The organism is Enterobacter sp. 22452, assembly GCF_052045065.1.
Lineage (GTDB): Bacteria > Pseudomonadota > Gammaproteobacteria > Enterobacterales > Enterobacteriaceae > Enterobacter > Enterobacter mori.
Genome location: NZ_JBQEOB010000009.1, coordinates 1 through 104,612 on the forward strand (window position 1 = coordinate 1; position 104,612 = coordinate 104,612).

Annotated in this window: 94 protein-coding genes and 2 pseudogenes; 43 read left to right on the top strand and 53 right to left on the bottom strand. The window is 54.4% G+C overall.

Going from position 1 to position 104,612, the window contains the following annotated elements; all coding sequences use genetic code 11:
- Positions 1-197 precede the first annotated feature (197 nt).
- The 3 genes from murB to ACTJJA_RS20345 are packed head-to-tail and all read left to right on the top strand — an operon-like array spanning position 198 to position 3,194.
- Positions 198-1,226, top strand: a complete 1,029-nt coding sequence (gene murB / locus ACTJJA_RS20335) for a UDP-N-acetylmuramate dehydrogenase (RefSeq protein ID WP_440669039.1) — start codon at positions 198-200, stop codon at positions 1,224-1,226.
- Positions 1,223-2,185: a bifunctional biotin--[acetyl-CoA-carboxylase] ligase/biotin operon repressor BirA gene (gene birA, locus ACTJJA_RS20340; protein WP_440669040.1), complete on the top strand. Its 963-nt coding sequence runs from the start codon at positions 1,223-1,225 to the stop codon at positions 2,183-2,185. Before murB ends, birA begins: the two co-directional genes overlap by 4 nt.
- A gap of 16 nt (positions 2,186-2,201) precedes the next feature.
- A complete protein-coding gene (locus ACTJJA_RS20345) occupies positions 2,202-3,194 on the top strand; it encodes a glycosyl hydrolase family 8 (protein ID WP_440669134.1) in 993 nt (330 codons plus the stop codon).
- A gap of 34 nt (positions 3,195-3,228) precedes the next feature.
- Here ACTJJA_RS20345 and bcsG read toward each other — a convergent pair whose 3' ends face one another.
- Genes bcsG through bcsE form a run of 3 tightly spaced genes read right to left on the bottom strand, consistent with a single transcriptional unit; the run spans position 3,229 to position 6,654 of the window.
- The gene (gene bcsG / locus ACTJJA_RS20350; RefSeq protein ID WP_440669041.1) at positions 3,229-4,908 is read right to left on the bottom strand and encodes a cellulose biosynthesis protein BcsG; all 1,680 of its coding nucleotides are present in this window, start codon (positions 4,906-4,908) and stop codon (positions 3,229-3,231) included.
- A complete protein-coding gene (bcsF, locus tag ACTJJA_RS20355; RefSeq protein WP_427354154.1) occupies positions 4,901-5,098 on the bottom strand; it encodes a cellulose biosynthesis protein BcsF in 198 nt (65 codons plus the stop codon). Before bcsF ends, bcsG begins: the two co-directional genes overlap by 8 nt.
- A complete protein-coding gene (gene bcsE / locus ACTJJA_RS20360; protein WP_120159387.1) occupies positions 5,092-6,654 on the bottom strand; it encodes a cellulose biosynthesis c-di-GMP-binding protein BcsE in 1,563 nt (520 codons plus the stop codon). The genes bcsF and bcsE overlap by 7 nt, the downstream gene beginning before the upstream one ends.
- A gap of 172 nt (positions 6,655-6,826) precedes the next feature.
- Here bcsE and bcsR point away from each other — a divergent pair, with 172 nt between their 5' ends.
- From bcsR to ACTJJA_RS20405, 9 genes are all read left to right on the top strand, one after another.
- Positions 6,827-7,015: a cellulose biosynthesis protein BcsR gene (gene bcsR / locus ACTJJA_RS20365; RefSeq protein ID WP_010426045.1), complete on the top strand. Its 189-nt coding sequence runs from the start codon at positions 6,827-6,829 to the stop codon at positions 7,013-7,015.
- Between the two features lie 11 nt (positions 7,016-7,026).
- A complete protein-coding gene (bcsQ, locus tag ACTJJA_RS20370) occupies positions 7,027-7,779 on the top strand; it encodes a cellulose biosynthesis protein BcsQ (protein ID WP_440669042.1) in 753 nt (250 codons plus the stop codon).
- On the top strand, positions 7,776-10,391 hold the full coding sequence (bcsA, locus tag ACTJJA_RS20375; protein WP_440669043.1) for a UDP-forming cellulose synthase catalytic subunit: 2,616 nt from the start codon (positions 7,776-7,778) through the stop codon (positions 10,389-10,391). The genes bcsQ and bcsA overlap by 4 nt, the downstream gene beginning before the upstream one ends.
- Positions 10,392-10,401: 10 nt before the next feature.
- Positions 10,402-12,825 (top strand): cellulose biosynthesis cyclic di-GMP-binding regulatory protein BcsB, encoded by a 2,424-nt coding sequence (gene bcsB / locus ACTJJA_RS20380; protein ID WP_211447916.1) that lies wholly within the window; start codon positions 10,402-10,404, stop codon positions 12,823-12,825.
- A 6-nt stretch (positions 12,826-12,831) separates the two neighbouring features.
- Positions 12,832-13,938, top strand: a complete 1,107-nt coding sequence (gene bcsZ / locus ACTJJA_RS20385) for a cellulose synthase complex periplasmic endoglucanase BcsZ (protein ID WP_440669135.1) — start codon at positions 12,832-12,834, stop codon at positions 13,936-13,938.
- Positions 13,920-17,402 (top strand): cellulose synthase complex outer membrane protein BcsC, encoded by a 3,483-nt coding sequence (gene bcsC / locus ACTJJA_RS20390; RefSeq protein ID WP_440669044.1) that lies wholly within the window; start codon positions 13,920-13,922, stop codon positions 17,400-17,402. Before bcsZ ends, bcsC begins: the two co-directional genes overlap by 19 nt.
- A 119-nt stretch (positions 17,403-17,521) precedes the next feature.
- Positions 17,522-19,528 carry a biofilm formation regulator HmsP gene (hmsP, locus tag ACTJJA_RS20395; RefSeq protein ID WP_214594975.1) on the top strand — a complete coding sequence of 669 codons (2,007 nt, stop codon included), beginning with the start codon at positions 17,522-17,524 and terminating at the stop codon, positions 19,526-19,528.
- A 159-nt stretch (positions 19,529-19,687) separates the two neighbouring features.
- Positions 19,688-20,974, top strand: a complete 1,287-nt coding sequence (locus ACTJJA_RS20400; protein WP_010426035.1) for a dicarboxylate/amino acid:cation symporter — start codon at positions 19,688-19,690, stop codon at positions 20,972-20,974.
- A gap of 224 nt (positions 20,975-21,198) precedes the next feature.
- Positions 21,199-22,692 carry a M16 family metallopeptidase gene (locus ACTJJA_RS20405; RefSeq protein WP_108417653.1) on the top strand — a complete coding sequence of 498 codons (1,494 nt, stop codon included), beginning with the start codon at positions 21,199-21,201 and terminating at the stop codon, positions 22,690-22,692.
- Between the two features lie 68 nt (positions 22,693-22,760).
- Here the strand turns inward: ACTJJA_RS20405 and ACTJJA_RS20410 are convergent, their stop codons facing one another.
- Positions 22,761-23,690, bottom strand: coding sequence for a sugar kinase (locus ACTJJA_RS20410; protein WP_089599343.1), 930 nt, complete (start codon positions 23,688-23,690; stop codon positions 22,761-22,763).
- A 230-nt stretch (positions 23,691-23,920) separates the two neighbouring features.
- Here ACTJJA_RS20410 and pdeH point away from each other — a divergent pair, with 230 nt between their 5' ends.
- Together pdeH and ACTJJA_RS20420 are read left to right on the top strand one after the other, a co-directional pair.
- Positions 23,921-24,694: a cyclic-guanylate-specific phosphodiesterase gene (pdeH, locus tag ACTJJA_RS20415; RefSeq protein ID WP_303569397.1), complete on the top strand. Its 774-nt coding sequence runs from the start codon at positions 23,921-23,923 to the stop codon at positions 24,692-24,694.
- A 65-nt stretch (positions 24,695-24,759) separates the two neighbouring features.
- Complete coding sequence (locus ACTJJA_RS20420; protein ID WP_440669045.1) at positions 24,760-26,802, top strand: AsmA family protein; 2,043 nt, start codon at positions 24,760-24,762, stop codon at positions 26,800-26,802.
- Between the two features lie 93 nt (positions 26,803-26,895).
- Here the strand turns inward: ACTJJA_RS20420 and ACTJJA_RS20425 are convergent, their stop codons facing one another.
- The 3 genes from ACTJJA_RS20425 to ACTJJA_RS20435 form a co-directional block, all read right to left on the bottom strand.
- Positions 26,896-28,218, bottom strand: a complete 1,323-nt coding sequence (locus ACTJJA_RS20425) for an MFS transporter (protein WP_211447904.1) — start codon at positions 28,216-28,218, stop codon at positions 26,896-26,898.
- Between the two features lie 261 nt (positions 28,219-28,479).
- Positions 28,480-29,505: an inner membrane protein YhjD gene (gene yhjD, locus ACTJJA_RS20430; RefSeq protein ID WP_089598703.1), complete on the bottom strand. Its 1,026-nt coding sequence runs from the start codon at positions 29,503-29,505 to the stop codon at positions 28,480-28,482.
- A 52-nt stretch (positions 29,506-29,557) separates the two neighbouring features.
- Positions 29,558-30,457: a LysR family transcriptional regulator gene (locus tag ACTJJA_RS20435; RefSeq protein WP_089598702.1), complete on the bottom strand. Its 900-nt coding sequence runs from the start codon at positions 30,455-30,457 to the stop codon at positions 29,558-29,560.
- 119 nt (positions 30,458-30,576) lie between these two features.
- Here ACTJJA_RS20435 and ACTJJA_RS20440 point away from each other — a divergent pair, with 119 nt between their 5' ends.
- Together ACTJJA_RS20440 and ACTJJA_RS20445 are read left to right on the top strand one after the other, a co-directional pair.
- Positions 30,577-31,335: an SDR family NAD(P)-dependent oxidoreductase gene (locus ACTJJA_RS20440; RefSeq protein ID WP_440669046.1), complete on the top strand. Its 759-nt coding sequence runs from the start codon at positions 30,577-30,579 to the stop codon at positions 31,333-31,335.
- Between the two features lie 173 nt (positions 31,336-31,508).
- A complete protein-coding gene (locus ACTJJA_RS20445; RefSeq protein WP_431139323.1) occupies positions 31,509-32,111 on the top strand; it encodes a response regulator transcription factor in 603 nt (200 codons plus the stop codon).
- Here ACTJJA_RS20445 and ACTJJA_RS20450 read toward each other — a convergent pair.
- Positions 32,090-32,425: a lysozyme gene (locus ACTJJA_RS20450; protein WP_440669047.1), complete on the bottom strand. Its 336-nt coding sequence runs from the start codon at positions 32,423-32,425 to the stop codon at positions 32,090-32,092. The two genes, ACTJJA_RS20445 and ACTJJA_RS20450, sit on opposite strands and share 22 nt — an antisense overlap.
- A gap of 71 nt (positions 32,426-32,496) precedes the next feature.
- The gene (locus ACTJJA_RS20455; RefSeq protein WP_440669048.1) at positions 32,497-33,036 is read right to left on the bottom strand and encodes a GNAT family N-acetyltransferase; all 540 of its coding nucleotides are present in this window, start codon (positions 33,034-33,036) and stop codon (positions 32,497-32,499) included.
- A 148-nt stretch (positions 33,037-33,184) separates the two neighbouring features.
- Here ACTJJA_RS20455 and ACTJJA_RS20460 point away from each other — a divergent pair, with 148 nt between their 5' ends.
- Positions 33,185-34,774 (top strand): STY4199 family HEPN domain-containing protein, encoded by a 1,590-nt coding sequence (locus ACTJJA_RS20460; RefSeq protein WP_440669049.1) that lies wholly within the window; start codon positions 33,185-33,187, stop codon positions 34,772-34,774.
- A gap of 125 nt (positions 34,775-34,899) precedes the next feature.
- Here the strand turns inward: ACTJJA_RS20460 and ACTJJA_RS20465 are convergent, their stop codons facing one another.
- From ACTJJA_RS20465 to ACTJJA_RS20475, 3 genes are all read right to left on the bottom strand, one after another.
- The gene (locus ACTJJA_RS20465) at positions 34,900-36,549 is read right to left on the bottom strand and encodes an alpha,alpha-trehalase (RefSeq protein ID WP_440669050.1); all 1,650 of its coding nucleotides are present in this window, start codon (positions 36,547-36,549) and stop codon (positions 34,900-34,902) included.
- A 536-nt stretch (positions 36,550-37,085) separates the two neighbouring features.
- The gene (locus ACTJJA_RS20470) at positions 37,086-37,931 is read right to left on the bottom strand and encodes an aminoglycoside phosphotransferase family protein (protein WP_440669051.1); all 846 of its coding nucleotides are present in this window, start codon (positions 37,929-37,931) and stop codon (positions 37,086-37,088) included.
- Complete coding sequence (locus ACTJJA_RS20475) at positions 37,928-38,572, bottom strand: recombinase family protein (RefSeq protein WP_029461139.1); 645 nt, start codon at positions 38,570-38,572, stop codon at positions 37,928-37,930. The genes ACTJJA_RS20470 and ACTJJA_RS20475 overlap by 4 nt, the downstream gene beginning before the upstream one ends.
- 167 nt (positions 38,573-38,739) lie before the next feature.
- Between ACTJJA_RS20475 and ACTJJA_RS20480 the strand changes: the two genes are divergently transcribed.
- Positions 38,740-41,727, top strand: a complete 2,988-nt coding sequence (locus tag ACTJJA_RS20480) for a Tn3 family transposase (RefSeq protein ID WP_440669052.1) — start codon at positions 38,740-38,742, stop codon at positions 41,725-41,727.
- 367 nt (positions 41,728-42,094) lie between these two features.
- Here ACTJJA_RS20480 and ACTJJA_RS20485 read toward each other — a convergent pair whose 3' ends face one another.
- Positions 42,095-42,469 carry a hypothetical protein gene (locus tag ACTJJA_RS20485; RefSeq protein ID WP_440669136.1) on the bottom strand — a complete coding sequence of 125 codons (375 nt, stop codon included), beginning with the start codon at positions 42,467-42,469 and terminating at the stop codon, positions 42,095-42,097.
- Between the two features lie 238 nt (positions 42,470-42,707).
- Positions 42,708-43,064: a mCpol domain-containing protein gene (locus ACTJJA_RS20490; protein WP_214606417.1), complete on the bottom strand. Its 357-nt coding sequence runs from the start codon at positions 43,062-43,064 to the stop codon at positions 42,708-42,710.
- A 581-nt stretch (positions 43,065-43,645) separates the two neighbouring features.
- Between ACTJJA_RS20490 and ACTJJA_RS20495 the strand changes: the two genes are divergently transcribed.
- Both ACTJJA_RS20495 and ACTJJA_RS20500 read left to right on the top strand, forming a co-directional pair.
- Entirely contained in the window at positions 43,646-44,521 is an 876-nt protein-coding gene (locus ACTJJA_RS20495; RefSeq protein WP_440669053.1) for a nucleotidyltransferase domain-containing protein, read from the top strand.
- Entirely contained in the window at positions 44,521-45,186 is a 666-nt protein-coding gene (locus ACTJJA_RS20500) for a hypothetical protein (protein ID WP_440669054.1), read from the top strand. The genes ACTJJA_RS20495 and ACTJJA_RS20500 overlap by 1 nt, the downstream gene beginning before the upstream one ends.
- A gap of 335 nt (positions 45,187-45,521) precedes the next feature.
- Here the strand turns inward: ACTJJA_RS20500 and cap3 are convergent, their stop codons facing one another.
- The 5 genes from cap3 to ACTJJA_RS20525 form a co-directional block, all read right to left on the bottom strand.
- Entirely contained in the window at positions 45,522-45,932 is a 411-nt protein-coding gene (gene cap3, locus ACTJJA_RS20505; protein ID WP_440669055.1) for a CBASS system CD-NTase/cGAS isopeptidase Cap3, read from the bottom strand.
- A 40-nt stretch (positions 45,933-45,972) separates the two neighbouring features.
- On the bottom strand, positions 45,973-47,718 hold the full coding sequence (locus ACTJJA_RS20510; RefSeq protein WP_440669056.1) for an E2/UBC family protein: 1,746 nt from the start codon (positions 47,716-47,718) through the stop codon (positions 45,973-45,975).
- A 23-nt stretch (positions 47,719-47,741) separates the two neighbouring features.
- Entirely contained in the window at positions 47,742-49,043 is a 1,302-nt protein-coding gene (locus ACTJJA_RS20515) for a CBASS cGAMP synthase (RefSeq protein WP_440669057.1), read from the bottom strand.
- On the bottom strand, positions 49,043-50,113 hold the full coding sequence (locus ACTJJA_RS20520) for a CBASS cGAMP-activated phospholipase (protein ID WP_214606423.1): 1,071 nt from the start codon (positions 50,111-50,113) through the stop codon (positions 49,043-49,045). The genes ACTJJA_RS20515 and ACTJJA_RS20520 overlap by 1 nt, the downstream gene beginning before the upstream one ends.
- A gap of 431 nt (positions 50,114-50,544) precedes the next feature.
- On the bottom strand, positions 50,545-50,856 hold the full coding sequence (locus ACTJJA_RS20525; protein WP_214606424.1) for a helix-turn-helix domain-containing protein: 312 nt from the start codon (positions 50,854-50,856) through the stop codon (positions 50,545-50,547).
- Between ACTJJA_RS20525 and ACTJJA_RS20530 the strand changes: the two genes are divergently transcribed.
- Both ACTJJA_RS20530 and ACTJJA_RS20535 read left to right on the top strand, forming a co-directional pair.
- Positions 50,848-51,525: a hypothetical protein gene (locus ACTJJA_RS20530; protein WP_440669058.1), complete on the top strand. Its 678-nt coding sequence runs from the start codon at positions 50,848-50,850 to the stop codon at positions 51,523-51,525. The two genes, ACTJJA_RS20525 and ACTJJA_RS20530, sit on opposite strands and share 9 nt — an antisense overlap.
- The gene (locus ACTJJA_RS20535) at positions 51,519-52,907 is read left to right on the top strand and encodes a DEAD/DEAH box helicase (RefSeq protein WP_440669059.1); all 1,389 of its coding nucleotides are present in this window, start codon (positions 51,519-51,521) and stop codon (positions 52,905-52,907) included. Before ACTJJA_RS20530 ends, ACTJJA_RS20535 begins: the two co-directional genes overlap by 7 nt.
- Positions 52,908-53,272: 365 nt before the next feature.
- On the opposite strand, the pseudogene ACTJJA_RS20540 reads toward ACTJJA_RS20535, so the two are convergent.
- Positions 53,273-53,524: pseudogene (locus ACTJJA_RS20540) on the bottom strand (transposase); the annotation flags it as partial.
- Here ACTJJA_RS20540 and ACTJJA_RS20545 point away from each other — a divergent pair.
- Positions 53,519-53,772, top strand: a pseudogene (locus tag ACTJJA_RS20545) (transposase domain-containing protein); the annotation flags it as partial. The pseudogenes ACTJJA_RS20540 and ACTJJA_RS20545 overlap by 6 nt on opposite strands.
- 57 nt (positions 53,773-53,829) lie before the next feature.
- Here ACTJJA_RS20545 and ACTJJA_RS20550 read toward each other — a convergent pair.
- The 6 genes from ACTJJA_RS20550 to ACTJJA_RS20575 all read right to left on the bottom strand — a co-directional run bounded on the left by ACTJJA_RS20550 (position 53,830) and on the right by ACTJJA_RS20575 (position 62,076).
- Complete coding sequence (locus ACTJJA_RS20550; protein WP_440669060.1) at positions 53,830-54,264, bottom strand: hypothetical protein; 435 nt, start codon at positions 54,262-54,264, stop codon at positions 53,830-53,832.
- Positions 54,261-56,384: a hypothetical protein gene (locus tag ACTJJA_RS20555; protein ID WP_440669061.1), complete on the bottom strand. Its 2,124-nt coding sequence runs from the start codon at positions 56,382-56,384 to the stop codon at positions 54,261-54,263. The genes ACTJJA_RS20550 and ACTJJA_RS20555 overlap by 4 nt, the downstream gene beginning before the upstream one ends.
- A gap of 24 nt (positions 56,385-56,408) precedes the next feature.
- Positions 56,409-57,935 (bottom strand): hypothetical protein, encoded by a 1,527-nt coding sequence (locus ACTJJA_RS20560; RefSeq protein ID WP_440669063.1) that lies wholly within the window; start codon positions 57,933-57,935, stop codon positions 56,409-56,411.
- Between the two features lie 160 nt (positions 57,936-58,095).
- On the bottom strand, positions 58,096-59,385 hold the full coding sequence (locus tag ACTJJA_RS20565) for a site-specific integrase (protein ID WP_440669065.1): 1,290 nt from the start codon (positions 59,383-59,385) through the stop codon (positions 58,096-58,098).
- A gap of 421 nt (positions 59,386-59,806) precedes the next feature.
- Complete coding sequence (gene gorA / locus ACTJJA_RS20570; protein WP_440669066.1) at positions 59,807-61,162, bottom strand: glutathione-disulfide reductase; 1,356 nt, start codon at positions 61,160-61,162, stop codon at positions 59,807-59,809.
- 71 nt (positions 61,163-61,233) lie between these two features.
- Positions 61,234-62,076 carry a 23S rRNA (adenine(2030)-N(6))-methyltransferase RlmJ gene (locus tag ACTJJA_RS20575; RefSeq protein WP_214606118.1) on the bottom strand — a complete coding sequence of 281 codons (843 nt, stop codon included), beginning with the start codon at positions 62,074-62,076 and terminating at the stop codon, positions 61,234-61,236.
- 214 nt (positions 62,077-62,290) lie between these two features.
- Here ACTJJA_RS20575 and prlC point away from each other — a divergent pair, with 214 nt between their 5' ends.
- Positions 62,291-64,333, top strand: a complete 2,043-nt coding sequence (gene prlC / locus ACTJJA_RS20580; RefSeq protein ID WP_440669068.1) for an oligopeptidase A — start codon at positions 62,291-62,293, stop codon at positions 64,331-64,333.
- 7 nt (positions 64,334-64,340) lie between these two features.
- On the top strand, positions 64,341-65,093 hold the full coding sequence (gene rsmJ / locus ACTJJA_RS20585) for a 16S rRNA (guanine(1516)-N(2))-methyltransferase RsmJ (protein WP_440669069.1): 753 nt from the start codon (positions 64,341-64,343) through the stop codon (positions 65,091-65,093).
- A gap of 91 nt (positions 65,094-65,184) precedes the next feature.
- Here the strand turns inward: rsmJ and uspA are convergent, their stop codons facing one another.
- A complete protein-coding gene (gene uspA, locus ACTJJA_RS20590; RefSeq protein WP_003861223.1) occupies positions 65,185-65,622 on the bottom strand; it encodes a universal stress protein UspA in 438 nt (145 codons plus the stop codon).
- A gap of 283 nt (positions 65,623-65,905) precedes the next feature.
- On the opposite strand from uspA, the gene uspB reads away from it, so the two are divergent.
- Positions 65,906-66,241, top strand: a complete 336-nt coding sequence (gene uspB / locus ACTJJA_RS20595; RefSeq protein WP_003861224.1) for a universal stress protein UspB — start codon at positions 65,906-65,908, stop codon at positions 66,239-66,241.
- A gap of 43 nt (positions 66,242-66,284) precedes the next feature.
- On the opposite strand, the gene ACTJJA_RS20600 is transcribed toward uspB, so the two are convergent.
- The 3 genes from ACTJJA_RS20600 to pitA form a co-directional block, all read right to left on the bottom strand.
- Complete coding sequence (locus ACTJJA_RS20600) at positions 66,285-66,692, bottom strand: hypothetical protein (protein ID WP_440669070.1); 408 nt, start codon at positions 66,690-66,692, stop codon at positions 66,285-66,287.
- Positions 66,670-67,059: a polymorphic toxin type 44 domain-containing protein gene (locus ACTJJA_RS20605; protein ID WP_029740249.1), complete on the bottom strand. Its 390-nt coding sequence runs from the start codon at positions 67,057-67,059 to the stop codon at positions 66,670-66,672. The genes ACTJJA_RS20600 and ACTJJA_RS20605 overlap by 23 nt, the downstream gene beginning before the upstream one ends.
- Positions 67,060-67,234: 175 nt before the next feature.
- Entirely contained in the window at positions 67,235-68,734 is a 1,500-nt protein-coding gene (pitA, locus tag ACTJJA_RS20610; protein ID WP_010436629.1) for an inorganic phosphate transporter PitA, read from the bottom strand.
- Between the two features lie 228 nt (positions 68,735-68,962).
- On the opposite strand from pitA, the gene ACTJJA_RS20615 reads away from it, so the two are divergent.
- The 3 genes from ACTJJA_RS20615 (at position 68,963) to ACTJJA_RS20625 (ending at position 71,854) form a co-directional block, all read left to right on the top strand.
- Positions 68,963-70,156: an NAD(P)/FAD-dependent oxidoreductase gene (locus ACTJJA_RS20615; protein ID WP_440669071.1), complete on the top strand. Its 1,194-nt coding sequence runs from the start codon at positions 68,963-68,965 to the stop codon at positions 70,154-70,156.
- A 108-nt stretch (positions 70,157-70,264) separates the two neighbouring features.
- Entirely contained in the window at positions 70,265-70,663 is a 399-nt protein-coding gene (locus ACTJJA_RS20620; RefSeq protein WP_440669072.1) for a potassium channel family protein, read from the top strand.
- A gap of 165 nt (positions 70,664-70,828) precedes the next feature.
- A complete protein-coding gene (locus tag ACTJJA_RS20625) occupies positions 70,829-71,854 on the top strand; it encodes a TerC/Alx family metal homeostasis membrane protein (RefSeq protein ID WP_042717234.1) in 1,026 nt (341 codons plus the stop codon).
- A gap of 60 nt (positions 71,855-71,914) precedes the next feature.
- On the opposite strand, the gene ACTJJA_RS20630 is transcribed toward ACTJJA_RS20625, so the two are convergent.
- Positions 71,915-72,577: an HAD family hydrolase gene (locus ACTJJA_RS20630; protein ID WP_089598690.1), complete on the bottom strand. Its 663-nt coding sequence runs from the start codon at positions 72,575-72,577 to the stop codon at positions 71,915-71,917.
- Between the two features lie 237 nt (positions 72,578-72,814).
- Here ACTJJA_RS20630 and ACTJJA_RS20635 point away from each other — a divergent pair, with 237 nt between their 5' ends.
- Positions 72,815-73,342, top strand: coding sequence for an NlpC/P60 family protein (locus ACTJJA_RS20635; RefSeq protein ID WP_440669073.1), 528 nt, complete (start codon positions 72,815-72,817; stop codon positions 73,340-73,342).
- A 4-nt stretch (positions 73,343-73,346) separates the two neighbouring features.
- Here ACTJJA_RS20635 and ACTJJA_RS20640 read toward each other — a convergent pair whose 3' ends face one another.
- Both ACTJJA_RS20640 and ACTJJA_RS20645 read right to left on the bottom strand, forming a co-directional pair.
- Positions 73,347-74,141 carry an SDR family NAD(P)-dependent oxidoreductase gene (locus ACTJJA_RS20640; protein ID WP_172701558.1) on the bottom strand — a complete coding sequence of 265 codons (795 nt, stop codon included), beginning with the start codon at positions 74,139-74,141 and terminating at the stop codon, positions 73,347-73,349.
- A 32-nt stretch (positions 74,142-74,173) separates the two neighbouring features.
- Complete coding sequence (locus ACTJJA_RS20645; protein ID WP_440669074.1) at positions 74,174-75,055, bottom strand: LysR family transcriptional regulator; 882 nt, start codon at positions 75,053-75,055, stop codon at positions 74,174-74,176.
- Positions 75,056-75,154: 99 nt separating this feature from the next.
- Here ACTJJA_RS20645 and ACTJJA_RS20650 point away from each other — a divergent pair, with 99 nt between their 5' ends.
- The 8 genes from ACTJJA_RS20650 (at position 75,155) to arnF (ending at position 83,363) form a co-directional block, all read left to right on the top strand.
- Positions 75,155-75,661: a phenolic acid decarboxylase gene (locus tag ACTJJA_RS20650; RefSeq protein ID WP_440669075.1), complete on the top strand. Its 507-nt coding sequence runs from the start codon at positions 75,155-75,157 to the stop codon at positions 75,659-75,661.
- 323 nt (positions 75,662-75,984) lie between these two features.
- Complete coding sequence (arnB, locus tag ACTJJA_RS20655; RefSeq protein ID WP_440669076.1) at positions 75,985-77,124, top strand: UDP-4-amino-4-deoxy-L-arabinose aminotransferase; 1,140 nt, start codon at positions 75,985-75,987, stop codon at positions 77,122-77,124.
- 1 nt (position 77,125) lies between these two features.
- Positions 77,126-78,109: an undecaprenyl-phosphate 4-deoxy-4-formamido-L-arabinose transferase gene (gene arnC / locus ACTJJA_RS20660; RefSeq protein WP_440669137.1), complete on the top strand. Its 984-nt coding sequence runs from the start codon at positions 77,126-77,128 to the stop codon at positions 78,107-78,109.
- Positions 78,106-80,088 (top strand): bifunctional UDP-4-amino-4-deoxy-L-arabinose formyltransferase/UDP-glucuronic acid oxidase ArnA, encoded by a 1,983-nt coding sequence (arnA, locus tag ACTJJA_RS20665; protein ID WP_440669077.1) that lies wholly within the window; start codon positions 78,106-78,108, stop codon positions 80,086-80,088. Before arnC ends, arnA begins: the two co-directional genes overlap by 4 nt.
- The gene (gene arnD / locus ACTJJA_RS20670) at positions 80,085-80,987 is read left to right on the top strand and encodes a 4-deoxy-4-formamido-L-arabinose-phosphoundecaprenol deformylase (protein ID WP_440669078.1); all 903 of its coding nucleotides are present in this window, start codon (positions 80,085-80,087) and stop codon (positions 80,985-80,987) included. Before arnA ends, arnD begins: the two co-directional genes overlap by 4 nt.
- Positions 80,984-82,639, top strand: a complete 1,656-nt coding sequence (gene arnT, locus ACTJJA_RS20675; RefSeq protein ID WP_089598682.1) for a lipid IV(A) 4-amino-4-deoxy-L-arabinosyltransferase — start codon at positions 80,984-80,986, stop codon at positions 82,637-82,639. The genes arnD and arnT overlap by 4 nt, the downstream gene beginning before the upstream one ends.
- Entirely contained in the window at positions 82,636-82,962 is a 327-nt protein-coding gene (arnE, locus tag ACTJJA_RS20680; RefSeq protein WP_440669079.1) for a 4-amino-4-deoxy-L-arabinose-phosphoundecaprenol flippase subunit ArnE, read from the top strand. The genes arnT and arnE overlap by 4 nt, the downstream gene beginning before the upstream one ends.
- Positions 82,959-83,363: a 4-amino-4-deoxy-L-arabinose-phosphoundecaprenol flippase subunit ArnF gene (gene arnF, locus ACTJJA_RS20685; RefSeq protein ID WP_440669080.1), complete on the top strand. Its 405-nt coding sequence runs from the start codon at positions 82,959-82,961 to the stop codon at positions 83,361-83,363. Before arnE ends, arnF begins: the two co-directional genes overlap by 4 nt.
- Here the strand turns inward: arnF and acpT are convergent.
- The 18 genes from acpT to ACTJJA_RS20775 form a co-directional block, all read right to left on the bottom strand.
- Complete coding sequence (acpT, locus tag ACTJJA_RS20690; RefSeq protein WP_440669081.1) at positions 83,314-83,907, bottom strand: 4'-phosphopantetheinyl transferase AcpT; 594 nt, start codon at positions 83,905-83,907, stop codon at positions 83,314-83,316. The two genes, arnF and acpT, sit on opposite strands and share 50 nt — an antisense overlap.
- Positions 83,908-83,909: 2 nt before the next feature.
- Positions 83,910-85,139, bottom strand: a complete 1,230-nt coding sequence (locus ACTJJA_RS20695; RefSeq protein ID WP_440669082.1) for a beta-ketoacyl-ACP synthase — start codon at positions 85,137-85,139, stop codon at positions 83,910-83,912.
- Positions 85,136-85,867: a 3-ketoacyl-ACP reductase FabG2 gene (locus tag ACTJJA_RS20700; protein WP_440669138.1), complete on the bottom strand. Its 732-nt coding sequence runs from the start codon at positions 85,865-85,867 to the stop codon at positions 85,136-85,138. The genes ACTJJA_RS20695 and ACTJJA_RS20700 overlap by 4 nt, the downstream gene beginning before the upstream one ends.
- Complete coding sequence (locus ACTJJA_RS20705) at positions 85,861-86,334, bottom strand: ApeP family dehydratase (protein WP_440669083.1); 474 nt, start codon at positions 86,332-86,334, stop codon at positions 85,861-85,863. Before ACTJJA_RS20705 ends, ACTJJA_RS20700 begins: the two co-directional genes overlap by 7 nt.
- Complete coding sequence (locus ACTJJA_RS20710; RefSeq protein ID WP_440669084.1) at positions 86,334-87,500, bottom strand: beta-ketoacyl-[acyl-carrier-protein] synthase family protein; 1,167 nt, start codon at positions 87,498-87,500, stop codon at positions 86,334-86,336. Before ACTJJA_RS20710 ends, ACTJJA_RS20705 begins: the two co-directional genes overlap by 1 nt.
- A gap of 1 nt (position 87,501) precedes the next feature.
- Positions 87,502-88,080, bottom strand: coding sequence for a DUF3261 domain-containing protein (locus ACTJJA_RS20715; RefSeq protein WP_440669085.1), 579 nt, complete (start codon positions 88,078-88,080; stop codon positions 87,502-87,504).
- Positions 88,077-90,398: an MMPL family transporter gene (locus ACTJJA_RS20720; RefSeq protein ID WP_440669086.1), complete on the bottom strand. Its 2,322-nt coding sequence runs from the start codon at positions 90,396-90,398 to the stop codon at positions 88,077-88,079. The genes ACTJJA_RS20715 and ACTJJA_RS20720 overlap by 4 nt, the downstream gene beginning before the upstream one ends.
- Complete coding sequence (locus ACTJJA_RS20725) at positions 90,367-90,972, bottom strand: outer membrane lipoprotein carrier protein LolA (RefSeq protein ID WP_440669087.1); 606 nt, start codon at positions 90,970-90,972, stop codon at positions 90,367-90,369. Before ACTJJA_RS20725 ends, ACTJJA_RS20720 begins: the two co-directional genes overlap by 32 nt.
- Complete coding sequence (locus ACTJJA_RS20730) at positions 90,969-91,391, bottom strand: acyl-CoA thioesterase (protein WP_100167327.1); 423 nt, start codon at positions 91,389-91,391, stop codon at positions 90,969-90,971. Before ACTJJA_RS20730 ends, ACTJJA_RS20725 begins: the two co-directional genes overlap by 4 nt.
- 3 nt (positions 91,392-91,394) lie before the next feature.
- Positions 91,395-93,086 (bottom strand): glycosyltransferase family 2 protein, encoded by a 1,692-nt coding sequence (locus tag ACTJJA_RS20735; protein WP_440669088.1) that lies wholly within the window; start codon positions 93,084-93,086, stop codon positions 91,395-91,397.
- The gene (locus tag ACTJJA_RS20740) at positions 93,077-93,430 is read right to left on the bottom strand and encodes an ApeI family dehydratase (protein ID WP_120159416.1); all 354 of its coding nucleotides are present in this window, start codon (positions 93,428-93,430) and stop codon (positions 93,077-93,079) included. The genes ACTJJA_RS20735 and ACTJJA_RS20740 overlap by 10 nt, the downstream gene beginning before the upstream one ends.
- A complete protein-coding gene (locus ACTJJA_RS20745; protein WP_440669089.1) occupies positions 93,417-94,766 on the bottom strand; it encodes an AMP-dependent synthetase in 1,350 nt (449 codons plus the stop codon). The genes ACTJJA_RS20740 and ACTJJA_RS20745 overlap by 14 nt, the downstream gene beginning before the upstream one ends.
- Positions 94,759-95,358, bottom strand: coding sequence for a hypothetical protein (locus tag ACTJJA_RS20750; RefSeq protein WP_440669090.1), 600 nt, complete (start codon positions 95,356-95,358; stop codon positions 94,759-94,761). Before ACTJJA_RS20750 ends, ACTJJA_RS20745 begins: the two co-directional genes overlap by 8 nt.
- Positions 95,330-95,581, bottom strand: a complete 252-nt coding sequence (locus ACTJJA_RS20755; RefSeq protein WP_010436547.1) for an acyl carrier protein — start codon at positions 95,579-95,581, stop codon at positions 95,330-95,332. The genes ACTJJA_RS20750 and ACTJJA_RS20755 overlap by 29 nt, the downstream gene beginning before the upstream one ends.
- A 13-nt stretch (positions 95,582-95,594) precedes the next feature.
- Positions 95,595-95,852, bottom strand: coding sequence for a phosphopantetheine-binding protein (locus tag ACTJJA_RS20760; protein ID WP_010436544.1), 258 nt, complete (start codon positions 95,850-95,852; stop codon positions 95,595-95,597).
- Positions 95,833-96,648: a lysophospholipid acyltransferase family protein gene (locus ACTJJA_RS20765; RefSeq protein ID WP_089598667.1), complete on the bottom strand. Its 816-nt coding sequence runs from the start codon at positions 96,646-96,648 to the stop codon at positions 95,833-95,835. Before ACTJJA_RS20765 ends, ACTJJA_RS20760 begins: the two co-directional genes overlap by 20 nt.
- Positions 96,645-97,367 (bottom strand): beta-ketoacyl synthase chain length factor, encoded by a 723-nt coding sequence (locus ACTJJA_RS20770; RefSeq protein ID WP_042717281.1) that lies wholly within the window; start codon positions 97,365-97,367, stop codon positions 96,645-96,647. Before ACTJJA_RS20770 ends, ACTJJA_RS20765 begins: the two co-directional genes overlap by 4 nt.
- Positions 97,368-97,492: 125 nt before the next feature.
- Positions 97,493-98,542 carry an AI-2E family transporter gene (locus tag ACTJJA_RS20775; protein ID WP_042717282.1) on the bottom strand — a complete coding sequence of 350 codons (1,050 nt, stop codon included), beginning with the start codon at positions 98,540-98,542 and terminating at the stop codon, positions 97,493-97,495.
- 142 nt (positions 98,543-98,684) lie between these two features.
- Between ACTJJA_RS20775 and ACTJJA_RS20780 the strand changes: the two genes are divergently transcribed.
- A complete protein-coding gene (locus tag ACTJJA_RS20780; RefSeq protein WP_440669091.1) occupies positions 98,685-99,902 on the top strand; it encodes an MFS transporter in 1,218 nt (405 codons plus the stop codon).
- A 4-nt stretch (positions 99,903-99,906) separates the two neighbouring features.
- On the opposite strand, the gene ACTJJA_RS20785 is transcribed toward ACTJJA_RS20780, so the two are convergent.
- Both ACTJJA_RS20785 and ACTJJA_RS20790 read right to left on the bottom strand, forming a co-directional pair.
- Positions 99,907-100,464 (bottom strand): DcrB family lipoprotein, encoded by a 558-nt coding sequence (locus tag ACTJJA_RS20785; protein WP_440669092.1) that lies wholly within the window; start codon positions 100,462-100,464, stop codon positions 99,907-99,909.
- 72 nt (positions 100,465-100,536) lie between these two features.
- The gene (locus ACTJJA_RS20790) at positions 100,537-101,202 is read right to left on the bottom strand and encodes a 7-cyano-7-deazaguanine/7-aminomethyl-7-deazaguanine transporter (protein ID WP_010436525.1); all 666 of its coding nucleotides are present in this window, start codon (positions 101,200-101,202) and stop codon (positions 100,537-100,539) included.
- Positions 101,203-101,369: 167 nt separating this feature from the next.
- Between ACTJJA_RS20790 and tusA the strand changes: the two genes are divergently transcribed.
- The 4 genes from tusA to ACTJJA_RS20810 all read left to right on the top strand — a co-directional run bounded on the left by tusA (position 101,370) and on the right by ACTJJA_RS20810 (position 104,594).
- Positions 101,370-101,612: a sulfurtransferase TusA gene (gene tusA, locus ACTJJA_RS20795; RefSeq protein ID WP_108417690.1), complete on the top strand. Its 243-nt coding sequence runs from the start codon at positions 101,370-101,372 to the stop codon at positions 101,610-101,612.
- 191 nt (positions 101,613-101,803) lie between these two features.
- Complete coding sequence (locus ACTJJA_RS20800) at positions 101,804-102,775, top strand: TRAP transporter substrate-binding protein (RefSeq protein ID WP_420984685.1); 972 nt, start codon at positions 101,804-101,806, stop codon at positions 102,773-102,775.
- Positions 102,776-102,787: 12 nt separating this feature from the next.
- Positions 102,788-103,297, top strand: a complete 510-nt coding sequence (locus tag ACTJJA_RS20805; protein ID WP_010436519.1) for a TRAP transporter small permease — start codon at positions 102,788-102,790, stop codon at positions 103,295-103,297.
- Between the two features lie 10 nt (positions 103,298-103,307).
- Positions 103,308-104,594 carry a TRAP transporter large permease gene (locus tag ACTJJA_RS20810; RefSeq protein ID WP_148401170.1) on the top strand — a complete coding sequence of 429 codons (1,287 nt, stop codon included), beginning with the start codon at positions 103,308-103,310 and terminating at the stop codon, positions 104,592-104,594.
- Positions 104,595-104,612 lie beyond the last annotated feature (18 nt).

Genomic DNA, 104,612 nt, shown 5'->3' on the forward strand with positions numbered 1-104,612 from the left:
GAAACGCCGTAGCGCCGATGGTAGTGTGGGGTCTCCCCATGTGAGAGTAGGGAACTGCCAGGCATCAAATAAGTAGAGAGGCCATCCGCAAGGATGGCCTTTTTGCGTTTTTGTACATCCCTCGTTTCCATAAACAAATCACCTATCCCCCCATATATACGGTAAACTATCCGCGTTTTTGCATCAGGATAGCGTCTATGAACCACTCCCTTAAGCCCTGGAATACCTTTGGCATTCAACGTAATGCTAAACAAATTGTACGTGCCGATAATGCTCAGCAGTTGCTGAATGCATGGCAAAACGCGACAGAAAACGGTGAACCTGTACTGATTCTGGGCGAAGGAAGTAATGTCCTGTTTCTCGATGATTTTGCGGGGACCGTAATCGTCAACCGCATCATGGGAATCGACGTTAAAGAGAGCGCAGAGGGCTGGCATCTGCACGTGGGGGCCGGAGAAAACTGGCACCATCTGGTGCAATTTACCCTCGAAAAAGGGATGCCCGGCCTGGAAAATCTTGCATTGATTCCAGGCTGCGCTGGATCGTCACCTATTCAAAATATCGGTGCCTACGGCATCGAACTAAAACACGTCTGTGAATATGTTGACTGCATTGAACTGGCAACGGGAAATGCGCAACGTTTAACCGCAGAACAGTGCCGCTTTGGCTATCGTGACAGTATCTTCAAACATGACTACCAGGACCGTTTCGTCATTGTGGCCGTTGGCCTGCGTCTGGCGAAGCAGTGGAACCCCGTTCTTACCTACGGCGATCTCACCCGTCTCGATCCGGCCACCGTCACCCCGCGCGACGTGTTTGAATCAGTTTGCCATATGCGAATGACCAAACTCCCGGATCCAAAAGTGAACGGAAATGCGGGCAGTTTCTTCAAAAATCCGGTCATCAGCAACGAAAACGCGAAAACGTTCCTCACCGGCTGGCCAACGGCCCCACATTATCCCCAGACGGATGGTAGCGTGAAGCTGGCTGCGGGTTGGCTTATCGACCAGTGCGAATTAAAAGGAACCACGATGGGCGGTGCTGCTGTTCATCGCCAGCAGGCGCTGGTGCTGATCAATCAAAACAATGCGACCAGCGACGATGTTGTGAAGCTGGCGCACCATGTCCGTCAGCGTGTGGGTGAAAAATTTAACGTCTGGCTGGAGCCTGAAGTTCGCTTTATTGGCCGTACGGGTGAAGTCAACGCCGTGGAGGCTATCGCATGAAGGACAATACGATCCCTTTAACCCTGATTAGCATCCTTGCGGACGGTGAGTTTCATTCTGGCGAGCAGCTAGGTGAGCAGTTGGGCATGAGCCGTGCTGCCATTAATAAACATATTCAGACGCTCCGCGACTGGGGTGTTGATGTGTTCACGGTTCCCGGAAAAGGCTACAGCCTGCCGGAGCCTATTCAATTGCTGAATGAAGAAGCGATCCGCAGCCAGATTGGACACGGCAATGTTGCGGTGCTGCCCGTGATTGACTCGACGAACCAGTACCTGCTGGATCGCCTGCCTGAACTGAAATCCGGCGATGCCTGCGTTGCTGAATATCAACAGGCCGGTCGTGGCCGTCGTGGACGTAAGTGGTTCTCGCCGTTTGGTGCGAATCTCTACCTGTCCATGTACTGGCGACTCGATCAGGGCCCAGCTGCGGCGATTGGGCTAAGCCTGGTCATCGGGATTGTGATGGCGGAAGTCCTGCACGATCTGGGCGCGGATAAGGTGCGGGTAAAATGGCCTAACGATCTCTACCTGAACGATCGAAAACTGGCGGGTATTCTGGTTGAGCTGACGGGAAAGACCGGCGATGCTGCGCAGATCGTCATTGGCGCCGGGTTAAACATGGTGATGCGTAATGTGCAGAACGATGTGGTGAACCAGGCCTGGACTAACCTGCAGGAAGCGGGCATCACTATCGACCGCAATATCCTGGCCGCGCGAATGATTAAAGAGTTGCGAAGCTCGCTCAGACTCTTTGAACAAGACGGGCTGGCACCGTTCCTGTCTCGCTGGGAAAAGCTGGATAACTTTATCAACCGCCCGGTGAAACTGCTGATTGGGGATAAAGAAATCTACGGCATTTCTCGCGGAATTGATGCGCAGGGGGCGCTGCTCCTGGACCAGGATGGCGCGATCAAACCCTGGATGGGCGGGGAAATCTCCTTACGCAGCGCTGAATAACCGGATTGTATTAATGATGCGAAAATCCGCATGCGCCACGCTGGCTGTCATGATGAGTTTGCTGTTCACGCCTTTCTCCCAGGCAGGCCAGGCCTGGGAGAGTTACAAAGCGCGCTTCTTTAAGCCGGATGGGCGAATCGTCGATACCGGCAACGGTGACGTTTCCCATACCGAAGGCCAGGGTTTTGCCATGCTGATGGCGGTGGCAAACGATGATAAAGCGACCTTTGATAAACTCTGGCACTGGACCAACAGTACGCTGAAGAATAAAGAGAGCGGTCTTTTCTACTGGCGTTATAACCCCGCTCAGGCAGACCCGATTGCCGACAAAAACAATGCCTCCGATGGCGATGTGCTCATTGCCTGGGCTCTGTTAAAAGCGAACGCGCGCTGGCATGACAAAGGCTACAGCACGGCATCGGATGCCATTACCAAAGCGCTGCTTGCCCATAACGTTATCCGCTATGCGGGTTACCGCGTGATGTTGCCCGGCTCACAAGGGTTTAAGCTGGACAATAACGTTGTGCTTAATCCTTCCTACTTCGTGTTTCCTGCCTGGCAGGCATTTGCTGACCGCAGCCATTTGCAAATATGGCGTCAGCTCACGCAGGACGGACAGCGGCTGCTGAAGAAAATGGGGTCGGGTAAAGCCAATCTGCCAACCGATTGGGTCTCTCTGGACACGAAAGGGACGCTGGCCCCTGCAAACGCCTGGCCACCCCGCATGAGTTATGACGCCATCCGCATTCCGCTGTACATCAGCTGGTCCAACGCGAAAAGCCCCTTGCTCACCCCGTGGCGCGCCTGGTTCGGTCAGTTTCCGCGTGAACAAACACCCGCGTGGGTTAACGTCACGACGAATGAATACGCCCCCTATATGATGGCAGGCGGTCTGCTGGCAGTGCGTGATTTAACGATGGGGCAGACGGTCGGTGAGCCCGACATCACTGCAAATGATGATTACTATTCGGCAAGCCTGAAAATGCTGGTGTGGATCTCAGAACAATAAGGCCCTCTCACCGCTGGGGAGAGGGCCAGGCCTTTTACTGCGGATACGGTACCCAGTCGCCGCCGTTCAGGCGAACATACGGTTTGTTCTGGTACTGGATCACCACCGCATTGGCGTTCTCCGATACCTCTGCCGTTTGTGGCAGACCGCTGGTGAGCTGATCCCAGTTCACGCTATCCTCAACAAACAGCTTGCCGTCTACCGCGCGGGCAACGAGTTCTGAAATCGCCAGATAACTGCTTGGCTGAGTGATTTCGATTGGCGCGCCCTGATGTGGGGTCTTCATCCCGAAGAATTTAATCCCGGCTGGGACGTTGGTAATCGACGGGCTTGGAATATCACGCAGGCCGGATACCTGCATCCTGTCGCCTTTCAGCGCGCCGCCGTGTTCAGGTACAACAACGACCATCACTTTACGGCCTGATTTATCCAGCTCGGTAAAGAACGCGTCCAGTTCATCAAAGAACTTCTGCGCACGAACTTTGTAATCCGCCGTTTTGCTCATGCCCGGGAAGTGGTTACCATCGTGAAGCGGCAGGGTGTTAAAGAATGTTGCACTACGCGAACCCTCTTCTTTGCTGACGGTCTGCAACCAGCGCTGTAGCACGGCAGTATCGTCATAAACCGGAGAACCATCGAAGCCCAACAGAGTGACCGGCAGACCCGTTTGGTCCATCAGCGGTGCCTGCATACCCCCTTCTTCACGCACCTCTTTCAGGAAGTTACCAAACTGACCGTTATGACCCAGCATCAGGTGCTGCGTAAAGCCCAGTTTGGACAGGTTATCAAACAGGTAACACTGGTTACCGGCTGGCTGATAGAGGTTCTTATGCGAAGGTTGACCGCAGCTTGCACGTAACAGGCGAATCGCTGCCGGGCCGCTGTAGGAGGTCGCAGAGTTGAAGTCTTTAAACTGAATATCGAAATGCGCCCACAGCGGATGCGACATTAATCCGGCTGCATCCACGTCCGCCCAGGAGAGAGAACAGATGTTGATCACCAGCAGTTCAAATGGCTGGGCGTCGGCAGGGAGCGCATCCGGGAATTTGGTCTGACGCTTATCTTCAGCGGTATAGAAACTGGAGAGCCACGCGTTCAGATTGGTGGAGGTGGGTGGTGCGGTTTGTGCAGGAATATCGCCAACCACCGGCGTATCGCCTGCCGTCGTGACGGTTGCTGCCGCCTTGCCACCGGTGGTGGTGACCGTTGTGGTCGGTTGACCGGCTGGCCACAGGGAGAAACTCGGCCCTGCCAGCGTCAGCACGTTTAACCAGACCATAATCGCGACGACAAACACCGTCACGCGGATCCACTGTGCCAGGAACAGCCAGGCGACCAGCAGCACAAACACCGCGCCAATCATCTGCCAGTTAATAAAGCGCTCAACAAGATCAAGCATATAGTCGGTACTGAAGCCCGCAACCTGCGAGCCCTGGCTCATAATGCTTTCCGGACCCGGTAGCCAGGTGTCATGCCAGAAGAGCGCGAACCCAATGGGGATAGCGACCCAGTGACGCAAACGATGCAGCCTGATATTGGGAATAGGCATCAGCAGGAATGCCATAAACACCAGGTTAAGCAGAGGGTGGAAATTAAGGTAGCCTGCCCAGAGCAGGCCAAACTTCACCAGAAAGTAGAAATTCCAGCCGGAAAGTCCGCGCCAGTATTGCCAGAGCGGCGAGGGCGCCGACGTGGTATAGGTAGAATTAGTCATGTTTTCGGTCTGCCTTGACGTTCGGAGCGCGTGTCAGTGTTCCGGCTGGTTTAAGGTAGCGGGGTTTTAGAAACATCAATCTGGCCGTATCGCGAATACGACGCAGAGAATGGCGCGCATAGTAGCCCAGCGGGAAAAAAATCAGCGCACACAGTACGACCAGTTGAATGATATCGCTGAGATTCATGATGATGCGCTCTCCTCGCCCTCAGGTAATAAGCGTCGTGGTTCGGGTATCCGCCGCCAGACATGCCCGTCATGCTTCGCATTCAGGATCGGTTTGACATCGTTTGCCATAGGTAAAGGTTTCGCCCATTGTTCAGGCGTCAGGGCGCGCATTTGCACCAGTTCAGCACTAATCAAATTATCTTCAAACCAAATCATGCGGTTAGAGAAAATATCGCCAGTCGGCAGAGGGAAGATATGGTTGAGCGCGGTGTCGAGATCGTTTACCCGGCAGAAGGATAAAAACAGCACCAGACGGTTATCGCCAATCGTCATGATGTCTCCGATGCGGTTGGGGCGACATAGCGTGAGCGCCTGCTCAACACGAATACCCGGCACCGGACGCAGGGCAACCATGACCCCTTTTCCGTCTGCTGGCAGCAGCGTATTACTCATCATGTTGCCGACGGCATCACAGAAGGTATCCCACTTTTGAAAACCGCGCAGTTTCATCGGCTGTGTCATTGAGAGCAAGGTGCCGATATCTTCCGGAACATGGCGGTTAAACTGCTGCCCCTGTATGCTCTCAATAAGTGTCAGGCAGCGCGACAGCGGCGCATTCCACGGTATGACCATATTTGCGCCGCAACCCAGCAGCAGCCGTTCGTCAGTGGCACGCAGGCTGGTATTATTTTCACGCACCACGATTTTTAACGCACTGCCGCGTTGACGGCGTAATGTGTGAATGTGTCTCGCCAGCGTTTCGATTTGGTTATTCTGCATGAGAGAAAAAACAATCGTAGCGGCCTGCGTCGTACGGGCTTCATTAAATAACGCTTCGTTAGTTTCAAACAGTGACCAATTTTCAGAAAGCGCAGGCGCACCTTCTAATACCGCAATGTGGCTCAGGATGCGTTTTTCATCGCTGCGTGGCTGAACCACGGTTTCTTCTTGTCGGGCGAGATGCCACTCTCCCTCGATATGTTTAAGGGTGAGCTGTTGACGAGCACTAACCCCTTTTTCATTGCACCAGAACGCAATATCGTAAAGATAGCTATCCGTCTGGTCATGGATACTTGCCAGACCGAAAAGAGAACGATATTCGCCCATTAACAGTGAAAAAAGCTTGTCATTATTACTGCTGGGGTTAACAACCAATAGTGTGCAGTTTTGATTTTTTGCCCACTTATTGATTCTGTTCAGCCAGCGAAGCAGTTTTTCTGAGGGGATATTTTGCAGCGCGTTATTCGAACATTTTAGAATCAGGAAATAGTGATCCGGATCAATCGAGCACTGAATATCGCGGGGCAAAAAGTATAGACTATCCGCCTCCGAAGACATGGAAAATAATCGTACGGTCTGTGGCCCACGGTCGTTTTCGAGCCTGATGATATTTTTAGGTTCTTCGCCCATCGTAATGACAGCCACGCGGGAATCCTTATCCTGTGCGGCGATTGTCTGGTTTACCAGACTTATGGCATCTTCGTTGCGATCCGTATTAATCCACCAGACTCCTCCGACTGGCATGTGGCGCAATTCGTCCCATAATGACTGGATGCCAATAGAAAATATGGAGTCCACGGTATCCCTCTTTTCGTCGAATTTATCTGTATCTCAGTTTACTAGCGAAAGCGTAGAAATAAACCTAACATTGAAATTAAAGAGCATCAGATTTAGCATGTAAATGAAATTTCGTGGGCAGGATGCCGACAACATCTGATCGTGTGATTTTACGCTAAGGGATGAATTAATCATGCATAATAACGAATCCGGAACGCCTGTAGACTCAAGCCTGGGTTACACATTTCAAAACGATTTTCTGGCGCTGACGCAGGCTTTCTCTTTGCCCGAAATAGATTACACCGATATTTCCCAGCGGGAACAGTTGGCCGCGGCTATTAAACGCTGGCCGTTATTAGCTGAATTTGCCCAACAACAATAAGGGAGCCATTGATGGCCATACTAGGATTACAGGGCGTCCGTGGTGGTGTAGGTACAACATCCGTTACCGCGGCGCTGGCGTGGTCATTACAGCTGTTAGGCGAATCGGTGCTGGTTATTGATGCCTGCTCCGACAATTTGCTGCGCATGTCATTTAACGTCGACTTTACGCATACAAAGGGTTGGGCCCGCGCGCTGCTCGACGATAAAGACTGGCGTGACGCGGGTATGCGCTATACCTCCCAGCTTGATTTACTTCCTTATGGTCAATTGACTGAAGCTGAGCGTGAGAATGAAGCCGCGTATCAGCGTCTGCTTTCGCAATTTACGACCGCGTTGAAGAGCCTGGAGGAAAAAGGGCAGTATCAGTGGATATTGCTGGATCTGCCGCACGGCGCCGCCGCGCTGACACGCCAGCTTATCGCGCAATGTGACCATGTCCTCTCCATCGTGAATGTGGATGCGAATTGCCATATCCGCTTGCACCAACAGCCGTTGCCCACAAATGCCCATCTTCTGATTAACGATCTTCGCATCAACAGCCAGATCCAGGACGATCTCTATCAGGTTTGGCTGCAAAGCCAGCGCCGTCTGCTGCCGATTGTTATCCATCGCGATGAGGGAATGGCGGAATGTCTCGCCTCCAAGCAGCCGCTCGGTGAATATCGGGGCGATTCGCTGGCAGCCGAAGAGATCCTGACGCTGGCGAACTGGTGCTTATTGCACTTCGCGAAAAGACCGGAATCAGCCGGGAGTACGGTATGAGTCGCCTGTCTAACGGGTTACTTATCCCGCCGGTCAGTTCGCGTTTAAGCGAGCGCTACCGGCACTACCGTCGACATGGCGCGTCGTCGCTGAGTGCCACGCTCGGTTGCTTCTGGTTAATCCTGGCCTGGATATTTATTCCACTCGAACACCCCCGCTGGCAGGGTATTCGTGCGCGTCACAGTGAACTCTATCCGCACATTAACCCTGACCGTCCAAAGCCTCTCGATCCCGCACGCTATGCGATTCAGGCCATCTGGCTGGCAGCGACGTCGGCCAGAGTGGAAAAATCCACGCCGCGCTGGCGTAGCTTCGATCGTGTGCAGAACTTGCGTGAACGCTATCACCAGTGGCTGGACAGGCTTCCCGACCGCGTCGGCGACAAAACCAGTCATCTGGATAATCATAAAGAGCTCGGGCACCTGCACCCGGGCTTCAGGCGTTTTATCCTCGGCGTCATTGTGGTGTTCTCGCTCATTCTGGCACTGGTCTGTATTACGCAGCCGTTCAACCCGCTGGCACAGTTCACCTTCCTGATCCTGCTCTGGGGCGTGGCGCTGCTGGTGCGGCGCATTCCGGGACGCTTCTCCGCCCTGATGCTGATCGTGCTGTCACTGACGGTTTCCTGCCGCTATATCTGGTGGCGTTATACATCAACGCTGAACTGGGATGACCCGGTCAGCCTGGTGTGCGGTCTGGTTCTGCTGTTTGCTGAAACTTACGCGTGGATTGTGCTGGTCCTGGGCTATTTCCAGGTTATCTGGCCGTTGAACCGCCAGCCGGTTCCGCTGCCAAAAGACACCACCCAGTGGCCGTCGGTCGATCTCTTTGTTCCGACTTACAACGAAGACCTGACGGTGGTGAAAAACACCATTTATGCCGCATTAGGTATCGACTGGCCGAAAGATAAGCTCAAAATCTGGATCCTGGATGACGGTGGCCGCGCCGAGTTTCGCCAGTTTGCGGAGGAGGTCGGCGTAGAGTACATCGCCCGTACCACCCATGAACACGCGAAGGCCGGTAACATTAACAACGCCCTGAAGTATGCCACCGGGGAGTTCGTCTCCATCTTTGACTGCGACCACGTGCCAACGCGCTCGTTCCTGCAGATGACGATGGGCTGGTTCCTGAAAGAGAAAGAGCTGGCGATGATGCAGACGCCACACCACTTCTTCTCACCGGATCCGTTTGAACGCAACCTCGGTCGTTTCCGTAAAACCCCGAACGAAGGCACGCTGTTCTATGGCCTGGTGCAGGACGGAAACGATATGTGGGACGCCACTTTCTTCTGCGGCTCCTGTGCCGTTATCCGCCGCAAACCGCTGGATGAGATTGGCGGTATTGCCGTTGAGACGGTGACGGAAGATGCCCACACCTCGCTGCGTTTACACCGCCTTGGCTATACCTCCGCCTACATGCGCATTCCACAGGCGGCAGGGTTGGCGACAGAATCGCTGTCGGCGCATATCGGCCAGCGTATTCGCTGGGCGCGTGGCATGGTGCAAATTTTCCGCCTCGATAACCCATTGATGGGTAAAGGGCTGAAGCTGGCGCAGCGCCTGTGCTACGTCAACGCCATGTTCCACTTCTTATCCGGTATCCCGCGGCTGATCTTCCTCACCGCGCCGCTGGCATTCCTGCTTCTTCATGCCTACATCATTTACGCTCCGGCGCTGATGATCGCGCTGTTTGTTCTGCCGCACATGATCCACGCGAGCCTGACGAACTCGAAGATCCAGGGGAAATATCGCCATTCGTTCTGGAGTGAAATCTACGAAACCGTGCTGGCCTGGTACATTGCCCCGCCAACCATGGTGGCGCTGATTAACCCGCACAAAGGCAAGTTTAACGTCACCGCGAAAGGTGGGCTGGTGGAAGAGGAGTATGTCGATTGGGTGATCTCCCGTCCGTATATCTTCCTGGTCCTGCTTAACATCGTCGGCGTCATCGTAGGCATCTGGCGTTACTTCTACGGCCCGGAAAACGAGGTCCTGACGGTATTCGTGAGTATGGCGTGGGTGTTCTACAACCTGATTATCCTCGGTGGAGCGGTAGCCGTATCGGTCGAGAGCAAACAGGTACGTCGTGCGCACCGCGTCGAGATCAGCATGCCGGCAGCAATAGCCCGCGAAGATGGTCACCTCTTCTCCTGTACCGTGCATGACTTCTCTGACGGTGGTTTGGGCATCAAAATCAACGGTCAGGCGAAGGTGCTGGAAGGACAAAAGGTCAATCTGCTGCTCAAGCGCGGTCAGCAGGAGTATGTCTTCCCTACGCAGGTTGCGCGTGTGGCGGGTGATGAAGTGGGTCTGAAGCTGATGCCGCTGACCAAAAAGCAACATATTGATTTTGTGCAGTGTACGTTTGCCCGCGCGGATACGTGGGCTCTCTGGCAGGACAGCTTCCCGGAAGATAAACCTCTGGAAAGCCTGCTGGATATTCTGAAGCTGGGGTTCCGTGGCTATCGTCACCTTGCAGAATTTGCCCCGTCGTCGGTGAAATTAATTTTCCGGTCACTTACTTCACTGGTTTCCTGGGTCGTGTCGTTCATTCCGCGTCGGCCTGAGCGAGATGAAGCGAAGCAGGCAGACCCGGTTATGGCTCAACAATGATGATAACGCGATGAAAACAAAACTTTCCTGGTTATGTGCAGTGGCAATGGGGATGAGTGCGCTCCCTACAACAATGGCTAACGCAGCGCCTGATAACGCAGCGGCCACGCCTGCCCCTACGGTTCCGGTGGTTGCGCAAGCGACCGATCCTGTTGTCACGGCAGCTCCGGGGCAAACGGAAAACGTGGTCCCGAATAAGCCGACGGCGGGGAATACCTTACCTGCCGACAGCCAGGTCGTTGGGCAGGTGATGCCAGGCGTACGTGGTGCCAGTGCGCCTGTCGTCGCCGAAAATGTGCCGTCGCGCGATGTGAAGCTGTCGTTCGCCCAGATTGCCCCGCCGCCGGGCAGCATGGTGCTGCGTGGCATCAATCCTAATGGCGGCGTTGAGTTTGGGATGCGTAGCGACGAAGTGGTATCGAATGCGGTATTGAATCTGGAATACACGCCGTCACCGTCACTGCTGCCCGTTCAGTCTCAGCTCAAGGTCTACCTGAACGATGAACTGATGGACGTTTTGCCGGTCACCAAAGAGCAACTGGGTAAGAAAACCCTGGCTCAGGTGCCGATCAACCCGCTGTTCATCACCGACTTTAACCGTGTCCGTCTGGAATTCGTCGGCCACTATCGCGATGTGTGTGAAAACCCGGCCAGCAACACGCTGTGGATGGATATTGGTCGTAACTCCTCGCTGCAGTTGACCTATCAGCCGCTGGCGTTGAAAAACGATCTCTCGGCCTTCCCGGTCCCGTTCTTCGACCCGCGTGACAATCGCCCGTTAAACTTGCCGATGGTCTTTGCCGGTGCGCCTGATGTGACGGAACAGCTTGCCGCCACCATCGTGGCCTCCTGGTTTGGCTCTCGCTCCGGCTGGCGCGGCCAGAGCTTCCCGGTCATGTACGACAAAATGCCGGACAAAAACGCCATTGTGTTTGCCACTAACGCCAAACGCCCGGCGTTCCTGCGCGAACACCCGGACGTGAAAGCGCCGACGATTGAAATGATCAACCACCCGGACAATCCGTATGTGAAGCTGCTGGTCGTCTTCGGGCGTGATGAGAAAGATCTGGTGCAGGCGGCAAAAGGCATTGCGCAGGGGAATGTTCTCTTCCGGGGAAACAGCGTTGTGGTGGACGAGGTGAAACCGCTGCTGCCGCGTAAGCCTTACGATGCCCCTCACTGGGTGCGTACCGATCGCCCTATTAGCTTCGGCGAGCTGAAAACATATGAAGAGCAACTGCAGTCGACCGGCCTTGAGCCTTCTCCTGTCAGTTTGTCGATGAATCTGCCGCCCGATCTGTATCTGCTGCGCACCAACGGTATTGATATCAACCTGAACTACCGTTACACAGCGCCGTCGACCAAAGACAGCTCGCGGATGGATATCAGCCTGAACAACCAGTTCCTGCAATCATTCAGTCTGACGAGCAACCAGGAAACCAACCGCCTGATGCTCCGCCTGCCTGTGCTGCAGGGGCTGCTGGACGGTAAAACCGATGTATCCATCCCGGCGCTGAAGCTTGGCGCGATAAACCAGCTGCGTTTCGACTTCCAGTATATGAACCCGATGCCTGGCGGTTCGGTCGATAACTGCATCACCTTCCAGCCGGTACAGAACCATGTTGTGATTGGCGATGAGTCCACTATCGACTTCTCGAAGTATTATCACTTTATCGCGATGCCGGATCTGCGTGCGTTTGCCAACGCCAGCTTCCCGTTCAGCCGCATGGCCGATTTGTCTGAGTCGATTATTGTGATGCCGAAAGCGCCAAATGAGGGTCAGGTGTCGACGCTGCTGAATACGATGGGGACCGTTGGGTCGCAAACCGGTTTACCGGCCATCAACGTCTCGCTCACCGACGATGGCAGCCAAATCCAGAACAAAGATGCCGATATCATGGTCATTGGCACCATTCCGGATAAGCTGAAGGATGATAAACGCGTCGATCTGCTGGTGCAGGCTGCCCAGTCGTGGGTTAACACGCCGCTGCGCCAGACCGAGTTCCCAAGCATTATGCCGGACAGCGGTGACCGCCAGGCCAGCGTTAAAACCAGCGTAAGCTCAACGGGCCCGATGGCGGCAATCGTGGGCTTCCAGTCACCGTACAACGACCAGCGCAGCGTGATCGCCCTGCTGGCAGACAGCCCTCGCGGGTATGAACTGTTAAATTCGGCCATGAACGACAGCGGTAAACGGGCCGCCATGTTTGGTTCTGTCTCCGTTATCCGTGAGGCGGGCGTCAACAGCCTGCGCGTCGGCGATGTCTATTATGTCGGTCATCTACCGTGGTTCGAACGTCTGTGGTATGCCTTGTCCAATCATCCGGTCCTGCTGGCGATTCTGGCTGCAGTGAGTGTGATATTGCTGGCATGGGTGCTGTGGCGTCTGCTGCGTATCATCAGCCGTCGTCGTTTGAATCCGGATCATGAGTAAGCTGTGATGAAAGGCTTTCGCTGGTGTGTATTCGCCGTGTTGATGCTGGCGGCGACGAATCTACGCGCCGCCTGTAGCTGGCCTGCCTGGGAACAGTTTAAACAGGACTACATCAGCGAAAGCGGGCGCGTTATCGATCCCAGTGACGCGCGAAAAATTACCACCTCTGAAGGGCAAAGCTACGCGCTGTTCTTTGCCCTGGCAGCAAACGATCGTAAAGCGTTCGATTTGCTGCTGGCGTGGACGCGCGATAATCTCGCCGGGGGCGATTTAGCGTCCAACCTGCCTGCCTGGCTGTGGGGGCAAAAGGACAAAGAGACCTGGGCGGTTATCGACCCAAACTCCGCGTCCGATGCCGATATCTGGATTGCCTGGTCGCTGCTGGAAGCAGGGCGGCTGTGGAAAAATCAGGACTACACCCGCACAGGTAAGGGGCTGCTTAAACGCATCGTCAGAGAGGAAGTGGTGAAAGTGCCGGGTCTGGGCTTCATGCTGCTGCCGGGTAAAACCGGATTTGCCGAAGAGAATGCCTGGCGCTTTAACCCCAGCTACCTCCCGCCACAGCTAGCGAACTATTTCACCCGATTTGGTACGCCGTGGACCACGCTTCGTGAAACCAATCTGCGTTTATTGCTGGAGACGGCACCGAAAGGCTTCTCCCCGAACTGGGTGCAGTACCAGAAAAACAGAGGCTGGCAGCTCGGTCAGGATAAATCGCTGGTGGGTAGCTATGACGCCATCCGCGTTTATCTCTGGGTGGGCATGATGAATGATAAAGACCCGCAGAAGGCTCGGCTGCTGGCACGCTTTAAGCCAATGGCAACGGTGACGGCAAAGCAGGGTGTACCGCCGGAGAAAGTAGACGTGGCAACCGGAAAAAGGACGGATAAAGGCCCGGTCGGTTTTTCTGCCTCTCTGCTCCCTTTTTTACAGAATCGGGACGCGCAGGCAGTGCAACGACAGCGCGTCGCCGATCGTTTTCCTGATAATAATGCCTATTACAGCTATGTACTGACCCTCTTTGGGCAAGGGTGGGATCAGCATCGTTTTCGCTTCACAACACAGGGTGAATTAATACCGGATTGGGGCCAGGAATGCGCAAGTTCACAATAAATCTACTCAGTTTATCGCTTGGCCTGGCACTGATGCCAATGGCCGGGGCCGCCAATTCCCCCCAGCAGCAACAGTTGCTGGAGCAGGTTCGTCTGGGCGAATCGACGCAGCGTGAGGATTTGGTTCGCCAGTCGCTTTACCGCCTGGAGCTGATCGACCCGAATAACCCGGACGTGATTGCCGCACGTTTCCGTTATCTCTTACGTCAGGGAGATAACGCGGGCGCGCAAAAAGAGCTGGACCGCCTGAAAGGCATGGCGCCGAGCTCCAGCGCATACAAAACGTCCCGCAACACGATGCTGCTCTCCACGCCGGATGGCCGCCAGGCCTTGCAGCAGGCTCGCCTGTTGGCGACGACAGGTCATACGCAGGAAGCCATTGCAGCCTATGACAAACTGTTTGCTGGCGATCCGCCGGATGGCGACCTGGCAGCAGAATACTGGACGCTTGTAGCCAAAGAGCCCGCCAGACGGAATGCCGCCATTAATCAGCTGAAGAAGATTAATGCCAGTAATCCGGGCAATACGCAGCAGCAGGCTGCGCTGGCGCAACTCCTGTTCCAGAGCGGACGCCGCGATGAAGGTTTTGAGGTGTTGCAGGCGATGGCGAAATCCAACAATGGCCGCAATCAGGCATCTGATATGTGGTATCAGCAAATAAAAGATCAGCCTGCCAGCAGTGCCAGCGTCAGCGCGCTGCAGAAATACCTCACGGTGTTTAGCGATGGCGACAACGTGACGGCGGCGCGGGCACAGCTTGACGCACAGCAAAAACAACTTGCCGACCCAACGTTCCGCGCCAAAGCCGAAGGGCTAGCCGCAGTGGATGCCGGGCAGGGCGGTAAAGCGGTGGCAGAACTGCAAAAAGCGGTCAGTGCCAACCATACCGACAGCGAAGCCGTGGGCGCGCTGGGCCAGGCCTATTCACAAAAAGGTGACCGCGCTCGCGCGGTGGCGCAGTTTGAAAAGGCAATCGCCCTCGATCCGCAGAGTGATAATCGGGGCAAGTGGGACAGCCTGCTGAAGGTCAACCGCTACTGGCTGCTGATCCAGCAGGGTGATGCTGCGCTGAAAGCTAACAATACTGCCCAGGCGGAGCGCTATTTCCAGCAGGCGCGCAATATCGATAATACCGACAGCTATGCGGTGTTGGGGTTGGGCGATGCCGCCGCCGCGCGCAAAGATAACGACGCTGCCGAGCGGTATTACCGTCAGGCGCTGCGCATGGACAGCGGCAACAGCAATGCGGTGCGCGGCCTCGCCAATGTGTATCGCGCGCAGTCGCCGGAGAAGGCGACACAGTTTATTCAGTCACTCTCGGCCAGCCAGCGTCGCAGCATAGATGATATTGAACGTAGCCTGACCAACGAACAGCTCTCCGCGCAGGCAGAGCAGTTGGAAAACCAAGGACAATACGCCCAGGCCGCAGAAATTCAGCGTCGTCGCCTTGCGCTCTCGCCGGGAGACGTATGGATCACCTACCGTTTGTCGCGAGATCTCTACAGCGCGGGTCAGCGCGGTCAGGCGGATACTCTCATGCGCCAGCTGGCAAGCCAGAAGCCGGGCGATCCGGATCAGGTCTACGCCAACGGGCTTTATCTCTCAGGGAACGATCAGGATCGCGCCGCGCTGGCGCATCTGGATACCCTGCCGCGCGACAAGTGGAACGGCAATATTCAGGAGCTGGCTGACCGACTGCAGAGCAATCAGGTGCTGGAAACCGCTAACCGCCTGCGTGACAGCGGGAAAGCGCAGGAGGCTGAAGACCTGCTTCGTCAGCAGCCGGCATCCACACGTATCGATTTAACGCTGGCAGACTGGGCAGAACAGCGTGGCGATCATAACGCCGCGAAAGCGGCCTACAGCACCGTGCTCCAGCGTGAGCCGCAAAACGAAGATGCGCTCCTCGGACTGACCGAAGTTTATATCGCGCAAGGTGATAAAGACGCGGCGCGTGCCGAGCTGGCGAAACTGCCTGCCGCGCAAAATGGTCAACCGCCGTCGCTCAATATGCAACGTCGGATCGCCATGGCGCAGGCTGGCCTGGGCGATTCTGCCGCCGCAGAGCAAACCTTTAGCAAGATTATCCCTCAGGCCAAATCGCAGCCCGCATCGATGGACAATGCGCTGGTGCTGCGTGATGCGGCACGATTCCAGGCCCAGAACGGCCAGCCGCAGCAGGCGCTGGAAACCTATAAAGATGCGATGGTGTCGTCCGGCATCACGTCAACTCGCCCGGCAGATAACGACAGCTTCACCCGCCTGACGCGAAATGATGAAAAAGACGACTGGCTGAAGCGCGGCGTGCGCAGCGATGCCGGTGATTTGTATCGCCAGCAGGATGTGAACGTCACGCTGCAACACGACTACTGGGGCTCCAGCGGCACCGGTGGCTATTCCGACCTGAAAGCGCATACCACGATGCTGCAGGTCGACGCGCCATTGTCAGATGGACGCATGTTCTTCCGAAGCGATCTGGTCAATATGGACGCTGGCTCGTTTGCCACCAGTAACGGCACCTACGATCCGAAATGGGGTACCTGTGCCGAAACGCCATGTAGCGGCAACACGAACCAGTCAGCGAACGGCGCTAGCGTGGCCGTGGGCTGGCAGAATAAAACCTGGGCGTGGGATCTGGGTACGACGCCAATGGGCTTCGACGTGGTGGATGTGGTCGGCGGTGTGAGCTACAGCAGTGACCTGGGGCCGATTGGCTACACCCTGAACGCGCATCGTCGTCCTATCTCCAGCTCTGTGCTGGCCTTCGCCGGGCAAAAAGATACCAATACCAACACCACCTGGGGCGGCGTCCGTTCGACCGGCGGCGGTGTGAGCGTAAGCTATGACAAAGGCGAGGCGAACGGTATCTGGTCGAGCCTGAACATGGACAGCCTGACCGGTAAAAATGTGGAAGATAACTGGCGCATCCGCTGGATGACCGGCTATTACTACAAGCTGATCAACGAGAACAACGAACGTCTGACGGTCGGTGTCTCTAACATGCTTTGGCATTACGACAAAGATCTCAGTGGCTACACGCTGGGACAAGGTGGCTACTACAGTCCGCAGGAGTATGTCTCCTTTGCGTTGCCCGTCACCTGGCGTAAGCGTACTGAGAACTGGTCATGGGAGCTGGGCGGTTCGGTCTCATGGTCGCATTCGAAGACGAAAGACGAGTTGCGTTATCCGAAACAGGGTCTGATCCCAACCGATGAGCCAGGCCGCTATACCGACAGAGGCGAAATGGAAACCGGTAGCAGCTCCTCCGGTACAGGTTATACCGCGAGGGCGATTATCGAGCGCCGCGTGACCTCCAACTGGTTTGTCGGTCTGGGCGTGGATATTCAGGAAGCAAAAGACTATACCCCGAGCCATGCGCTGCTCTACGTGCGTTATTCTGCTGCAGGCTGGCAGGGTGATATGGACCTGCCGCCAGAGCCGCTGGTCCCTTACGCCGACTGGTAATCGGATTTAACTTAATCCAATTGTAAGTCTCTCTTAAAAGTGCAGCAATCGGGTATACTCAGGCGCACCAGGTTCACTCCCTGGTGCGCCCTGCGCTTCGAGTTCTGTGGAGAGTCATTTTGCGTGTTAGCCGTTCTTTAACGATCAAACAGATGGCGATGGTTTCAGCCGTCACGATGCTGTTTGTCTTTCTCTTCAGCGTTATTTTGCTGTTTCATGCCGTACAGCAGAATCGCTACAACACGGCTTCGCAACTCGAAAGTATTGCCCGCGAGGTGCGTGAGCCGCTGTCGGCCGCGATCCTGAAAGGGGACATTCCCGACGCGGAAACCATTTTAAAACGCATCCAGCCTGCGGGTATTGTCAGCCGCGCGGATGTCGTTCTGCCTAATCAGTTTCAGGCGTTACGGATGCGCTTCATTCCTGAACGCCCCGTTCCGGTCATGGTCATGCGCATGTTTGAGCTACCGGTGCAAATTTCCCTGCCCATCTATTCACTGGAACGTCCGGCCAACCCTCAGCCGTTAGCCTACCTTGTCCTTCAGTCAGACTCTTATCGCATGTATAAGTTTGTCATGAGTTGGGTTGCGACGTTAGTGACTGCTTACTTACTTTTGACGCTTATTTTGAGCGTCGCGCTCACCTGGTGTATTAACCGTTTGATTGTGCATCCGTTGCGCCGCATCGCCAGAGAGCTGAACGATCTCCCGCCGCAGGAGCAGATAGGCCACCAGATTGCGCTACCGCGTCTGCATCATGACGATGAAATCGGCATGCTGGTGCGCAGCTACAACATCAATCAGCAGCGCATTATGCGCCAGCAGGATGAACTCAATATCAGTGCTACCCGTTTCCCGGTGTCCGATTTGCCAAATAAAGCCTTCCTGATGGCGATGCTGGAGCAGACGGTTGCCCGCCAACAGACCACCGCGCTGATGGTGGTCGCCTGCGAAACCTTGCAGGATACGGCGGGTGTGCTCAAGGAGAGCCAGCGTGAAATGCTGCTCCTGACGCTGGTGGAAAAGGTGAAATCGGTGCTTGCCCCACGCATGGTGCTGACTCAGGTTAGCGGCTATGACCTGGTGATCATCGCGCATGGGGTGAAAGAGCCATGGCACGCTATTACGCTAGGTCAGCAAGTGCTCACTGTCATTAATGAGCGGTTACCGATTCAGGGGATCCAGCTTCGTCCGAGCGCCAGTATCGGGATTGCGATGTTCTACGGCGACCTGACGGCAGAGCAGCTTTACCGTCGCGCATTCTCAGCGGCCTTCACCGCGCGACGCAAAGGGAAGAATCAGATCCAGTTCTTCGACCCGGAGCAGATGGAAAAGGCGCAGCAGCGTCTGACCGAAGAGAGCGACATACTGACCGCGCTGGACAACCGCCAGTTTGCCATCTGGCTGCAGCCGCAGGTCAATTTGCTCACCGGTGAAGTGAACAGTGCCGAAGCGTTGCTGCGTATGCAGCAGCCGGATGGCTCGTGGGAACTGCCTGAGGGGCTGATAGACCGGATCGAATCCTGTGGCCTGATGGTCAGCGTGGGGTACTGGGTGCTGGAAGAGTCCTGCCGCCAGCTTGCGGCCTGGCAGGAGCGGGGTATCACCCTGCCGCTGTCGGTAAACCTCTCCGCCTTACAGCTGATGCACCCGACCATGGTGTCGGAGCTGCTGGAGCTGATCCACCGCTATCGCATCCAGCCGGACACGCTGATTCTGGAAGTGACGGAGAGCCGTCGTATTGACGACCCGAACGAAGCCGTGGCGATCCTGAAACCGCTGCGTAACGCGGGTGTTCGCATCGCGCTGGACGATTTCGGTATGGGCTACGCCGGACTGCGGCAGCTTCAGCATATGAAAACGCTGCCGGTCGACGTGCTGAAAATCGACAAAACCTTTGTCGATGGGCTACCGGAAGACAGCAGTATGGTCGAGGCCATTATCCAGATGGCGCGCAGTCTCAACCTGCATGTGATTGCTGAAGGTATCGAAAATGAAGACCAGCGAGACTGGCTGGCTAAAGCGGGTGTAGAGGGCGGCCAGGGCTTCTTATTTGGCCGGGCCGTGCCGTCGGACATCTTCGAAAAAAGCTACCTTGCCGACGTGGGCAATAACGCAAAAGTGTAATTTTGTTGCTGGCTTGTGCGAGTCAGTTCAAAGTTCTTAACATTTGTGTTTCAAATTTGAACCTGGTTTATTTCTGTCCTGTTATGTGGGTGTTATTTTAGAGCCGCAGGTTAACCATAACCTTAAAAAGCCTGTGGTTTTTCTTCCCAAGGACACCCTATGAAAACCTCAATCTTCAAAAGCCTTTACTTTCAGGTCCTGACAGCCATCGCAGTCGGTATTCTGCTTGGCCACTATTACCCTGAACTGGGCGCACAAATGAAGCCGCTTGGCGACGCATTCGTGAAGCTCATCAAAATGGTCATTGCCCCGGTCATCTTCTGTACGGTGGTGACGGGTATCGCTGGCATGGAAAGCATGAAGGCGGTCGGCCGTACCGGTGCAGTGGCGCTTCTCTATTTCGAAGTGGTCAGTACGCTTGCCCTGATTATCGGCCTGATCATTGTTAACGTCGTTCAGCCTGGCGCGGGAATGAACGTTGACCCGGCCACGCTCGATGCGAAGGCGGTAGCCGTTTACGCCGAGCAAGCGAAAGATCAGGGGGTTGTCGCCTTCCTGCTCGACGTGATTCCGAGCAGCGTTATCGGCGCATTCGCCAGTGGCAATATCCTGCAGGTGCTGCTGTTTGCCGTGATGTTTGGCTTTGCCCTGCACCGTCTGGGCAGCAAAGGCCAGCTCATCTTCAACGTCATTGAAAGCTTCTCGCAGGTCATCTTCGGCATCATCAACATGATCATGCGTCTGGCCCCGATCGGTGCCTTCGGCGCGATGGCATTTACCATCGGTAAATACGGCGTCGGCACACTGGTACAGCTGGGTCAGCTGATTATCTGCTTCTACATCACCTGTATTCTGTTTGTGGTGGTGGTGCTGGGCTCCATCGCCCGTGCGGCGGGGTTCAGCATCTTCAAGTTCATCCGCTACATCCGCGAAGAGTTACTGATTGTTCTGGGCACCTCGTCCTCTGAGTCGGCGCTGCCGCGTATGCTCGATAAGATGGAAAAACTGGGCTGCCGGAAGTCGGTGGTGGGGCTGGTGATCCCGACGGGCTACTCCTTTAACCTGGACGGCACCTCGATATACCTGACGATGGCCGCGGTGTTTATCGCCCAGGCGACCAACAGCCATATGGATATCTTCCATCAAATCACCCTGCTGGTGGTGCTCCTGCTCTCCTCGAAAGGGGCGGCGGGTGTTACCGGAAGTGGGTTCATTGTGCTGGCGGCGACCATTTCAGCGGTGGGACACCTGCCGGTGGCTGGCCTGGCGCTGATCCTGGGTATTGACCGCTTTATGTCTGAAGCGCGCGCCTTAACCAACCTGGTGGGTAACGGTGTGGCTACGGTGGTGGTGGCGAAATGGGTGAAAGAGCTGGATCACAAAAAGCTCACCGATACGTTAAATAATCGCCCAACTGACAGCAAATCAGCAGGTTTATCCTCTTAATCACGTCATAATTGCCCGCATTCCCTTGTCGGGATGCGGGCTCCTGCGCATAATAATGCTTCATACCTGTCATACTTCGACAAGATTTTTTTTGGGTATATTTCACTTCCCTCCGTGACGTTTGGCTTAACACGCGGTCTAATCGGAGTGTTTTCATCGTCATCTTTAGAGTGCTCACGTCACGAGACACTCTTTTTAACCAGGAATGTTGATCAGGGGTTCACATGCAGGGCACAAAAATTCGACTCTTAACCGGCGGTTTGCTGATGATGGCAGCAGCCAGTTATGTGCAGGCAGATGCGCTCCAGCCAGACCCGGCCTGGCAACAAGGGACCCTGGCGAATGGTTTTCAGTGGCAGTTGTTAGCGACTCCGCAGCGTCCCAGCGATCGTATTGAAATTCGTTTGTCAGTGAATACCGGCTCCCTCACTGAAAGCACCCAGCAGACTGGCTTCAGCCACTTTATTCCTCGACTGGCGCTCACCCAGAGCGGCAGTTTGCAGGCGGTGCAGGTGCGTTCGCTCTGGCAACAGGCCATCGACCCGAAACGTCCTCTCCCCCCTGCGGTTGTGTCATACGACTACACCATGTTCAACCTGAGTCTGCCAAATAACCGTAACGACCTGCTGAAAGAGGCGCTGACCTATCTCTCCGACGCCACCGGTAACCTGTCGGTGACGCCGGAAACCGTCAACTATGCGCTGAGTAACAGTGACATGGTGGCGACCTGGCCTGTCGATACTAAAGAGGGCTGGTGGCGCTACCGCCTGAAAGGGTCAACGCTGCTCGGTCACGATCCGGCAGAGCCGCTGAAGCAGCCTGTGGATGCCGAGCAGGTCAAATCGTTCTACCAGAAATGGTACACCCCGGATGCGATGACCCTGATCGTGGTCGGCAATGTGGATAGCCGTGCGGTCGTCGAGCAAATCAACAAAGTGTTTGGTGAGCTTAAAGGCAAGCGTGAAACGCCTGCGCCCGTACCGACCCTTTCGCCGCTGCGTCCTGAATCTGTCAGCATCATGACGGACACCGTGCGTCAGGATCGTCTCTCTATGATGTGGGACACCGCCTGGCAGCCTATTCGCGAATCCGCCGCGCTGCTGCGCTACTGGCGTGCAGACCTGGCGCGTGAAGCGCTGTTCTGGCACGTCCAGCAAACGCTAAGTAAAAACAACGTGAAGAACATTGGTCTGGGCTTTGACTGCCGGGTATTGTTCCAGCGTGCGCAGTGCGCCATTAACGTTGAATCGCCGGGCGATAAGCTGAATACGAACCTGGGCGTGGTGGCGAAAGAGCTGGCAAAAGTGCGTAAAGAGGGGCTCTCTGAAGAGGAGTTCAACGCGCTGGTCGCGCAGAAATCACTTGAGCTGCAGAAACTGTTCGCCACCTATGCTCGCGCCGATACCGATATCCTGATTAGCCAGCGTATTCGCTCCCTGCAAAACCAGGTGGTCGATATCGCGCCGGAGCAGTATCAAAAGCTGCGCCAGGATTTTCTCAGCGGTCTGACCGTAGAGATGTTAAATCAGGATTTACGTCAGCAGCTATCGCAGGATATGGCGTTGATTCTGCTGCAGCCGCAAGGCGAGCCGGAATATAACATGAAGGAACTGAAAGCGACCTGGGATGCGATTATGGCGCCTGAAGCGCAGCCTGCACAGGCTGCATCGGCGGATGATTTGCACCAGGATGCGAGCGATATTCCGCAGGGTCAGTAAGACCCTGGTTCTTTGTTCCCTCTCCCTGTGGGAGAGGGTTAGGGTGAGGGCATCAGCCCGCACCTTATTTAAACAGGCATCGCCTCACGTGGAATAATCGCCCCGCGATACTGAATCACGGTACTCGCCGTTAGGTGACCACGCTGTGCCGCCGCTTCAGGTGTCCCACCCGTCAGGCGTACCGCCAGATACCCCGCGCTGAAAGAATCTCCCGCCGCCGTCGTATCAATCACTTTCTCTTTCGCCAGTTTCACCGCAGGTACCTCAACCACCGCTTCGCCCGCGATGGCAACCAGGCATGAATCCGCACCGCGTTTAATCACCACTTCGCTCACGCCGGCAGCCTGAGTGCGTGAGATAACCTCATCCACGGGCTTCTCACCCCACAGGGCGTCTTCATCATCCAGGGTCAGGAATGCGATGTCGGTGCATTCCAGCATCTGCTGATAAACCTGCTGCGTCTCTTCGCGGCTGGCCCACAGGCGAGGGCGATAGTTATTATCGAAGATCACCTTGCCGCCGTTGGCACGGCATTCGCGCAGCAGAGACAGCAGCTTTTCCCGGCTTTCCGGGCTCAGGATCGCCAGGCTGATCCCGCTCAGATAGAGATAGTCAAAGGTGGCCAGCTCTTCGCAAATGGCGGCGGCGGCATCGCTTTCCAGCCAGAATTTGGCGGCGGCTTCGTTACGCCAGTAGTAGAAGGTGCGCTCGCCGGTGCTGTCAGTTTCGATGTAATACAGACCCGGCAGGCGGTTTTCCATACGCTGGATAAGGGAGGTGTGAACATTCTCGCTCTGCCAGGACGCCAGCATCTGCTCGCTGAAGCTGTCCGTCCCAAGCGCAGTAACGTAGTTCACGCTCAGTGCGTCAGGAGCAACCTGACGGGCAATATAAACAGATGTGTTTAATGTATCGCCACCAAAACCGCGGCTGACTTCCTCGCCTTTTTGGGACAGCTCAATCATGCATTCGCCAATCACGGCAATTTTTTTGGACATAGTCGTGAACCTGAACAGAGTAATTTACGGTAGTGTGCGTTGAGTGAATTTTGTGGTCAACCATATTAAAACGACGTTCCAATATTTTTTTTGAGCCAGCGCGTGTTCCTGCAAATTTCTGTCATCTTAATTTCATTTTCCCGGCTAATTGAACATAAAGTTCTCAATTAGCGCGCCGATAACCCAGTGACGAGTCCAAAAAGGTCATCCCATACAACAGGACATCTGAAATGAAGTCAGAGCAGGTTATCCAGCGGCTGAACACTACGCCAGAGGCAAGTATTGAGAACTTGCAGGAGCATCGCTACTGGCTGCAATGTGATCGAGCGTACACCTATCAACCCATCTATCGCACCGATGGTCGGCTGATGGCGATTGAGATTTTAACGGTCGTTACACACCCATCGAATCCTTCACAGCGCATTGCGCCTGACCGCTATTTTGCGGAGGTGGCGGTTCGCCAGCGACTGGATGTGCTGGAAGAACAACTCCGGATGCTGGCAACGAAGCAGGCATTTTTCGCCCGGCACAATATCCTTGCGTCGGTCAATGTCGACGGTCCCACTCTGCTGGCATTGCGTCAGAACGAGAAATTGCAGGCGCTGATTGCCTCCCTGCCATGGATGCGTTTTGAACTGGTGGAGCATGTCCGCCTGCCGCAGGACTCCTCATTTGCCTCCATGTGCGAGTTTGGCCCGCTGTGGCTGGATGACTTCGGCACCGGCATGGCGAACTTCTCGGCCCTTAGCGAAGTTCGTTACGACTACATCAAAGTGGCCCGCGACCTCTTTATCATGCTGCGCCAGACGCAGGAAGGTCGAAACCTGTTCACGCTGCTGCTGCAGCTGATGAATCGCTATTGCCAGGGCGTGATTGTTGAAGGCGTTGAAACGCTGGAAGAGTGGCGTGATGTGCAAAACTCTCCTGCCGCCGCTGCGCAGGGCTACTTCCTCTCTCGTCCGGTGCCGATGGATACGCTCGAAACGGTGATAACGACGCTCTGAACTGCCCGCTTCCCTTTGTCTGGACTATAGTTTTACAGGACAGGTCATCAGGAAAGGGGACAAAAATGACAAAGACAACCAGGGTTATCGCCTGGATCTCAGGGATTTTCTTGTTGTTGATCGCGGTCACCATCATCATTATTGCGACATTCGACTGGAACCGTCTTAAGCCGACCATCAACCAGAAAGTCTCAACTGAGCTGAACCGACCCTTTGCCATACGCGGCGATCTGGGTGTGGTATGGGAACGGCAGAAAGAGGAAACCGGCTGGCGAAGCTGGGTGCCCTGGCCGCACGTTCACGCCGATGACATTATTCTTGGCAACCCGCCGGACATCCCTGACGTGACAATGGTTCACCTGCCGCGCGTTGAAGCCACGCTGGCACCGCTCGCGCTGCTGACCAAAACGGTTTACCTGCCGTGGATCAAACTCCAGCAGCCCGACGCACGCCTGATCCGCCTTTCTGAAAAGAACAACAACTGGACGTTTAACCTTGCCAGCGACGGCGAGAAAGATCCCAATGCGCAGCCCTCTTCGTGGTCATTCCGCCTCGATAACATTCTTTTCGATCGCGGGCGGATCGCCATTGACGATAAGGTCAGCAAAGCAGACGTGGAGATCCTGGTCGATCCGCTCGGCAAGCCACTGCCGTTTAGCGAAGTCACGGGCAGCAAGGCCAAAGGCGACAGCGCCAAAGCGGGCGATTACGTTTTCGGTCTGACGGCAAAAGGGCGCTATAACGACCAGCCGCTGACCGGGAAAGGGAAAATTGGCGGCATGCTGGCGCTCAGGAGCGAGGGCACACCGTTCCCGATGCAGGCGGATTTCCGTTCCGGCAACACCCGCGTGGCGTTCGTGGGCACGGTTAACGACCCGATGAACATGGGCGGTGTCGACCTGCAGCTGAAGTTTGCCGGCGATTCGCTGGGTGAGCTGTATGAACTGACCGGCGTGCTGCTGCCGGATACCCCACCGTTTGAAACGGACGGGCATCTGGTGGCAAAAATCGACACCGAGAAATCGTCGGTCTTTGACTACAAGGATTTCAACGGCCGCATTGGCGACAGCGATATTCACGGTTCGCTGACCTACACCACCGGCAAACCGCGCCCGAAACTGGAAGGTGACGTCGAGTCCCGCCAACTGCGCCTGGCCGATCTCGGCCCGCTGATTGGCGTGGATTCCGGCAAAGGCACCAAATCAAAAGAGGTGAAAAAGGACATCCAGCCTGCGGGAAAAGTGCTGCCTTACGATCGCTTTGAGACCGATAAGTGGGACGTGATGGATGCCGATGTCCGCTTCAAAGGGCGCAAAATTGAGCATGGCAGCACGCTGCCGTTGAGCGATCTCTCGACGCATATCATCCTGAAAAACGCCGATCTGCGCCTGCAGCCTTTGAAGTTTGGCATGGCGGGCGGAACGATTTCCTCGAACATTCATCTCGAAGGCGACAAAAAGCCGATGCAGGGACGGGCAGAGATTCAGGCGCGCAGGCTTAAGCTAAAAGAGCTGATGCCTGACGTCGAACTGATGCAGAGAACCCTCGGTGAGATGAACGGCGATGCCGACATTCGCGGCGTGGGCAACTCCGTGGCGGCGCTGCTGGGTAGCGGTAATGGTAACCTGAAACTGCTGATGAACGACGGGCTGATCAGCCGCAACCTGATGGAAATTCTGGGGCTTAACGTCGGTAACTTTATCATCGGCCAGATTTTCGGCGACGATGAAGTCCGCGTGAACTGCGCGGCGGCAAACGTGGATCTGGTCAACGGCGTGGCGCGCCCGCAGATCTTCGCCTTCGATACGGAGAATGCGGTGATCAACGTGACCGGGACGGCCAGTATGGCCTCTGAGCAACTTGACCTCACCATCGATCCGGAAAGTAAGGGGATACGTATCATCACCCTGCGCTCGCCGCTCTACGTGCGCGGCACCTTCAAAAATCCGCAGGCGGGCGTGAAGCCCGGGCCGCTGATTGCGCGCGGTGCGGTAGCGGCAGCGCTTGCCACGCTGGTGACGCCCGCTGCGGCGCTGCTGGCGCTGATTTCGCCGTCAGAAGGGGATGCCAATCAGTGCCGGAACATTTTGTCGCAGATGAAGAAGTAAGGTGCAGCCTGTTTTTGCCGGGTGGCGCTGCGCTTACCCTGCCTACATTTGAATCGTAGGCCGGGTAAGGCGTAGCCGCCACCCGGCATAAGCTTACAGTGACTGGTTCTTAGTTTCGTGCGTCAGCAGCAGCGCAATCAGCGTCAGTGCTGCCATGGCCGCCAGATAGACGCCCACGTAGAACAGACCATAGTTCGCCTGCAGCCAGGTCGCGATATACGGCGCAACGGACGCGCCCAGAATAGAGGCAACGTTGTAGGAGAACGACGCGCCCGTGTAACGCACTTCCGTCGGGAACAGCTCCGGCAGCAGCGCACCCATCGGGCCGAAGGTCAGGCCCATCAGGCTCAGGCCAATCAGCAGATACGCCATCACCAGTGCAGGGCTACCGGAACCCAACAGCGGTGGGAAGACGAACAGCGCGAACAGAATAATCAGCGTGGTGATCACAATCATGCTTGAGCGGCGACCAAACTTATCCGCCAGCAGACCCGCAATCGGCACCATCACGCCAAAGCCAATCACCGCCATCATCAGCATCCACAGCACTTCGTTACGCGGCAGACCCAGACCCACCGGCGCAGCGGCGGTGCTGTACGTCATTGAGTAGACGGTCATGATGTAGAACAGCGTATACGTCGCCAGCATGATAAAGGTGCCCAGCACGGTCACGCGGACGTGTTTGGTCAGCAGCGTTCCCAGCGGTACTTTTACCTGTTTTTTCGCTGCCGCGACTTTGGCAAAGACCGGCGTTTCGTGCAGAGAGACGCGCACATACAGACCAATCAGCACCAGTACGGCAGAAAAGACAAACGGAATACGCCAGCCCCAGCTCATGAACTGTTCATCCGTCAGCAGCCAGGAGAGCAGCAGGAAGGTGCCGTTCGCGAAGAAGAAGCCAATCGGTGCGCCCAGTTGTGGAAATGAGCCATACAGCGCACGCTTGCGCGCCGGGGCGTTCTCGGTGGCCAGCAGCGCCGCGCCACCCCATTCACCGCCCAGGCCCAGACCCTGACCAAAACGCGCCAGCGCCAGCAGAACCGGGGCCAGAATGCCGATGGTTTCGTAAGTGGGCAGCAGACCGATGGCCACGGTCGAAATCCCCATCGTCAGCAGCGACGCCACAAGCGTCACTTTACGGCCAACGCGATCGCCAAAGTGACCAAAGACCGCTGAACCAATTGGACGCGCCACGAAGGCGATAGCGAAGGTTGCCAGAGACTGTAGCGTTGCCGCCGTCGGGTCGCCCTGCGGGAAGAAAATATGCGGGAAGACGATAACCGCTGCGGTGGCATAAATATAAAAGTCGAAGAACTCAATGGCGGTGCCAATCAGCGATGCGACGACAACTTTGTTACGCGAGTTGACCGGAACGTTTTCCGCCCCTTCGTTAAGTGTTGTGGCTGTTGCTTGCATAATATTTTCTTATTTTTGGACGAACGAAAGGCCATATTACGCATAGCAAAAGCGACATTTCAATCTGTAACAAAGTCGCGAGGCGGTGATAAAAGCAACAAAAAGCGGATAATTTTCAGACCAGAGAAATATCTTCCATGAAATGCTTCACACTTTTCAAATATTAGTGATTAAAACTGGTTTTTGGTTAAATAAAAGTTACGGTCTGGATTTATATGCTGAAATGATTGGTCGGGCTGAAATATCAGCCCGACAGGGGGCTTAGCGGTGGGTTTTTCCCGGCATGCGCGGGTCATCTTTATACTCGGCAGTGGCGATCCACGCCGCGCAGAACAACGTCAGGCGAGCGAAGAAGTAGAAGAACGCCATCAGCCCCAGTACGGAGCCAAACGCCGCGCCGGACGGGGATTTCACCAGCGACGGCAGGGTGTAGGTCATTACGATTTTAATCACCTCAAAGCCAATCGCCGCAATGAGCGTCCCGCGAATGAGCGCTTTCTTACGCGGACGATGGCGCGGCAGGCGCCAGAAGATCCAGAAGAACAGCAGGTAGTTGGCAAAAATGGAGATAGCCAGGCCAATCCCGCGCCACGCGGGCTTCAGCCATTCAATGTAATCAAGATAGAGCGCGGAGATGATCATCTGCTGCGCCGAGCCTGCAACGGAAGTGATGGAAAGCGTCACGATCAGCGCCACGAGCAGACCAATCAGCGATACAAAATCACGAAAATACTTAACCCAAATCTTCTCCTGATCCTGCGGCGTCCGCTCCCACACGTCGCGCGACTGGGCGCGAATGGCTTCACGCAGGTTGCCCATCCAGTTAATGCCGGAATAGAGGGCAATCAGTAAACCGACGATACCGACGGTAGTACGCTGCTGTACGGCGGTATTGATGGTGCTTTTCAGCGTGGAGGCGAGCGTTGGGTCGCTGACGTTAATCAGGATCTTATTGAAAATGTCCTGCAGCAGCGTCGGGTGTGATGCCAGCACAAAACCGGCGGCAGCAAACGACACCATCAGGATCGGGATCATCGATAAGAAAGAAAAGTAAGTAATGGCCGCCCCAAACTGATTCCCCATGCGGTCGTTAAACCGTTCCGTGGCGCGTATCAGGTGCGCAATCATGGGAAGCTGCTGGATCTTTTCTGCCATGCTGGTAACCGTGCCCAGCGCTTTGCTGGCTGTCCCAGGCGTTGCGGGCGCTTCAGGCTCGGTTTCCATCTTTTTGATGGGTTCATACTCTAAATGTTGAGTCGGTCGTTGCGGATTGTTTTCCGGCGTCACGCGCATTTTCCTTTTCGTTGAGCTGGATGTGTTTTTGAATTATAGCTTGCGACTAGTCCACGTAAGCTTTCGTGAGTTCAGTTAGCCACTCCATAAACAGATGTACCCGGCGGGAGAGGTTACGGCGGTGAGGATAAATCAGCGAAACGGGCATCGGTTCAGCCCGGTACTGCGGGAGGATCTCAACCAGTTTCTTCGCGCGCAGTAAATCACGCACCCCAACCCGCGGAACCTGAATAATGCCTAACCCCGCAAGGCAGGCAGCCTGGTAGGTCTCCGTGCTGTTGACCGTTAATACACCGCCCGTCTTGACCCACTGCGTCGTGCTGCCGTTATAAAACTCGAAGCCCTGCGGGCGTGTGCCCAGCGTGGCGGCATAGTGGATCACCGCATGTGAAGCCAGATCCTCCAGCGTCTCAGGATAGCCGAAGCGCGTCAGATACGCCGGACTGGCGCAGTTGATGACGGACAGCTTGCCCAGCGGTCGGGCTATCAGCCCTGAATCCTTCAGCGTGCCCACGCGCACCACGCAGTCAAACCCCTCGCGAATCACGTCCACCAGACGGTCGCTGCTGCTGAGTTCCAGTTCGATGCCGGGATACTGTTGCAGAAAGGCGGGCAGTTTGGGGATGACTAAATTTCGCGCAACGCCAACGGGCATATCGACACGCAACCGTCCGCTGATGCTGGAAGGGTCGTGAAGGAACATGCTGTCCAGTTCGTCGAGGTTTGCCAGCAGATCTTTTGTGCGTTCGTAATAGACCATCCCATCCTGCGTCAGGCTGACGCGACGGGTGGTACGGTGCAATAGCTGGGTGCCCAGCTGGTTTTCCAGCGCCTGGATTTGCCGCGAAACGCTGCCCTTTGGCAGGCTCAGCGTCTCCGCCGCGCGGGAAAAACTCTCCAGTTCTGCGACACGGATGAACAATTGCATTGCGTGAATTTTATCCATAGGCGGCGCTCATTGTTGTTCTTAATGAAACAGTGAAGCGTTATCCACTGTCTTTATTGATTTTCTATCACCTAATAAGCTCTTTCTCAATCTCCATAACAGCCGAAACGAGGTTTCTCATGAGTGAACGTATTGCATTAGTGACAGGTGGTAGCCGTGGCCTGGGTAAAAATGCGGTTTTGAAGCTGGCGGCAGAAGGGACGGGGATCATCCTGACCTATAACAGCAGCGAGCGGGAAGCGCAGAACGTCGTGCGTGAAATTGAGCAAAAAGGGGTTAAGGCGGTGGCATTACAGCTTAACGTCGGCGAAATCTCCACTTTCGGTGACTTTGCTAAAAAAGTGCAGGAAAGCCTGAAGACGGTCTGGCAACGTGACACCTTTGATTATTTATTAAACAACGCGGGCACGGGGTTATATGCACCCTATACCGAGACGACGGAAGCCCAGTTTGATGACGCAATGAACATCCACTTTAAAGGGCCGTTCTTCCTGACTCAGACCCTGCTGCCTCTGATAAAGGATGGTGGGCGCATTCTGAACGTCTCCAGTGGTCTGGCCCGTTTCACCCAGCCGGGCTCGGGTACCTATGCGGCGATGAAAGGGGCGATGGAAGTGCTGACCCGCTATCAGGCGAAAGAGCTGGGCGCTCGCGGGATCGCCGTCAACATTATCGCCCCCGGCGCGATTGAAACCGACTTTGGCGGCGGACGCGTGCGTGACAACGCCGAGCTTAATCAACTGCTGGCGTCGCAGACGGCGCTGGGTCGCGTGGGCCTGCCGGACGACATTGGCGATGCCATTGTCGCCCTGCTTAGCGACAAACTGGGCTGGATGAACGCGCAACGTATTGAAGTGTCAGGCGGTATGTTCCTCTAAGATGCACGCTTAAGGGGAGGGAACCTCTTAAGGAAATCCTTAAGACAAATGTGTCCAGATACGGGTAGATATAAAGAAAACGGGTGGATTTGTAACCTCTCCATTCATTGAGTTTTTTCTCAAATAATGCCTCTGTAGAATCCCCCCTCGCTATTCTCAGAGGGAGAAAAACGATGCGAGTAATCATGTTTGACAGGCAGTCGATATTTATTCATGGAGCGATACACAGTCTGCAAAAGTTAATTCCGGAAATAGATATGACGGGGACCAGTCAGGCTGATGAATTATGGGCGCAGTTGTCCGCGTCACCCGCCGCTATCGTAATGATTGACGGGGATTTAATTCAGAAAGAGGGCATCGCTTTCCTGGAGGAAGTCATACATCGCTTCCCGGCACTCCGCGTGGTGATGGTTCTGGCGAGAAAAGAGACCAGATGGGGCGAGCAGATGATGCAGCGAAACGTGATGGCGATTATTCCCCGCAATGCGAGCCCGGAACGATTCGCCGCCGTGCTGGATTCCGTGTCCAGAGGGATGATCTGTTTTCCCGGGGAGTGGCTCAGGCAGCAGGCTTCGCAGGAAGCATTATTAACGCTAAGCGAGCGTCAGCGTGAAGTGTTGAAACGCCTGGCTGCCGGGGAGTCAAATAAGGAAATTAGCCGCAGCCTGAATATCAGCGCGGCAACGGTAAAAGCCCATCTGGAAGCGCTTTTCCGTCGGCTGGATGTCAAAAACAGAACGCAGGCGGCCATGTACTACACCCGCTCAACGGCCTGAAGCAGCGCTTTCGCCAGGGGTGTCTCACCGAAGCTGAATATCATTAATATCAGCGCGTCATGCTGCTGTTGGGTTAAGGGGATCGTCACATTTTCCCGCAGCAGCGCCTCGCATAATTGCAAATCGCCGTGGAGCAAATATTCTGCCTCGATGGGGGTGATAAGACGGCGAAAATCTTCCCGCGGGTGGATGACGTGACCATATCCGATAACCCATATCCCGTTTATGTCACGATATTTCTCCAGGGAAAGCCCCTGATTTTTTTTAATTAACGCAATCGCAGCAGACGATATCTTTAGCGTAGAACCTGGCATATTCGTTTCCTCTTAATGGCAACACTGTAGAGGAAACGACGCGGGAGAAATATCCGCCAAATGGCTATTGCTCAGGGATTATTATTCAGGTATTCATGCTTCAATAAGCCAAATAGCCAGTCATTTTGCCACTGACCGCCAAGGTAATAATTCTCGCGCAGTTCGCCTTCCAGTTGAAAACCTGTTTTTTCCAGTACACGCTTTGACGCAATATTTCCCGCCGTGACGGTGGCGGTAAGCCGACGAATACCGCCCTGAAGAAAGGCATAATCGCAAAGCGCCCGCAGCGATTCGAAGCCGTAACCTTTCCCGTGTGCCGCAGGTGCGAAAAGGAATCCGACTTCGGCACAATCCTCGTCCCGATGAATGTAACCCGTGACGCCCAGCGGAGCCTGTGAGGCCGCATCACGCACGGTGAGGCAAAGCCAGTGCGCACTGCCCGGCGACCATGGGACGAGACGAGAATCGAACGCGGCGCGGATCTCTGCCAGAGGACGGTTTTCCGCCACAAAGCGCATGACGTCGGGATCGTGCTGTAGCGCAAGAAAAAATGGCCAGTCCTGCTCGTGCAGCGGTGAACAGGTGAGACGCGCGGTCGTTAATACGGGCATTCAGATTCTCCTGAAACATTTTAAATGATTATAAGGTTGTCACTTTATTTCAACAGAAAGTCAGGTATGTTTAACATCGTATAAATAAAAGAAAAAAAGGCTGTTTCATGCCTGGCCCAGGCGTTTTCATTGTCTCTGAAGGAATACAATGACTCTCAGCACATCACACCCCATTCGCGAACAGTTTGAACACTGTCTTGCGGTTATTCGTCAGGCGTCAGTCGAAATTCTGCTCCTGCTGAATGTACATGCTTCTGAAGGAAAAGATCCACGCTGGTTTCTGGAACAACTGGACAGTGCCCGCTTAGGTCTGGGGGGATGGACTGCTGTTGCGAAGCAACTCAACCTGAACGATGCAGAAATGTCGACATTTACCCTACAGCTGCGCCTGCTGCAGCAGCGCGTGCCTCAGTATGAAAGCGGGCAGGATGTCACTGAAAATCAGCTGATTGCGGCGATGCGGTTTGTGACGACTCTGGAGCATCTTCGTCTCCAGCAGCCTCTTCTGACTTACAACACTGAGCTGGCGCACGGTAGCGAAATCCAACAGCAGCAGGCGCATAAGCAGGTGCGTGCTATCGAATTGATGATGAAGGGGCTGATCCAGCAGGCGTGGCCCGATCAGGTGCGGTTGAATAATCATCTCAAGACCCTGTTTAATGCCGATCGCGTTCGTCGCTGGCTGAAGCTGGGCGACATTAATGATGTGTTGAGCGGCATGATGTTCAGCGAGCTGGCGCAGCTGCTGGTGGATAAAAAAGAATTTAGCCGTTACTACGCGTCACTGTTTAGCGATCCCGCCATGCTGACGCTGCTGGTGGAGCCGCGCATCACCCTGCAAACCTTCCTTGATGACATCCGACAAATCCGCAACAGCATTACCGTGCAGCGGGCATTAAGTTCCGCGCAAATCCTGCTGCTCGATCGCTACTATACGCAAGTCACCCGACCCGTTCAGCGCGCGTTTGAAGAGGGAAGAACACGCATCAATCCGGCGGGATTACTGGCCGTGGATGCCAGCGAACTGCATGCCTTCTGGGAAAAGGCGCAGAAAATGGACCGGGTCACGGGTGGCGATCTGTTCGAGGTGCGTGACACCATTGAAAAGCCCACCCAGCGCGCACCGCGAACGCCTGAACAGCGCGAGCAGCTCATTTCCGGCGTGCTGTGGGGCGCGGTTGGCGTCATGGTGATTGCGATTATTGCCGGGGGAGTCTGGCTTGTGACCAGCGGTAAACCGCAGCACGTCGCGGCGAGTGCCGCAGCCACGCCTCCAGTAGAGGAGATGCGTGAAACGCCTTCCTCGCGTGAAACGCTGACGCGCATGGGCGTTACCTGGGACGAGAATAATTTCCGTTCAGCCATCAACCGCAATGACACTCGCGTGGCGCTGCTTTTCTTGCAGGGTGGCATGGACTGGAAGCTGTCCTGGACGGAAGAGGCGATGTCGTCAGACCATGACGACGTGCTGGAACTGATGCTGCGCTATCGGCAAAACATGGTGGAAGAGAAGCCGTGCCGACGTTTTATCAACACGCTTAGCCACGCGATGGCTAACGGTGAGTCTCTGACGTCAACGCGTAAAGACTATTTAAAAGCGTTTTGCACCGTACCCGCTGTTGTGAAGCGCCAGCAGCACGACGCGGATATGGCGAAACGGCGTGCCCAGGCACAGCCGGGCTCAGAGACGAAAAAATGGCAGGCTATTCAGACTGCCATTTATGAGGTGATCCGCTAAATTCTTCCCCTCACCCCAGCCCTCTCCCCAGAGGGGCGAGGGGGAAAAGACCGCACCGCGCAGTCCCCTCTCCCCTCAGGGGAGAGGGTTAGGGTGAGGGGTGAGGGCACCTAACCGCACCCCACTTAAGGCTCCCCATACAGCCCAATCAGCCGCCGCACTACGCCGTTCGTCCAGCCGAAGCCGTCCTGAAGCGGGTACTCCCCACCCCCACCTTCACGCGGCGTGCTGCTGGCGATGTGGTACTTCTCAATCAGCTTATGGTGAGTCTGATAAAAATGGTTCACCGTGTGCAGCCAGCTCCAGGCGATCTCGTCGCCCAGCGAGTCGTTGCCGTACTGCTTGAACCCCTGAATCGCCATCCACTGCAGCGGTGCCCAGCCGTTGGGTTTATCCCACTGCTCGCCGGTTTCGTACTCGGTCGCCAGAATCCCGCCCGGCGTTAGCAGCCGCGCCTTGACCGCATCTGACAAGCGTTCAGCCTGCTCGTGCGTTGCCATGCTAACATACAGTGGCACAATGCTGGCCGCTGAGAACAGCGCCATATCTTCACGTCGCCAGTCGTAATCCCGATAACAGCCGTTCTCTTCATCCCATAAATAGCGGTTAACCGCCGCGCGGCGATCGCTGGCTTTCTGGCGGAACAGGTCGGCCGTCTCTTTATCTCCTTTCGAAGCAGAGATATTGGCAATAGCGCTTTCCAGTTTGAACAGGAAGGCGTTCAAATCGATAGGGATAAACTGCGTGGTGCGGGTGCTGGCAAGTCGACCCGGCTCACGAAGCCAGCGGGAGGAGTAATCCCAGCCAGACGCCGCCCCGGCGCGTAAATCGCGGTAAACCTCATTCGGCGGACGGCCAGAGTGGCGCGCCGTCTCCACGTCCTCGATCCACGATTCGTCGCGCGGCGTGTCGCGGTCATCCCAGTAACGGTTAAGCAGTGAGCCATCCGGCATACGCACCGCGCTGCGGTAGGCCTGGTTAAGCAGCAGCGACTCGGCCCCATCCATCCAGAAGGCGTGCTCCATCTTCAGGTGTTCAAGATAACGCTTCGCGCCGCGCACCCCGTCCTCCTCAAACAGCTCCACCATCAGGGCAAATACGGGCGGCTGGGAGCGGCTGAGATAGTAGGTGCGGTTACCGTTCGGGATATGACCGTAACGCTCGATAAGCCAGGCGAAGTTATCCGCCATACACTTCAGCAGATCGTTACGGCCACTCTCCGCCAGCCCCAGCATGGAGAAGTACGAATCCCAGTAGTACGTCTCGCTGAATCGCCCGCCGGGGACGATATACGCCTGCGGCAGCGCCAGCAGGGACGACCAGGGAATATGATCCTGCGGTTCGCGCGTCAGCACGGGCCACAGGCTGTCAATGTGCTCTTTGAGCGACAGGCCGGGATTCGAAACATATTCCGTGCTGTAGGTCTCCGGCAGCCAGAAGTGGTTCTCCACAAACTGGCGCAGGTCGAAATCCCGATGGCGTTTCACCTTGCGATAGCGGATCAGGATATCCAGCGGATCCATCTTCGGGGCGCAGTCGGGGAAGGTTTTGCTGTCGGCAAACAGCCTTGATGACTGCACGTGTTCGAACAGTTCAAGGTAGCGGTCAGCAGGCGTCAGGGCGTCGGAGGCCGGCAGCCCCTCGATCATTTCCGGTTCCGGCTCCGCCTCAATCATCTCATCCAGTTTCAACTCGCAGGGATCGGTCTCGTAGCGCAGCTCTTCTGCAATCTCGAACTCGATGTTCTCGGTAGCCTGTAGTTTCTGGTTGAACATGGTGATAAGGACCTCCGGTTGTGTGTTCAAAAGACAGGTTTTTCCGGGCGTCTTATAAGCGTAGACATTCGCTTCGGTAGATGGGGAGGGAAATGTGCGGTAGATCACTCTTTTCGGAGCATTCGTTTTGCAACGATTTATGAATGTTAAAAAAAATGCCCCTCAGGAGAGGGGCATCAGGATTAACGCATGGTCACGCTGTACTACCACACTGTTACAGTGTAGAAATTCTGGAAGGCGGTGCCAGTGTTGGGTTAGGCTAATGTTAACAATTTTTCCAGAGTTTTCAGAGAAATGAGATTTTGAGTGACAAACCACTGATGTTTTCCAGAATCCCTTACTCTAAGCCTATGTTCAAGGCTGTCTGCTTTTTGAACAAGGATCAACCAGTCCTAATTTATATTGACGTATTACACTGGCTAAATTTGGTAGTGTAACCAAAATGGAAATCTTAGCTCTATGGCATTAAATGTATCTGGGGTCAGTTTGGATATCGAAAATTATTGTACGTTAAGGCTAAGTTTCAATCGAAAAAGTTAACCTTCACTTACCGTACAGTTGTTTAGTTCAGATATTGCCAGCTCTGCTATTCTCGTTGTAACAGAAATCGTGCCGTTACTTTCCAGCGTCCATGCCGCGGATAATCCACACCATGCACAGATCCACATCAGAAGCCTCTCTCTGTCCAGACCGGCAGTTTCGGCCACGATATTAAGTCGTTGTTTAAATATTTCCGGGACAACGGCTATTCCAGAAGCTGGATCACCAAGGTCAGGATTTGTGAAAATATTGGCATAATCGAACCCTCGCTCACCTTTTAAGCCTTTCGGGTCAATTGCCAGCCAACCGGATGACCCAAAATCAAGGACGTTAGCGTGATGCAAATCGCCATGTAGCGTGGTCACATCAAGCGGCGAAGATAGCAGATCTTCAGATATTTCTGCGCACTGTTTCAGAATCCCCCCATATATCCGGGCGGCTGGTTTAAGGGCGTGGAACCAGTCATGAAGAGAAGTAAGTTGTGGTATTGGCTGTTTCCGACCTATGTGCAACTGGTTTGCTGTAAGGCACAAAATACGGCAAGCCTCTGTGTCCTGACCTTCTCTGGACATCGTGGACAGAGATGCGGGCCCCGTGGCACGCTCCAGAAGAATTGCCTCATTTTCATGGGAAATTACCGGGGCAGCTCCACTTCCTCCCCACCATGCCATAAGTGCATTACCTCTTTGTTCTTCCAGGTCATCGGTAATTTTCAGCATCGCTTTTATGCCATCGGTTGATGTTTTAACCGGGAGGAGTTGTGATGTATGCGTTACGAATGGTGAGCCGTCTGGGATGAGTTTCCAGCGACTCAGCCAGGGTGCGAACTTGTATTTATTCATAAATCTTTATCTCCCTGCCGGTAAAGGGACTGTATACGGCAAACTTGTGAGCAACTATAGCCCGTAGCCTCAGCAGTTTCCTGAATGCTCAGTTTCTTGACCTGCCGGTAGTACAGGACTTTCTGATGCCGTTCCTGATCAGCCTGTTTACCCCGGTATTTTCCCAGTGTATGCGCGCGTTCAATTCCCTGGCGTTGCCGCTGGCGGCGGCTCAGCCAGTCCTTATGCGACATCGCGGCCATCAGATCGATAAGCATATTATTGATGGCTGTTATCACGGCGCGGGTGATTGCGTCAGCCTGCGAAGGGTCTTTATCTGACAGCGCCTGCCATGAGGTGGGCACATCCAGGCTGACAATCCGCAGCTCGTGTTGTTCGATCTGCTTTTTCAGCGTCATCCAGTCGCTGTTACTCAGACGGGTCAGGCGGTCTATCTGCTCGACCAGCAAAATATCATTGCGGTGACTGTCCATCAGTAAGCGTCCCAGTTCCGGGCGGTCAAGTTTTGTACCGCTGATGTTCTCCCGGTAGTAGCTGGCTATTTTATGTCCCCGTTCCTGAACGAACTGCTCAAGCATCTCTTTTGCCCGATCGGCGAACTGATCTTCCGTCGATGCCCTCAAATAAGCTCTGATGAACATTTTTTCACCACATTATCGCATTTAAGTTATTGCATTAATCCTATCGCATATAGGTTATGTCATTCATCGTGTGCCGTCACGTTTTGGTTGTGGCGTCAGGGTGTACCCTTATGCGATATCTGGTTTTGTTAAAAATACCGCACTGAATAATTTATGAGGGAAACTATATGGCAAGGAGGCATATTCTTTCTCTGTCGGAAAGAGAATCATTACTGGCATTGCCAGACGATGAGTTAACGCTGACCCGATTGGCCTATTTCAGTGAGCATGATCTGGCTCTTATCAGTGCTCACCGTAAACCCGCCAGCCGTTTTGGTTTTGCCGTCCTTCTTTGCTATCTGAAAAATGTCGGCTTTGCCCCGGATAAAAAAATCCCACCCTCTGATGCGCTGCTGAAACATATCGCCAGCAGGCTAAAGCTTACCGGGGATCTCTGGCCTGCTTACCTTTCCGGCAGGGATACGACCCGGCGTGAGCATTTAACCGAACTGTACCGCTATCTTGGCGTAAAGGCGTTCACCGGCAAAATACAGCAAGACTGTATTACACACCTGCTGCCGATGGCGACGCGCACCGATAAAGGTATTCTCCTGGCCGAAGAACTGCTGGTCTGGCTCCGGAAGAACAACGTGATAATCCCCGCGATTGATGTCGTGGAGCGAACCTGTGCGGAGGCCATGGCAGGCGGAGATAAAATCGTATTTCAGACCCTGAATGCCCCGTTAACTCCGGCTCACAGGGATGCCCTGGATCGTTTACTTGAGTCATCAGATAATCAGTCTTCCAGGCTGACATGGCTGCTGCAACCGCCGGGTAAAATCAATGGTAAGAATGTGCTGCAACACCTTGATCGGCTCAGTAGCATTGAATCGCTGGCATTACCGGAAGGTATAGATCGCACCATTCACCAGAACCGGTTGCTGAAACTGGCGCGGGAAGGCCGAAAGATGAGTAGCCGGGATTTGACCCGATTTTCAGCAGCCCGGCGTCATGCGATCCTGGTGTGCGTGCTGGAAGAAGCCAGAGCCACACTGACAGACGAAGTGATTGAGTTGCATGAACGCATGCTGAACAGCCTGTTCAGCAAAGCCAAAAGAACACAGGCTGAGCGCCTTCAGCAGACCGGAAAGCTGATCCAGTCAAAACTGAGGCAGTACATCGATGTCGGTCAGGCGCTGTCTGATGCCCGCGATTCTGGTGACGATCCATGGCTCGCAATAGAAAGCATCCTGCCATGGCCTGAATTTGTCGCCAGTCTGGAGGAAACACGCCATCTCGCCAGAAAAAATAATTTCGACCCGCTGCATATTATTACCGAGAAATACAGCATATTACGGAAATATGCCCCACGCATGTTATCCGCTTTACAGCTAGTCGCAACCCCGGCAGCGCAACCTCTGGCTGATGCGCTGGTTGTGATCAAGGATATGTACCGGAAGCTGTCACGTAAAGTTCCGGCGACGGCGCCGCTTGAGTTTGTCCCTGAAAGCTGGCGCAAGGTGGTGATTACACCTGCGGGTATTGATCGGCAGTATTATGAGTTTTGTGCGCTCAGCGAGCTTAAGGGAGCGCTGCGCTCCGGGGACATCTGGGTCAAAGGATCACGGCGCTACAAAAACTTTGATGATTACCTCATTCCCGAAAAGGACTTTGACAAACTCACACCGGCGCTGCCCCTGCCCGTATCTGCTGATTACCATGAGTACATTACCAGCCGTATGACCCTGCTTCAGTCCAGACTTGAAGAGGTTAATGCCATGGCTGCCTTTGGAGAGCTGCCCGATGTGGAAATATCTGACAGGGGAGTAAAAGTCTCTCCGCTGGATAACTGCGTCCCGGAGCAGGTTTCACCGCTGGCAGATCTGGTTTATAGCATGTTACCGCGCCCTAAAATCACGGAAATTCTCGATGAGGTAAACAGCTGGACGACGTTTACCCGACATTTTTCGCATATAAAAAATGACATTACCCGTCCCGATACCCGCCTGCTCCTCACCACCATTCTTGCGGATGGCATCAATCTTGGTCTGACCAAAATGGCAGAAGCCTGCCCCGGGAGCACCAAATCATCACTCGAAGATATTCAGGCATGGTACATCCGCGATGAAACCTATTCAGCCGCTCTTGCAGAGCTGGTAAATGCGCAGGGGAAAAGACCACTGGCGGCATTCTGGGGAGACGGAACAACGTCATCATCAGATGGACAGAATTTCAGAACAGGCAGCTCAGGCCGCTACGCAGGGCAGGTTAACCCGAAATATGGGCAGGAGCCTGGACGTCAGTTTTATACCCATATTTCGGATCAATACAGCCCGTTTTACACCTGCATAATCAGTCGGGTCAGGGATTCAACCCACGTTCTCGATGGCTTGCTGTATCACGAAAGCGACCTGGAAATCAGGGAGCATTACACCGATACCGCGGGTTTCACCGATCATGTCTTTGCCCTGATGCATCTGCTGGGATTTGTGTTCTGTCCGCGAATCAGGGATCTCCACGACAAGAAGCTGTTTATCAAAGGAAAATCGGACCAATACCCGGCGCTTCAGTCACTGATATCAACAACCAGCCTGAATCTGAAAGAGATCGAAATTCACTGGCGTGAAGTGCTGCGTCTGGCAACCTCGATAAAGCAGGGAACCGTGACGGCATCCCTGATGCTGAAAAAGCTCGCCAGCTACCCCAAGCAAAACGGACTTGCCAAAGCACTGAGGGAAATTGGTCGTATTGAACGAACGCTATTTATGCTCGACTGGTTCCGCGATCCGGCACTTCGTCGGCGGGTACAGGCGGGACTGAATAAAGGAGAAGCCCGTAACGCGCTGGCGCGGGCGGTATTCCTGCACCGGCTGGGTGAAATCAGGGACAGAAAACCGGAAAATCAGAGTTATCGCGCCAGTGGACTGACGCTGCTGACGGCTGCGATCTCGCTGTGGAATACCGTCTATATGGAAAGAGCGGTCGATGCCCTGAAGCGTAAAGGGGTGAAGATCAACGAGCAACTTCTGTCGCATTTGTCCCCGCTAGGCTGGGAACACATCAATCTGACGGGCGATTATATATGGAAAAGCAACCGGATACCGGCTTCCGGTAAGTTTCGTCGGCTGAGGCCAGCTAAAGTCGAAAGGTCAAAAAATAGCCTTAACGTACAATAATTTTCGATATCCAAACTGACCCCTATCTCACTGACACAGTCCAAAATTTCGAACAGTGAAATGCAATGCTCACAATTATACTGTTATGAAGTACTTTCTTTGATGATTTTCAAGTGTTTTATTTGACTGCTATTCAAAATTTCTCTTTGTAATTTTCAACAATAAAACCTAGGCTTAATAACAAGCATTTGTTCAAATCATTCATTAAATTTGAATGTATCATTTGCATTTTAGCTGCATGTTTTTTGAGATGTGTTTTTATTTATTGATAAGACTCTAAAATACCCAGTGTTTGTGGGAGGAACGATGTAATGGAACAAGCTTAATATAAATTCAGCCTGTTCCAGAACGTGTGAAAACATAAAAATTAATAATAGGATATATCAGAAGTAGTGTTAAGCGATATCCGTTTAATAGATATTCTCCCTATTGACTTTCTATCGGTATAATACCTTCCTGATAAATATAGAGCATCTCTATTTTCAATTACATCAAAAATAGTTGAACCGATATAATCGCTCCAAGCAGGATTCTTGGGGGTTGATTTATATACATAATACAATTTCTTAACATCCAGTTCTTTTGTAGGCGTTGCTTCCAAAGTGACCGATTTTACTGTTGCGCCATGCATTTCAATCTTCGTAATAAGCAGGGCCTGCCTGATGATTGCACGAACTTCGAATTCTTTATTGTTTTCTGTTGTTATATGACCAACCCAAATGCCATTTAGATCAGGATAAATATCTTTTTTGAAAAAAACGTAGGATTCTCCATATTATTCGTGATATTGGCGGCGAAAGAAGTATGAAGTTTATTATAATAGATGCAATCGATGATATTGTTAATAGTTTTAGTAAACTCAGATCGGCTGCGAGAAATGTCTTGAAAAGCCAAAAGGAAAAAATCGTAACAAGTAAAGATATTAATGAGACTGTTGAGAGTAACTTGTCAAACTTGATTATCCTAAACATGGTACACCGTCAAATGTTTTTGTAAATGGAAAGCATGTTTTTGCCATTGCTTTTAGAATTTAAAAGTGCAATATATGCTTCTCTTAAATTCATTCCGACACCTGCCGAGAATGTAATTCCATCAGATGCCAGTAACTGTATCTCGTTAAATATCACATATAAATCAATATCTATATCTATTTTGGCTGTAACACCATCTGCGGCCTGGAAAATTATTTCGAAGCCATTTTTGGATAATGTTGAAGATATTTTTTTTGTTGCATTGTTTATATTGTTGCTAATTTGAATTAATTTTTCTTCATCGTTTGCTATATATGATGCAGTTATTTTTCTTCCAACATCATCACCATCTATTGTTATGTACATTTATTCCTCTCTATGTGCTTAAGATGCTTTAACGCCACAAACTAAGCCTGAATTGATTTTTTGACATCCAATCGCCTTCTCATTTTTGATTGTATCAACTCTATGCACAGTAGTACAACTCAAATTATTGATGAGGGATTAGCTTTTTTGCAATCTCCGATAAAATTCTGTCAATTATAACATTTTGATTTAAATATATTCTAAAAACAATTGATGATGGGACGACAGTTGATTAATTAAATGAAAGATATTTAATAGATGTGATTCTGCATAGGGCATATATTCTGTAGAGCTTTTGGTTATCAAACTAGATAGTCATGGATTTCTGTAAACACTTTCCTGACTGTTTAATGCTAATACTATTAGTGAACACAAAAGTGGGTGTGTTATAAGATATTGATTTATATGCAAAAATGTTGTCTGTTGTTTGTTGGGCGGAACAGCTTTAATTGCTAAGATTTATCATTCGACTGATCACATAATTGAGAGATTTCTGTTGAGCTGCTAGTGCAGGAGCTATAGTTTTATACTAATTCTCATAGAGATTATTTTAAATAAGCTTAAACATTAAGGGTTAGACAATGATTACGGAAGATACTCTGTCTATGTGGACTGGACCTTCGAGTGATACTGAAAAGGAAAAGCAGGAGCGAGCTGAACGAATGATTCGGCAAGCAATTGATTCACATGAGTTATTTAATAATTGCCCGCTGAGGGTCTATGCAAAAGGATCTTACGCGAACATTACTAATGTTCGTTCAGATAGTGACGTGGATATTGCTGTTGAATATACAGGCGCTTTATACTGGGATGAGTCTGAAAAGGGGCTATATAATCCTGAGAAATTATATGAAGGTATTTGGACTCCTGAAAGATTAAGGGGGGAACTTCTAATTGCCATGGAGTCTAAATTCCCTAGACAAGTAGATTCATCGGGTTCTACAGCGCTACAGATAAAATCCAATTCATGTCGAGTAGATGCTGATGTCGTTCCATGTTTTAGTTACCGTTACTATATGAAAAATGGAATGAGGGATGGAACCAAAATTTTCAAATCAGATGGAAGTAGTATAGTTAACTATCCAGCCCAACAAATGGAAAAAGGAACCGAGAAGAATAATAGAACTAACTATGCCTATAAAAAAGGTGCACGATTGTTAAAACGCATTGAAAATGCAATGGCAGAGGATGGCGTATTTCGAGAGCTACCATCTTTTTTTATGGAGTGTCTAGCTTACAATTGCCCAGATACCACGTTTGTTCATTCAACCTGGACTGAATGCATCCGAGCTATGCTAATTCATATTTGGTCTAACCTCCAAGGCGATGAACCATCCTCTGAGCGTTGGTTAGAGGTAAACGAATGTTTTTTCCTTTTTCATTCAAAGCAAAAATGGACGCGTGAAGATGGACGCGAATTTGCTAAGGCTGCGTGGAACTACCTGGAACTTAAGTAATGCGTAATATAACATTTAAAAATTCATTATATCTGCTAGTCGGACTTTCAGCAGCTGCTTGGTTTTCTCTTGCCTATGTTAATGGGTTAGACTTGTCCAAGTTAAAGGATTTTTTAGGACTTGTTCCAAAAGTAGTGAGTATTGATCTTTTTGTGGTAGCTGTTTTCGCAAAATGGGGGTGGAAACTTAAAATTTTTAGAGGATGGCTTGTCCCGTTTCCTGATATGAATGGAAGTTGGGTGGGGTTAATATATTCAGACTGGATAAACCCGATGACGGGGGAAAAAGTATCACCTATACCTGTAATGCTTACTGTGAATCAATCATTCTTTCATATCAGCTGTATGATGCGTACGAGTGAAATGGAGAGCTTTTCATATTCGGAGGGTTTTATTATTGACCCGGAACGACAGGTTAAAAACATCTCATACTCTTATTCAAGTAAGCCTCGGCTAAGTTTAAGTGAACGAAGCGTTCCTCATGATGGAACTGTAGTGTTTAAAATCATTGAAAATCCGAACCAGAAACTAGTGGGTAGATATTGGACGGAAAGATTAACTAAAGGGGAAATAATCCTTCAATTTCACTCTAAAGAACAACTTGAAGAACTTCCCGATAATTTGCATGAGCATCCAGTGACGGAAAATGAAAATCGACGAAAATAAAATCCCATTTCAAGATGAATGAAAATAGCACTATATATCAATGAGGTGAAAACAAACAAGGTTTTCACTATGACAGCAGATGCTGAGTGTAAAACAAGAACAAGAAATTGTGACGAAGTTTCAGATATAGATTTGCTCTGGAACAAGATCTAACCTTCGACTTAAGTACAGATGCTCCTCTCGAAAATTCAAGCTTAGCTCTTTGTACTTTAGGTGTCAAAGTGATGGAATTAATTTGAATAAGTGTTTTCGTAAAATAACTACCAATACGATAGTTGCTATTGGCAATGCAATTGTAACACTTAGTTTTGAAAAAATTCAATATGTCTAATAATTCATTTTTTTTCTTCTAATTGTTCAATGGCATTCCAATGCTTTTTACCACACCATATTTTCTTTTTGCCCACAATAAGCAAAACCATTGGTTCAGTCGCTTTCAGTCCGGTTCGCCAAGACCTCATATCAGTACTTGATGGCTGTGGGAAATCTTCGGGATGCGTATGCCATTCGCCCAAATAGACTAGAAAACCGTCTGATTGCTGAAATAAGTCATCCACTTTTTGCTGGTGATGTTTGCCTTTTCTTTCTATTCGTAATCGCGATCTTATATCACCTGAGCCTGGTTCTGATATGTGGGTGATGACAATGTGTTTCCCACGACGTTCTCCAATAAGGATTCCTCCTGCCTCGGTACTGGCATGATGTAATTGACGATATAAATACAACCGCTGCACAACATCACTCATGATGACGACATGATTGTAATCATCATCGATAAAAACTAACTCAGTTATGTTCATTGCAGATAGGACAGTTAGGCTGATGTGGCAAAAATTGAGGTTTCAGTGAACGTCCACCTTCTAACATATGCTCGTTGTAAGTCCATTTGAGGTCAGGCTCAAGAGTACTCAAGACTGCCTGTTGAGCCAAAGATGCCGTTATATTACTCACCGCCGCATCATAAGGTGTGTATGTGCTACCACAACTTTTATTTTTTTCACTTGAGATATCGAGGTTGTAAAATCGGGAATCGATACCATTATGGTATTTTGCTGGATTAGTAACCATACATCCATAACAGCTTCGGCCATCATCGATTAAAACTTTGGATGCTCGTCCATTACCATCATTGAAGGCGTGGATAATAATAGGTCTTTGCTCACAGGGAATCTGTCTTACGATAGCCGCAATACGCTTGGAAACAGGAGGTCGGCCTGTTGCATCGATAATAATGTCATATTTTTTCATAACATCAATACTGATGGGGAATTGCTTATAAAATCCTTCTACTCTGGTCTGTAAATGCACAGAGTCTTGAAGTTTTGTTGCGAGTGAGAGCGCTTTGGACCACCCAAAATCATGTGAAGGTAAAATGTGACGACCAAAATTACTAGGACGGTAGATATCATCATCAAATAAATGCAGTAAACCTTTCCCACAACCGGCACCGTTTCGGAGTAACAATTCAGCAATATACCCACCAATGGTTCCGCAACCAACTAAAGCTATACGCTTATCGGATAAGCATTCTTTGCTTCTCCTTTGGGCATTTCGGCTAAGGAGGGTTGCCATATCAGCGCGAACCACACCCAATCGTTTATATGAGGCGCATACATTTTTACCAGCTAACAATGTGGCAAGTTTGGACGTTGATTTTTTAGCTGACCTCTTGTGCCTTCTGAAATCAACAGCGTTAGTATTTAACTCAATATAGATGGCAAATATATCTTGATTGAAAATGTCGAATAAAAAAATATATCTTTTCTTCCCCTCTGTTGTGATGTAGTGAACCACTCTGTCCCTGGCATTATGGTCCGCATTTTCTAGCCAGTCCAGTAATTCGCGGAATGAAGTTGGTGGCCATTTCATCCCAGCAAGACGATTAGGGTTTACAGAAATATAATGAGTGTTGATAGAATAATTTTTCAAAGATTCTTGACGAAGGTATCTTTGATTAAGCCATTTTTTTAAAATGGTTTCAGAGTCCTCGGGAGAGGATTCTTGGACAGTTATATATTCTAGCCTGGGATAACCATCAGGAAATGTTGACTCTGAAAACAGTGTTTTAAGTCTGATCCCGCGGCTTGCTTTTGATAAAATATATAAACTATCACTAGGTCGCCAGTAAGTCGTAAATTCACCTTCGAGTTCTCTCTTATCATTCAGACCATTAGTAGCGGCTAAAACTGAATTAATCAGTGTTCGATGAATCTGGGCATCGACTTCTTTGTACGTACCCTCAAGGTTGTTTGGATCCCAATCAGCTTCCAACTGCTCTACATAACAGAGAATTCCTTCTTGGCTTATGTGAGGCATAAGGCGATCTCTGAACTTTTCAGGCAGATCAACTATGCAAGCTAATGGCAGTTCCGTAAAAGGATCTGGCCGAATAACTAGTGCTACATTGAAATTTCCGGCTTCGGTTTCATATTCTTTCGTATAATAGCCTTTCAGGCGTTCCTGACTGTGTAGGAACGCCTTTTCAGGAAGTTTGCGGGCTAGCGTATAGCGATACCCGCACTCTATCATCATTTTATGGAGCCTTCCTTCCTCCATCAGCCGCTTACCATCGTGGTGTTAATTTTTACAGGCGCCTGCTCCTTAGACGGGGAGATTTGAAATGCAGGAGCCGCAGCAATTGAAGTTATTAACGAGGCATTAGTTACTCGTTTTCCAAACGCATCGTTTATCTTACGTAATGCTTCTTCCCTGCTACTTGAACTCTCTGCATCAAGCAAAATCCCCTCTAAATTTCTCATGGTTTCAACGATGGTTCTCTGATGTACGTTATGATCGCATTCGGCAGGGAAAAGTAACTTTTCATCAGTATCGTCGGGACTTTCCAGACCGCGACAGAATTCATTAGGTAGTAATCTTGCAACTAGTTTCATCGTCCCTGTGAGGTCTGAACCATTATGTGCTTCTCTGTCGAGGATGTTTACAACTGCCGCCATCAGGCTAATAGATGAAGGACCTCCTACTTCCCATTGGGCATCTCTCCAGGCCTTCATAAAGCGGCAAATTGAACGGAGATGACCGCCAATACGCTTGCAACTATCATTAAACCAATCTTCAACAATTTTGGGGTCGCTGATCGACCACCTTCTTGCACCCTGACGCAGCGCTAAATTAACTTTGTCAGGTTCTACTAGATATGCCTCGCGCATATCCATGTTTGCTGATAAAGACTCGAACATGGAGTCGGCACTTTTTATGATGTGTGCTGAATCGGCTGCAGTTTGTTTGGTCTGAAATTGCTCTTTGGGGATCGCATACATCGGTACGTCGATGTGTGTTTTCTCGTGAGGAATTTTGATGCGTCCGCAGGTGTTTTTTTCTTCATATACCCATCCATCGTTTTCAGCCTCTAACGATTTCAGTGACGTATCAACGAGCAGAAGAAGTAAGGTGTGCCCAATACTGGGTTCGGATTCAAAGACCGTCATTGGCATGTAGGTGCCGTCATCGATATCCATTTCCTGACCCGGGTGAAAAGGTCTGTTTAACGTATCGTATTGAAAACTCCCTTGGGTCCAGAAGCGAGGTTGAAATTTGATGAAGTCATCACGAGCTACATCTTCCATTTCAAAAATGAGTCGAGCGAGAGTCTCACGGTCTGAGGGAGAGAGGTAGCGAACATTAGTTTGCTCCAGTTTAAATCTAACGCTTTCAAGCGTCAGAGTTTGCTTTCTGACGTCTGTAGCAATTTGACGAGCTTCTTTAAACACATCCCTCGTTCTTTCACGGACTTTCTGGCGAAGTGCTTTCAGTTTGTCGGATTCAGTCTTACCCAATTTTAGTTTACTGATTAAGCCATCCACACTATGGCTGTAGTAATTGTTAAAATCCCAACGCATTAGTGGATCTCCTGCGCATTCATGCGCTTAAAGGGTTTTGCGGGAGTAGTGAAAAAATTCTTAAGCTTCTGATCTTGAGCGAACTTAACATTGGCGAGCTGCCTTCCCCTTGCGCTTAAATTTTCAAGGGAACTCTTCGTGGCATTATCTAGAGTGATATCACTGGCTGCTTCATTGGGGATAATTTCATCCAGGTAGATGTAGTTATCCACCGCGTCATGGAGCATAAGCTCACGCTGTAGCATATTTTTATGAAGATGCTGGTTAGCTGTCATGGTTGTAAGCACTAGCCGTTTTCCCATACCCCAGAGACGACAGTAGCCATTCCACCATGTTTTGCTCAACAACTTTGGACTAAGTGAATACTCTTCACCAACAGTGCCGATATTAAGTATATGTATGTCTTTATGGGTGACGCTGAAGTCAGAATTCATATCCCTGAAAACTTCTAGAAGTCCTATGTAGCTAGGATTGTTTGCGACCAGACCACCATCGGCAAAATACGCGCGGAGATCCTCACAATAATGTGGGGCAAAATACGTTGGCGCGGCTGAGGTTGCGAGTGCTGCATCTATCAATTTAAGAGGTCCATCACGAGTAAAATCTGGGTTGTGTGGTGTCTTAAAAAACTGCGGTTTTCCTGTTGAAAGATTTACTGCCGGGATCATTACTCGCCGGGTAAGGTCATTGAATGTGGTTTCAGCACCAATCATTTCTTGAATTGTTTCGCGAAGAGGATTGCTGCGGTAGATGGGGGCACAAAGTGATCTAAGCAAGTTGGTCAGGGACCATCTTTTGGGAAAAATGTCATTCGCCCTATCGAAGAAAACTCGTTCCAGCTCGCGGGCACTTTTCCCTGTAGCAAGGCCGAGAGCCAATATGCCGCCTATTGACGTCCCTGTAATGAGGTCAAAATAGTCGCCAATTTTAATATCCTGATTGGGGTGCTTGCTGGCCAGTATCCTCTCAATCTCGGAAAGGACACTTATTGTAAACATACCCCTGGCTCCACCGCCATTCAGACTGAGTATCCGCACACCGTAGTGATTTCCTGCACTTATGTCAGACATAGCCAGCTCCTCTCGGAAAGATAGCTATTAGATATGTCTGTTTTTTCCCTTTTCAATGTACAAATAACCAGTGATTTAAAATTAAGTCAAAAAAACTTTAATTTAAACGATTTATGGATATTGGTTCTGTTTTTGCTGTTCTTTTTGAAGTTAAATTTCAGTAGTGTCTTTTCCAGGCTATTTGATCAAAGGATTACCCACGCAACCAGCGTGCAGATGTCAATCTCATCACTATCTTCTTGGCCATAATGAGCGCAAGTTATGGTGCTAAAAACGATGAGCTAAGCGCCCGAGATCTCTGCCATGAAACAGATATGTATGTAGGGAAAGTTTGCGGAAAGATGCTGGATCTTAATCTCCCTGTGCTACTGAAGAAGAACTCTCAGTCTGGGTAAGAGGTGGTTTCTTCAACTGCAGTGAAGTTAAGCTTTTTAAAGTTGGTCTTTCTTCAGAATTTTGATCAGTTCAACTTGCTGTTGTTCTGACATGTTAGCGATCAGGCGAGCTAGCTCTGCAGTCGTTTCGTTCTCGCAAAAGAAGTAGTTGATCGGCACCCCAAGCTCATCAGCCATACGCTTGAGAGTATCAATGTCAGGAGTATGTCTCCCCTTCTCGTAGTGGTTCATGCGGCCGCTCGCTGAACTTGGTTCCATGCCAATTCGGATACCCAATTCTTTTTGAGTGATCCCGGCTTTTGTTCTGGCTGTTTTGAGCCTGTCAGGTATCGGGTTTGGGTGAGCCACGTAGTCATCATCATTGCCTTAAGGTACTTAGATTGTCTAAGTTTCGTTGGTTTCTGTATACTTAGCAATTCTAAGTTTGCTGATTTGGATGTTTTAATAATGAAGTCTGCAGTGAAGTTGCACCCTTTTATGTATAATTTATTGATAGAGAAGGATTTTAAAGAGTTTGGTGCTATCCATCTCAGGGATGCTTTGCTGAAGATTACAGATTCATATGCCGATGTGATAGAAGCAAGAAAATTCATCCACAGACAACTTCTCCGACTTGAGGCATTAGGTTTCATTTCGAAACTCGAAAATCGTGATGGACGCCCGAAGAACTTGTACAAGAAGACGGAAAGCTTCTATTCAACGGCTTTCATACCAAGAAAATTGCCAAGTAACTCGCGCCTAGCAGCTATGCCCGAAAATGTGAAAATATCCGTTTTGGATGTCGATCTGTTCTTAGTGGACCTGAGAAAAGAAAAAACTGTCCATGAGGCCAAACTTGCCGTCATTCTGAGTGAAATTGAAGAGTACCAGTCTCTCATGGAGCGTTTCCCCAGTAGAAGGAGCTGCTTTATTGAACTCCATCAGCACGCAAAAAATCAGTCCGCCGCTTTGCTTGGCAGGGTTACTGCTTTATCGAAAGTGCTAGGTCAGCTTAGCGAAGGGCAGAGCGTATGCTGAGAGAGTGGCAGAAAGAATGCTCTGAAGCAGCGTTAGAAAAATATCAATCTGGATCGCCGCACTTTCTATGTCTTGCTAGTCCTGGTGCAGGAAAAACCGTGATGGCTGCAGAAGTTGCCAGGAAAATGCTGGAGCTTAAATTGGTAGATCTCATCCTATGCTTTGCACCTTCATCTGTGGTGGTTTCATCCATTGAAAGTACTTTCTCCCATATTCTTCAAAGGAACTTTAATGGTGGTCTTGGCGCAGTAGGTGCTGCGTATACTTATCATAGCCTGATGTATTTCGATAAGAGCTTCTGGAACTCTTTACAGATGCATCGGGTATTAGTCGTTTTCGACGAAATCCATCATTGTTCTGGCGATTCTCTGGAGAATGCTAATATATGGGGAGGGGAAATCCTTTCTCAAGTTCAGCAATGTGCCAGTTACTCTTTGGCACTAACAGGAACCCCGTGGCGAACTGATAGTACTCCTATAGTACTCTCAAATTACACTGATCCGGATGGGGTGATCTGTTGCGACTACGTATATGGACTACATGAGGCTATTGTCGATGGTGTTTGCCGTAAACCTAAAATCGCCCTGATAAACAGCAATAATTTAGTTTATTCATCAAAGGAGAATGTTCAACATTTTGGTTCCATCACAGATTTCCTGAGTGAAACCATTGCTTCGTATCAATCAATAATTTGGCATCCAGAGGCAATGAAGTATGTACTAGAAGCTGGATGTAAAAAACTTCACGAAATACGGAAAGTTAATCCTGATGCGGGTGGTTTAGTTGTTGCTTCTTCAGTCGAGCATGCATATAAGCTACTGTATATTCTGGAGAATGAGTTTGAGCAAACAGCGACAATTGTTACGTATCACGATCGAGATTCTTTAGCTAAGATTGGATATTATCGGCAATCAACTACAGAATGGATTGTTAGCGTTGGTATGATTAGTGAGGGTACAGATATCCCCAGACTACAGGTCTGCTGCCACCTTAGTTCTGTCAAAACAGAACTATACTTCAGACAAGTATTGGGCAGGATTTTACGGGTAAATCAGAGTGAAAATCAGGAAGCCTGGTTATTTACAATGGCTACTGATGAACTGACTTTATTCTCAAATAGACTGGTCGAAGATTTGCCAGAAGACTATAAGATTCTGCAGAAACAATCGGATGAGTGGTCATTTCCTATACATGAGACTGAGTCTACATTCCCAGAAATAGTGCGCAGAAATGGTATGTCAAAAATCGAAGAGTTTAATATGAAAATGGATTTCAGTGAAATAACCATATCGTCACCTGCTATTTTAGAGAAAACAAAACAACTAAACATGGGTTCTCTATATCAACAGGTGATCGACGCATTCTTATTTTCAGTTGTTTGATTTTGCTTTAATCGACGTCTGGACCTGATAACGATTTCAAGATTGAGTAAAAACATTGATTTTATGTGAGAATCGGCTTGTTACGGCCAGTTTTCCAACGTAATATTCAATGGTTTTCATCGACATAACGGGAAATTTTAAAAGTATTGCATTGTCTTTTATTATTAACCAATTGAAGTTTTAAATTTTCCAGTTGATTTTTTAATAAGTTGTTTTCATATTCAAGTTTAAGTGTTTTTAGGCTTTGTTGAATAAAGCTAACTTTTGCTAAGTTGCAGGATCAGATCACGCATCATCCTGATAATACAGGCCATACCGTGGTAAAGCAGAAGTGCAAAATCACTCACTGGGAGACCTACAACTAAACCCTTCTCCCTGAGGCCATGATAATACAGTTTTGCCCAGAAATATGAGTTTGCCGTTTTAGCAGCCCGTTCGGCGAACGTCTGCCGGACGAACTTGGAACATTGCCAGTGCCAGTATAGCTAGGATTTCTGGCCTCTCCGCTCGGTTACAGGCACAATACCTGCATAGTTCTGTATTTCCTCGATACAATTAAAACGGTTATCATCTAATGCTGCGAGCAAACATGGACCCGTGCAGGGCCATATGGCTGGGCTGAAGCGGATAACAATTTAGCCACGCGCTACGGCTGATCTGCCTGGGCAGGAAAAACTGGTTGTTCTCCGGCTCAGATCACGGAGGTGTGCGCGGTGCGCTGCTGCACAGTCTGATTTGGACGTGCAAACTGAATGGAATAGATCCGGAACACTACCTTCATTATGTGTTTGTTGTTATCGCAGACTGGTCAGTCAACCGGCTCAGTGAACTGCTACCGTGGCGCGTCACACTGCCTGTGGAATAGCCTTCTACGTCAATACGGTCCTCGCTGTACGCTTACGAGTTTAGTCGTCAGATTGTATTATTTTAGTCGGTGTATCCCTGCCCGCTTCGCTTCTGTCAATGCGACTTCCAGTTCCTCAATGCGAAGATGTGCTTCCCGCAATGCCCATGCCAGCCGGTGGTGTTCTGCTGCCATGTTTGAAACAGTAAGCTTCAGCGCACGATTTTCCTCGCGAAGGGCCAGTTTCAGCTTTTGTGTCTTATTGAGCCGGGCTCGCAACGTCGGTACAGGTGAGGGGGCTGCAGGCCTGTATTTCCGGCCCTGCAATATGGCAACTTTGATTCGGGTGATCAATTCAGGGTAGTAGTATGCACTGCCGTTTCCGAGTCTGGCTTCCTCTTCAACGGCTCTGACACTGAGTTTCCGGTCAGCCTGAATATGCACCGGAGTGCCTTCAAGCAGGCGGGTGAGTGCAGATTCCAGCCTGAGTTGTGCGTTATCAGACCCCTTCATCTCTGTTCTCCTTTGCCCTCGTAGCGTTGAAATGGCAGGTCAAAATCCTGCATAACGTTCTCTGCTGCCCTGATCTGTGTGATGCAATGGGCATATTCCTGGGGTGAGAAGGTTTGGTTCTTTGCCAGCCATACTATCAGTTGCGTGTGCTTCCTTTGCCACCAGGCAGCGTTTTCGGCGTCAATTATGCTTCCACCCCCGCGGCAATTTACACAAAATGCCGGGTTAACAACACCATCCATACTGCAGTCATAACCGTTTTTACAGTAGCCATGCAGTGTACCGTGAAGAGTGAGCCTGCCCGTGCTGAGAAGCTGCCAGATGCTTTCCCAAGAGCGATACACCACGGGTAAGTCCTGACGCATGGCAACAATGGCTTTTCCATGTGTTCCGCTGAGCGGCGTAATGCCATTGAACCAGTCGTAATAGAGGCGAGTATTATTATCGAGTCGTTCGCGATCAATCAGATCCTGAAGTTCTGTATCGATAAGTACGTTGTTCATCCGCGATGCAATCCCCCCTTCGCAATACCACTCGGACATTTTCAACCGGAGATGGCCAAACTGCTGTTTGATGGCAATGGCGCTTCCCAGGTTATTTTTGACAGCAAAGACGGCCAGTGTTCGTCTGAACATATGCGTGGTCATTGGCCAGTTGGTGTTACTGTTCTGGAGTTTTTCTGTCCGTAGCCTACTGTTTGGATTCAGGGTAATACATTCCCTCAGCGTGTCGTTATCAATGGTGGCTGAGACTTGCCTGGCAAATGCCTGCAGACGGGCATTCCAGCGAATAATCAGAACGGGAAGGCGTGAACGGTATGTCTGGCTCAGCCAGAGTGAACGTGAAAGATTGAGGTAGTGTTCTTTCTCTGAGATTCCAGTGCTCCATTTTGCAGCGTCCTCCAGCTGACATCGGGCCAGCCGGGTCAGTGAGGTGGCCAGTTGAATGGCTTTCTCCGTTATCGGGCTGGTGATCCAGGTCTCCTGCTTTTCGCCAAATTTGAAGGTCCTACCTTTCAGAAGGCAGAATGTTTCTCCCCCGATGACCTCTGTATGAAAACTGTCCTTTGTCAATTCAAAAAGTTCGCTAAGTCGCATACCACTGAACGCCGCGCAGCAAATGAAACAGGATGTCAGGAGTTGTCCCCGGAACTTTTTAAGCCAGTCACCGTCGGCTTTTTCCCCGGGGAGTAGTCCGGAGGGCCCGAGACAGGAATGAATCGTGTCCTGCACACGCTCGCGCAGAAAAGACTTTATGGTCACACTGTACCGGTGCTTATCTGTAATTTCCCCTTCAGGATTAACCAGGGCAGGAAAACGACCCTCAGCAAGATAAGCATCCACGATGGATTTAGCCTGGAGATAGTTTTCCTGAAGCCGCCTTTCGGTCTCTTCCAGTGCAAGTCTGTGCGGCCATGCTGATTCGACAAAGCGAATAGCTTCACCGTAGAGGGTGTCTGCGACAGATTGCGGGAGAGCCAGAATCTGCTGATTTGTACGCCGTTCGTTGTGGCAGAGTCGTCCGGCAAGGTCGTCGACCTTAAATTCGGGAAGTATCAGTCTGATGTTATGCCAACTGGCGTTTTTGGCAATAAAACGGAGCGTCCGAAACACATGCCCGACGGAAATATGAGACCAGTCTTTAGCCTGCACCCACGCAAGAAAGGACTGCCATACCCCGGTCTGATTCAGCGCGACGATACTGTCGTGGTTGTTTTCTGCTAAAAAAGAAAAAATCTCATTAAGCGGTGTATTGCAACGGGATTCTATCGAGGAGAACTTAGCCGGACGCGAACGCGTGGATGAGCGATGAAATAACCAGCCATAAACAATGATTTTCGCTTCAAGCTGAAGGCCGGGACATGAATTCAGATAAGCAAATCTGAGTCGATTTTTGCTTACTCTGGATTCCTTTGTGTGAGCATAAGGCCTGCAGTTCCATGTGTCCTGGCCAAATAAAGCGACGGGATGCCCGTCATTGTCATAACAGATGACGGTTCTGTTCAGTGCATTCCGGTTGCCTGATTTTACTAGGGCGATAATGTCTGACGTTCCTGGTATAAATGCCTGTGAACTCCCCTCAGGAATGTCAATGGCCAGCGCCGGGACTTTGTATGCCATAACGATGTTGCCTCCTGCAGGAATTTACTCCGTTGTCCAGAGTGGGTGAGGACCGTCATTTTTCAGCCGCCGTTCCGCTCGTCTCACCATATCGGTGTTCAGCAGTTTGATTCTTTCATCCAGTGAACTGAGCAACGTCAGGAAATTTTTCTGGTAATGATTCAGATTAAGATGGTGTTCCCGGGAATTCCGCAATGTGTCTCTGAAGCTGAGCAGACACCATATATCGGTCTCTGACTCCACAAGCACCTGGTGTCGACAGGCAAAACAGTTCAGCAGACTGGCACAGGCCAGTGACTCGCCGTTACCGACCAGTTGATGGGTGAGGGACTGTAGTGTGAATTTTCGACTTTCAGTACCTTCAGGAGCAGAGCAGTAGCATCCATGTGCACTTCTCAGAGGGCGGGAGACGCTTTCCAGGTAGGCTTTATACGTCAGTACAGGTATGTCCAGTTGCTTCCTGAGCTCATCTTCGGCGGCTTCGATTCCTGAGCGGTGTCGTGACTGGTATTCGAGCACGGCGGTGACGTCACGCAGCATTCTGTTGTTATCGTGCTTATTTCCACTGGCGTAGTGCGTATTTACAACTGCAGGTGTGTTATCAAGTAACACACTGGTCTGCAGCGGATCATATCGGGCAAGCGAGAGCATACTCCCGGTCGCCCTGAAGCGGGCGGCAGTCAGATGAAGAGGCGCGCCGCTGTCATCTTTAATCCCCAGAACCCCGGAAATAAATCGCCGATTAAATGTCGATAATGCGGCTATTGGAAAGGGGACAATCTTACCATTGACTGCTGTTTTGAGGAGAAAGGTTTCGGGTTCATCGCTCAGTTGGCGGGAAACGGCCGTGAGCTGGTCAAAGAACTGCAGTGAATATTTGGGAATATCCAGGTGGTCATGCCCGGTGAAATAAACGGTCACTGTTCTGAAAGCCCGTCTCTTAAACGCCGGCATCCGGTACCAGCTCTCTGAAACAGAACGTGCACTGTTATGTGGCCGCTTCAGGGACAAAAGAACCGAAGTATTTGACCAAGTATAGTAGGCCAGAAGATAAAGCGCGCAACACATCAGCTTGCTGATCCCTCCGCAGACCGGGTAAAGCACTCCTTGCCAGTTGAAGTGCATGGACGGAGTGGTTCTGTAGGCGTTGATGTGTTTTGCAGGGTCAGCGATAAACTGACCTGATAGCTGTTTAAACATTCCCCGCAGTAACGGCAGTAAGCGTCTGAGCTCTGCGGTGCTGTAACCCTGTACCGGTACACGCTGTAATCGACTGAAGACAGGGACATCGCTCATCAGTGCTTCGGCTGGAAGGCCAAGCAGGTTCAGACAGGATGAGAGCTGGGAACGCAGGCCTACCAGAGAGGTATCTTTCAGCTTTCCTTTCCTGTTTTGGTCAGTAAAGAATTGTGCCTGCAGCTGCACGGCTTCCGCAGAGAAAGGCGTCAGTTGAGCACGGTCACATAACCGGGTGTGGGATATCATGAACGTAAATAGCGTCCCTTTGGTGGCGCTGCTTAAATCATTTCTTTGTTTTAATGCTGATATCATAGAGCGAACCCACGGGTCCCGGTGGGCAAATATCAGCTTACCGCCCCCCTGAATCGTCCGTGTGAGGGGAATATGCAGGTATCTCAGGCGATTAAAGTCGAGAATCAAATTTTTTCGCTCATTGTGCAAACACTCAAGACAGAGGTGTGGATCCCAGGGGTTATTTATCACCGGGAGGCTCCTTCAGGGTGAGGTGCATGATGTTATCCATCAACTCAAATTTATCCTTAAGCAGTGTTTCGTATCTCAGATAAGTCAGGTACTTCCAGGTGGTGGCTTCGTTGTTGTGCCCCATCCATCCCATCAGCAGATCCATAGCCTCATGTGGGGCCAGACCAGCATCGAGTAAGTGTTGCAAACGCAAAGTGGCGTAGGTGCAGCGTAAATCGTGGAATTTATGTCTGAACGTTGGGACAAACGTTTTTAGATGGGTCCTGAACTCTGCCCAGCGGGTAGCGAAAACTGCCGGAGTGACTGGATTTCCCTGCTGGCTGATGAACAGGGGTTCGAACCGGCACCGGGTATTCTTCGTTTCTGGTGCAACAGAGCGTCTGTTTAGTAGTGCATTCAATCGGCGTAATCTGCGCTCCTGTATGACATATTCCTTCAGACTTTCCAGTAAGGAAGCAGATATTTCAATTTTACGCGTTTTAGAATACTTCGTTGGGATCCCATTTTCAGGGCCGATCCGAATAAGGTACCGGTTTTTGAGATGGCTGGTTGGGGCTGCCTGAAAGAGAGCATCAACAGTGAATCCACAAGCCTCCTCCAGCCTGAGTCCCGACTGTAGCGCCAGCGTGCATATCAATCGGAATTCAACAGGTGTTGACGGGAGTTGGTGAAACATCAGAGACAATTCTTCAAGGCTTAAGGGATTCAGAGACGCGGTACCATTGATATTTGTTTTTCGGGGGCTGCGTATCCGGAGGTCATAAGGGATGGTCATCGAGCGTCGCTTAAATTTTCCGGGTTCATCGGGGTTCTGAATGTGAATAATATCCACCCCAAACGGGGCATGTTCCTCGTCTGTTTTTAACAGGTTGTTTGATACTGCCCAATTATAAAACTGAATAATATGCCCCATGTAGGTACTGGCGGTTGAATACGCCAGGTCTCCATTATTGATTGCAGGCAATAAGTCTGTATTTCGAAAAAGGTAAAGGGGCTTATCCGCACGAGAAAAAGGCATAAAATCCCATCGTATATCTGTGCGCTCCAGAAAACGCCAGTAGCGTAAAAGTGCTCTGGAACAGGAACTGAGGTCCTGAAGCATTCTTTCTGAAACGAGTGAAATGAACCAGAGGTTCACTGAGTTGACATAGTATCCTGCTGCGTCATACAAGGCAGGCAATGGGGGCAGTATTCTCTGTTTGTTGAAATGGATGACTGCTCCTGAGAAAGATATTTTTCCGCCGATTGATACCGGGGTTGTCGTTATCAATCGAGCCATATTATTTCTCTCAGATGACTTCATCATATATGGTTAATAACAACAGAATATGCCTGTACCAGGGGAGATAATGTGACAGAGTGAACATTAATCCTCCCGTATGCCTGAGAGGAGATTTGATAAGCATATTCGGAAGAAGAGATTTTCTGAGGGCGACGGGTCTGATATCGAAATGGGGAAACCGATCCTGATGGGACGCAATACACCTGATGCGATTACGATGGTTTTAAAGGTAGGCTGAAACAAACTCGGGAAGTGTTAATTAATGGGATTCTTTGGATGTGCAATTGTAGGCTGCTAGTGACATAAGCCTGCACAAAAGTAACTTTTTATTCCTATAGGTATTCTAAAGGCAAGTCTGGAAAACTGACGACACATGTCAGTTTTCCAGATGGGTAAGTGTAGCAGTGATTTTTCTACATTAACGTGTCATGGTAACAAACTCTTCCGCCGCAGTCGGGTGGATCGCTACGGTGTTATCGAAATCTTTCTTCGTTGCGCCCATCTTCAGCGCCACCGCAAAGCCCTGCAGGATCTCGTCCATACCGAAGCCGATGCCGTGGATACCGACAATTTTCTCTTCCGGGCCTACACACACCAGCTTCATGCGGCACGGCTGGCGGTGAGAGGTGACGGCGGTATACATCGCGGTGAACGCCGATTTATACACTTTCACCTGGTCGTCGCCGTACTGCTCGCGCGCCTGCGGCTCGGTTAAGCCGACGGTGCCGATTGGCGGGTGGCTGAAGACCACGGTTGGGATAAGGTTGTAATCCAGATGCTCGTCCGGCTTGTTGTTAAACAGGCGCTCGGAGAGACGACGACCCGCCGCAACGGCAACCGGGGTCAGCTCAACGGCACCGGTATTATCGCCGACCGCGTAAATGCCAGGCACGCTGGTGTTCTGGAATTTATCAACGACGATGTAGCCTTTATCGTTGGTTTTCACGCCCGTTACAGCCAGGTTGAAGTTATCGTTCGCCGGTTCACGACCGATCGCCCAGATCAGGCAGTCGACGGTCTGGCTGCGGCCATCTTCCAGCTCCAGGGTCAGGCTGCCGTCTGCATTTTTCACGACCGCTTTTGGTACGGCGTTGGTGTGCAGGGTCGGGCCTTCGGTGTTCATCACTTCGACCAGGGTATCGACAATCAGCGGGTCAAAGCTGCGCAGCGGCGCATGTTTACGCACGAACAGGTGCGCCTCAGCGCCCAGGCCGTTAATCACCCCGGCCAGTTCCACCGCGATGTACCCCGCGCCAACAACGGCAACGCGTTTTGGCAGGGCTGGCAGCTCGAAGAAACCGTCGGAGTCGATGCCGTATTCCACGCCCGGGATGTTCGGGTGGCTCGGACGGCCGCCGGTGGCGATCAGGATGTGATCGGCAGTGATCGTCTCGCCGTTCACTTCGATCGTTTTCGCGTCCACAAAGCGGGCGAAACCGCGGATCACGTCGACGTTATTTTTGCCCAGCACGTTGTCGTACGAGGTGTGAATGCGGTCGATGTAGGCGGTACGGCTGGCGATCAGCTTGTCCCAGTCGAAGTTATTGATGGTAGTGTCAAAGCCATAATCCGGACCGTACATATGGATAGCTTCACGGATTTGCGCCGCATGCCACATCACTTTTTTCGGTACACAACCCACGTTCACGCAGGTGCCGCCCAGCGCTTTGGCTTCAATCAGCGCACACTTTTGGCCGTACATGGCCGCGCGGTTGATCGAGGCGATGCCGCCGCTGCCGCCGCCGATTGCGATGTAGTCATAATGCTTAGTCATAGCTTTTGTCCTTAATCGTGAATTGCCGCGATTGTATACCTGAAATCAATAGTTTCCACCGATGGCTGCGATTACTCCGGTACGATCCAACTGACGGTCGCGTGGCCAGTACCCGCTGGCACCAGCGTTTTGTGCAGCCACGGCAGCACGTTGTTCATCTGCGCTTCGAGCTTCCACGGCGGGTTGATCACAATCATGCCGGAAGCGGTCATGCCGCGCTGATCGCTGTCCGGGCGTACCGCCAGCTCAATCTGCAGGATTTTGCGGATACCGGTCGCTTCCAGGTCTTTGATCATGCGCTTGATTTGCGCGCGCAGCACCACCGGGTACCACAGGGCATAGGTGCCGGTAGCGAAGCGTTTGTAACCTTCGTGGATGCCGGTCACCACCGCCTGATAGTCGGTTTTAATTTCGTACGGCGGGTCGATCAGCACCAGGCCGCGACGGGAGACCGGCGGCAGCTTGGCTTTCAGCTGCTGGTAGCCGTCGGCTTTTTCCACGCGGGCGCGGCTGTCTTTCTGGAATTCAGAACGCAGCAGCGGGAAGTCGCTCGGGTGCAGCTCGGTTAACTGGATGCTGTCCTGCTCGCGCAGCAGCTGGCGGGCAATCAGCGGTGAGCCTGGGTAGTAGCGCAGCTGGCCGTTGCGGTTGAAGTGATTTACCACGCCAATGTATGGCTCCAGCTCGGCAGGCAGATCGTCCTGCTGCCAGATGCGGGCGATGCCTTCAAGGTATTCACCGGTACGCTCGGCATGTTCGCCGCTCAGCTGATAACGGCCCGCGCCCGCGTGGGTGTCGAGATAAAGAAACGGCTTCTCTTTCTCTTTGAGCGCTTCAATGATCAGGCTCTGAACGGTGTGTTTAAGGACGTCGGCGTGGTTGCCAGCGTGGAAGCTGTGGCGATAACTGAGCATGGATGAATGTGTTCCAGGTAGTAAACGTAGGCCCGATAAGCGTAGCGCCATCGGGCAAAAATAGAGCGTATCGCCACAGTATACAGAAAAGTTTCCACGGCCGCGAAAGCGCAACGTCCGGCATTGAAATCCTCTACACTTAACCCCATTCTAGATCTCATATGCACAGCGCCGGATGCGCGCTTCATTCACCTATTTCAACAGGACAGCGTTTATGACCAATCCATTACTGACGCCTTTTTCGTTGCCGCCGTTTTCTAAAATCCTCCCTGAGCATGTGGTTCCAGCCGTTACGCAATCGCTGGACAACTGCCGCGCGGCGGTAGAAAACGTGGTTGCGCAGGGCGCGCCGTACACCTGGGAAAATCTGTGTCAGCCGCTGGCCGAAGTGGACGACGTGCTGGGGCGTATTTTCTCCCCGGTGAGCCACCTGAATTCGGTAAAAAACAGCCCGGAACTGCGCGAAGCCTACGAACAAACCCTGCCGCTGCTCTCTGAGTACAGCACCTGGGTCGGCCAGCATGAAGGGCTCTACAAGGCGTATCGCGATCTGCGCGACGGCGACCACTATGCCGAACTGAACACCGCGCAGAAAAAATCCGTCGATAACGCCCTGCGTGATTTCGAGCTTTCCGGGATTGGTCTGCCAAAAGAGAAGCAGACCCGCTACGGTGAAATTGCCGCGCGTCTCTCCGAGCTGGGCAACCAGTACAGCAACAACGTGCTCGACGCTACCATGGGCTGGACGAAGCTGATCACCGACGAAGCGCAGCTAGCCGGAATGCCGGAAAGCGCGCTGGCGGCGGCAAAAGCCCAGGCCGAAGCGAAAGAGCAGGAAGGCTTCCTGTTAACGCTGGATATCCCAAGCTATCTGCCGGTGATGACCTACTGCGACAACCAGGCATTGCGCGAAGAGATGTACCGCGCCTACAGCACCCGCGCTTCCGATCAGGGGCCAAATGCCGGTAAATGGGACAACAGCCCGGTGATGGCGGAAATCCTCGCGTTGCGTCACGAGCTGGCCCAACTGCTGGGCTTTGAAAACTACGCCGATAAATCTCTCGCCACTAAAATGGCGGAGAACCCGCAGCAGGTACTCGACTTCCTGACCGATCTCGCGAAACGCGCCCGTCCGCAGGGTGAAAAAGAGCTGGCCCAGCTGCGCGCCTTCGCCAAAGCGGAGTTCGGCGTGGACGAGCTGCAGCCGTGGGACATCGCTTACTACAGCGAAAAGCAGAAGCAGCACCTCTACAGCATCAGCGACGAGCAGCTGCGCCCGTACTTCCCGGAAAACAAAGCCGTTAACGGCCTGTTTGAAGTGGTGAAACGCATTTACGGCATCACCGCGAAAGAGCGTACCGATATCGACGTCTGGCATCCGGACGTGCGCTTCTTCGAACTGTATGACGAGAAAAATGAACTGCGCGGCAGCTTCTACCTTGACCTATACGCCCGTGAGAACAAGCGCGGCGGGGCGTGGATGGACGACTGCGTGGGCCAGATGCGTAAAGCCGACGGTTCCCTGCAGAAGCCGGTCGCTTACCTGACCTGTAACTTCAACCGTCCGGTGAGCGGCAAGCCTGCGCTCTTCACACACGATGAAGTGATTACCCTGTTCCACGAGTTCGGTCACGGTCTGCACCACATGCTGACCCGCATCGAAACCGCAGGCGTAGCCGGTATCAGCGGCGTGCCTTGGGATGCGGTCGAGCTGCCAAGCCAGTTTATGGAAAACTGGTGCTGGGAGCCGGACGCGCTGGCGTTTATCTCCGGTCACTATGAAACCGGCGAACCGCTGCCGAAAGAACTGCTGGATAAAATGCTGGCGGCGAAAAACTACCAGGCGGCGATGTTCATCCTGCGTCAGCTGGAGTTCGGCCTGTTCGATTTCCGCCTGCACGCCGAGTTCAGCCCGGAGCAGGGGGCGAAAATCCTCGACACCCTGGCAGAGATCAAAAAGCAGGTTGCCGTTATTCCAGGGCCAACCTGGGGCCGCTTCCCGCATGCCTTCAGCCACATCTTTGCTGGCGGCTACGCGGCGGGCTACTACAGCTACCTGTGGGCCGACGTGCTGGCGGCAGATGCCTTCTCTCGTTTCGAAGAAGAGGGGATCTTCAACCGCGAAACCGGTCAGTCGTTCCTCGACAACATCCTGACCCGCGGCGGTTCTGAAGAGCCAATGGTGCTGTTCAAACGCTTCCGTGGCCGCGAGCCGCAGCTGGATGCGATGCTTGAGCATTACGGGATCAAAGGCTGATTGTTACGTGAAGATCTGCTTAGTAGATGAAACGGGCGCCGGAGACGGCGCCTTATCTGTTCTGGCGGCCCGCTGGGGGCTGGAACACGATGAAGAAAACCCGATGGCGCTGGTGATGACGCCGGAGCACCTGGAGTTACGTAAGCGCGATGAACCGAAGCTCGGCGGGATTTTTGTCGACTTTGTCGGCGGCGCGATGGCGCACCGGCGCAAGTTCGGCGGCGGTCGCGGCGAGGCGGTGGCTAAAGCGGTCGGCATCAAAGGGAGCTATCTTCCGGACGTGGTGGACGCCACGGCGGGGCTGGGGCGCGATGCCTTTGTGCTGGCGTCTGTCGGCTGTCACGTGCGAATGCTGGAGCGTAATCCGGTGGTTGCTGCGCTGCTCGACGACGGGCTGGCGCGCGGCTACGCGGACCCGGAAATCGGCCCGTGGTTGCAGGAACGGCTACAGCTGATTCACGCCTCCAGCCTGACGGCGCTGACCGATATCACTCCGCGCCCGCAGGTGGTCTATCTCGACCCGATGTTCCCGCATAAGCAGAAAAGCGCGCTGGTAAAGAAAGAGATGCGGGTGTTTCAGTCGCTGGTGGGGCCGGATTTAGATGCAGATGGCCTGCTGGAGCCTGCCCGTCAGCTTGCAACGAAGCGGGTGGTGGTGAAGCGCCCGGACTATGCGCCGCCGCTGGCGGATGTCGCCACGACCAATGCGGTGACCACCAAAGGGCACCGGTTTGATATTTATTCGGGTACGCCGGAATAAAAAAGCCGGGTGGCGGCTTCGCCTTACCCGGCCTACGTTCAGTGCCATTTGTAGGCCCGGTAAGCGTTAGCGCCACCGGGCTTTTTTGCACTTACTCGTCTTCTTCATCACGCAGCGGAACAATCAGCATATCCACGTGAACGGTATTAATTAGCTGGCGCGCGGAAGACATCAGCTTGCTCCAGAAGTCCTGATGGTGACCGCAAACCACCAGGTCCATGTCGTATTTCTTGATCGCATCCACAAGTACCTGGCCCAGGTCGCCGCTGCCGCTCAGGGTTTCGGTGATTGGATAGCCCGCGTTGGTGGACAGTTCGCTCAGCGCATGGTGAGTCTCTTCGGAGATGCGTTTCTGCATATCGCCAAGATTCACGTCGATCAGACCGGTGTAAAGGTCGGAGTAGTTCACATCAACGTGAATCAGCGAAACTTTCGCGTTGTAGGGACGTGCCATGGATACCGCTTTATCAACCAGCACTTTGCTCTCCGGGGAGAGGTCTACCGCGATGAGAATGTGTTTGTAAGCCATAGTGTTACTCCTTCCTTAAGTTATCGATGACTAAATGAGAATGCCGTCGTCTGATACATTCATTACGGCCCAGTTAAACATATTTTTCAAGCTTTGGTGTTGATAACGATTAACCTTGTGGCAAAAAAATTAACGGATCTCCTACACTATTTAATGAACCGTTCGGATATTAAAACGCGAACCGGATCGACTTTTGGTCATTCTTTCACTGAACTGTCTGTCAGGGCATTGGAGTGCGGTAGCTCAGAAGCCTTGCTTCGTGGGCGGACGCCGGGGAGGATGTATGATTAGCACCGTCGCATTGTTTTGGGCGTTATGCGTAGTTTGCATAGTGAATATGGCGCGCTACTTCTCATCGTTACGTGCGCTGTTAGTAGTACTTCGTGGTTGCGATCCGTTGCTTTATCAGTATGTGGACGGTGGAGGGTTCTTCACCTCGCATGGACAGCCCAGCAAACAGATGCGTCTGGTGGGATACATCTACTACCAGCGTTACCGCGATCATCACGATGAAGAGTTTATCCGTCGTTGCGAGCGTCTGCGTCGTCAGTTCATTTTGACCAGCGCCCTGTGCGGGCTGGTCGTGGTCAGTATGATTGCATTGATGATTTGGCACTGAGTATCACAGCAGGCGGGGAAAGCCCCGCCTTCTTTCATCTGGCTCAGGGTTTAACTGAGAACCGGAGACTGGAGATATTGTTCTCCATCGAAATAACCTTCCCGCTATAGGCAATTTTCACTTCCCCGCTTGTATCAATACTGGCTGCGGTAATCGTGCCTGTACCTTCGATGACAGGATGCTTCATAGCAAGCTGATGGATAATGTCGGTATCTTTCCCTGCGATCTCCCCCGAGAGATAGTAACGGTAGATTGTTGGTACGGTTGTGCCACCCTGATTGTTCACGGTCATATAGAGCCAGACGCTATCGGATAATTTATAAACGCGCTGTAGCTCATCGCTATTTCGCTGATTGGGCTGATGGTTTAACCAGAGAAATCCAATGGCCAGAACCAGAAGCGAAACGGTAACAAGGCGATGAATCCATTTAATAGCCGTTTTGAATGGCATACTCTATTCCTTCTCTGATGTTGCGTTGGTCCGTTGGGTCGTCTCCGTAAGGTGGCTTTTCGTACCATTTTCCCCATTCCGGTTTTGAGGTACCTGCCCGGCCTTGAGCCCAGCCTGCGCCCATAAGAAGGATGTTTGCAGGGATACCTGCCGCAGTACCTGCGGCTCCGAAGTTGAAGTTACCAAATGCAGCAAAATAAGGGTCGAATTTTTTATAATCCCAGGGACCGCCATTTCGGACTTTTTGGTAGAACCAATAATACGTTGAGGGCGTGGCCATATTGCGTGACATTCCGTTAAGGCGTGCCTCACGCATATTGTTCGCTATAACGATTGAACCCGGTCCTGAGATAGGGACAGAAGCCATACATTCTCCTTTGTCTGGATTTATCTTCTGGCCGCCATGATAGTTTTTTCTATGTTTTGAAATTGAGCAAAAAATGTTCATAAAATCCTCATGTTATCAAACACCTCATGGCAAATAGCAGCCATAAAAAAAGCGGGTCAGTTTCCTGACCCGCTTTTTTATCGCCTTCAACCGATTAAATCAGCTTCAGCGAAATCCAGTACAAACCGCCAGACAGCAGGATGGATGCCGGAAGGGTAAACACCCAGGCCATCAGAATGTTGGTCACGGTTTTGCGCTGCAGACCGCCGCCGTCAACAATCATGGTACCTGCCACGGACGAGGAGAGTACGTGGGTGGTGGATACTGGCATACCGGTGTAGCTCGCCAGACCGATAGAAACCGCCGCCGTCATCTGCGCAGACATACCCTGCGCATAGGTCATGCCTTTCTTACCGATCTTCTCGCCGATGGTGGTCGCCACACGACGCCAGCCAATCATTGTACCGATACCCAGTGCCAGCGCGACGGCCATGATGATCCAGATTGGCGCGTACTCAATGGTGTTGAGCATATCGCTTTTCAGTTTCTTCAGCAGACGCTTGTCGTCAGCATTCACGTCTGGCAGCTTCGCGACTTTATCCGTCACGTCAGAGATGCAGAGCATGATGCGACGCAGCTGGCCACGCTGTTCAACAGCCAGTTTGTCGTAGCTTTCGATGTCGCCCAGCATGCCTTTGGCTCGTTCCAGCGCGTTAATCGCGTTTGCCGGATGGCAGTGGAACTCGCCCGGCGCGGTGGTGGCACCCGCTTCAGGAGACGGAATCAACTGGTCAACGCCGGTCGCTTTCTTCAACAGGGCAGGATGCTGCTGGAAGTACACTTCGACGTTGTTAATTGCATCACGGGTACGGGTGATTTCGTAACCGGAGGCGTTCATGTTGACCACGAAACCTGCCGGTGCGACGCCAATCAGTACCAGCATCACCAGACCAATCCCTTTCTGACCATCGTTCGCGCCGTGAGAGAACGCCACGCCAATAGCGGAAATGATCAGCGCAATACGCGTCCAGAATGGCGGCTTTTTCTTGCCGTCTTTCTTCTCACGCTCTGCTGGCGTCAGGTGGATACGCGCACGTTTTTTCGTGTTGCTCCAGTAGCGACGCAGGATGAAAATTAATCCACCCGCAACCACCAGACCCACGATAGGAGAGATGATCAAAGAGCCGAAAATCCCCAACACTTTCGGGATGTTCAGCGCATCAACAACGGACGTCCCGGTCATCAGGGCATTGGTTAACCCGATACCGATAATCGCGCCGATGAGAGTGTGAGAACTGGATGCAGGCAGGCCGAAATACCAGGTACCGAGGTTCCAGATAATTGCAGCAAGCAGCATTGAGAACACCATAGCAAGGCCATGGCCAGAACTAACGTTGAGAAGCAGATCCGTTGGCAGCATATGCACGATCGCATACGCAACGCTCAGTCCGCCCAGGAGGACACCGAAAAAGTTAAATACCGCCGCCATAACAACCGCAAGCTGCGATCGCATTGCGCGAGTGTAGATAACCGTTGCTACTGCGTTTGCAGTGTCGTGGAAGCCGTTGATCGCTTCGTAAAACAGTACAAAAACCAGAGCAAGCAATAATAAAAGCCCGGTATGTAAATCCAGGCCGGCAAACAAATGTAGCATAGGACGTTACGCCATTTTGAGGACATGAACGCGGCGCATTATCCAGGACAAATGCACGGCGGGCAAAGTGAAATATAGACTTTTTTTGACATACCACCTGATTTGGGAAAAGTGCCTGAAAGGATAATCTTTAAATATCAATGAAATGGCTTTGTAATATCTTTTTACGCTGGTGTGACCACAGAGGAAACTTTACAATCCGCGGCAGTTAACGAAGAGGATTTTGACGTGGAAAGGTTTGATGCCGTGGTAATTGGCGCCGGTGCGGCGGGTATGTTTTGTGCGGCAATGGCCGGACAGGCGGGTCGTCGTGTGCTGCTGCTGGATAACGGTAAAAAGCCAGGCCGTAAGATCCTGATGTCCGGCGGCGGGCGCTGCAACTTTACTAATCTGTATGTTGAACCCGCGGCCTATTTGAGCCAAAACCGTCATTTTTGCAAATCTGCGCTGGCGCGTTACACCCAGTGGGATTTTATCGATCTGGTGGGTAAGCACGACATCGCGTGGCATGAGAAGACGCTGGGCCAGCTGTTCTGCGACGACTCCGCGCAGCAGATTGTCGATATGCTGGTGGCCGAGTGCGAGAAGGGTGGCGTGACGATGCGCCTGCGTACGGAAGTGCTGGAGGTCGCCCGCGACGAGCAGGGTTACAGGCTACAGCTGAACGGTGAAACCGTCAGCGCCGACAGCCTGGTGATCGCCAGCGGCGGCCTGTCGATGCCGGGGCTGGGCGCGTCCCCGTTCGGCTATAAAATTGCCGAACAGTTTGGCCTGAAAGTCTTGCCAACGCGTGCCGGTCTGGTGCCGTTCACGCTGCATAAACCGCTTCTGGAACAGCTCCAGACGCTTTCCGGCGTGTCCGTTCCCTCGGTCATTACCGCCGAAGACGGCACGGTGTTCCGCGAAAACCTGCTCTTTACCCATCGCGGCCTCTCCGGTCCGGCGGTGCTGCAAATCTCCAGCTACTGGCAGCCGGGCGAATTTGTGACGGTAAACCTGGTGCCGGACTGCGATCTGGACGTGTTCCTCAACGAGCAGCGTACCGCGCACCCGAATCAGAGCCTGAAAAATACCCTGGCGATGCAGCTGCCGAAGCGTCTGGTGGAGTGCCTGCAGGTGCTGGGGCAGATCCCCGATGTGTCGCTTAAGCAGCTAAACAGCCGCGAGCAGGACGCGCTGGTCGAGACGCTGACAGCCTGGCGCGTTCAGCCAAACGGCACCGAGGGCTACCGCACGGCGGAAGTGACGCTGGGCGGTGTTGATACGCACGAACTTTCTTCGCGCACCATGGAAGCACGCAATGTTCCAGGGCTCTACTTCATTGGTGAAGTGATGGACGTCACCGGCTGGCTCGGCGGGTATAACTTCCAGTGGGCGTGGGCCAGCGCCTGGGCGTGCGCGCAGGCGCTGGCAGAGAAATAATCACGTAACGCAATTATTGCACCAACGTTGTCACGCCATTCAACTATGCTTCGACCAGAGGCCCCGTCACGTTCGCGGGGCCATTTTCGATTGGTCAGAGCACATCTCATGCAGCTACTCAGCATTATTATTTTGCTTTCCCTTACCGTGGTGATCCATTCGCTGTGGATGTTTGGCGTTCTAAAATTCATTAAATTTGACGTCGATTCCGCGGTGCGAATCGTTTTGCGTAATGTCGTTATTGTTATCTCGATGATCTTCGCCCATCTCCTTGAGGCCGGGCTGTTTGCGGCGTTTTATTTTGTTATTGATGCGTTTAATAGCTGGAACACCAGCTTCTACTTTTCACTGGTCAGCTACGCCACCGTGGGTTATGGCGATGTGACGTTACCCCAGCACTGGCGGCTGATCGGTGGACTGGAAGGGCTGGTAGGGGCGTTGATGGTAGGCTGGTCCGTGGCGGTGCTGGTGACGGTACTCCAGCGTTTACGCGGCATGAGTGCCTAAACGGCAGATGCGCCACCCTACGTTGTGAGGTAAAGTACACACCTTGCGCAGCCACAGAGCTGCGGTTTTGAGGGTGGAGACGTTGAACAACAGTCCACCCTTTTTCTCGGCTGGTTTACGCCAGTCTGCATGGTGCTGTGTTTTGCCTCTATAAAAGGGTTGTGTATGTCTGCTGCTCATCTCGGTTTCCCGACGGAAACCGTTGTTGTCTTTGTCGTAATGGCCGTTGGGGCGATGTTTATCGACCTCTTCATGCACCGTCACGATAAACCTGTCTCGCTGAAAAGCGCGGCGATGTGGTCCGTTTTCTGGTTCTCGATGGCGATGGCGTTTGCCGGGTTCCTGTACATCCACCACGGTGCCGAAATGGCGAGCCTGTTCCTTACCGGTTACGCGCTGGAGGAAGTTCTCTCCATTGATAACCTGTTCGTGATGATGGCCATCTTCGCCTGGTTTGGCGTGCCGGATAAATACCGTCACCGTGTGCTCTACTGGGGCGTGCTGGGGGCGATTGTTTTCCGCGGCATCTTTGTGGCTATCGGCACCAGCCTGTTAAGCCTGGGACCGTACGTTGAGGTCGTTTTCGCGCTGGTCGTCGGCTGGACGGCGGTGATGATGCTCAAGCGCAATGAAGAGAGCGATGAAGTTGAAGATTACTCCGGTCATCTGGCTTATCGTCTGGTAAAACGCTTTTACCCGGTCTGGCCGAAAATCAGCAGCCACGCGTTTATCCTGACGCAAAAAGAGGTGGATGCTGAGCTGGAGAAGCCTGAAAACCAGGACGTCATGGTTGGCCGCGTGAAGAAAGCGAAGCGCTACGCGACGCCGTTACTGCTCTGTGTGGCGGTGGTGGAACTCTCTGACGTAATGTTCGCGTTTGACTCCGTACCGGCCATTATCGCGGTGAGCCGCGAACCGCTGATTATCTACAGCGCCATGATGTTCGCTATCCTCGGCCTGCGTACCCTTTACTTCGTGCTGGAAGCGCTGAAGCAGTATCTGGTGCACCTCGAGAAAGCCGTGGTGTTGCTGCTGTTCTTTGTGGCGTTCAAGCTGGGTCTGAATGCCACCGATCACTTCTGGCATCACGGTTACAGCATTGGCGCGACGGCCAGTCTGTTTGTGGTGTTGGGCGTGCTGGCGCTGGGGATTATTGCGAGCGTGATGTTCCCGGGGAAACGTACTGCCTGATGCATCGTTTGTCTCCCTCTCCCTGTGGGAGAGGGCCGGGGTGAGGGCAAAAGACCGCACTTACCCCTTAATCGGTGAATTCCGACGCTTGCGCGGATGATGGAAGTGACGCCAGTGTGGATCCTGCGCTGCCGCCAGCAGTTCGTGGTCACCACGGGTGTCACCCCAGGCGCGCAGGTGGTAGGTGTTGAGATCGCCGTAGACCTTTTCCAGCCTCGCCACTTTCTGTGCACAGCGGCAGTTATTGCCGGTGATACGTCCGGTCAGCTTGCCGTTTTTCACTTCCAGTTGCGTACCAATCAGCTTAATGCCGAGCTTATCCGCCCATGGCTGAAGCACCAGTGCCGGGGAGGCGGAGCAGATAGTCACTTCCGCACCGGAATTCACCTCAGCCGCAACGGCTAAAACCCCTTCAGGGCGCATCAGCTTGTTCCAGTATTTTTCACAAAAGGCTTCCGCCTGCTGACGTAACCAGTGCTCGTCCACCCCTGTCAGGAACGTTTTGATCAACACCTCTTTCAGCTCATCACGCGTTAGCTTGCGGCGCACGCAGTGGAGCGTCGGTAACGCCATCCGCACCAGCCGTCCCGCAAAGTAACGCTTGCCAAAGGCAAAGCGCAGGAAAGGGATAAAGCTGTCGTGATGCGTCAATGTTCCATCAAAGTCAAAGACAGAGAGCACGTGGGATTTAGCCACGGCGTCGTCGGCAATCATATTGGTCATAAATACGTCTTAGCTGAAATACACATTCTGCTCATTAGTTTACCTGCTTTAACGCCACAGTCCTTATACCACGCGCGTTTTTTTCTCATTCTTGCGACAGGGACGAAAAGTCCAAAATCAGACCCGATAAGAATTGGATGAAAAACGAACAGTCTATATTATCGCCACATTGCACGATTTTTGGGGAAATATTGGCCCCACCCGTAAGGAAAAACTCACTCACTGCTTCTTTTTGATATGACTCTTAGATCGCTTATTTCAATACTCTCGTTAAGTTTTGCCTCGTTTTCAGCATTTAGTTTTCAACTGCCTGCTTCCATGTTGTCAATGAACAGCGAGCTGTCGGTATCCCCGGCAAAGTCCGGGCTGATGCATCAGCAAACGGGTCCGCTACGTTCCCGCATTCTCGATCAATACCAGAAATGGAAAGGGACCCACTACCAGTGGGGAGGAACCACGCATCGCGGGGTAGATTGCTCTGCGCTGATGCAGCACCTCTTCAGTGATGCCGCACACCTGGAACTGCCGCGCACCACGAGCGAGCAGATCCATCGCGGTGTGCAGGTGGCACAATACCGTTTGAAGGCCGGAGATTTGGTGTTTTTCCAGACGGGCCCGAACCGAAAGCACGTGGGGGTTTATATTGGTGATAGCCAGTTTATTCACGCCTCGAGCAGCCAGGGCGTAACGGTTTCAACCCTGACGGACAACTACTGGCAGGAACATTTCATCACCGCCCGCCGGGTGGCGGGCGCTGCAGCCTGACGGCTCAGATGATGTCATCCACTACGCCACCATCGACGCGCAGTGCCGCGCCGGAGGTGGCGGAGGCCTGCGTCGAACAGACATACACCACCATATTCGCCACTTCTTCCACCGTCGCGGCGCGCTGAATCACCGAGCTGGGGCGATTAGCCATCACAAACTCTTTCGCCAGTTGCTCCAGCGATTTCCCGGTTTTCTCGATCTCGTCTTTCATCATCCCGGCAAAACCGTCAGACATCGTCGGTCCTGGCAGGACGCTGTTAACCGTGACGCCGCTTCCGGCTACAAATTTCGCCAGCCCGCGCGCCAGCGAGAGCTGCGCCGTTTTGGTCACGCCATAGTGGATCATATCCGCCGGAATATTGCAGGCTGATTCGGACGAAATAAACACCACGCGCCCCCAGCCTTTCTGCACCATGCCGGGCAGCAGGGCGCGGGAGAGGCGCACGCCGGACATTACGTTGGTCTGCCAGTAACGCTCCCAGGTGTCATCGTCGGTGGAGTAGAAATCCTGCGGGCCGTAAATCCCCGCGTTGTTGACCAGAATGTCGACGTTCGTTGCCACGTTCAGCAGCGCGTCCACCCCTTCCGGTGTACTGAGATCGGCAATGGCCGCCCGCACCTGCACGCCGGGCACGACCTGCTGGAGTTGCTGGATACCCTTGTTTACCGAGTCCGTGCTGCGGCCATTCACAATCACCTCCGCACCACTTTCAGCCAGCCCTCGGGCGATAGCGAACCCAATCCCGCCGGTTGAGGCGGTCACCAGCGCCACTTTCCCCGTAAAATCGATTTTCATGCTCCGCTCCTTGTGGTTTTAACGTTCAGACCTTAAAGCGTAGCAGGTGAGGATGACGGCTCCTGTTTAAAAAGGTGCAGCAGGGTGTCCACCTGCTCATCCAGCGGGCTGAGCGAGCGCTTAACGATGAGGTGCAGCGGCGTCGCGCGGCGCACGCCGTGGCTGAGCGGCAGCGCTTTCAGAACGCCTTGTTCCAGCTGCGTTTGAATACGCTCTTCCGGCAGCCAGCCGTATCCAACCTGGTTCATCACTGCTTCGATGGCGGCATCAATGGTGGAAAATGTCCAGGACCCGCCAGCAGGACGGGCAGCAGGCTGGCTGTCCGCAATCTGGATAAGCGGCCACGGGCGCAGCAGTTCATCGTTCAGCGGTGCTTCAAGTGCAAACAGAGGGTGCTCGTGATGGGCAACGGCGACAAAGTCGATATTCATCAGCCATTCGCCCAGTCCCGTAATGTCCTGGCGGCGGGTGAGGATCATCACGTCGGCTTCATCGTTCAGCGCATCGTCGCGGCTGTTTTCCAGCACTTCGGTAAGCCGCACCTGCGTTTGCGGATAGCGCTGCTGGAACTGCCGCAAAATGGCGAACAGGCGGCGACGCGGGAAAATACTGTCAACCATGAGGTCGAGTCGGGTCCGCATGCCGCTCTGCAGCGTCGCGGCGCGCGTCTCGACGTAAGAGAACGCCTTCAGCAGCGGTTTAACCTGACTCAGTAATAATTCCCCTGCGGGAGTGAGCACGGCCCGTCTTCCCTCCGCCATCAGCAGCGCCACGCCCAGCCGCTCCTGCAGCAGCGACAGGTTATAGCTGACCGAAGACTGGCTGCGGTGGGTCTCTTCCGCTGCTTTAGCAAAGCTGCCAGCCTCCACCACTCTCTCCAGCAAGGCCCATTGTTCGAGCGTCGTCTTGTGCATAATTAATCTAAAATTTGGATGAATTTGATTCAAACATAGCGTTATTCATTCGTTTTTTGAAGGAATAAGATCGTCTCATCAAAACAAAGGAGACATCTTATGAAAACCTTCGACAAACATGATTTAAGCGGCTTCGTCGGCAAACATCTGGTTTATACCTACGATAACGGCTGGAACTATGAAATTTACGTCAAAAACGAAAACACCCTCGACTACCGTATTCACAGCGGCCTGGTCGGTAACCGTTGGGTGAAAGACCAGCAGGCGTATATCGTCCGCGTTGGGGAGAGCATCTATAAAATCTCCTGGACTGAGCCCACCGGCACCGACGTGAGCCTGATTGTGAACCTGGGCGATAGCCTGTTCCACGGCACGATCTTCTTCCCGCGCTGGGTGATGAACAATCCGGAAAAAACCGTCTGCTTCCAGAACGATCACATTCCGCTGATGAATAGCTATCGCGATGCGGGCCCGGCATATCCAACCGAAGTGATTGATGAATTTGCCACTATTACTTTTGTTCGCGACTGCGGTGCCAATAATGAAAGCGTTATTGCGTGCGCTGCCAGTGAACTTCCAAAAAACTTTCCTGATAATTTAAAATAAGCGCGACAATTAACTAAAACGAAAAGTTCCCGGCTCATTTCATATTTATTCGAAATGGTCGGGAATTTTTTGTTTGTTGATGTTTGGTTTAGATAAAAAGCGCGTTAACGGTGAGCATAATCACAAAATAAATAATTCATAATTTAATAACTCTTTGTTTATTAATTAGTTTCAGTTGTTTTGTTATTCCTCTTTTTCGCTATCTTAATTTTTCCCTAAGAAATGAACGTTACCTTGAGATGAGTTTATGGTTCGTTGAAATAAACGCGTCGGCATTTGGTTAATATCAAAAAGTTGCCTTATACATCTCAAGGAAATTAATAATGCGTGATTTTTTGCCGTTTTCTCGTCCTTCAATGGGCGCTGAGGAAATCGCCGCCGTGCAGGAGGTATTAACCTCCGGCTGGATCACCACCGGGCCGAAAAATCAGGCGCTGGAAGACGCGTTTTGTACGCTTACCGGAAACCGTCATGCGATTGCCGTTTCCTCCGCCACGGCGGGGATGCATGTCACTCTGATGGCGATGGATATCGGTCCCGGTGATGAGGTGATTACCCCCTCCCTGACCTGGGTGTCGACGCTGAATATGATCGTGCTGCTGGGCGCCACGCCGGTGATGATCGACGTCGACAAAGAGACGCTGATGGTGACGCCTGAGGCGGTCGAGGCCGCCATTACGCCCCGCACGAAAGCCATTGTGCCGGTGCATTATGCGGGCGCACCGTGCGATATCGACGCCATTCGCGCCGTCGGTGAACGCAACGGTATTCCCGTCATTGAAGATGCCGCCCATGCCGCCGGAACCTACTACAACAACCGTCACGTGGGCTGGCAGGGCACGGCCATCTTCTCCTTTCACGCCATCAAAAACATGACCTGCGCCGAAGGTGGCCTGGTGGTGACGGATGACGCACAGCTGGCGCAAAAAATCCGCAGCCTGAAGTTCCACGGTCTGGGCGTAGATGCCTATGACCGCCAGACCCACGGCCGCGCGCCGCAGGCGGAGGTCATCACCCCTGGCTTCAAATACAACCTTGCGGATATCAACGCCGCGCTGGCGCTGGTGCAGCTGGGCAAGCTGGGCGAGGCCAATAAGCGCCGTCGCGACATTGCCGACCGCTACCGGCTTGAACTCGCGGATACCCCTTTCCAGCCGCTGCGCACCCCGGCCTGGCCGCATCTGCATGCCTGGCACCTGTTTATTATTCGCGTGGATGAAGCCCGGTGCGGCATTTCGCGCGATGCCCTGATGGCCGCGCTGAAAGAGCAGGGCATCGGTACCGGCCTGCACTTCCGCGCGGCCCACACGCAAAAATATTACCGCGAGCGTTTTCCGGAGGTCTCACTCCCGAACACCGAATGGAACAGCGCGCGTATTTGTTCTCTCCCTCTTTTCCCGGACATGACCCATGACGACACAACCCGCGTCATTACCGCGCTCCATCAGCTTGCAGGACATTGATATGTTCAGCGTGCCGCCCGTTCAAAAAGTCTCCGTGGTGATCCCGGTCTACAACGAGCAGGAGAGCCTGCCGGAGCTGATCCGCCGTACAACCGCTGCCTGTGACACCCTGGGCAAGGCTTACGAAATTCTGTTGGTGGATGATGGCAGCAGCGATGACTCCGCGATGATGCTGACCGACGCCGCACAGGCGGAGGGCAGCCATATTGTTGCCGTGCTGCTTAACCGTAACTACGGCCAGCACTCGGCGATCATGGCCGGGTTCAGCCACGTGACGGGCGATCTGGTGATAACGCTGGACGCTGACCTGCAAAACCCGCCGGAAGAGATCCCGCGCCTGGTTGCCAAAGCCGACGAGGGCTACGACGTGGTCGGCACCGTGCGGCAAAACCGTCAGGACAGCCTGTTCCGCAAGCTGGCGTCACGCACCATTAACCGGCTGATCCAGCGCACCACCGGCAAAGCGATGGGCGATTACGGCTGCATGCTGCGCGCCTATCGCCGCCACATCATCGACGCCATGTTGCACTGCCACGAACGCAGTACCTTCATTCCGATTCTGGCGAACACCTTTGCCCGCAAAGCGACGGAGATCCCGGTGCTGCACGCCGAGCGCGAGCACGGGGAGTCAAAGTACAGCTTTATGCGTTTGATCAATCTGATGTACGACCTCATCACCTGCCTGACCACCACGCCGCTGCGCCTGCTGAGCGTTTTCGGCAGTGTTATCGCGCTGGCCGGGTTTGCGCTTTCCGTTCTGCTGGTAGTGCTGCGGCTGGCCTTTGGCCCACAGTGGGCGGCGGAAGGGGTCTTTATGCTGTTTGCCGTGCTGTTCATGTTCATCGGCGCTCAGTTCATTGGTATGGGCCTGCTCGGTGAATACATCGGCCGTATTTACAACGATGTTCGCGCGCGTCCGCGCTACTTTATTCAACGGGTTGTCCGTCAGGAACACACCGCATCTCAAGAGGAAAAACACCCATGAAAGCTGTCGTCTTCGCCTATCACGATATGGGGTGCTCGGGCACGCAGGCCTTGCTGGACGCAGGCTTCGACATTACGGCCATCTTCACGCATCCGGACGTTGCCGGAGAAAACCATTTCTTTGGCTCGGTGGCGCGTATTGCGGCTGAACACGGGATCCCGGTGTACGCCCCGGACGACGTGAACCACCCGCTGTGGGTGGATCGCATTCAGAAACTCGCGCCGGATGTGATTTTCTCGTTCTATTACCGCAACCTGATCTGCGATGCGATCCTGGGCGTGGCAGACAAAGGGGCGTTCAACCTGCACGGCTCCCTGCTGCCAGCCTACCGTGGTCGCGCCCCGCTGAACTGGGCGCTGGTTAACGGTGAAGCGGAAACCGGCGTAACGCTGCACAAAATGGTGCGACGTGCCGATGCGGGCGGCATCGTAGCGCAGCAGAAAGTGAGCATTGACGCCGATGAGACGGCGCTGGAGCTGCACCGCAAGCTCTGCACCGCCGCGCAAAGCCTGCTGCGCGACGCGCTGCCGACGATCCTTCAGGGAACCTTTACCGAAACCGCGCAGGATGAAAGCAAGGCCAGCTGCTTCGGTCGCCGCACGCCGGAAGATGGCCGTCTGGACTGGAACCAACCGGCGCGCCAGCTGCACAACCTGGTACGCGCCGTGACCGACCCGTGGCCGGGGGCATACAGCTTTGCGGGCGTGAGTAAATTTATCGTCTGGAAATCCCGCGTGCGTGACGACATTCCTGCCGCCAAACCGGGCACCGTCGTCTCGGTCTCCCCGCTGATTGTGAGCTGCGGCGAGCAGGCGCTGGAGATCGTTACCGGACAAACCGACAGCGGCCTGTACGTTCAGGGGGCGCAGCTGGCGCAGTCTCTGGGGCTGGTGGCGGGGGCGCTGATCACCAGCGCGCCGGTGGTGGCGCTCAAACGGCGCACGCGCGTGCTGATCCTCGGGGTGAACGGGTTTATCGGCAACCACCTCACCGAGCGCCTGCTGAAAGACGACAACTACGAGATCTACGGTCTGGACATTGGATCCGATGCGATCGGCCGTTTCCTCGGTAATCCGCGCTTCCACTTCGTTGAAGGTGACATCAGCATCCACTCGGAGTGGATCGAGTACCACATCAAGAAATGCGACGTGGTGCTGCCGCTGGTGGCGATTGCCACACCGATTGAGTACACCCGTAACCCGCTGCGCGTGTTTGAGCTGGATTTCGAAGAGAACCTGAAGATTATCCGCGACTGCGTGAAATACGATAAGCGCATCATCTTCCCGTCCACTTCTGAGGTGTACGGCATGTGTACCGATAAGAACTTCGACGAGGACACCTCCAGCCTGGTGGTCGGGCCGATCAACAAGCAGCGCTGGATCTACTCTGTTTCCAAACAACTGCTGGACCGTGTGATCTGGGCCTATGGCGAGAAAGAGGGGCTGCGCTTTACCCTGTTCCGTCCGTTTAACTGGATGGGGCCGCGTCTGGATAACCTGAACGCCGCGCGTATCGGCAGCTCCCGCGCCATCACCCAATTGATCCTGAACCTGGTGGAAGGGTCGCCGATTAAGCTTATCGAAGGCGGCAAACAGAAACGCTGCTTCACCGATATCAGCGACGGCATCGAAGCGCTGTTCCGCATCATCGAAAACAAAGACGGCCGCTGCAACGGGGAGATCATCAACATCGGCAACCCGGACAACGAAGCGAGCATCCGCGAGCTGGCTGAAATGCTGCTGGCAAGCTTCGAGCGCCATCCGCTGCGCAGCCAGTTCCCGCCGTTTGCCGGGTTCCGCGAAGTGGAGAGCAGCAGCTACTACGGCAAAGGCTATCAGGACGTAGAGCACCGCAAGCCGAGCATCCGCAACGCGAAGCGCTGCCTGAACTGGACGCCAACCGTGAAGATGGAGCAGACCATTGATGAAACGCTCGACTTCTTCCTGCGCACCGTGGAGCTGTCGGAACAGGCATCATGAAAAAGGTCGGTTTACGCATTGATGTCGACACCTTTCGCGGCACCCGCGACGGCGTCCCGCGGCTGCTGGAACTGCTGAGCAAGCACGGCGTGCGTGCCAGCATTTTCTTCAGCGTCGGGCCCGACAACATGGGGCGTCATCTGTGGCGCCTGGTTAAACCGGCATTTCTGTTCAAAATGCTGCGCTCGCGCGCGGCATCCCTCTACGGCTGGGATATTTTGCTGGCGGGGACCGCCTGGCCCGGCAGGCGCATCGGGGCGGGGAATGAGGCGATTATCTGCGAGGCGGCGCATCAGCACGAAGTGGGGCTTCACGCCTGGGATCACCATGCCTGGCAGGCCTGGGCGGGCGTCTGGGATATTCCGCGCCTGGAACAAGACGTCGAGCGCGGCGTGCAGGAGCTGGAGGCGATTACCGGCCAGCCCGTGCGCTGTTCCGCCGCGGCGGGATGGCGTGCCGACCAGCGCGTGGTGAAAGCCAAGGAGACCTTCGCGTTTCGCTATAACAGCGATTGTCGCGGTACTGCCCCGTTTTTACCGCTGTTAGGGAACGATCGCACCGGTACGGTTCAAATTCCGGTCACGCTGCCGACCTGGGATGAAGTGGTCGGGCGCAACGTCAGTGCCGCAGGGTTTAACCGCTACATACTGGACTGCATGCATCGCGACGCGGGTACGCCGGTCTACACGATTCACGCCGAGGTGGAAGGGATCGCGTATCAGCATGATTTTGATGCGCTGTTGACGATGGCTGCCGCCGAGGGCATTCAGTTCTGCCCGCTCGGCGACATGCTGCCAGACGATCTCAGCACCTTGCCGGTCGGCAAAATTGTGCGCAATGAAATGGCCGGTCGGGAAGGCTGGCTTGGCTATCAACAAACCGTGAGCCCGGTATCATGAAAGCAGCCCGTTATGGCGTAGCGCTTCTCGCACTGTTTATTGTTTACTACGTTATCCCGGTCGATCTCCGCCTGTTGTGGCAGCCTGACGAGACGCGCTATGCGGAAATTAGCCGTGAAATGCTCGCCTCAGGCGACTGGATTGTGCCGCATTTTCTCGGCCTGCGTTACTTTGAAAAGCCGATTGCCGGTTACTGGGTTAACAGCATCGGGCAGCTGATCTTTGGTCACTCCAACTTTGCGGTGCGCGCCGGGGCGATCTTCTCCACCGGGTTGACGGCGTTGCTGGTCATCTGGCTCGCCTGGCGCCTCTGGCAGGATAAGCGGGTGGCGATTTTCTCCGGCCTTATCTTCTTAACGTTGTTCCTTGTCTATGGCATCGGCACCTACGCCGTGCTGGATCCGATTATCGCCCTGTGGCTGGCGTTAGCAATGTGCAGCTTCTGGCTGGCCGCACGGTCGAAAACCGTGGCCGGAAAAGCGGGGGGCTACATTCTGCTGGGGCTGGCCTGCGGCATGGGCGTCATGACCAAAGGCTTCCTGGCGCTGGCGGTCCCGGTGATGGGCGTGCTGCCGTGGGTGATTGCGCAGAAACGCTGGAAAGAGGTGCTTGTTTTCGGCTGGCTGGCGATCCTGAGCTGCGTGCTTATCGTCCTGCCCTGGGGGCTGGCGATCGCCCAGCGCGAACCGGATTTCTGGCGTTACTTCTTCTGGGTGGAGCATATCCAGCGTTTTGCGCAGAGCGATGCCCAGCATAAAGCGCCGTTCTGGTACTACCTGCCGTTCCTCGTCGCGGGGAGTCTGCCCTGGCTGGCGCTGCTGCCGGGCGCGTTGCGCCTCGGCTGGCGTGAGAGGCAAAATGAGGGGGCGGGACTCTATCTGCTGGGCTGGGTGGTGATGCCGCTGCTGTTCTTCAGCATCGCCAAAGGCAAGCTGCCCACCTATATTCTGCCGTGCTTCGCGCCGCTGGCTATCCTGATGGCGCGCTACGCCTGCACGATGGCGGAAAAAGGGGCCCGCGTGCTGCGCGTCAACGGCGGCATCAACCTCGCGTTTGGCGTTATCGGCGTGGTGGCGGCGCTGGTGGTGTCGCCGTGGGGACTCGCTAAACATCCGGTCTGGACATCGGTTGAACTGTACAAAGTCTTCTGTGCCGCGATCGCTTTTCTTATCTGGGCCGCGGTGGGCTGGTTTACGCTGAAGCAGAGCGCGCGGCGCTGGTGGCTCGCGGCACTCTGTCCTGCCGGTCTTGCGCTGCTCATTGGGTTTGCCATCCCTAACCTGGTGGTGGATTCCAAACAGCCGCAGTCGCTGGTTGATACTGTGCGTATGCCGCTGGAGGAGAGCCGGTTTGTGCTGGCAAACAACGTTGGCGTGGCGTCGGGGCTGGCGTGGGAACTGAATCGTCATGACATCATTCTTTTTGGCCAGACCGGGGAGCTGAAATATGGCCTCGGTTACCCGGATGTGAAAGGACGGTTTGTGAGCAACGGTGACATCGCACAATGGCTCGAAACGCATCGTCAGCAGGGGCCGGTATCACTGGTGATCCTGCTTTCAAAAAACGATGACATTGCCCGCGCCGGGCTGCCGAAACCGGACAGCCTGACGATTCAGGGGCGTCTGGCCTACCTGCAATATCTGCCGCAATGATGGCCTGGATCTGGCTGGTACTGGCAAGCCTGCTGAGCTGCGCAGGGCAGCTGTGTCAGAAACAGGCAACCCGGGCGAACGGCGGTCAGCGAACTGCCCTGTGGCTTGGGCTGGCCTTGCTGGCGCTTGGCTGCGGGATGCTTGCCTGGCTGGTGGTGTTGCAGCTTCTGCCCGTCGGCGTGGCTTACCCCATGCTCAGCCTGAACGTTGTCTGGGTCACGCTGGCGGCGAAAATCGTCTGGCATGAGTCCGTCCCGTCACGCCACTGGCTGGGCGTCGGGTTGATTATCGTCGGGATTATCCTGCTGGGAGGAAGCCTGTGAAGGGGGCATGTTGGGCGTTATGCAGCGTGGTGTTGGTCAGCGTAGCGCAGCTGGTGCTGCGCCACGCCATGGTGACGCTGCCGCCGGTGAGTGACGCCTTTTTTGCTGCCCTCTGGCACGCCGCGCCCGGCACGGGAACCTTGATGCTGGGTCTAACTGGCTATGTTGCCTCGATGGGCTGCTGGTATCTGGCCCTGCAGCGCATGGCGCTCAGTCGAGCCTATGCCCTGCTGAGCCTCAGCTACATTCTGGTGTGGGGTGCCGCCGTTGTGCTGCCCGGCTGGGGAGAACACTTTTCCTGGCGCGCGCTGGCGGGCGTTGGCCTGATTATTCTCGGCGTGCTGACGATCTTTATGCCGCAGACGTATTGGGGTAAGAAATCGACTCGGCGGTCAAGGTAAAGGGCGTAGGGGTACACACCGCCAGGCTCAGCGTGCCGAAGCGCAGCTGGCTCACCGAATGCGTCTGCGCGGTGCTGTCGATGCTGACAATCTGCCAGGCGCTGCCGCCGCGCTGTTTCACAATCGCCTCTTTCCGCGTCCAGATACGCCAGAAGGCAGAAAGCTGTTCCTCGGGCGCTTCGCGCTCAAGCTCTTCATGCTCGGTGATGCTAAAGACGGCATTCGCCAGCGCCTGCCAGTTCTGCCGCGGGCGGATCACTTCGATATCGCAGCCGACTTCACCTTCGTCGCTCATCAATAAGGCAATGTCGTCGCCGCTATGGCTCAGGTTGAACCACAACGGGTGCCCCTTCGCAAAAGCCGGTTTTCCCTGTTCACCGTAAATGATGTCGGGCAGCGGCGAGGGGGATAATGTTCTGGCGAGCAGCGTCCGGCCTGCAAGCCAGGATGCGTTTTGTGCACCCTGAGGTGCCCTGTCTGCGAGCGTTGACGCCAGCGGGTCCGCGCTAAGTGTGGAGATCTTTCCCAGTACAAACTGGTACATAGTTACGCCCAGCGTTTAATGATTATCGAAGTATTGATGCCGCCGAATGCGAAGTTATTGCTTTGCAGATACTCACAGTCAATCTGACGGGCTTCCCCCATAATATAATCTAAAGCGCCGCATTGCTCATCCGGTTGTCTTAAATTGAGCGTTGGAATGAACCAGCCTTCGCGCATCATCTCCAGGCTCAGCCAGGCTTCCAGCGCCCCGCACGCGCCCAGCGTGTGGCCAAAATAGCTTTTCAGGGATGAAATGGGCACGCTGTCGCCGAAAATGGCGGCGGTGGCCTGACTCTCGGCGATGTCCCCGCGATCGGTCGCCGTGCCGTGGGCGGAAATGTAGCCAATATCCTGAGGACTCAGGCCCGCCATCGCCAGCGACTGTTCCATACAAATCTGCATGGTTTCACGCTGGGGCTGGGTGATATGGGCCGCATCGCAGTTGGTGGCAAAGCCCACAATCTCGCCGTAAATTGTCGCACCGCGCGCTTTGGCGTGCTCCAGCTCTTCCAGAATGACGGTGCCTGCACCTTCGCCAATCACCAGGCCGTCGCGCTGGCTGTCGAAAGGCGACGGTGTGGTTTTGGGCGCGTCGTTACGCTGGCTGGTGGCGAATAGGGTATCAAAAACGGCGGCTTCCGAGGGGCAAAGCTCTTCCGCACCACCCGCCACCATCACGGTTTGATAACCATGACGAATGGCCTCCCACGCATAGCCAATCGCCTGGCTCCCGGAGGTACAGGCGCTTGAGGTGGGGATCACCCGTCCGCGCAGGCCAAAGAACAGCCCGGTGTTGACGGCGGTGGTGTGCGGCATCATCTGCACGTAGGTCGTGCCGGTGATGTTATGGGTGTGCTTTTCCATAAGCATGGACGCGAATTCGCTCACCGGCCCGGTGCTGCCCGTCGACGAGCCGTAGGCGATGCCGGTTTGACCGCTGGTCAGCACGGCGTCGTCGATCAGGCCCGCCTGCTCCAGCGCCAGCTCGGTGGCGCGGGTAGAGAGCAGCGACACGCGACCCATGGCCCGAATCCGCTTGCGGGTGTAGTGATCCGGCAGGGTGAAGTCCTCAATGGGCGCGGCCAGCAGGGTTTGCAGACCGTCATACACCTGCCATTCAGACATGGTGCGCACCGCATTTTCATACCCGCGCAGGCGGCGTGAAATGGTCGGCCACGCTTCGCCAAACGCGGTGATGCCGCCCATGCCGGTAATCACGACGCGGCGCGTCATAGCAAACCTCCGTTAATCGAGATCACCTGGCGCGTCACATAGCCCGCCTTGTCTGACATTAGATAGCTCGCCAGCCCGGCCACTTCGTCAGCGTGGCCCATACGCTGCATCGGGATCATCGACATTGCCGCGTTCAGCGCGGCCTCGTCCATCTCGATCATGCCGGTATCAATCAGCCCCGGAGCGATGCAGTTCACGGTGATTTTGCGCTTCGCCAGCTCAACGGCCAGCGCTTTGGTGGCCCCGATAATCCCGGCTTTGGCGGCGCTGTAGTTCACCTGCCCGCGGTTGCCCATCAGGCCAGAAACCGACGACAGGGTGATAATCCGCCCGCCCTTGCGGGTGCCGATCATCGGCATAATGCAGGGATGGATAACGTTATAGAAACTGTCGAGATTGGTGTGGATCACGCTGTCCCAGTCATCCTCGCTGAGCGCCGGAAACGCGCCGTCGCGGGTGATGCCTGCGTTACTGACCACGCCATACCATGCGCCGTGGTCAGCTATTTCCTGTTCCAGCACCGCGCGGCACTGCTCGCGGTTGCCCACGTCGAAGGCAAGTAAACGGCCCGTGCCGCCCGCCTGAACAATCGCGTCGAGTGTCTCCTGTGCGCCAGCGGCATCGCGGTGGTAATGCACGCCCACGGTGAAACCGTCAGCCGCAAGCTGAAGGGCAATAGCGCGGCCAATGCCTTTGCTGGCACCGGTGACCAGTACGGATCTCATGATGGCGTTCCCTGATTGAAAAGTGATGTTAATTCTTCTTCGCTCGGCTGGAAGGTGTTCACCCGGCCCGTGGCAAGGGAGGCGTTATCCGCGTGGATGACGCACTCAAAGCTGCCAAAGCGTTCATCCTGCATCAGCCGTTCGATGGTAATAGTCAGCGTGGTGCCTGCGGTAAAAAGCCCTGCGGCGCATACCAGCTCACGCGCGCCCAGCACCATGCCCAGCGGGCTGTGCGGCAGCCCTTTTTGCAGGCGATGCCACTCAGACCAGACGCCGACGGTCTGCGCCATCAGTTCCAGCGCAAACCAGCCCGGCAGGTCGCCGTCGGCGTTCAGAAAGGGGGCGAGCACGCCGTGCCCGCTCACCGTGACGCTGCACGCTGCGCCATTGTCGGTGACGCTCTCGACGGTCTCCAGCAGCATCATGGGCGCGTCGTGAGGAAGGTACCCGGCGGGGGGTAAATATTTCATCACACTCTCCCCAGCAGAAGGCTGGCGTTGTTGCCGCCAAACGCGAACGAGTTCGACAGGATCGCCGGTTTTTTCAGCGGGGCAGGCGCGTGCAGCAGTCCGCAGGCGGGCAGCGTGTCGTCCTGCGCGTAGCGGGAAAAATCCTGCGGCGGCAGCGGCAGGTTGCGGGTCAGGATCAGCCAGCTTAGCGCGGCCTCGGTGATCCCGGCGGCGCCCAGCGTGTGGCCGGTCAGATGTTTGGTGGAACTGCACGGCACGCGTTCGTCAAACAGATCGTGGATCACCTGCGCCTCAATGCGATCGTTAAGTGGCGTGGCGGTGCCGTGCAGGTTGATATAGCCGATATCATCCGCCGTCATGCCCGCCTCGTTCAGCGCCTGCGTGATGGCGCGGATGGCCCCTTCACCCTGCGGGTGCGGCGCGGAAATATGATAAGCATCGCTGGATTCACCCGCGCCCAGCAGCGCGATCTCTCCCGGCTCGCGGGTTAGCACCATCAGCGCCGCCGCTTCACCAATGGTGATCCCCCGGCGGTCACGGCCAAAGGGTTCGCACTGGGTTGGCGAGAGGGACTCCAGGCTGTTAAACCCGTTAACCGGCATGCGGCTCAGGCTGTCGGCACCGCCCACAATGGCGACATCCACCAGCCCGGCGTTGATCAAACGACAACCGCTGATGATTGCCCGCGCGCTGGAGGAGCAGGCGGTCGAGAGGGTATATGCCGGGCCGTCCAGCTCAAGCCAGCTGGCGAGAAAGCGCGACGGATCGCCCAGCTCCTGCTGCGGGTATTGCCACTGCGGGCTCTCCTCGCCGTTCTGAGAGAGGCGCACGTACGCGTCACCTTCGTCCAGTCCGGACGTGCTGGTGCCAAGCACCACCGCCACGCGGTCGCGTCCCACGCGCGCGATGGCCGCATCGACGGCAGGCTGGATCTGCGCCAGCGCCGCCAGCAACAGCTGGTTGTTACGGCTGCGATGCGCCGACAGGTGGTCCGGTATTGACGGCAGCTCGCCCTCCACGCCGCCCAGCACCGCATCCGGCACGCCCTGCAGCCAGCCCGCGCGGTGACGCATCCCCGGCGCAACGCCTGCGGTCAGGTTTGCCGCAATCTCATCAGCCGAGTTGCCCAGGGCGTTGACCATGCCAACGGCAGAAAGGTAGATCATCTCAGTCACCCAGATATTGGATGGTGATGTGGTAGTTAAAAACATGCTGCTCGATGCTAATCGGCTCACGTTTGCCTTTGCGTTGCAGGTAGACAATCTCCGTGACCAGCTTGCCGTCGGGGTTGCGCAGCTCGCGTCTGGTGTCAGTATCGTTCAGCGTCCAGCCTTTCGGCAACTGCGGCTGCCAGGCGCTGAGCGGCCAGTGGCTGAGCATCACGTCCGCCAGTACCTGGCTGGCGGGCGGCAGCTCCGGCGCCACAACCGACTGTTCGGTATGGATACCGGTATTGTCATACGTCGCGAGGAACAGACGGATCCCCACGGATGAGAGGCCGGCCAGCGTCATCTTATGTTCGTCGGCATTCAGCATCACCAGCAGTGACTGGGTGTGTCCGTTGAACCTGCCGGTCAGCAGCTGTTGCGAGCTAATTGCCGGGGTGATACCCGGCGGCGGCAGCGTCACGCGGGTGCCCGGCTGGAGCCAGGCCTCGGGCCGCGCGTCATCGCGGTTCGGCGAATGGCTACAGCCTGCCAGCAGCAGTGCCAGAAGACATATCGCCAGGCGGTAAAATCGGATCATCGTATGCTCTCTTTCGTCGTCGGCATCGCCAGCGGGGCGAGCAGGAAGGCGGTGAAAATACCGCTCACCAGCACAATGCCAAAGCTGCTGATGGCCTGGGTGGTGCTGAACACCAGCATGCCCAGCGTCAGCAGCGTGGTCATCATGGCAAGCGTAATCGCCAGCATCGCGGTCAGGGGCGTTCCGCGCGGGTTGCTGAAAAACAGCGTGTAGTTGATGCCAATTCCGAGCACCAGCACCAGCGCCAGCAGCGAAAACAGGTTCACCGGATGGCCCGCGACGGCCAGCGCCGCCAGCCCGCAGCTGAGCGAGAGTAGGGAGGGAACCAGGCTGATCGCCCCTTTGCGCCAGCCGAGGCGCACCATCGCGCCGCAGGCAATTACCGCCAGCGCCACGAACAGTAAGCCCGTCAGCAGCGAACGGTAGAGCGCAAACAGGCTGTCGAAGCTGGCTTTGCGGTCGACCCAGGCAACGCCCTCGTGGCTGGCCGCCAGTTTGCCGAGCGCCGCGCTGTTTTTCACGCCATCCACCGGGACCAGTACGCCGCTTTCGCCGTTGGGCAACGTCAGCCACAGCAGCCGCCAGCCTTCGCTGACCGGGCTGGCGAGCCAGGCCTCAACGCTAACCGGCATCGCGTCCAGATTGGGTGTGACGCTGTTCAGCCCCGCGCTTTTCAACATTGTTGTCACCGCTGGCGCGGCGTTGTGCAGAAGCTGCAGATCGCTTTTCTGACGCGCCAGCGAGTTCAGCGGCAGGGTGCGCCAGTGGGCCATATCACCCGCTTTTTGCGTCTGCGCCAGCGCCGGGGTAAAGGCCTCCAGCCGCTCCAGCGTTTGCTGAGCCGACGTGCCGTACACCACAAACCACTTTTGGTCGACGCTCTGCCCGGTCAGGGCGGTAATGGTCTTTTCCTGTGCCAGAATGTCTTTCGGCAGCGCCTGAAGCTGGGCGATATCGTCGTCGACCCGTAAGCTGCCTATCCCGATGGCGGAAATCAGCGCCAGCGCCAGCGGCAGCCCCACGGACAGGGTTTTGCTGCTACGCCAGGCGTTCAGCCAGCGCAGCATAAAACCTTTCGCGGGAATCGGGCGAACCGGCATTCTGTGGCACAACCACGGATGCCAGAAAATCACCGTCAGGCACGACGCGCTCAGCCCCGCCGCGGCAAATACCGCCATCTGGCGGATGCCGGGGAAGGGGGCCAGCATCATCATCAGGTAGGCGACGACGGTGGTGAGCAACGCCAGCAGCAGCGCATTGCGTACCTTCGACAGGCTTTGCCAGGGCGAGTCGTCAGCGCCGTGCACCATCCGCTCCGTGAGGTAGTAAAGCGTATAGTCTGCCGAAATACCGATGATGCTCATGCTCATCACCAGCGTCATCAGGTGCAGCTCGCCAAACAGCAGCAGCGTAAACACCGTGCCCGCCAGCGCGCCGATGGCAATGGAGAGCATGCTCAACAGCAGCGGGCGCACGGAGCGGAACACCGCCACAATCAGCAGGATCACCCCGAGCACCGTGGCGACGCCGAGCGTGGAAATATCCCGTTTGGCCTGCTGGCTGGCGTAATTGCTGTAAAACACCGTGCCGCGAGAGAGCAGCTGCGCTTGCGGGTAGTGCGTTTTCAGCGTCTCTTCCAGCGCCTTAAGGGTGGTGACCAGCCGGTGGGTTTGCTGCATATCGAACGACGACCCCGCCAGTTCGCCGTGCAGCAGATACCAGTAGTTTCCGTCGTCATCTTTGGTGACCAGCCAGCCGTCCATCAGCTGCATTTTCTGGCCGTTTTGAGCGAGGGCGAGCTGTGAGCCGCGCATCAGCATCAGCGGATCGTTTTGCAGCTCCTTGCCGCTCACGCCGGAAAAGGCGGAATAGAGCTGGGACAGGATCCACCGGGCCTGCGCGTCCCCGCCGTGTTGCAGGCGCGCCCGGGTGGCGGGATCGATCAGGCCGTTACGGTGCTGCCAGAAGAAATCACCCCAGGCTTTTTGTCCGGCGGCGTCCATTGGCCCTTTCACCACATTCAGCGCGTGACTGCGCTGCAGCAGTTCCAGCCATTGCTGCGCCACGCGCGGGTCTGGCTTTTTGCCGGGGCTGACCAGCCAGACGAGCTGGCGGTCGAGACGCTGCATGAATCCGTCATTGAGCGCCGGGGGGATCGCCCCGAGCGTCTGTTTCGGCAACATCGCCAGCACGCTGCTGTTCAGCCGCGCGCCGGGCAGCAGCGTGAGCAGTACGCCCAACAGGATCAGGCATACCGTGGCCCACAGCAGCGCCGGGCGCAGGGATTTACGGTGCGGCAAAGCGTTGGCGTTCGGCATCGGTCAGGCTGGCGGGCGTCAGTTGGTGGCGGGACAGGGCGATATCGGTCGTGTCACCCTGCTTATCGTTCAATCGAATCGATTCCAGGTACGCGGCACCGCGCAAATCGAGGGTGGCGAAAATCTTGTCCAGCGGCGTGGTCACAGGCGTCAGCACCAGCGACCAGCGGCCTTCCCCCTGGTCTTTAAAATCGATGCGGAAGTTCTCTTCGAGTACCTTGCGGTCGGCCTGAAACAGCGCCCGCAGCAGGTGGTTGAACTGGAACATCTGCGGGTTATTGTCGGCGGTGAGGGTTTGCGGCGGTTGGCCGTTAACGATCTGCACCATCCGCTTGTCGTCCAGCAGCAGCGTCATCGGAAACGGCGTTTTTTGATCCCACAGCAGGCCGCTGTCGCGGGCGATAAGCATCTCCCCCTGCGAGCGCAGCGGCTGTGGCATGTCCTTGATGGTGCGGGTTTGCTCGAAGTGCGCGCGCACCACCGGCTGTTCCGCAAAGCGCTGCTGCAGTTCGTCCAGCGTGACCGCGCTGACCAGCGGGCTAATCAGCAGGGCCAGAAGTGGTATCCATTTCATGGCGCGATCCCCATACGTTCAAACAGAATGGCCGGGCTGACAAAGCACATCTCCCGGCTGGCTTCATCCACCGCCACCTGAATGGTGTAGCCGGTGGTGGTGCGTTTTCCGGTTTGCGCGTCGAAGATTTGATAGGCGATGCGCAGGCGGTTTTCATATTCTTCAATGTGGGCGCGCACGCGGATGCGCTGCTCGAAGGTCACCGCGTCGCGGTATTTCACGCGGGTATCCACCACCGGCCAGACGTAGCCGGAGGCCTTCATCTGGCGGTAGCCGTAATTAAACTGGTTGAGCAGCGCCTCGCGGGCGATCTCAAAGTAGCGGAAATAGTTGCCGTGCCAGACCACGCCCATCATATCGACGTCGTGGAACGGAACGGTGATCTCGACTTCAGCCGTAAAGCGGGGATCGGTCAGCACCCTTTACTCCTTCTCGTTGACCTCTGGCAGCTGCCAGAAATCGAAAAAATTAAACCAGTCGAGCGGCGACATGAGGGCGTAATGTTCCAGCCGCTGCGCATAGCGATCGACGATCTGCTGCAGCGCCTGTTGGCGTTCGCCGCGCGGCAGCAGCAGCGGGTCGGCAAAGGGCTCGCAGTGCAGGGTCAGTTTCCCCTGCTGGCAGAGGGCAAAAATCAGCACCACCGGGCAGCGCAAAATAGATGCCAGGATAAACGGCCCCTGCGGGAACGGCGCGGCCTGGCCCATAAAGTCGCTCCATATCACGCGCCAGCTGCCGCCGCGCTGCGGCGTGACGGCGATGCGGTCACCCACAATGGCGACCCATTCGCCGCGATCCAGCTTCTCTTTGATGAGGATGGCGGTATCCGGGCCGATGTCGGTCACGGGCATCAGGTGAATACCTGCCTGCGGGGCCATCTCCTCCATCACCTGTTTGAAACGTTTGGCGTTATCGCTGAAAACCAGCGCGTTGATGGTTTTCCCGCCTTCGCGCTGCGCCAGCGCCCGACAGGCTTCCACGTCGCCAAGATGCGAGGCGAGCAGCAGTTTGCCCTGCGGATTGTCCAGACCCAGCGCCGCCTGCGCACCCGGTGCAAAGACCAGATCGCGATGGAGCTTCATTTCGCCGCGCCAGCTGGCCACTTTGTTGAGCATGGCCTGACCAAAACGCAGGAAGTGGAAAAAGCTGTGCAGGCGGGGAGGCTGAGGCATCTGCCGCTGCGCCATCACCTGTTTTACGCGCATCAGCCATTGCCGTGACGCCTGGCGCGCAGAACGGGCGGTCAGCCAGTATACGGCGGTCACCGGCCACAGCAGGACGGTAAAGGCGTTACGCCCCAGCAGCTGCCAGACGCGCAGCATCAGACGCATTCCCCACAGCCCTTTCACCTCCTGCTGCTGCGCCCAGTGCTGCGTGCGGCGGCGCATCAGCAGAGCGGGAATGCGCGGCAGCATGCCGAAGAACAGGCGGGTATGCATCATCGAGATGCGCAGGTTGTCTTTTAGCGCATCGAAATGGGACAGCCCATCCGGCGGATAGGTTACGCGGGTGGGCAGAAAATAGCTGGTGTTGCCCTGCCAGTAGAGCCGCACCATCACTTCGGTATCAAAATCCATCCGTTTACCGAGCGGCGTGCGCGCGGCAAGCCGCAGCACCGGCGCGATGGGGTAGACCCGAAAACCGCACATGCTGTCTTTTAGCTGCAGAGACAGGGTTTCAATCCACACCCAGACGTGCGTTATCCAGCGTCCGTACAGGCGCGAACGGGGAATGGAGTCATCGTAAACGGGCCTGCCGGAAATTAACGCCTCAGGGTGGCGCTCCGCCAGCGCCAGCAGTTTGGGAACGTCTTCGATAGCGTGCTGACCGTCGGCGTCCACCTGAATCGCGTGGGTGAAGCCGCGCTCTGCACAGGCTTGCAGACCCTGCATGACCGCCGCCCCTTTCCCGCTGTTTTCTGCCAGCCGCAGCAGCGTGACCTGCGGATGTCGCGCAGCAAGATCGTCAAGCGTGCGGCGCGTGGGTTCATCGCTGCCGTCGTCCACCACCAGACAGGGTAGATTAAAGGGCGCGAGGCGTGCCAGCACCGAGGCCATCATCGCCCCGTGGTTGTAGCACGGGATCAGCACGCAGGGGCGAAAGGTTACTGACATAGGCGAATCTTCCCGCTGCTGGCAGTATGGCGTTCGTCACCGGCATGGCGCTGGTAGCTGAAGGTCAGCATCTGGCGTTCGGGCTGCCAGGCCAGGAGCAGCGTCACCCTGTTCTCCGGCAGCAGCGGGGCCGCGAACTTCACGTTCTGAATGCTGTGAAAACGGTAGCCCGGAGCCAGCAGCGTGGTGGCGTAGTCCATTACCCAGTCGAGCTGCGCCACGCCGGGGAGCAAGGGCTGTACGGCGAAATGCCCCTTAAACCAGAGCAGGGCCGGATCCAGATAGAGGTCGATCTCCAGATGCGTCGCATCGGGCTGGCGGCGTTCGATTTCATGGATCTTCATGAAATAACTCCTGTAGCTGCGCAGTCACACGCTTGTTCATGCTGTTGACCGGGATTTCATCGACGATCCGCCAGTAGCGGGGCACGGCAACCGGTTCAAGGCAGGGGCGAAGGGCGCGGCGCCAGGCGGATTCCTGGGCATTTTTCCCCACGCTTTCTCTGTGCATTCGCGCGTCGTCACTGAGCACCAGCAGCACGCCAATGCCCTGACGTCCCCCGCGCGTCACCGCCAGCGCGGCGGCGTCGCAGATGCCGTCCAGCGCCAGCAGCCGCTGCTCAATTTCATCGAGCGAAATGCGTTTGTCTTCGATTTTGACCACCCGCCCACGGCGGCCAACGATGCTGAACTGCCCGTCGGCCGCGAAGTGCAAATTATCATCCAGCACGACGCCTTCCGGCTCGTGGATCAGCGGCGACGTGACGCGACCGTCGTGAAACGTCACGCCGGGGAACGGCTGCCAGCACGTTGTCTCATCCTGACGGTGACGCCAGGCCATGACCCCCGTTTCGGTACTGCCGTAGATTTCATCGGGCCAGAGGTTGAGCCAACCCTGAAACGCGGTGATATCCCGCCAGGGCAATACGCCACCTGCGGAAATGAGCAGGGCAACGGGGGGCGGCGTCAGTGCTGTATCCAGCCGCTTGAGGAAGGCCGGGCTGCTGATAAAAAGATAGCGTTTGTCGTGGGGCAGGGCTGAGAGCTGCTCGGCATAGTTGAGCAGCCTGGTCTGTGACGGCAGGCCGAGCGCCATGGGCAAGACGACACGAAACGTCAGGCCATACAGGTGGTGCAGCACCACGGAGGCGACAACATGGCAGCCCGCAAGGCGATCGCCAAACTGTTCCGCCAGCAAGCGGGCTTCGCGATCCAGACTGATAATCGGCTTAACCACCCGCTGCGGCGCGCCGGTGGAGCCGGAGGTGAAAAGCTCGATGGCGCGCGTATCGTCTATGGCTGGCAGCGGGGAAAAGCCGTTGTCTGTGCGCGGGGTGGAGGCCACCAACCGCTGTTGCCCTGAAAAGGCGAGCGCTGTGTCACTCAGGACGCCGCTGAACAAGTCCCGCTGTTCGTTAAGCTGTGCAGCCCGGCTGTGCCCGGGTAGCACGGGCGTTTTACCCGCGTGCAGCGTCGCCAGCAGGGCGACCGTAAACAGATAGCCGTTTTCAACGCACAGCGCCCAGCGATCGCCCTCTTCCTGACGCAGCGTGTTAACCAGCTGCGTCACGTCGTGACGCAGATCGCCGAGCGTCCAGACGCCATCGTCGCGCCAGGCTATCGGCGTATCGTCAGGGCGGGGCGCACTGAGCCACTGGCTGAGCGGAAGCGGTTTATGCATCTTTTTTCATTACCCGTTGCCGTACCAGCCACTCGCAGGCCATCAGCGTGCCCATCAGAATGTAGGCAATCATGCCGTTCCACAGCGTCCACAGGCGTATGTCGGCGTGTAACACGGTAAACAGCGCCATCGCGCCGTTGCCGATAAAAAAGCCGCACCACACCCGGGTAACGATGCGAGTGTAGCGGACGCCGGTGGGCGAGAGAGCGGGCTCACGCAGCCGTGCAAATCGTTCTACCATCGGCATGGTTGTCCACAGCGACCCGCCAAACACCACCAGCATCACCAGATTAACGACCACCGGATAAAACAATACCCACTGGTGAGCGTGCAGCACATAGCTTGCCGCGCACAGCACCACGCCCGTGAGGGCAACGCCCAGGATCATGTTGCGCAGAGGGCCGCTCTGACGGCGCACCTGCCAGACCCGCAACAGCAGCACAAGCGCTATCACGGGCAGTATCCCGTGCAAATTGTTGTTTGCCAGCCCGAAGCCAATCAGAAAAGGCCATGCCAGCAGCATCAACCCCGTCAGTATCGGGATGAATGGAATCGCAGGCACGTTACGCTTCGCGCTGAAGCTGTTCCACAACGTCGACCACGTCCTGGACGGTACGCACCGCTTTGAAGGTGTCAGGCTTAATTTTATGGCCCGTCTTCTTCTGCAGGTGAACCACCATGTCAACGGCATCAATGCTGTCGAGATCCAGATCGTCGTACAGGCGCGCTTCCGGGGTGATGTCCTCGGGGGCGACTTCAAACAGCGTAATAAGAAGCGCAGAGACTTCCTGATAAATCGTTTCCTGGTTAGTCATAGCGGGTAAATTCTCAGGCGCGTTGTTGATGGATAAAAGCCGCGAGCGTGGCAACGGAATAGAAGTGCTGACGCATCTCGTCGCTTTCGGCAGAAAGCACTACGCCATACTGATTTTTCACAGCCAGCCCCAGCTCCAGGGCATCTATCGAGTCCAGACCCAGCCCGTCGCCAAACAGCGGGGCGTCAGTATCGATATCCTCTGGCGTAAGTTCTTCCAGATTCAGCGTAGAGATAATGAGATTCTTAATTTCAAGATAGAGCGCTTGCATCTTTCGTTCCTGACAAAGATTGAAGACCGGTTGTTAACTGATGCTGCATATGCCGGTTTAACTGCCTTGCCGCCAGCGCCGGTTCGTGCTGGCTCGCATCGTAAAAATCATGAATGTTGATGCGTTCGCGAACATCCACGGTAAAAAAAGGTTTGTTGGGCGGAACGTTGTACCAGCTGCTTTGCTTATCCAGCATGCGTTCGCTGCAGTGGATCACCACCACACGCACAGCGCTATTGCAGCGAACGGCGATGTTAGCCGCCCCGCGCTGCAGCGTGATGGCTTCGCCAACGCGCGTGCGGGTCCCTTCCGGGAATATGAGCAGCGTATCGCCCTGTGCCAGACGCTGCTGGCTGGCGGAGAGCAGGGTTTCAGCTTCGCTGTTGATCAGATAATCCGCGGCGCGGATCACCCCGCTGACAAACGGGTTACGCAGTAGGGCGCTTTTCACCAGGCAGTCGGTTTCGTTCATGACCGACGCCAGGAACACGTAGTCCAGCAGCGAAGGGTGGTTAGCTATCACCAGACAGCCACGCTCCGCGCGCAGCACGTCGAGGTTGTTGAAGCGGTAATCCAGCACCCCCACCCCGCGTACCACCGCGAGAAACAGGCGAAAACTGGCGGAAATGCTGCGGCGGGCCAGCTGGCGGCGCTTCGCGCGATCGCGCTGGATAACCAGCAGCAGGTTAAACCACACCAGCGACAGCAGCAGCCCGCCGAGGCCGAACAGCGCGAAGCAGAATCCGGTCATCGTCATACGCCATAACCGGTCGAGACGCGAAGTCAGTCCGCTCATTTGCGCGTCCATTGCCACTGGAGGCGTTCGCCAGAGAGGGTAAATTGCGGCGCGTCGTTCAGGTAATGGCGCAGGAACTGGAGGCTTTGCGGCAGCGCGGGCTCTTCACCTTCACTTCCGCCACGCGTTTCGCAGCAGAGCAGATCGCCGGCTTCAATCACCAGCGCCAGGGCATACGGCCAGACGGGCATCTGCGGCGGCAGCCCGGCGTGATAAAACGCAGGCAGGACGCCGTCAAAATCGACCAGCAGCACGCGGGAATAGCCCGCATGGAGCAGGCTTAATACTTCACACAAACCTTGCTGGAAGGTATCCATACCGGCGGAGACCGACGAGGAGACAATCGGCTGACGCGCGGCGATCGTGAGATTGCCGACGGCAGCATTGTGGACCGACATGGCAAAATCCGTGGGAGAAACAGGTTCTTCCGCCGCCAGCGCCTGCAGAATGCGGTAATTGCGCTCCAGTTCACCATGGCGACTGCTGTAGACGACGGCGTCAATCTGGTGTTTTCGCAGCATCGCGAGGCCGATATCCACCGCCAGTCTGCTGCCAGAGTTGAGGCGGCGCGCGGTCATCATCGGCAGGTCGGTCAGTTTTGCCAGCGGCGCGGCGGGATCGATAGCGTCAGACTGGCGTGACCAGTCCTGCCACGCAGCGGCATCGCCCAGTCCTGGCGCTCGTGCCTGCCAGTCGATAATCGAGAGTGTAAATTTCATCTACGCGCGTCCGCGATAAACCTGTTTCTGTGACTTATTCTTCGCAAGCGCGATGAGCTGCGCACATCGTACAATGTTGTTGGCGCGCATGCGAATAAACGTCTCTTTTAGCCCTTTCCCTGCGATTAGCCCGGCAACCGGCTTTTTGGTCGACCTGGACCCAGCAGAATGGCGAGTTTACTGCCGCCTTTGGTGGTCTCCATCCAAATTTTACAGACGCTGGTGAGCGGTACCGACAGTAACATCCCGACGGGACCCAGCAGCCAGCCCCAGATCAGTAACGATAAAAACACCACCAGCGTCGACATGCCCAGCCGGTGGCCCATCATGCGCGGCTCGAGAATATTTCCCAGCACCATATGCACGACAAGGAAAAGCGCCCCGACCAGCATGCATTCGTAAAACCCGTTAAACAGGAAGGCCTGGATCATGGGCGGCACGGCGGAGAGCACCGCGCCAATGTTGGGCACGTAGTTTAACAGAAACGCCAGCACGCCCCACATCAGCGCGAACTGCACGCCCATTAGCATCAGCCCCAGCCAGACGATAATCCCGGTCCACAGGCTTAATAACGTTTTCAGCGCCAGATATTTGGTGACGCCCTTTAATGCGCGGTGTAAACCGGCAATGTGAATTTGCGGATTGTTCAGCGCAAAGCGCAGTTTGTAGGGTACGTGGCGGACTTCGAACAGCATAAACACCACCGTCATCACCAGCAGCAGAATGCTGGCCATCGCGCCGGAAAGGCCGGTCATCAGCGTGGTGGCGTAGGTCATCACCTTCTCTGAATCCATCCGGCGCAGCATCCGTTCTGGCGAAATATGCAGGTTGATAAACGGCATCATCTCCTGCAAATCAACCAGCTTGCGGGTGAGGGCTTTGTTGTATTGCGGCAGCATGGTCGAGAATTCACTCAGGGAGGCAGCCAGCACGCCAAACAGCGCCGTCAGAACAATCAGCATGACGATGACGACGATAGTAATCGCCACCGGACGGCTGACGCCGCGGCGTAAAAACCAGGTCACCAGCGGGTTGAGTACAATGGCAAAAAAGAGCGCCAGTAACAGCTGAACGATGATATCCGCCGCAGCGTGGATACCTGCCAGGATAACGACCAGACAGGCGAGTTTTAACAAAATGTGAAGTCCTGCTTTATCGGGCGGGCTGGCTGTCATACGAATTCCTTTTTCGGGGGGCTTGTTTATTGTAGTGCGCCGGATCCCCTTCGTCTGGGGTGTTACTCTGAAAGTCACTGCTGATTTTCATCTCTCTTCATGGTAATAGTGAAACACTGTTGCAAAAATCCAGGTTAAACCCATGCCCGAACCTTCCGCCGAACCGGCACTGAGCGGAGTGCGCCTCAATCTGCGCATTGTTTCTGTTGTGATTTTTAACTTCGCCAGCTATCTGACGATTGGCCTGCCGCTGGCGATCCTGCCGGGCTACGTTCACGACGTGATGGGCTTTAGCGCCTTCTGGGCGGGGCTGGTCATTAGCCTGCAATACTTTGCGACGTTGATAAGCCGCCCCCATGCGGGACGTTACGCCGATCTGTTTGGGCCGAAGAACATTGTCGTCGTGGGGCTGTGTGGCTGCTTTCTGAGCGGGCTGGGGTACTTTCTGGCGGCCACCGCCAGCCAGTGGCCGCTGGTCAGTCTGGTGCTGCTGTGCCTGGGCCGCGTGATTCTGGGCATCGGGCAAAGCCTGGCAGGTACCGGGTCAACGCTCTGGGGCGTGGGCGTCGTCGGCGCATCGCACATCGGGCGAGTGATCTCCTGGAACGGGATTGTCACCTACGGCGCCATGGCGATTGGCGCGCCGCTTGGGGTGGTGTGCTACGCCTGGGGCGGTCTGTACGGCCTGTCCCTCACCATTATGGCGGTTGCGCTGCTGGCGATCCTGCTGGCGCTGCCGCGTCCGAAAGTGAAAGCCAGCAAGGGCAAGCCGCTGCCGTTTCGCGCGGTGCTGGGGCGCGTCTGGCCATACGGGATGGCACTGGCGCTGGCGACCACCGGCTTTGGGGTGATCGCCACCTTCATCACCCTGTTTTACGACGCCAAAGGCTGGGACGGCGCGGCCTTTGCCTTAACCCTGTTTAGCTGTGCCTTTGTCGGCGCGCGTCTGCTCTTCCCGAACGGCATTAACCGTCTGGGCGGGCTGAACGTGGCGATGATCTGCTTTGCGGTCGAAATCGTCGGGCTGCTGCTGACCGGGATCGCCACTGCGCCGTGGATGGCGAAAATCGGCGTCTTTCTTGCGGGGGCGGGCTTCTCGCTGGTCTTCCCGGCGCTGGGCGTGGTGGCGGTGAAAGCCGTGCCGCAGCAAAATCAGGGGGCCGCGCTCGCCACCTATACGGTGTTTATGGATATGTCGCTGGGGATCACCGGGCCGCTGGCAGGGCTGGTGATGGCCTGGGCTGGCGTGCCGGTTATCTATCTGGCGGCGGCAGGTTTAGTGGTGCTGGCGCTGATGCTGACGTGGCGGCTAAAAAAATGGCCCCCGGTGCACGCACCGGAGGCCACGTCATCCTCGTGAAAGATTATTGAATCACGAGGGTGTTAATGATGTTTTCTGCGGCAGTCTGCGCTTTCTGCTGGTCTTCCGCAGGCAGCGTGATTTGCAGGGTCAGCAGTTTGTTATCAACTTTACCCAGTACCACGGAAGAGTAAGCGGTCTGGCCTTTCGCAGAGATAATGCTGTCCAGCTGTTGCAGCGTGTGGCCTTTGAGTTCGATAGACTTATTGGTCACCACCTGCAGCTGCGGGTCGCGGCTACGCTGCTGATCTTCCAGACGTTTGGACAACACGTTCAGCGCTTCAGTGGTGTCGTCACCCACAATCACAATGACCGCTTTCTGACCGGTTGCGTCGGAATACACGTGCATGTTGTTCGCCTGGGTACCCAGCTTGCCGCTCTGATCGGTCATATCCGCTGGCAGAGAGAAACTGAGTTTACCGTCCAGCAGGCTTACCGGCTGCCCGGTCGCGTTGCTCTCTGCGGACGCGCCCTGTGCAGGCGTTTTGGTGTCGCTGTTATCACAGGCTGCAAGGCCAACAACCAGCAGGCCAATCCCGACATATTTAACCAGATTGCGCATTGACTTCTTCCTTTCGATAAACGGCCATAGCGGCTCATTCGTTCATCTTATCACAACTGATAAAGCGAACCTTTAACCTGCCTGCAATGCGGTGATTTCAGATTTATCTGCCAGCCTTTTCAGCAGCATATTCAGCAGCACGCCGTACATCGGCAGGAAGAACACAATACTGATAAGCACCTTGAAGCAGTAGTCCACCAGAGCGATTTCCATCCAGTGTTCGGCCATGAACGCATCCGGGCTGCGCCAGAAGGCGATGAAGAAGAAGGCCAGCGTATCGCTCACGTTTCCGAACAGCGTGGAGGCCGTTGGCGCCATCCACCAGCGGTGATTTTGACGCAGGCGGTTAAACACGTGAACGTCGAGGATCTGCCCCAGCGCGTAGGCCATAAAGCTGGCGGCGGCGATACGGGCGACAAAGAGGTTGAAATGCGTCAGCGCTTCAAAACCCTGCCAGCTTCCCATGTAGAACAGGGAAGAGATCACATACGACACGAACAGCGCCGGGAGCATCACCGCGAAAATAATGCGACGCGCCAGCGGTGCGCCAAAGATTCGCACGGTCAGATCGGTGGCGAGGAAAATAAACGGAAAACTGAACGCGCCCCAGGTGGTATGGAAACCAAAAATGGAGATCGGGAGCTGCACCAGATAGTTGCTGGAGGTGATCACCAGCAGATGAAAAAGCGAAAGCCAGAACAACGCTTTTACGCGCTGTGATTGAGAAAACTGCGTCATATTGTGACCTTTTTATACGTTGGGGTGAGGGAACCCAATAAAAACCGCCGCATGATACTGCTTTGACGGGACTTTGCAATGGCTAATTTTCACGCAACCGTTAACCTGGTTTGCATTGGCGGCAACCGGGCGTAAACTACAGCCGTTTTATTTTGATCGAGAAGACCATGACCGACCTGTTTTCCAGCCCAGACCACACCCTTGACGCCCAGGGCCTCCGCTGCCCGGAGCCGGTAATGATGGTGCGCAAAACCGTGCGCACTATGCAGACCGGTGAAACGCTGCTGATCATCGCAGACGATCCGGCCACTACCCGCGACATTCCCGGCTTTTGTACCTTTATGGAACACGAACTGGTGGCGCAGGAAACGGACGCGCTGCCGTACCGGTATGTGATTCGTAAGGGGTAAGTGCGGCAAGATGCCCTCACCCCGACCCTCTCCCACGGGGAGAGGGGGGAAACCTTTCTAAACCATCGTTTCAAATTTTCGCGCTTTTGTGAGGCGCTTCACCTCCGCTTTTCCAGCCGTAGTCTAATTTTTAAGCGTATAAAAATAAAACGCCGTTTTAACGCTTATCTCACTACCCTGGAGTTGACCCGATGAAAACGACCCTCAAGCCGTTACTGGCCGCGCTGTGTCTGTCTGCTTTTGCCTGTACCGTTTCTGCTCAAACCATCAAAGCTGCCGATGTACACCCCGAAGGCTACCCGAACGTGGTGGCGGTTCAGCACATGGGTGAAAAACTCAAGCAGCAAACCGACGGCAAGCTGGAGATCAAAGTCTTCCCCGGCGGCGTGCTCGGAGATGAAAAGCAGATGATTGAGCAGGCGCAGATGGGGGCCATCGACATGATCCGCGTCTCGATGGCGCCGGTTGCCGCCATCCTGCCGGATATCGAAGTCTTCACGCTGCCGTACGTCTTCCGCGATGAGGACCACATGCACAAGGTGATCGACGGAGATATCGGCAAGCAGATTGGCGACAAGCTGACCGCGAACCCGAAATCGAAGCTGGTGTTCCTCGGCTGGATGGATTCCGGTACCCGTAACCTGATCACCAAAGAGCCGATCGTTAAGCCGGACGATCTGAAAGGGAAAAAAATCCGCGTGCAGGGTAGCCCGGTGGCGCTCGCCACGCTGAAGGATATGGGGGCAAACTCGGTCGCGATGGGCGTGAGCGAAGTCTACAGCGGCATGCAGACCGGGGTGATCGACGGCGCGGAGAACAACCCGCCAACCTTTATCGCCCACAACTACATGCCGGTCGCCAAAAACTACACCCTCAGCGGCCACTTTATCACCCCGGAAATGCTTCTCTACTCAAAAGTGAAATGGGACAAGCTCAGCGCCGATGAGCAGCAAAAGGTCCTGACGCTGGCCCGCGAAGCGCAGTTCGAGCAGCGCAAGCTCTGGCAGGCCTATAACGACCAGGCGCTGGCGAAAATGAAGGCGGGTGGGGTGCAGTTCCACGACATCGACAAAACGGTGTTTATCAAAGCCACAGAGCCGGTGCGCGCCCAGTATGGCGACAAGCATCAGGATCTGATGAAAGCCATCGCTGACGTCCAGTAAAACGGAGTACGTATGTCCGAACTCTACCTGAAGTGGATGGACCGTCTGTACCTGCTCGCCATGACCGTGGCGGGCGTCTCGCTGCTGGTGATGACGATCGTGATCCCGATTGGCATCTTCTCGCGCTACGTGCTCAACCGCGGGGAGTCCTGGCCGGAGCCGATCGCCATTATCTGCATGGTGACCTTTACCTTTATCGGCGCAGCGGTAGGGTATCGCGCCGGATCGCACATCGCGGTAAACATGCTCACCGACCGTCTGCCCGACATGCTTAAAAACCTCTGCGCCCGCGTGGTCGACCTGCTGATGCTGCTGATTTCCGCGCTGATGTTCTGGTACAGCCTCTGGCTGTGCGTCGACCTCTGGGAACAGCCCGTCGCGGAGTTCCCGCTCCTGACCTCTGGCGAAAGCTATCTGCCGCTGCCCGTCGGGTCGGCCATTCTGATCCTGTTTGTGATTGAACGCCTGCTGTTTGGCTCGCAGGAAAACCGTCCCGTCGTGCTTATCGGCAACCACAGTTAAGGGGTGAACAATGGATGCATTCGTTTTGTTATTCACCCTCGCCATTCTGCTGGCGCTGGGAATGCCGGTGGCTTTCGCCGTGGGCTTAAGTGCCGTGGCGGGGGCGTTGTGGATCGATCTGCCGCTGGAGGCGCTGATGATCCAAATCACCAGCGGGGTGAACAAGTTTACCCTGCTGGCGATCCCGTTCTTTATCCTTGCCGGGGCGATCATGGCGGAAGGGGGCATTGCCCGACGGCTGGTGAATTTCGCCTACGTGTTTGTCGGCTTTATTCGCGGCGGGCTGTCGCTGGTGAACATTGTCGCCTCAACGTTCTTCGGCGCGATTTCCGGCTCGTCGGTGGCGGATACGGCCTCTATCGGCAGCGTGATGATCCCGGAGATGGAGAAGAAGGGCTACCCGCGGGAATATGCGGCGGCGGTAACGGCCAGCGGTTCCGTGCAGGCGATTCTGATCCCGCCCAGCCACAACTCGGTCATTTACTCGCTGGCCGCGGGCGGGACGGTTTCTATTGCCACGCTGTTTATTGCGGGCGTGCTGCCGGGGCTGCTGTTAGGGCTATGTCTGATGATCCTCTGCCTCGGCTTCGCCCATAAGCGCGGCTACCCGAAAGGCGAGAAAATCCCGTTTAAGCAGGCGCTGAAGATATTGCTCGATGCCCTGTGGGGGCTGATGACGGTGGTGATCATCCTCGGCGGAATATTGTCCGGGATCTTCACGGCAACCGAATCCGCCGCCGTGGCCTGCCTGTGGGCGTTCTTCGTCACCATGTTCATCTACCGCGATTATAAGTGGAGCGAACTGCCGAAGCTGCTGTGCCGGACGGTGAAAACCGTCACCATCGTGATGATTTTGATTGGCTTTGCGGCGGCATTTGGTGCGGTGATGACCTACATGCAGCTCCCGACGCGCATCACCGAGTTCTTCACCTCGCTCTCCGATAACAAGTACGTGATCCTGATGTACCTCAACGTCATGCTGCTGCTGATTGGCACGCTGATGGACATGGCGCCGATCATCCTGATCCTGACCCCGGTGCTGCTGCCGGTCACCAATTCGCTGGGGATCGACCCGGTGCATTTCGGGATGATCATGATGGTGAACCTGGGGATCGGGCTGATCACCCCGCCGGTCGGGTCGGTGCTGTTCGTGGCGAGCGCGGTGAGCAAGCAGAAGATTGAAACCGTGGTGCGCGCCATGCTGCCATTTTACGGCATGCTGCTGGTGGTGCTGGGGATGGTGACGTACATCCCGGCGATTTCATTATGGTTGCCGAGGGTGTTAGGGATGCAGTGACGCCGTTTTTTGCCGGGT

Coding starts and splice junctions, on each gene's coding strand:
- murB (WP_440669039.1), top strand. CDS start 198: ATGAACCACTCCCTTAAGCCCTGGAATACCTTTGGCATTCAACGTAAT.
- birA (WP_440669040.1), top strand. CDS start 1,223: ATGAAGGACAATACGATCCCTTTAACCCTGATTAGCATCCTTGCGGAC.
- ACTJJA_RS20345 (WP_440669134.1), top strand. CDS start 2,202: ATGCGAAAATCCGCATGCGCCACGCTGGCTGTCATGATGAGTTTGCTG.
- bcsG (WP_440669041.1), bottom strand. CDS start 4,908: ATGACTAATTCTACCTATACCACGTCGGCGCCCTCGCCGCTCTGGCAA.
- bcsR (WP_010426045.1), top strand. CDS start 6,827: ATGCATAATAACGAATCCGGAACGCCTGTAGACTCAAGCCTGGGTTAC.
- bcsQ (WP_440669042.1), top strand. CDS start 7,027: ATGGCCATACTAGGATTACAGGGCGTCCGTGGTGGTGTAGGTACAACA.
- bcsA (WP_440669043.1), top strand. CDS start 7,776: ATGAGTCGCCTGTCTAACGGGTTACTTATCCCGCCGGTCAGTTCGCGT.
- bcsB (WP_211447916.1), top strand. CDS start 10,402: ATGAAAACAAAACTTTCCTGGTTATGTGCAGTGGCAATGGGGATGAGT.
- bcsZ (WP_440669135.1), top strand. CDS start 12,832: ATGAAAGGCTTTCGCTGGTGTGTATTCGCCGTGTTGATGCTGGCGGCG.
- bcsC (WP_440669044.1), top strand. CDS start 13,920: ATGCGCAAGTTCACAATAAATCTACTCAGTTTATCGCTTGGCCTGGCA.
- ACTJJA_RS20400 (WP_010426035.1), top strand. CDS start 19,688: ATGAAAACCTCAATCTTCAAAAGCCTTTACTTTCAGGTCCTGACAGCC.
- ACTJJA_RS20405 (WP_108417653.1), top strand. CDS start 21,199: ATGCAGGGCACAAAAATTCGACTCTTAACCGGCGGTTTGCTGATGATG.
- ACTJJA_RS20410 (WP_089599343.1), bottom strand. CDS start 23,690: ATGTCCAAAAAAATTGCCGTGATTGGCGAATGCATGATTGAGCTGTCC.
- pdeH (WP_303569397.1), top strand. CDS start 23,921: ATGAAGTCAGAGCAGGTTATCCAGCGGCTGAACACTACGCCAGAGGCA.
- ACTJJA_RS20420 (WP_440669045.1), top strand. CDS start 24,760: ATGACAAAGACAACCAGGGTTATCGCCTGGATCTCAGGGATTTTCTTG.
- ACTJJA_RS20425 (WP_211447904.1), bottom strand. CDS start 28,218: ATGCAAGCAACAGCCACAACACTTAACGAAGGGGCGGAAAACGTTCCG.
- ACTJJA_RS20435 (WP_089598702.1), bottom strand. CDS start 30,457: ATGGATAAAATTCACGCAATGCAATTGTTCATCCGTGTCGCAGAACTG.
- ACTJJA_RS20440 (WP_440669046.1), top strand. CDS start 30,577: ATGAGTGAACGTATTGCATTAGTGACAGGTGGTAGCCGTGGCCTGGGT.
- ACTJJA_RS20445 (WP_431139323.1), top strand. CDS start 31,509: ATGCGAGTAATCATGTTTGACAGGCAGTCGATATTTATTCATGGAGCG.
- ACTJJA_RS20450 (WP_440669047.1), bottom strand. CDS start 32,425: ATGCCAGGTTCTACGCTAAAGATATCGTCTGCTGCGATTGCGTTAATT.
- ACTJJA_RS20455 (WP_440669048.1), bottom strand. CDS start 33,036: ATGCCCGTATTAACGACCGCGCGTCTCACCTGTTCACCGCTGCACGAG.
- ACTJJA_RS20460 (WP_440669049.1), top strand. CDS start 33,185: ATGACTCTCAGCACATCACACCCCATTCGCGAACAGTTTGAACACTGT.
- ACTJJA_RS20465 (WP_440669050.1), bottom strand. CDS start 36,549: ATGTTCAACCAGAAACTACAGGCTACCGAGAACATCGAGTTCGAGATT.
- ACTJJA_RS20470 (WP_440669051.1), bottom strand. CDS start 37,931: ATGAATAAATACAAGTTCGCACCCTGGCTGAGTCGCTGGAAACTCATC.
- ACTJJA_RS20475 (WP_029461139.1), bottom strand. CDS start 38,572: ATGTTCATCAGAGCTTATTTGAGGGCATCGACGGAAGATCAGTTCGCC.
- ACTJJA_RS20480 (WP_440669052.1), top strand. CDS start 38,740: ATGGCAAGGAGGCATATTCTTTCTCTGTCGGAAAGAGAATCATTACTG.
- ACTJJA_RS20490 (WP_214606417.1), bottom strand. CDS start 43,064: ATGTACATAACAATAGATGGTGATGATGTTGGAAGAAAAATAACTGCA.
- ACTJJA_RS20495 (WP_440669053.1), top strand. CDS start 43,646: ATGATTACGGAAGATACTCTGTCTATGTGGACTGGACCTTCGAGTGAT.
- ACTJJA_RS20500 (WP_440669054.1), top strand. CDS start 44,521: ATGCGTAATATAACATTTAAAAATTCATTATATCTGCTAGTCGGACTT.
- cap3 (WP_440669055.1), bottom strand. CDS start 45,932: ATGAGTGATGTTGTGCAGCGGTTGTATTTATATCGTCAATTACATCAT.
- ACTJJA_RS20510 (WP_440669056.1), bottom strand. CDS start 47,718: ATGATGATAGAGTGCGGGTATCGCTATACGCTAGCCCGCAAACTTCCT.
- ACTJJA_RS20515 (WP_440669057.1), bottom strand. CDS start 49,043: ATGCGTTGGGATTTTAACAATTACTACAGCCATAGTGTGGATGGCTTA.
- ACTJJA_RS20520 (WP_214606423.1), bottom strand. CDS start 50,113: ATGTCTGACATAAGTGCAGGAAATCACTACGGTGTGCGGATACTCAGT.
- ACTJJA_RS20535 (WP_440669059.1), top strand. CDS start 51,519: ATGCTGAGAGAGTGGCAGAAAGAATGCTCTGAAGCAGCGTTAGAAAAA.
- ACTJJA_RS20550 (WP_440669060.1), bottom strand. CDS start 54,264: ATGAAGGGGTCTGATAACGCACAACTCAGGCTGGAATCTGCACTCACC.
- ACTJJA_RS20555 (WP_440669061.1), bottom strand. CDS start 56,384: ATGGCATACAAAGTCCCGGCGCTGGCCATTGACATTCCTGAGGGGAGT.
- ACTJJA_RS20560 (WP_440669063.1), bottom strand. CDS start 57,935: ATGATATCAGCATTAAAACAAAGAAATGATTTAAGCAGCGCCACCAAA.
- ACTJJA_RS20565 (WP_440669065.1), bottom strand. CDS start 59,385: ATGGCTCGATTGATAACGACAACCCCGGTATCAATCGGCGGAAAAATA.
- gorA (WP_440669066.1), bottom strand. CDS start 61,162: ATGACTAAGCATTATGACTACATCGCAATCGGCGGCGGCAGCGGCGGC.
- ACTJJA_RS20575 (WP_214606118.1), bottom strand. CDS start 62,076: ATGCTCAGTTATCGCCACAGCTTCCACGCTGGCAACCACGCCGACGTC.
- prlC (WP_440669068.1), top strand. CDS start 62,291: ATGACCAATCCATTACTGACGCCTTTTTCGTTGCCGCCGTTTTCTAAA.
- uspA (WP_003861223.1), bottom strand. CDS start 65,622: ATGGCTTACAAACACATTCTCATCGCGGTAGACCTCTCCCCGGAGAGC.
- uspB (WP_003861224.1), top strand. CDS start 65,906: ATGATTAGCACCGTCGCATTGTTTTGGGCGTTATGCGTAGTTTGCATA.
- ACTJJA_RS20600 (WP_440669070.1), bottom strand. CDS start 66,692: ATGCCATTCAAAACGGCTATTAAATGGATTCATCGCCTTGTTACCGTT.
- ACTJJA_RS20605 (WP_029740249.1), bottom strand. CDS start 67,059: ATGGCTTCTGTCCCTATCTCAGGACCGGGTTCAATCGTTATAGCGAAC.
- pitA (WP_010436629.1), bottom strand. CDS start 68,734: ATGCTACATTTGTTTGCCGGCCTGGATTTACATACCGGGCTTTTATTA.
- ACTJJA_RS20620 (WP_440669072.1), top strand. CDS start 70,265: ATGCAGCTACTCAGCATTATTATTTTGCTTTCCCTTACCGTGGTGATC.
- ACTJJA_RS20625 (WP_042717234.1), top strand. CDS start 70,829: ATGTCTGCTGCTCATCTCGGTTTCCCGACGGAAACCGTTGTTGTCTTT.
- ACTJJA_RS20630 (WP_089598690.1), bottom strand. CDS start 72,577: ATGACCAATATGATTGCCGACGACGCCGTGGCTAAATCCCACGTGCTC.
- ACTJJA_RS20635 (WP_440669073.1), top strand. CDS start 72,815: ATGACTCTTAGATCGCTTATTTCAATACTCTCGTTAAGTTTTGCCTCG.
- ACTJJA_RS20640 (WP_172701558.1), bottom strand. CDS start 74,141: ATGAAAATCGATTTTACGGGGAAAGTGGCGCTGGTGACCGCCTCAACC.
- ACTJJA_RS20645 (WP_440669074.1), bottom strand. CDS start 75,055: ATGCACAAGACGACGCTCGAACAATGGGCCTTGCTGGAGAGAGTGGTG.
- ACTJJA_RS20650 (WP_440669075.1), top strand. CDS start 75,155: ATGAAAACCTTCGACAAACATGATTTAAGCGGCTTCGTCGGCAAACAT.
- arnB (WP_440669076.1), top strand. CDS start 75,985: ATGCGTGATTTTTTGCCGTTTTCTCGTCCTTCAATGGGCGCTGAGGAA.
- arnC (WP_440669137.1), top strand. CDS start 77,126: ATGTTCAGCGTGCCGCCCGTTCAAAAAGTCTCCGTGGTGATCCCGGTC.
- arnA (WP_440669077.1), top strand. CDS start 78,106: ATGAAAGCTGTCGTCTTCGCCTATCACGATATGGGGTGCTCGGGCACG.
- arnD (WP_440669078.1), top strand. CDS start 80,085: ATGAAAAAGGTCGGTTTACGCATTGATGTCGACACCTTTCGCGGCACC.
- arnT (WP_089598682.1), top strand. CDS start 80,984: ATGAAAGCAGCCCGTTATGGCGTAGCGCTTCTCGCACTGTTTATTGTT.
- arnE (WP_440669079.1), top strand. CDS start 82,636: ATGATGGCCTGGATCTGGCTGGTACTGGCAAGCCTGCTGAGCTGCGCA.
- acpT (WP_440669081.1), bottom strand. CDS start 83,907: ATGTACCAGTTTGTACTGGGAAAGATCTCCACACTTAGCGCGGACCCG.
- ACTJJA_RS20695 (WP_440669082.1), bottom strand. CDS start 85,139: ATGACGCGCCGCGTCGTGATTACCGGCATGGGCGGCATCACCGCGTTT.
- ACTJJA_RS20705 (WP_440669083.1), bottom strand. CDS start 86,334: ATGAAATATTTACCCCCCGCCGGGTACCTTCCTCACGACGCGCCCATG.
- ACTJJA_RS20710 (WP_440669084.1), bottom strand. CDS start 87,500: ATGATCTACCTTTCTGCCGTTGGCATGGTCAACGCCCTGGGCAACTCG.
- ACTJJA_RS20715 (WP_440669085.1), bottom strand. CDS start 88,080: ATGATCCGATTTTACCGCCTGGCGATATGTCTTCTGGCACTGCTGCTG.
- ACTJJA_RS20720 (WP_440669086.1), bottom strand. CDS start 90,398: ATGCCGAACGCCAACGCTTTGCCGCACCGTAAATCCCTGCGCCCGGCG.
- ACTJJA_RS20725 (WP_440669087.1), bottom strand. CDS start 90,972: ATGAAATGGATACCACTTCTGGCCCTGCTGATTAGCCCGCTGGTCAGC.
- ACTJJA_RS20735 (WP_440669088.1), bottom strand. CDS start 93,086: ATGTCAGTAACCTTTCGCCCCTGCGTGCTGATCCCGTGCTACAACCAC.
- ACTJJA_RS20740 (WP_120159416.1), bottom strand. CDS start 93,430: ATGAAGATCCATGAAATCGAACGCCGCCAGCCCGATGCGACGCATCTG.
- ACTJJA_RS20745 (WP_440669089.1), bottom strand. CDS start 94,766: ATGCATAAACCGCTTCCGCTCAGCCAGTGGCTCAGTGCGCCCCGCCCT.
- ACTJJA_RS20755 (WP_010436547.1), bottom strand. CDS start 95,581: ATGACTAACCAGGAAACGATTTATCAGGAAGTCTCTGCGCTTCTTATT.
- ACTJJA_RS20760 (WP_010436544.1), bottom strand. CDS start 95,852: ATGCAAGCGCTCTATCTTGAAATTAAGAATCTCATTATCTCTACGCTG.
- ACTJJA_RS20765 (WP_089598667.1), bottom strand. CDS start 96,648: ATGAGCGGACTGACTTCGCGTCTCGACCGGTTATGGCGTATGACGATG.
- ACTJJA_RS20770 (WP_042717281.1), bottom strand. CDS start 97,367: ATGAAATTTACACTCTCGATTATCGACTGGCAGGCACGAGCGCCAGGA.
- ACTJJA_RS20775 (WP_042717282.1), bottom strand. CDS start 98,542: ATGACAGCCAGCCCGCCCGATAAAGCAGGACTTCACATTTTGTTAAAA.
- ACTJJA_RS20780 (WP_440669091.1), top strand. CDS start 98,685: ATGCCCGAACCTTCCGCCGAACCGGCACTGAGCGGAGTGCGCCTCAAT.
- ACTJJA_RS20785 (WP_440669092.1), bottom strand. CDS start 100,464: ATGCGCAATCTGGTTAAATATGTCGGGATTGGCCTGCTGGTTGTTGGC.
- ACTJJA_RS20790 (WP_010436525.1), bottom strand. CDS start 101,202: ATGACGCAGTTTTCTCAATCACAGCGCGTAAAAGCGTTGTTCTGGCTT.
- tusA (WP_108417690.1), top strand. CDS start 101,370: ATGACCGACCTGTTTTCCAGCCCAGACCACACCCTTGACGCCCAGGGC.
- ACTJJA_RS20800 (WP_420984685.1), top strand. CDS start 101,804: ATGAAAACGACCCTCAAGCCGTTACTGGCCGCGCTGTGTCTGTCTGCT.
- ACTJJA_RS20805 (WP_010436519.1), top strand. CDS start 102,788: ATGTCCGAACTCTACCTGAAGTGGATGGACCGTCTGTACCTGCTCGCC.
- ACTJJA_RS20810 (WP_148401170.1), top strand. CDS start 103,308: ATGGATGCATTCGTTTTGTTATTCACCCTCGCCATTCTGCTGGCGCTG.